The sequence below is a fragment of the Natrinema gari JCM 14663 genome (genome assembly GCF_000337175.1).
Taxonomy (GTDB): Archaea; Halobacteriota; Halobacteria; order Halobacteriales; family Natrialbaceae; genus Natrinema; species Natrinema gari.
In genome coordinates, this window is the sequence record NZ_AOIJ01000063.1 from 1 (window position 1) to 111138 (window position 111138).

The following is a 111138-nucleotide window of genomic DNA, read 5'->3' on the forward strand; positions in this document are numbered from 1 at the left end:
TCAGAGATGTGTATAAGAGACAGCTCGTACTCCATGGTACAACTCGAGTCGCCGAGGTCGGCGACGGAAAGGGCCACGACCGGCTCGTCGTCGTACGTGATCGGTCGCTCGTAGGCGATTTCGAGAGTCGCGACTACGAAGGCGATCTCCTCCTCGGGTACGCCCAGCACCTCCTCGATGTAAGCGGTCCGGGCCGCCTCGAGATAGCTCGCGTAGACGGCATGGTTGACGTGATTCAGCGGGTCGAGGTCCCGAAAGCGAACGGGGACCTCGTGAGTGAACTCTGTACTCATTGTGTGTTGTCGCTCGCGGATTCGCACAAAAGTACGCACCGGTTCGTCCTCCCGGCACCAACTCAGGCTCGATCGTACAGGTCGGCGTGGGCGGCACAGAACGCGGGGTCGCGAAGTTGTGCATCGATCAGTTCCGGTTGCCGGTGGGCGTTAAAGAGCCGACACCCCTCCCGGTCGCAGAACGCCTCGCCGGTCTCGAGGTAGTGAAACGCCTGCAGCACGTACCCCTTCAGGGCCTCGGTGGTCCGCGGGTCGTCGGCGACCAGAAAGTCGCCGTCGACCTGATTCTCGAGGACTTCCCGCGGCGGCGCGTCCCCGGAGAGGAGGGCATGGCGCTGTTTTTCCTTATAGTAGGCCTCGGGCTTGGCGGGAGCCTCATAGAGCCCCGGAACCGACACCAGCGCCGGTTGGCCGGGGACGATCACGCGCTTGTGCCAGCGCCCGTCGTGGTCGCCCCACGTCCCGATGGCGCGGTCGAGAATCGCGACGTGCAGCGTCTCGAGTCCGCGCTCGTCGGCGGGGAGGGCGGCGTTGAGCGCGCGCTGTACCTGGGTGCCGTCGTAGAGAACCCCGCCCTCGCGCTCGGGGGTCTCGAGCGCCCGCTTCTCGTACCGGATCGTCCCGAGCATCGTGTTGCCCGTCTCGCGCTCGTAGGGGGATGGAACGCGCGCCTCGGCGAACCGCTCGGCGAGGTCGTCCGTGCGGTGGACGTCGAGGAACCGATCGCGGACGGCCACGGTCGCCTCGAGTCGCGTCCGCAGCCAGGCGGTGATGTCGTCGACCGCGGCCGTCGTCGAGGGTGACCGATAGCAGATGAGACGTTCGACCATGTACTAACTAGTGGTACCACCTGGTGAAACAGTTGCGGTTGAATCGCTCGAACGGTCGACAGCGGGACGAGGCCGTCGCCTCAAGCGGCGCGAATCGCGGACTGATCCGTGTACCGACGGCTGGGTCGAGATGGGTGTATCGCAACCGATGCCGGCCACTCACTCAGCGGGCTAATACATAACTGATTGTATTATTCTCTCGTATGGTAAGCCATCAGAGTATCAGTTGCGGTCGGAGATCAGTGCACCGAGACGAGCTGAGTTCGGATAAGACCGACCTCATGGAAAACCAACTACACGCGGCCAGTCCAGCGGAATGCGATGTGTGAGGGGACAATGGGAGCGGTTTGCGTCGATCGAAGCGACCAGTCGGAGGTGGACAAAGGCGATCTATTGGGGACAATCATGGCCGCTGTCTCGGTCGCTGGTGTCCCGGCTCCGATCTCCTTCCCCACAATCATAATTTCACAAGAATACTTCTATGGACATTATATCAGTTTATTGACTATCGGACGCGGTTCACGAGCAAAGCGCCGTGGCTGTGCGGGACTGGTCAGCGAAACTTCCCGGAGGCTATGCCGTCAGCACGATTGCAGCGGTTCGGGACGGCTCGGGCGTATAGTGATCACGTTTATTAGCAGTCGGGCCCTCCTTTCGAACAGACCACAACGATGGGATGTAAGGTCGATACCCTTATCGAACGCCACTCTCTGACCGTCCCCGCCCCGGAGTACGATTCCGTCAACGAGTATCTGGTGGCGCGCTGGACCGGTTCGGACGGCCGGTCCGCCGACGGATACAAAGCCCTCACGGAGTGGTTCAACAAACGGCTCCTGAAACGGCTCTACGAGGAGCACGACCGAGATACCGTCACCGTCCATCTGGACCGCGAATACGAACTCATCACCGGCGATGAGACGCTCCATCGCGACGAACTCGCGGCCGATCTCGCAACGGATGGACTCGATATCGACGAGATCGATAGCGAACTGCCCTCCTGGAGCACGATGCGTCACCACCTCAAGGACTGTCTCGAGGCCGAAAAGGACACGCAGCCGGCGGACACGGACTGGGAGACGGACACCGTCCGGATGGCTCGCGAACAGGCCACGGAAAAGGCCCAGTCGGTACTGTCGTCGCTCGCCTCGAAGGGCCGGCTCCGGAACGGAGAGCAAGCGGACGTCGACGTGCAGGTCAAACTGAGTTGTCCGGAGTGTTCGGTCCGGGTCCCGTTCGCGGACGCGGTCGAACGCGGATACGTCTGTGAGACGCACTTCGACGCCGAGTCGGACGAGTCGGTCCGAGAGAAGGGGCGGAACGCCTTGTCCCTTCTCGCGGTTCCGTACGGACTCCTCGAGGGGATTCAAACGGCCGTTCTCGAAGACCCGTACCTCGTCGAGGCGGTCGCGACCGCTGCCATCCCGGTATGACGTGGCAGTTCTCCATCGAGAACATCGCCGGTATTCGGCAGGGAGAGGCGCGCATCGAACCGGGCGTAAACGTCGTCCGGGCGTCCAACTGGCAGGGCAAATCGAGCTTTCTCGCGAGCATCGAAACGGCGCTTGGCACGGCGACGCCGCTTACCGAGGGACAGGCGACCGGTCAGGTCACCGTCACCACGGCCGACGAGGAGTTCGCCGTCACTCTCGAGCGGGCGGAGGGGTCGGTCTCCCGGACGGGAACCCCGTATCTCCACGACGAATACGATCGAGTGTGTGCGACACTGTTCGCATCGCTCGACGAAACCAACGAGATCCGACGGGCCGTTCGAAACGGCGAGACCATCGAACACCTCCTCACGCGGCCGCTGGATTTCGAAAACATCGACGAACGGATCGCCGACCTGAAAGCGGAGCGAAAACGGGTCGAGACGGAACGCGATCGCGCGGCGGAGGCCGCCGACCGACTGCCACAGCTTCGGACCCGAGTAACGGACCTCGAGTCGACCCTCGACGAACTGCACGCCCAACGAGCCGAGCTCGACGACGAGACCGGCGGTGGCACGGACTCTCGAGACCAGTTGAGCGAACTGCGCGCGGAGCGCGATCGCGTCGACTCCCGCATCGACCGTCTCGAGACGACGGCCAAGCGCGTCCGCGAGACGCTGTCGGAGAAGCGAACCGAACTCGAGTCGCTCTCGGTTCCGTCGGGCGAGGACGTCGAACGCGAACTCGAGACGCTCCACGAGGAGCGCCGCGACGTAGAGCGAGACGTCGAACTGCTACAGTCGGTTTACGAGGCGAACAAGCGCGTCCTCGATGAGGGTCGCACCGAACTGTTGACCGACGTTTCCCACGACGTGCTCGCGGATACAGTACAGTGCTGGCTCTGCGGCGAGGATGCCACACGCGACGGGATCGAGGCGCAGTTAGCGGCGCTCGACGAGCGGATCAGGGAACTCGATTCGCAAGCCGACGAGTACCGAGAGCGAGCCGCGACGCTCGAAGCAAAACGCGACGAAAGCCGGCAGGCTCGCCGGCGTGAGACGGAACTCACCGATCGTATCGGCGCTCTCGAATCGCGACTGGCAGAGACCGAAGAGAGTCTGGAAACCGCTCGGGAACGGCGGGCGGAACTGGCATCGCGTATCGAGACACTCGCCGAAGCGGTGGACGCGACCGAAGAGCGAGTCCTGGAACTGGAAAGCGAGATCAAATACACCGAAACGGAGGTCGCGGACGTTCGTGCGGACCTCGAGGACGCCGAGGCACAAGCGGACCAGTTGTCGACGCTCGACGACGAGTACGCATCGCTGACGGCGGAGATTTCCGAACTCAGGGGCCGCAAGGCGGAGATCAAACGGCGCACTCGCGAGGCGTTTTCGACCGCGCTCGACGACCTCCTGGAGCGATTCGACACGGGATTCGAGACAGCCCGTCTCACGAGCGGGTTCGATCTCGTCGTCGCCCGGGACGGCCGCGAGGCGCGACTGGACGCGCTCAGCGAGGGCGAACGGGAGGTACTGGGGCTTGTCGCAGCGGTCGCTGGCCACGAGGCGTTTGACGTCGACGAGCGCGTTCCGGTGTTGCTCCTCGACGGACTCGGTGGGTTGGCAAGCGACAACCTCCGAACGTTGGTCGACTATCTGCGGGATCGAGCCGCGTATCTCGTTCTCACGGCGTATCCCGAACACGAGGGGTTCGACGGTCACGAACTGTCGCCGGCCGACTGGCAGGTGGTCTCCCACGACAGCGACGCCGAGACAGCGTCCTGAGTCGAGCCCGCCGCTCCCGCGGGCAAGCTGCCGGATCCGCCGCGAATGCGCTCCCCATGGACGGGTGCGGACGGGAGAGTCGGGACGGATTATCTAGTAGCTTCCCTTATAATTTTGGACATGATTAAGTAAGTCGGGCTGATAGAATCACGTGATGAGCGACTTTACCGAGCACCACCAGAAGGGAGTCGAGGCGTTTACCGAGAGTTTGGAACACAAGCGACAGACGTGTCACGGCTGTGGCTTCGAAGATACCGTCCTCGGCAGCGAGTGGCAGACACACGTCGAGACGGAACCCAGGTCGGGCCACATCCTCTATCGGTTAACGTGTCCGGACTGTAACGAAACCGAAACCGTCGAGATCGATATTTAACCCTCGAAGACCCGATGATACTCGCCGGGCGCACGACGGGCCGCGTCCCCTCGTTCTCGGCTGAACTGAGTCGGCCCGACACGTCGTGCCGCGGCCTGCGGACCGACGCGCTCCGATCGAAGCGAGACCCCGGTGCAGGTCCAGCCCGACTCCAGCTTGACAATGACTTAGTGATTGTTACCGAACCATCTCACTCCGTCGGTTCGGGACACGGTTCCCGGCAGTGCCGAAGGCGGGCCGTCGCCGGCCGACGGTCTTCGGAGCCCGCAGTCCTGCTCGCGCGTTCGGTCCCAGCGAACGCACGGTGTCGTTGCTGGCTCCTGTATGCGGTCGCGCATGTTTCGCTGACGGATTCCGACCCGCAGTCACGTCCGTTCTCGATCGCCGGCGATGGGAAGCGTTGATAACTCTCTGAGATAACGACTACGTACGGCCATGTCAGAACCGCAGTTAGCGTCGCTTCTCGAGGAGCCAGCGATGCGTGACGCCATCGCAGTCGTGTTCGAACGGAGCGACGGTGGACGCGAGGAGTTGCAGTGGGCTGACGTAAGAAACGCGCTGTCGAGTGACCAATGGGGACGGTTGATCCGAACCGGGACGCTCGTGGAGGGGAGCAGCGGGTTCGCGATCGCCGATCCGGACCGCATCCAGCGAGCACTCGAGGAACGCGACCAGGGTTCGGAACCGGACGAAAACGGGGACGAGATCGAAGCCGAACCGTGGGCCTGGTACGACAAGGCGGTCGGGCTGACGGCGCTCGCCTTCTTTATGGGGTACTGGAACACGGGGATTCGGAATACGGTCGCGTCGTTCGATGATCTCGTTCTCGCACCGATCACCGACGTCCTCCCGTTTTACGCGGTCATCATCCTCCTCGCGATCGTGACTGGCCTCTATTCGACCGTTCTACAGGCGCGTCTCACGAACACCGAGAAGTTGCAGGCGTATCAGAAGCGAATGAACGACCTGCAAGAGCGGCAAAAAGCGGCCAAAGAACGAGGCGACGACGAAGCGCTCGAACGGATTCGGGAAGAACAGATGGCGGCCGCCGGCGATCAACTGGGCATGTTCAAACTGCAGTTCCGACCGATGGTCTGGATCATGCTCCTGACGATTCCGGTATTCCTCTGGCTCCGGTGGAAAGTCCGTGGCGGACACCTCGGGTCCGGCGAGACCGGGCTCGTCGTGCCGCTCGCCGGCGCTGTCTCGTGGCAAGACCCACTCGTCGGTCCGATGGCGACGTGGATCGTCTGGTACTTCCTGTGCTCGATGGCGTCCCGGCAACTCATTCGGAAAACGCTCGCCATCCAGCCGGCATCCCCGTCCTCCTAACAATGGCTAAGTCATTGTTACAACGCCGGTCGGACTCCCGTCGTGCACTGCATTCACCGAGACGGTTCCAACGACACGCCGACCGGGACGCACTCCCTTCGACTGACGGCTTCGCTCACCCATGTCGCGTGTGAGCACCGACTTCGACTCCCGGCTCTCGAGTGCAGCGTTCTCGATCGGTGTCTGTCTGTGTGCGGTCGGCCTCGTCGGGAGCACGATGGATCTCGTCTCGAGCGTGCCGCTGTCCGGTCCGGGGATCGCGATCGATCTGGACCTCGAGTTCCTCGGCGTCGTTGCCGGGCTCGGCGCGGTTGCCTGTGATCGGACCGGCGTTTCGGCAGCACTCTCATCGGAGCCGGTCTCGCCGACGGATGAACGGCAGCCGGTGTACATCACGCGGCCGCTGCTCGAGACGCTGCTCGAGACGGCTCGCCGCGCCGAGCCGGAGTCGCTTTCGATCGGACTGGCCGTGACGCCCGCCAGTCGGATCTCGAGTCGCGCGGACATTCCCGAATCGATGCCCGTATTCACGCATTTCTATCTGCCCAAAGGCCGTAATTCCGTCAGTACCGTCTTCGGAATGGAGCTGCAGATCCCGCCGACACGAACGCACGGTCGATTCGTTACCCATCCGCTCTCGGAGCTTCGGCTTACGAAACGCGACGATCTCCAGGGGATCGTCTTCGTTGCCGTGCCCCCGTGGGACGACGACTCGATCGCGGCCTTCGATCGGTTCGGACGCCGATGTCCGATGCGGGTGATCGATGCGGTGCCGCCGGACGAGCCGCTGCCGGGTGAGAACCACTAGTATTTTTATCGCCTCTCGATCAACTCGAACACGAGCACTCAGTCGACAGCCAGCGGTCCACGTCGAGTCGAGACGCTGCCTCGGCACGGATTCGTCCGGTTGCGGCATGAGTATCAACTCCAGAGAAGCGTATGAGATACCATACTGACACTCCAGTTCTTATCGGCCGCCGGTATCGTTGTCGACCACATTCGACGCCGACGTGGTACCGATGAGTTGGAAAAATGCAGCCGAACCGATCCTCGTTCGCATGCCGACCGTCCGCCGACCCGAGGGACACGTCCCGTTCCGTCGGAAACTCGCCTGGACGGCCGGCACGCTCGTCTTGTATTTCTTCCTGTCCAACGTCTACCTCTTCGGCGCTGATCAGGGAAGCGATATTTTCGGCCAGTTCCGATCGATTCTGGCGGGTGGCCAGGGGACGATCCTCCAGCTCGGCATCGGCCCGATAGTGACCGCGAGTATCGTCTTACAGCTGTTGGGCGGCGCGAACCTGTTGGGGCTAGACACCGATGATCCGCGTGATCAGACGCTCTATCAAGGGCTACAGAAACTTCTCGTCGTCGTCATGATCTGCCTGACCGGCCTTCCGTTGGTGTTCGCGGGCGGGTTCTTGCCGGTCGACCCGAGCATCGCTCACGCGCTGAGTGTCCCACAGAGCGTCGTCAAGTGGCTCATATTCGCCCAGATATTCATCGGCGGCGTCCTGATCCTGCTCATGGACGAAGTCATCAGCAAGTGGGGCGTCGGGAGCGGTGTCGGACTCTTTATCGTCGCCGGCGTGAGTCAGAAACTCATCGGCGGGTTGCTCTCGATTCCCGGACTCACCGGCCAGCGACCCGGCGTCTTGATCGCCTGGGTCGAAATCCTGCTCGGAGACATTCAAGTCGGCTCCCCGCTTACCGAAGCGGGGCTCCAGTCGCTGCTGTTCGGCGTCGGCAATATCGTTCCACTCCTGACGACCCTGCTGATCTTCGGCATCGTCGTCTATGCCGAGAGCGTTCGTGTCGAGATTCCGCTCTCGCATGCTCGAGTCAAGGGCGCTCGCGGACGGTTTCCGGTCAAACTCATCTATGCGAGCGTCCTCCCGCTGATTTTCGTCCGCGCGCTGCAGGGGAACATCCAGTTTCTCGGCCGCATTCTGTATCGGCAGTTCGGAGACACCCTCCCCGCGTGGCTCGGTGTGTACGCGAACGGGAGCCCCGTCGGTGGGCTGTTTTATTATTTGAACCCGATCCACACCCCGCGGCAGTGGATGTGGTGGACCGGCAGCGTGACACAGCATCCCTGGCAGGTCGTCCTCCGCGTGGCGATCGACCTCGTGTTCATGCTCGGCGGCGGGATCGTGTTTTCCGTCTTCTGGGTCGAAACCGCCGATATGGGGCCCGAATCGACGGCCCAACAGATCGATAACTCCGGCATGCAGATCCCCGGCTTCCGGCAGAACGTCGGCGTCATCGAGCGAGTCATGGAGCGGTACATTCCGCAGGTCGCCGTCCTCGGCGGCTTGCTCGTCGGTATCCTGGCTGTGCTCGCGAATATGCTCGGCACCATCGGCGGGATTTCGGGGACGTCACTGCTGCTTACGGTCAGTATCACGTACAAACTCTACGAGGAGATCGCCGAGGAGCAACTCATGGAAATGCATCCGATGATGCGCCAACTCTTCGGCTGACCCCTCGAGCGCTCGAGTCGGCTCGCAGTCCACACCGTGATCGTCCGGCGTCATCCCGTTCGGTGAATCGAGGCGGAACGACACTCGCATCGCGGTCGAGACTGTGACCAAAATTGCTCAAGAAACTAATGTGAAGTTGTTCTTTGTGGATCTCTGAAGCAGTTCGAGAGAAACTATTTCTCTCTAAGTACCAGTTTGTACATGTGTTGCTAGCTGATCTGGTTTCCACGTTGTTCGTCTCCAAAATCGGAGTCACGCGTTGACTGGCGTCGGTTGGTGATTTATCCCACCGAGACGCTGGACAACACGGCGTCGGAGACATGGTGCGTCCCGTTACAGTCCGTGAAAAACCATTACGGCCGGCGTCGGCTCGAGTGTCGCGGATCGTCGCTTGTCGGATCGTGGTCGGCGACAGCGCAGAAACACTCCCGATCACCGTCGAACCACGGTCTCGGTGATCGCGATGTGAGCCGCGCGCTGGCTCGCGTCCGGTCGCACCGGCACGTTACGAATCCGGAGACGGATCGTCTGCTGAACTGATCATCGCCAAATATATCGAATCTACATATAGTATGTGAAACCGAGTAGTTGGACATCTAGGTCTGATACGGAAGTCTAACAACAGCTACAGCGTTTCCTTCTCACACGACATTGTCCACCTGAGTGTACGACAGTTTGCGAGCAGCGTGGTACTCGTTTCAGTCGGGACGAGCGAACTCAGACACGCGTTCTCGAGGGAAAACACGTCGATCCACTCATACCTCACCCAGTCGCCCGGCCGCGAACCTACCGGCACGGTTCCGCTTCCCGTCGCCCCCTCGTGTCCGCTCAGTCGTCGGCGGGGGCCGCACGCGATGTCAGTTCGACGGGGTCGGCATCGATCTCGAGTTCGTCCAGCGCCTCCTGGGCGGCCCGTTTCCCGGAGACGAGCATCGCGCCGAACGTCGGCCCCATGCGCGGCAGGCCGTAGGTCGTCGCGGTGGCCATCCCCGTGGCGATGAGGCCGTCGTGGACGAGCCCGGTGTGTTCGACGACGGCGTCCTCGGACTTGCCGACCCACATCGAGTCGTGACCGGGCGAGTCGTGGCCGGGCGCGCCATAGGTGTCGTCGTCGGTGCTGTCCATGCCCGTCGCCGATTCCTCGGCGTCGCCGATACCCGGTGCGTCGAGGACGCCGCGTTCGTCGAGTTTCTTGACCGCCATCGCGTCGTGGCCGGTCGCGTCGATGACCAGATCGGCCTCGACCGCGATCGGGTCGACACAGGTGATTTCGCGCGGCAGGGCATGGACCGGCGTCCAGTTCATGACGATGCCACCGACGCGGTGGTCCTCGCGGATGACGATGTCCGTGAACTCGGTCATGTTCTGCATCTTCGCACCGGCGTCGCAGGCGGCTTTGATCAGCCCGGAACAGGCCTCCGGACCGTTCGCGACGTACAGCCCCTCGCTGTCCTGGGACTGCTTGAAGTCCACGTCGAGATCCTCGAGGATCTGCTGTGCGGGGTCACGCACCGTGACCTTGTTCATCAGGAAGCCGCCGAGCCAGAAGCCGCCCCCGAGGTAGTTGTTCTTCTCGACGACCATTACCTGGACGCCGCGCTCGGAGAGTTCCTTCGCCGCGGTCAGCCCCGAGGGGCCGCCGCCGACGATGATGACGTCCGAGTCCGAGAAATCCATGAACTCCTCGGTCCACTCCTGTCCGATCGCGCGGGTGACATCGGCTTCGCCGACCTGACTGAACTGCTCGAATTCGCTCATACAACTAGGTGGTATGACTTGGTAGTGAAAAGCCTATCGCAGCCGCGATCGGAACTCATGCAACGTTCGTGAGGGACTCACGTAAACGCGCGTTCGGGAGGGGTCCGGCCTCGCAATCCCGTTCCATCGGATTCCGGCTGATTTCCTCTCGTGTCTTTTCGTTCGCACGCGTCGAACCAGCCTCGGCTCGCTGGCGCAGGGTCCTCGCGCACACGCTCACGCGAGCCCGCGACCACACGTACACCCGCGCTGTCGGTCGGTTTTGGCGAAAGCGTTATCAGAGGCTCAATCGTACCGACCGACAATGACCGACACTCGTCCGCGACGACGGCAGCCGGACGCTCGCGAAGCGGGAGGTGACCCCCGGTGGAGCTAATAATCACGGAGAAGGACAACGCGGCTCGCCGGATCGCCGACATCCTTTCCGGCGGGACCTACGACTCGAGCCGCGAGAACGGCGTCAACGTCTACGAGTGGGGCGGCAAGCGCTGTGTTGGGCTGTCGGGCCACGTCGTCGGGGTCGACTTCCCCTCGGAGTACTCCGACTGGCGGGACGTCGAACCGGTCGAGTTGATCGACGCCGACGTCGAGAAGACGGCGACGAAGGAGAACATCGTTGCGACGCTGCGACTCCTGGCCCGTCGGGCACAGCGCGTGACGATCGCGACGGACTACGACCGTGAGGGGGAACTGATCGGCAAGGAGGCCTACGACATCGTCCGGAACGTCGATGACGACGTGCCGATCCGCCGGGTTCGGTTCTCCTCGATCACGGAAAACGAAGTGCAGAACGCGTTCGACGAACCCGACGACCTCGACTTCGACCTCGCGGCCGCCGGCGAGGCCCGCCAGATTATCGACCTCATCTGGGGGGCCGCGCTCACCCGCTATCTCTCCCTGTCCGCGGGCCAACTCGGCGACGACTTCATTTCCGTCGGCCGGGTACAGTCGCCGACCCTCAAACTGATCGTCGACCGCGAGCGCGAGATTCAGGCCTTCGAGCCCGAGGAGTACTGGGAGCTGTTTGCGGATCTGCGAAAGGACGAGACGAGCTTCGAGGCCCAGTACTTCTACCGCGACGAGGACGACAACGAGGCCGAACGCATCTGGGAGGAACCCGTCGCCAACGAGGTCTACGAGACGCTCGCCGACGGCGATGTGGCGACCGTCGTCGACGTCACCCGGCGGACCCGTACCGACACGCCGCCGGAGCCGTTCAACACGACCCAGTTCATCCGCGCGGCGAGCGCCATCGGCTACTCTGCCAAACGGGCGATGTCGATCGCCGAGGATCTCTACACCGCCGGCTACATCACCTATCCGCGGACCGATAACACCGTCTACCCCGACGACCTCGATCCCGAGGACCTCTTAGACGAGTTCGTCAGCCATCCGTCGCTCGGCGACAGCGCCGAGTCGCTGCTCGAGGCCGACGAGATCACGCCGACGGAGGGCGACGAGGAGACGACCGACCACCCGCCGATTCATCCGACCGGCGAGATCCCAAGCCGCGGAGACGTCTCGGACGACGAGTGGGAGGTCTACGAACTCGTCGTCCGGCGGTTCTACGCGACCGTCGCCGACGCCGCGGTCTGGGAACACCTCAAGGTCGTTGCCGAAGCCAACGATCACCGGCTCAAGGCGAATGGCAAACGCCTCATCGAACCCGGCTATCACGACATCTACCCGTACTTCAGTACGACGGAGAACTACGTCCCCGACGTCGACGAGGGCGAGGAGTTGGCGCTTTCCGATGTCGAACTCGAGGACAAACAGACCCAGCCGCCGCGTCGATACGGCCAGTCGCGGCTCATCGAGACCATGGAGGGAATGGGGATCGGAACGAAGTCGACCCGCCACAATACCTTGGAGAAGCTCTACGATCGGGGCTACATCGAGAGCGATCCGCCGCGACCGACGAAGCTCGCGATGGCCGTCGTCGACGCGGCCGAGAACTACGCCGACCGGATCGTCAGCGAGGAGATGACCGCCCAACTCGAGGCCGACATGGACGCCATCGCCAGCGGCGAGGCCACGCTCGACGACGTCACTGACGACTCCCGCGAGATGCTCGAGGAGATCTTCGCGAACCTCGCGGACTCGCGCGAGGAAATCGGCGACCACCTCCGGAAGTCGCTGAAAGACGACAAGCGACTCGGCCCCTGTCCGGAGTGTGGCGAGGACCTGCTCGTCCGCCGGAGCCGTCACGGCTCCTATTTCATCGGCTGTGACGGCTACCCCGACTGCGAGAACACGCTACCGCTCCCGTCGACCGGCAAGCCGCTCATCCTCGACGAGGAGTGTGCGGAACACGGGCTCAACGAGGTCAAGATGCTCGCGGGCCGGCAGACGTTCGTCCACGGCTGCCCGCTCTGTAAGGCAGAAAACGCCGGCGAGGGGCCAGTACTGGGCGATTGTCCGGACTGTGGTGAGGACCACGGCGGCGAGTTGGCGGTCAAAACCCTCCAGAGCGGCTCCCGCCTCGTGGGCTGTACGCGCTATCCCGACTGCGAGTACTCGCTGCCCCTGCCCCGCCGCGGCGAGATCGAGGTCACCGACGAGCGCTGTGAGGAACACGACCTGCCCGAACTCGTCGTCCACAGCGGCGACGAGCCCTGGGAACTGGGCTGTCCGATCTGTAACTACCAGGAGTTCCAGGCCCGCGAAAGCGACTCGGGGTCCGATCTCGAGGCGCTCGACGGCGTCGGTGCGAAGACCGTCGAGAAACTCGCCGACGCGGGGATCGAGGACCTCGAAGACCTGATCGATGCCGACCCCGACGCGGTTGCGGACGATGTCGAGGGCGTCAGCGCCGATCGCATCCGGAGTTGGCAGGCGAAGGCGTAGCGTCCCCGATCTGGCTCCCGGTACCCGTCGTTCGGGCACGGAGTCGCGCCGAAACGACCGATCAGGCCGTCGTCGAGTCGTTCGACTCGGTTCCGGAGGTCCCGTGATCCCGTTCGAACGACTCGAATGCTGTCTCGACCGCCTGTACGATGGCGTCGCTCGATTTGACGCCGAGTTTTTCCCAGCGTTTCTCGCCCGTTTCGTCGATGACGGTCGTCACCGGATAGCCGATGATGCCGTAGTGTGCCGCCAGCGACGATTCCGGATCGCGCCCGACGGCCCAGTTGCCGTCGTGGGTTCGCCACCACGTCCGGAGTTCGTCGTCCGGGAGCGAGTCCGACGACTGATAGGTGACGGACACCACTGTGAGATCCTCGCCGTAGTCGTCGACGAGTCGCGACCGAGCCTCGGCGAGGCGCGGCATCTGCGCCTGGCAGTGGCCACAGCCCGTGACGAAGAACTCGGCGACCGTGATCCCGTCGTTGGGGATCAACAGCGTCCCGGCCTCGCTCCCTCGAGCGTCGAGTGTCGCTAGTTCCATCGGCCATTCCGCTCCCTCGTCGGGTTCCGACTCGGCGGCCGGTTCGTCCCCGAACGACGGCACCCCTCCGAGGACGACGCCGACTCCACCGGTGAGAACGCCGACGCTACCGATACCGGCGAGTAGTTCGCGTCGTCTCATTCTGGCACACCTCCGTGGGTCGGTCGCGGGGACTCCAGTCGGTCGTTTCGAATCGAGTCCGACGCCCCATCACGTGTCAGCCCACGATCCGAACCGAAAAGAAAACACTGGTTCGCGCGCCGAACGACCGACTCCAGCCACTCGAGCGACGGAATGCAGTCGGGCCCGACGCGCTCGGTAGCTATCGATACGGAACCCTGACGGAGACCGAACGGCGAGCATTATTTTCTAAGCTAGTATTCAATAGATATAAGTTTCGGCAACAGAACGGTAACGTCATATTGACAGATCGATCGATTCGACGGCCGTGTTCGAGCACCCATGTCCACGAACGCCCGCTCCGTCTCATCGGTTCGGGGTGGCATCGATGACCGACTCGGCCGACGACGGGCCGCCGCTTCCCGACTGTCCCCGCTGTGGCACGCCGGTTTCACAGGTGACGATGCGCGGTCCGTTCGAACGGATCGCGACGCCCTGTGGGTGTTCGATCGCGCCCGGTGCGCTCGAGGGGCCGACGAGCCCGACGACGGAGTCGGAGTGATTCGGACGGGCCGTCGAATCGGTGACGGCGGTCGGCACCGCGCAACGCCGGCTCGAGTCGATCACTGAGCTTTTCACGGCAGCGCGCCCAGTCGAGACCGAGACTCGTGGCTTCGCCCGTTACCACTACACTGGCCGGCGTCGTCTTCGGACTCGCGCTGGCGGCTCCACCGGGGCCGATGAACGCGATCATCGCCGAGGAGAGCGTCGTCCGCGGCTGGGCGGCCGGGTTCCGGGCCGGGCTCGGCGCGATGCTGGCGGACGCGGTGTTCCTCGTGTTCACGCTTGCCGGGCTCGTCGCCGTCCTCGACGGCGTTCCAGCTGTCCGCCCGGCGCTCTATCTGGCCGGCGGCTGTCTGATGTTATACTTCGCCATCGGCGCGGTCGACGACGCGCGGACCACTACGTCGTTTACCGACGCCGGTCGGGCCGCTGCCACGGGATTTCGGAAAACGTTCGTCCTCTCTTTGACCAACCCCTATCAGATCGGCTTCTGGCTCACCGTCGGCGTCGGCCTGCTCGAGTCGGGAACGCTCGACGTGTTATCGTACGCGCCGGCCGTCGGCGGGACGCTCGAGGGAACGTTGGTCGTCCAAACTGGCTCGCCGGTACTGCTAATCGGGTTCTTCGCCGGGATCGCGCTCTGGGTCGTCGCCTATCCAGCGGCGCTGGTCGCGGCGGGAAAGCGCGTCGACGCCTTCGCACCCATGATCGCAGCGCTGAGCGCGGTCGTCCTCGTCGGGTTCGGAGTGCTGTTCCTGCTGCTGGGGGCCGCTCGAATCGTCTGAGCGACCGGGATTCGCCGTGTGCGGACGCGTCGATTTACTCGCCCAGCGCGGCGATTTCGTCCTCGAGCCACTCTCTGAACCACTTGACGCGTTTCAGACGCTGGTGGGCGATGCCCTCGGCGGTCTCACTCTGGACGCGCGAGGCGGCGTCGTACCCTCGCTCGAGGACGCGCTCGACCATCTCGTCGGAGTCCATGTGGGTGCGGGCCTCGTAGCCCATCCGCAACAGCATCAGGGCGATACCGTTCGCGCCGACCTTGTCGAGGAGGTCAGCCTCGATGAGACACTGGGTCTCGAGGGCGAGATCCGTCAGGTCGCCCTGATAGGAGTGGTGTTCGATGGCGCGACACACCTGCTGGATGAACGACTCGGGGTACTCGGCGCGCGACTCGAGGTACTCGCGGGCGACGTGAGCGCCGGCCTCGGCGTGGAGTTCCTGGTCAGTCTCGAGTTTGGCGACGTCGTGAAAGAGGGCGGCGACGCGGGTGACGTCGACGTCCGCGCCCTCCGCCTCGGCGATGTCGGTCGCGAGATCGACGACGTTGAGGATGTGGTTGTGCCGGTACTCGGCGGAGTGCCAGGGGTACCAGCGCATGCGGCCGCCTTCCTCTTCCTTCTCGACGCTGGCGGCGAGATACTCGAAGACGAACCCCTTCATTTCCTCGAACTCCGCGTCGGTCACTCGCGTTTCCTTTATTTCAACGCCCACGATAGATCCCTCCGCAATAGACGAATGATAGTCATTGCCGGAATGTTCGGTCGTTTCGTTCTTTAGCCTTTGGTTCGGACCGGTTTCGGTGAGAAACGACAGTCATGGTATTTTATCGGACCGGCCACAGTCGTGCTCGAGTCGGATCGGAAAGCGAGTTTCGTCACTGACGCTTCAACCCCCACCAACTTCCGTTAAAGTCAAACAGTCGGCTCGGGTATGGGTGGGTATGAGTAGCGAACAGGAAGCGGAGTCGATTCGGTGTCTCGTCGCCAAAGTCGGTCTCGACGGTCACGATCGCGGCGCTCACGTCATTGCCCGCGCGTTCCGGGACGCCGGCTTCGAGGTTATCTATTCCGGCCTGCACAAAGCGCCCGAGGAGATCGTCCAGGCCGCGGTCCAAGAGGACGTCGACGTGCTCGGCATCTCCATCCTCTCGGGGGCCCACGACACGCTCGTCCCGAAGATCATGGACGGGCTTGAGGAGTACGGTGCCAAAGACGACACGCTCGTTCTCGCCGGCGGCGTCATTCCGGACGAGGACCGCGAAGGACTCAAAGAGGCCGGCGTCGCCGCGATCTTCGGCCCTGGGACCTCGATCGAGGAGACCATCGAGTTCGTCCGCGAGAACGCGCCGCAGCGATGACCATGGACGCCGACGACGAGTCGCTGCTCGAGGCGCTACTGGCGGGGGAACACCGCGCGCTCGCCCGGGTCATCTCGAAGATCGAGAATCGGTCGCCGGGCTATCGAGAGCTCGTGTCGGAGCTCTACGCACATACCGGCGACGCCGACGTGATCGGGATCACCGGCTCGCCGGGCGCGGGCAAGTCGACGCTGGTCGACAAGCTCGCCGAAGAGTATCGCGACCGCGGCGAGACGGTCGGGATCATCGCGATCGATCCCTCCTCGCCGTTCAGCGGCGGTGCCGTTCTCGGGGACCGGATTCGGATGGCCTCTGCCGTGGGCGATATGGACGTTTTCGTCCGGTCGATGAGTGCTCGCGGCACGCTCGGCGGCCTCTCGACGGCGACCGCGGACGCGGTGAAGGCGATGGACGCCTTCGGGAAGGACAAGATCATCATCGAAACCGTCGGTGCCGGACAAAACGAGATCGACATCGTTCGGACCGCCGACACCGTCGCCGTGCTCGTCCCGCCGGGTTCGGGCGACGACATCCAGACGCTGAAAGCCGGCATCCTCGAGATCGCCGACGTCTTCGTCGTCAACAAGGCCGACCGCGACGGCGCGGACCGCACCGTGCAGGAACTCCGGGAGATGGTCCATCTCGGCGAGGAGAGCGGCCTCGCCGGCGGCAGCGGCGGGCACCACGGTGCCGACGTGATGAGCGGCAGTGACGCCGCCGTCGAGGCGACGGCTGACGAAGACGAGGGCTGGACCCCGCCCATCGTCGAAACGGTCGCGACGAAAGGGACCGGCGTCGAGACCTTCATCGACGAACTCACGAACCATCGCACGCATCTCGTCGACTCCGGCACTCACGCCGAGAAGGTCCGCCAGCGCCACGCCGAGGAGATCCGCACCCTGTTACGCGAGGACGTCCATTCGCTGCTCGAGGACGAACTCGCCGACAGCGGCGGGATCGACGGGCTCGCGGAGGCCGTTCGGCTGGGCGAGACGGACCCGTACTCGATCGCCAGCGACATGCTCGCCCCCGTCGAGACCTGCATCGAGAACCTCGAGACCGAAACGCGCGGGGACGGCTCGAGCCAGGAGTAGCGGTACCAAACAGGGAGAGCGGCGGTTCGGAATGAGTGCATTCGCCTATCCGGCTCAGCCTCGCTCGCCGCTCGAGCATTACGCCGCTTGTCCGAAATGATACCAAACAATACTGTTCAGCAATCAAAACACTAATGGGGGAGAAATATAATTTTTTTCGTATGTTTGGTCCTCTGTACAGCGTCCTGCTGATCGCGGGAGCGTATGCCGTCTACGTCGATGCGACCGAGCGAGAAACCGATTCTCCGATCGGGTGGGCGATCGCAACGCTAGCCGTCGGCTACGCCCTCGGACCGATACTTCTGGGCGTGTTTCTGCTCCTGTACCTCGTCCTGCACGCCATCGAGGCCCGTTGGGGCCGGTGGAGTCGCGGTCACGCCGTCTGAGAGCGGAGCATCGCCCGGCGCACCGAACCGAGACCTGAAGTCTAAGGCCGTTGCCGTCCAACGCCCCGTTATGAAAGCCCGAACAGTCCTCGGTGCAGCCCTCGGAGCCGTCGGTGGTGTCGTCCTCGGGAACCGCCTCCTCAAGCGACGTGCGAGCGACCTCGAGAACCCGCTGGTCGGTATCGAACGGACGTATCGCTGGCGCGGGATCGAGACGACCTACACCGTCGCCGGCGATCCGAACGATCCCGACATGCTTCTGCTCCACGGGGTCTATGCGGGCGCGAGCAGCCACGAGTTCGAGCCGATCGTCGAACAACTGGCCGAGGACTACCACGTTTACGCGGTCGATCTTCCCGGATTCGGTCGCTCGGAGCGGCCGCCCCTGGTCTACTCCGGAGCCCTCTACGGCGAATTCGTGCGCGACTTCGCGGCCGAGATCACCGACGAGCCGATCGTCGTCGCCTCGTCGCTGTCCGGGACGTTCGCCGTTGACGCCGCCGACGAGACCGCGTTCGAGCGGCTCGTCCTGATCTGTCCGGCCGACGAGACGACCGACGAGCGGCCGTGGGTCCGGACCCTCCTGCGAACGCCGATCGTGGGCACGACGCTGTACAACCTGCTCGCGAGCAAACCCTCGATCCGGTACTTCTACGACCGGGACGGCTACTACGACGCCGACCGGGTCAGCGCCGCGGAAGTCGGCTACGCCTGGGACAACGCCCACCAGCCCGGCGCGCGCTACGCCCCGGCCTCCTTCGCCGCGGGCACCCTCGACCCCGACTTCGACCTCGCGACGGAACTGGCCGCCCTTGAGACACCGGCGACGCTGGTCTGGGGCCGCGACGCCGAACTCGTCCCGCTGCGCGAGGGCCGGAACCTCGCCGAGGCGGCCGACCTCGATCTGGTCGTCATCGACTACGCGACGCAGTTGCCCCACGCCGAACATCCCGACACGTTCGTCGAGTATCTGAGCGCGGAGCTCCCGCGTGCCGACGCGGGCTCGAGCGAATAATCGAGTCGGAACTGCCTGCGATCGAGTCGGAAAGGGATTCGCGATCGTCGCTCCCGAACCGTTAGACCGGCCGGAGGCCGATCACGCGCTCGCCCGTCGTCTCCGAGGTCGTGATCTCGAGGGCGACGGTGAGTCCGGTCTCGACGTCCCCGACGTCGATGCCGACGACCTGTCCGGTCAGGCGAACGGGGCCGAAGTCGACGACGGCCGTCGCGTAGGGAGCGTCTTCCTCGAAGGCCGGCGTCGGAACGTGCGTGACCGTAACCGTCCGGATCTCGCCCGTTTCGGGGAGTTCGACCTCGGCGATGTCGGTCGAGCCGCAGTCGGGACAGACGCGGCGCGGCGGCAGGGAACCGTGGCCGTTCGCGCACTCGAGGTAGTAGGCGTCGCCCTCCGCGGCGGCCGCGAGCCACTCGTCGAAGCCGGCGTCGGCGACATCGGACTCGCTCATCGGTCCACCTCCAGAACGTGAACGGTCGCGCTCGCGACGGTGCCACCCGCGTTGTGGGCGACGGCGGTCGTCGCGTCCGCGACGTGGTCGCTGTTGGGATGGTGGCCGGCCAGCAGCTCGGTCACCTCGACGATCTGGGATGCGCCGGTCGCGCCGACCGGGTGCCCCTTCGCTTTCAAGCCCCCCGAGAGGTTGATCGGCGTCTCGCCGTCCGCGGTCGTCCGGCCGTCGCGGGCCGCCGAGATCCCCTCGCCGAGTGGCTCGAGATCGAGCGCCTCGAGCGCGAGCACTTCGGCGATGGTAAAGCAGTCGTGGACCTCCGCGAAGTCCACGTCACCGGCGTCGACGCCGGCGTCGGCGTACGCCTCCGCGCCGGCCTCACGTGCGGCGGGCGAGCGCGCCAGGTGCTCGCGGTCGTGCAGCGCCATCCGGTCGCCGCCCTGACCGGTGCCCGTGATCGCGACCGGGGCCTCGAGATCGTGTTCTTCGGCGTAGGCCTCGCTCGTCAGCACGAGCGCCGACGCGCCGTCCGAGATCGGACAGGCGTCGTAGAGGCCGAGCGGCTCCGAGACCGGCGGAGCCTCGAGAACGTCGCTGACCTCGATCGCGCGCTGGTACTGGGCGTTTTCGTTGGAGAGCGCGTTCTCGTGGTTCTTGACAGCGATGTGGGCCAGGTCCTCGTGCTCGCCGCCGAACGCGTCGAAATAGGCCTGGGCCATCAGCGCGTACGCACCGGGGAACGTCACGCCGGCGCGGACTTCCCAGAGGTCGTCCGCGGCGATCGCGAGCGCTTCGGTCGCGCCCGCGGTGCCGAGGTTGGTCATCCGCTCTGCCCCGCCCACGAGAACCACGTCGTTCTCGCCGGTCCGAATCCGTTTAACCGCCTCGCGGACTGCGGTGCCGCTTGAGGCGCACGCGGACTCGTATCGGGTTGCGGGGGCCTGGACTCCCGCCGCTTCGGCCATCAACGGGCCCTGGTGGCCCTGGTGCTCGGAGAGTTCGCCCATGAAGTTGCCATAGAGGACGGCCTCTACGTCGTCTCGGGGAACGCCGCTCTCTTCGAACGCCGTGATGGTCGCTTCGGCAAAGAGATCTCGACTGGTCCGTTCGGGGCTGTTACCGAACGACGTCAGCCCTGTGCCTGCGACACGTACGTCACTCATGTACACACGTATAGTGTGCGAACCCGTTAATACTCCGCGGTTACGGCTGCGAGAAATATAGTATTGGCGACACGTTGCGGGGTTCTTACCGCTATTTGCTGGCGGTTCCATAAACTTCAGTCCGGTCGTACCGAGTTTCTTTCCGCGTACTTATAAGTGATCGCGACCCACGCGGGAGTATGACAACCGTTCCGTTCGATTTCGATCTGCTGACGGAGCTGACGGAGACGAGTGGCGTCCCCGGGTACGAGGACCGCGTTCGCGAACTCGTCGTCCGGGAACTCGAGGACAGCGTCGACTGCGTGCGAACCGATGCGATGGGCAACGTCGTCGGCACCCTCGAGGGCGAACGCGACTATTCGGTGGCCGTCGCGGCCCACATGGACGAGATCGGCTTTATGGTTCGCCACATCACGGAATCCGAGGACGGCTACGGATTCGTCGAACTCGACGCGCTCGGCGGCTGGGACGCGCGGGTGTTGAAGGCCCAGCGCGTAACGATCCACGCCGACGACGGGGACATTCCGGCGGTTATCGGGTCGCCGCCCCCGCACACGTTAGACGACGACGAGCGCGAGCAGCCCCCCACCGTCGAGGACATCGTCCTCGACCCCGGCCTTCCCTACGAGGACCTCGCGGAGCGCGTCTCACCCGGCGACCTCGTCACGATGTCCCAGACGACCGAGCGCGTCGGCGAGACGGTCACCGGCAAGGCCCTCGACGATCGCGTCTGTCTGTGTGCCATGCTCGAGGCGGCCCGCCGATTGACGGACCCGCAGGTAACGATCCACTTCTGTGCGACCGTTCAGGAGGAGCTCGGTCTGCGGGGCGCTCGTGCGCTGGGCATCGACATCGACCCCGACCTGGCGATCGCACTCGACGTGACGGTCGCCAACGATATCCCCGGCTTCGACGCCGGCGAGCACGTCACCGAACTCGGCGCGGGAACCGCGATCAAACTCAAAGACTCGAGTGTCATCACGAACCCGAAACTTCATGACCGCCTCCAGTCGCTCGCCGAGGAGGCCGGGATCGACCACCAGTTCGAGATCCTACCCGCCGGCAGTACCGACACCGCGGGGTTCCAGTACACCGCGGGCGCGAAACCCGTCGGCGCGCTTTCGATCCCGACCCGGTATCTCCACACCGTAACCGAGACCGCCCACGTCGACGACATCGCGGCGACGATCGACCTGCTCGAGGCGTTCCTCGAAACCGAAAGCGGCGAGTACGAGTACACGCTTTAACGGGCGACCCGATGTCGCGGCTGTTCGGACCGATGCGAGCGGCCCAGCGACGAGCGAGCGCTCTGACGGGCCGGCAAGCGTGGCGATCCCCGGTTTGCCTGGCAAGCACGGCGAAAAACGGGACCCCCTGACGAAGCACATTTCAACGACGCCTCTCATTTGACGTGTACTGTCCCTTATGAACGGCTCCGACGGTCCCGCTCTCGACGACATCTCGCCGCGCGCTTGGCGACTTCTCCGGGTAGCCGCCGGGTACGACCAACGGGCGGTCGAGCGGGAAGTCGACGAACTCATGCAGGCCCACGTCTCGATGCTCGAGAGCGGGAATCGATCGCTCTCTCGAGCGCGCCGGGAGACGCTGTTGAACCTCTACAGTGCGGCCCTCACCGACGAGCAGTTGCGTGCTATCGTCGACCATTTTTAGCCGGTTCCGCCGACGCTGCTGAGTCCACCGTAAAGCGAGATCGCGGGATCAGCGTCCGTCTCGCTACCCCCTGATCGGGACGGTCTGGGGTGTCATCGCACGACAATGGATGTAAACTCTTAATAACAATAGTGATCATTCTCGCGTGTATCAATGATACATCGACTGTTAGCTGGTTCAAACAGGCGATCAGTACAGTTCCTTCTGGCAGCAACCGGGACGGTTGCGATCGGGGCCGCACCCTCACCGACCGGCCTCTCGGTGACGGGCCAGTACGCGCTCGCAACGATGTTCTTCGCCGGGTTCCTCTGGGTCACCGGCGCGCTCCCGCTCGCGGTCACCGCGCTGACGATCCCCGTCTTGCTCACGGGGACCGGCGTCTACGACTCGATGGACGCAGCCCTCGTCGGGTTCGCCGATCACATCATCTTCCTGTTTTTGGCCGGGTTCATGCTGGCCAACGGGATCCAGAAGTACAATATCGACCGGCGGATCGCGCTGTATTCTATCGCCAAGATGGGAAGTTCGCCGCGGCGGCTGATCTTCGTGATCATGGTCGTGACCGCCGTGTTGTCGATGTGGGTATCAAACACCGCGACGGCCGCGATGATGATGCCGATCGCGGTCGGCGTCCTCAGCCAGGTCCTCGACCGGGATGATCTCGCGTCCTCGGACGAGCAAGCCGGGGCGAGTGACGCCACCGAAACGGCTGCCGACGGTGGACACAGCGAATCCACGGCCGCGTTTACGAACCTCCAGATCTCGATGCTGCTCGGGACCGCCTACGCCGCGAGCGTCGGCGGCGTCGGGACGATCATCGGGACGCCACCGAATGCGATCCTCGTGAGCCAACTCAACGCCATTCTGGACTACGAGATCGGGTTCGCCGACTGGTTCCTCGTCGGCTTCCCCGTCGTCGTCGTGACGCTCCCGATCGTCTGGGTCATCCTGACGTACGTGCTGTACCCGCCCGAGGTACCGGACGTCGAGCGGGCGCGAGCCACCGCTCGAGAGCAACTCGAGGCCGAAGGCGAACTCGATCCCCGCGGGAAACGGGTGGCGGCGATCTTCGCTGTGACGGCGGGGCTCTGGATGCTCGGCGGACTCGGCGACCTCTTCAAGCCGTATCTCCCGGCCGTCTGGATGACGACCGTGTTCGGCGGCGAGGGGATGACGGTCTTCGGCGTCGAGGGTCACGAGGGACTGCTCTACTACGTCATGGTCGGCGTCGCGGCGATTCCCGCGCTCGTGCTGGCCGACACGATGGAGTGGGAGGAATTGGTCGACATCGATTGGGGGACGTTGTTGCTGTTCGGCGGCGGGATCTCCCTCGCGAACGCGCTGGCTGACACGGGCGCGACGGAGTGGATCGCCGACACCGTGTTCGGCGGACTCGTCGGCGCGCCCATCATCCTCGTCATCGGCGCGGTCGTGCTGGTCGTCATCTTCCTCACTGAAATGACGTCGAACTCCGCGACGACCAGCATCATCGTCCCCATTCTGATCAGCCTCGGGAGTGTCTTCTCGGCGACGCTCGGGCTGACAGACTTCTCGACCGCGCTCTTCCTCTCGGTCGCCGGCGCGATCGCCGCGAGCTTCGCCTTCGCGCTCCCCGTCGCGACGCCGCCCAACGCCATCGTGTTCGGCAGCGGGTACGTCAAACAACGTCACATGCTCCGGGCGGGACTGGTCCTGAACGCGATCATGACGGTCGTGCTGACGGCCATCATCTGGGTCCTGTTTACCTTCGTCTGGCCGCACCTGCTCTGGTGAGCACGGGCCTGCGACGCCGTCGGTACTCGGTGGCGTCCCAGCCGACTTTTGCGCGGGTCGTTCGACCGCCCGCCGTGGACTCGAGCCACCGCTTGGCGTCGAAACGTGTTCACACAGGTGTGATCGGCTGATTCAAAACAGGCGTTTCGATCCGTTCTCGAGGATAGCCCGTCAGAACGCGAGCGCGTCCACGAGGATCGCGACCAGCACCGCCCCGAGGAAGGCGTTCGAGGCGTGGAACGACCGGAACGCGGCGGCCTCGGTCTGCTCGAAGTGGAGCCGCACGGCGGCCCAGAGGAAGACGCCGCCGAAGACGACGACCGTGCCGGCGTACAGCGCGCCGAGGTCGGTGATCCAGGCCAGCGCGATCGAACTCACGAGCGTCGCGGCGATGTAGTAGACGATCTGCTTTCGCGTCTCGGTCTCCCCGCGGACGACGGGCATCATCGGGAACCCGCCGCGAGCGTAGTCGTCCTTGTAGGCCAGCGCGAGGTTGTAGAAGTGCGCCGGCGTCCACAGGAAGATCACGCCCGCGAGCGCGAGTCCCGGCCAGCCGATCTCGTTCGTGACGGCCGCCCAGCCGATGAGTGCGGGCAACGCGCCGGCAGCCCCCCCGATGACCGTGTTCTGGACCGTGTTCGGCTTGAGCAAGAGCGTGTAGACGACGCTGTAGAACACGATTGCCGCGAGCCCGAGCGCCGCCGCGAGTCGGTTGATCGTCAGGAACGCGGCCAGCGACGCCGCGGTCAGCGCGAGTCCGAACGCCAGCGCGTTGCGGACCGGAATCAGGTCCACCGCCAGCGGCCGGTCGGCGGTGCGGGACATCTTCTGATCCACGTCGCGCTCGAGGACGTGATTGAACGTCCCGCTCGCGCCGATTGCGAGGACGCCACCGCCGAGCGTCGCGATGATCGTCGCGGTCTCGAGGTCGTGGCCGGCGGCCAGCGCCATTCCGGCGGCGGCGACAAGACAGAGCAGCCACATCAGACGCGGCTTCATCATCTTGAAGTAGGCGAAGACGGTCAGTCGGGCGCGGGCCACCCGACTCGTGGGCAGCGTGCGTTCGGGGGCGGTCGGCGTCGACTCCTCGAGCGGGGTCGGCGAGTCGATGCCGTCCTCGTCCGCGCTGCCGGTCGCGAGTTCGAGGTCCCAGGCAAGCGCGAGGACGACTCCCGAGAAAATCACGAGCCCGAGCGCGAGGTGGAGACCGGGGAGGATCGCCTCGGGACCGATCGTCGCGGTGGCGGCACCGACGCCGACCTGGACGACGTAGAGCGCGGCGGCGGCGACGAGCGTCGTCCGGACGCGCCGCGAGGCGTCACCGAAGGCGGCGGCGTACGCCGTGGCGGCGACGAGCAGGCCGACGACGACAGCAGTGAGCCGATGGCCCCATGCGATCGCGAGTTCGGTCTGATTCAACGGGTCGACCGGGGCGTGACAGGTCGGCCACGTCGAACACGACGCGGCCGCGTTCGTCAGCGAAGTCGTCGCGCCGACGATCAACAGCAGATAGACGCCCAGCGCGGTCGCTGTGAGCAGTGCGGAAAAGCGGCGTCGCGTGCCGATCGGGCGGGGAAACGACTCTGTTGCCACGGCTATTCTCGTCTACACCGTTCGACTCCGTGTATTTAGGGCTCTCGCTTTTTCCCACCCGTCGCGGACGGGATCGGCCGGCGCTGCAGTCCTCGAGAGAGTGCCGAAAAGGGATTGTGCTCGACCACGTAGCGCTCTTCGTGTCCGGCGACTCGCGCCGTCGTGTCCCTGAGCCAGCCACCGATACGTCGACACCTCCTGCATCCAGTGCGCCCGAGGTCGACGTTCGGGATGAGACACCGTCAGTTCGGTGTCCGTACTGCAAGCGACCGTTTCGGCGACCGGCATTCGAGTCGCTCCACCGCGGACTCGAGCATCACGAGCGGCTCTCCGATCGGGAACGAGCGGCCGCCGAGCGGGCCGCTCGCGACGAGCGCGCGGCGCTGCGGCACTTCCGACTGTACGCGCTCGGCGTTCTCGTAGTGCTGTACTTCGGTCTCCTCATCGTCGCCGCCGTCGTGGTCTGAACGCATCGGCCACGTCTCGGCGGCCGTGTTCGGCTACATCCCCATGTCTTCGGCGGCCGCGGGAATCGGCAGGTCGTGGGGCGAAACGCCCAGTAACTCCCCGACGTGGTCGAGCGCCATCTCGAACCCGTAGTAGCGCTCGAGTTCGTCACCGTCGGCGGCGGGTCGCACCTTCAACATCGCGTACCCCTCGCGGTTCTGTGCGACCGCGGCGGTCCCGCCCGTCCCGTAGTCGCCGGCATCGCGCTCGAACGCGAGGATTCGTTCGGTCTCGGTCTCCTCGTAGGTCGCCCTGATCCCGTTGGCCGTTGCCGTTCGATCGTCGGTCATACGCGTCACTCGGGACGCGCCCACCGGGAACCTGTCGGTTCCGGTCGGACCGTCCGGAGGCCGAACATCGACACCGATTTTTCGGTTGCCTCCGAGGGACCGACCAGTGAGCCGTTCGGATTCCCTCCCGATCCGTCGCCCGCTCGCGACGTTTCGACTCACGCGATCTGTCGCCCTCCAGTGGCTCGTCGTTTCCGCGGTCGGCTTCTTCGGGTTCGCCTACGCGCTCGGCCACGTCCTCGCGTGGCTCCGCGGGACCGCGCTCGAGCCGATCGTGATCGCGCCGTCCTCGCCGCCGACGGTAGTGAGTTGGCTCGCCGTCTCCGTCGGACTCCTCGTCTGCGTCGTCGTCCCGCATGAACTGCTTCACGGCGTGTTCATGGCCCGCTACGGTGACACTCCGCGATACGGGATCGGTGTTTCCTATTTCGTGTTGCCCTACGCCTACGCGGAGACCAGCGACACGACCTATACGCGGAACCAACTGCTCGCCGCCCTGCTCGCGCCGTTCGTCGTGATCACGGCCGTCGGCCTCGCCGCGATGGTCGTCGTCCCCACGCCGCTGCTGATCGTCCCGCTGGCGGCGAACGCGGCCGGCTCGATCGGCGACCTCTGGATGGCCGCCGTCCTCTGTCAGTACCCCGCCGACGTTCGCGTCGGCGACCCACCGGACGGCGTTCGAGGCTTCGGGATTTACGGCACCGACGAACAGGTGACCCGCCTCCCCGGGACGACGCTGCTCTCGCGGTTCCTGACCGGCAGCGTCGGCACCTTCGCGGCGATCGCAGCCTACGCCCTCCTCGCGGTGTTGCTCTCGCTCGCCTTCGGCTCCGGCGACGTCGTCCTCGGAGCCCCCGAGCGGGGCTGGCTGCTCGTCCGTCATGACCACCTGCCCGGCGGCACCGCCGTCCTCGAGCTCGGCGATGGTCCGCTGCTCGGCACGGCTGCCCTCGGCGGCCTCGCGTGGACGGGCGTCGCGACCCTTCGGCAGCGTCTCGAGTCCGAGTGACCGCGGCAACCGTAACGTTCGAGCGCCCGTCGCACCGATGGCCCGTATGACCAAGTGGCTCCGAAGCGGCCGTCGCCGAGACATCTGTTTCCTGCTCGCCGCCGACGGCGAACTGCGGGGACAACAGCTGAAATCGCGTCTCGAGTCCCACTACGACGATCGGCTCGAGCCGAAGTCGTTCTACGGCTCGTTGTCGGCGCTGGTCGACGCGGGAATCGTCGAGAAGCGGACCGAGGGTCTGCACGATGTCTACACGCTGACCGACGGCGGGGAACGGAGAGTGCGAGACCACTACGACTGGGTCAGGGACTGTCTCGAGGACGGGGACTGACGATACCGGTGTGGCGGCTCCGGCCAGCACGCCGTCTCGTCACTCGAGCGAGGGATTCCTGTAGAGATGGACGACGACGTAGATCGGGAGCGCGAACAGCAAGACGAACAGCGGGAGCATCGCGCCCTCGGCTTTCCCGCCGAACGTTTGCACGATCAGCGTATACGCGATGATCGCGAGGAACAGCTCCGTTCGGTCCATAGGTTCACTGTACTAAGCTCTGTTATAAATATGCCGAATGGGTTCGGAACAAAGGCGGTCGGCAAAGCGGTAGAGTAGTCGATCCGCAAGCCGCAGACGCCTCACACGGGGAGTCGAGGGGCTACTCCTCGAGCAGTTGATCGCCGATCGTGTTCCGGAGTACTTCGCTGGTGCCCTCGTAGATCTCGTTGAGTTTGGCGTCGCGGTAGAACCGCTGGGCGGCGAAGTCCTTGGTGTAGCCGTAGCCGCCGTGGATCTGGATGCCCTCGTTGGCGACCTCCCGGCTCACTTCGGAGGCGTAGAGCTTGGCCTGGGAGGCGTCCTTGATGTAGTTCTCGCCGCGGATCTTCTTGTCGGCGGCCTTGTGCATGAGCATCTTGGCGGCCTGGATCTTCGTATCCATGTCGGCGAGCTTGTGCTTGATCGACTGGAACTCGCCGATCGGCTGGCCGAACTGCTCGCGCTCGGTGGCGTACTCGCGGGCCTCATCGAAGGCGGCGCGGGCGATACCGACGCCGCGGGCGGCGATCGTGATGCGGCCGCCGTTCAGGGTTTTCAGCGCGTGGACGAAGCCATCGCCCTCCTCGCCGAGTCGGCGGGTTTCGGGAATCCGAAGGTCGTCGAACCGGAGTTCGGCGGTCGGACAGCCCTTGTCGCCGAGTTTGTCCTCGGTGCCCTCGACGATGAAGCCGTCGTCCTCCTCGGGGCGGATGATAAAGGACGAGATGCCCTTGTTGCCCGCATCGGGGTCGGTCTTCGCGAAGAGCGTGACCGTATCCGCCACGGAGCCGTTCGAGATCCAGAGCTTCCCGCCGTTGATGACGTACTCGTCGCCGTCTTTCGCCGCAGTGGTCTCCATCGCCGGCACGTCGCTGCCCGCGCCGGCCTCCGAGAGCGCGAACGCGCCGATATCCTCGCCCGCCGCGACGGGGGTCAGGTACTCCTCCTTCTGGGACTCGTCGCCGAACTCGTAGAGCATGTTCCCAGCCAGTGAGGTGTGAGCGGCGACGATGGTTCCGAGACCGCCCGAACCGCGCGAGATTTCCTCGAGTCCGATCGCATACGAGTGATAGTCCAGCCCGGCACCGCCGTACTCCTCGGGGAAGGGCATTCCCATCAGCCCCAGGTCGGCCATCTCACTGACGAGATCGGCGGGGAACTCGTCCTCGTGGTCGATTTCCTCGGCGACTGGGACGACCTCCTCGTCGACGAATTCCGACACCATGTCTCGAATCTGTTGCTGCTCGGCCGAGAGTCCAAAGTCCATATCGCCGCATTAGGAATCATTACTCTTTATTGTTCGTTCTTCCGTCCGTCCCGTGTCAGTCGCGGGATCGAAACCGGACGCTCGTGGGCTACGGCTCGGCAGCGACGAACTCGGCTCCCCGCCTGTATCCCGAGATAGGCGGCGTCCCGACGCTTGCGACGGCTGTCGTGGCTCCCGGCGAACACGAGTCGTGACTGCAGTCAGTCCCGGTCGGGGGCGGCCTCGTCCGGAACCTGTCCCTCGACGAGGGATTGATCGGCGTACTCCTCGCGGATGTCCTTCTTCGAGAACTTCCCGGTCGCCGTCTTCGGGACTTCCTTGATGAACTCGATCTCGTCCGGCAGCCACCACTTCGGATACTCGCCGGCGAGCAGTTCGTTGATCTCGTCGACGAGCGTCTCGCGATCGGCATCCGCCGCGGGCACGACGAACGCGACCGGCCGCTCTTGCCACCGTTCGTGGGGCACACCGACGACGGCCGCCTCGGCGACGCCGTCGTGGGCCATGATCGCGTTCTCGAGTTCGACCGATGAAATCCACTCGCCGCCGGATTTGATCACGTCCTTCTCCCGGTCGACGATCTTGATGTAGCCGTCCTCGTCGACGGTAACGACGTCGCCGGTCTTGAGCCAGCCGTCCTCGAAGTCCGCCTCGTTGGCCTCGGGACGCTCGAAGTACTCCGTCGTCACCCATGGCCCGCGAATCCACAGTTCGCCGAACTCCTGGCCGTTCCAGGCGATCTCCTCGCCGTCGTCGTCGATGACCGTGAACTCGAGGCCGGGAACCACAAGGCCCTGTTTGCTGCGCTTTTCGATCTGGGTGTCGTAGTCCGCGTTCGCCAGATCGGATTTGAGATGGGAGACCGAGCCGATCGGGGCCATCTCGGTCATGCCCCAGGCGTGAAGCACCTCGACGCCCTGGGTGTCGAACCACTCGACCATCGATTTCGGTGCCGCCGAACCGCCGACGATGACGGTCTCGAGCGTCGAGAGATCGACATCGTTCTCCGTGCAGTACTCCATCAGTCCCAGCCAGACGGTCGGGACGCCCGCGCTGATGGTCACGCCCTCGTTTTCGATGAGGGTCGCGAGGTCTGCTGGCTCCGGAGAGGGGCCGGGGAACACCTGCTTGGCTCCGCCCGCGGTCGCCGTAAACGGCATGCCCCAGGCGTTGACGTGGAACATCGGGACCACGGGCATGACAACGTCGTCGTCGGCCATCGGAATCCCCTGTGGCGTCTGGGACGCCATCGTGTGACTCCAGAGCATCTGCTGGGTGTATTCGACGCCTTTCGGGTTCCCGGTCGTCCCCGAGGTGTAACACATCCCCGCGGGCTGGTCCTCGTCGACATCGGGCCAGTCGTACTCGGTCGCGTGGCCCTCGATGAACGACTCGTACGGCGTCGCGTCCAGGTCGTCGACCGTCTCGTGTCCCATGACGACGAAGTCGACGTCATCGAACTCGTCGTCGGCGTCGGCGACGGCACCGGCGAGTTTCGGCGCGAGCGACTGGTCGACGAAGATCAGTTCGTCGTCGGCGTTGTCGACGATATACTGGATGTGGGCGTCGGGAAGCAGGGGATTAATCGTGTGGAGTTGTGCGCCGATTGAGGGGACGGCGAAGTACGTCTCGAAGTGACGCGAGTGATTCCAGCAGAACGTCCCGACCCGGTCGCCGCTCTCGATCCCGTACTCGCCGAGGGCGTTCGCGAGTTGGCTCGTTCGCTCCTCGTACTCGCTGTAGGTGTATCGTTGCAGCCCGTCGTGGTTCCGGGAGACGATTTCCGTGTCGGAATAGAGGTTTGACGCACGCCACAAGAACGGCCGGAGTGTTTGATCTGTTCCGCCTGGCATCTTCGTGTTGTACTGTAGCACAATGACTGTATTATTCTTTTCATACACACACTGCTATGACCGTATTTCCGATCGTTCCGCCCCATATAGGATGAACAGTCATCTAAAGAAAAATAACTAATCCGGTTCAGATATGCGAGCCAACGAGGACAATAGTGTGGTATATAGTACCCTGGGTTCGAGATTCACGAAAGACGAGAAACCCACGACAACGGTCACAGCTCCGGGCGGCCCGTGCGGTCGTCGTTCGATACCAGTTCGCCGACGCTGTCCCGTCGCTCGAGTCCCGCCTCAACTCGAGGTGACTGTCTCGAGCGCGTCCTCGATCGGCGTTTCTCCCGACAGGATTTCGAACGTCTCCCCGTACACCGACTCGACGTCGAGCGCGGTCACGAGCGTCCGTGCGACGTCTTCGCGGGGAATGGAACCGGCATCCGGATCGAGCCCGTTGCCCGCTCGGATCTCGCCGGTCCCGGATGCGGTGGTCAGTTCGCCCGGGCGAACGATCGTCTCCGTCAGATCGCTCGCGCGGAGGTACTCGTCGGCTTCGGCTTTGGCGAGCAGGTAGTCCCGGAGCGGCTCGGGTCCCGCTGCCGGCTCGTCGGCACCCATCGAACTGAGCATGACGAACCGATCGACGCCCGCTTCGCTGGCCGCGTCGATCAGGGTGATCGCGCCGTCGCGGTCGACGCCGTAGACGTCTTCTCCGCCGGAACCGGCCGCGAAGACGACGGCGTCACAGCCCTCGACCGCGTGCTCGACAGCCCCGGTCAGGTCCGCGACGACCGGTTCCCCGCCGAGGGCGGTCATCTCGTCGGCCTGCGATTCCGTTCGGATCATCGCTCGCGCGGTCCGCTCGCTCTCGCCGAGCAGTTCCGTGACGTGTTGTCCGACTTGACCGTGCGCTCCGGCGATGAGTATGGTCTGGCTCACGGCCATCGGTTCGTCGCTCGGCTACATACCGGTTGTGTCGTCCGCCGCCGGAGAGCGGGTGCTCCGAGTCGCCGTGCCGTCCCGATTGCCACCGGCCGGAAGAGCACGCCGCGACCGCGGCGTTTTTCCCCGGGGGTCACGAAATGAACTCGAGTAGATGACCACGGGCCAGCCCGAACCTCCCACCGACGCCGATCTCGAGTGGTGTTACGACGCGGTTCACGGCGTTTCGCGGACTTTTTCGATCACGATCGATCGGCTCGAGGAGCCGATGGCGAGACACATCTGTATCGGGTACCTCCTTTGTCGGATTGCAGACACGATCGAGGATGCGGGGCATATCCCGCCGGACGCACAGACCGAACTCCTCGCCGAGTACGACCGACTGCTCGATCCGGACGCCGCGGAATCGATCCCGGCCTTCATGAACGATGTCGAGCCGTGGATCCCTGAGGATCGAACCGACGACTGGGACGTGGTCGCCGAGACGCCGCGGGTACTGCGAACCTTCGAGTCGCTCGACGAGGAGCCCCGCGAAATCATGCGCGAACCGGTCCGCGAACTCGTCGACGGCATGGCGATGTTTACCGACCGGTACGCCACCGAGGGCGGATTGCGGCTCCAGACGATCGAGGAACTCGAGGAGTACTGCTGGTACGCGGCCGGGACCGTCGGCACCCTGATTACGGGTCTGGTCGCCCGCGGCACCTCGCAGGAGCGGGCGACGGAGATGCGGGAAAACGCCCGGTCGTTCGCCCTCCTCTTGCAACTGGTCAACATCGCCAAGGACGTCGATGACGACTATCACGAGGAGAACAACGTCTACCTCCCAGCCGAGTGGCTCGCGGCGGAGGACGTCGACATCGAGGCAGTCACCGACGAGGCCCACCACGGTGGCGTCACAAACGTCATCAAGCGGGTGACAGGCCGCGCCGAGAGCTACCTCGACGACGCCCAGCGCTATCTCGAAGTCGTCCCCGAACACAACGGCAACCGGCTCTCGGCGTGGGCGATCCCCTACCTGCTCGCCGTCGGGACGCTCCGAGAACTGCGCGAGCGCCCCGAGGACGTCATCCGCGAGGGCGATGTCAAGGTCTCTCGAGCGGAGGTGTTCGCCCTCCTCCAGCAGTTCGAGGACGGCGTCTCCCGCTCTCGGCTCGAGGAACTCCGCAGCAAGATGGCGGAACAGCCCCTCCACCAGTAGCGGGCGAACCCTCGCCGACCGGTACGTTGAACTCGCGTCGGGACGTACTGACACGTGTCCAATGAGTTCGGCTGTTCCGGACGGCCCGATTATCCTCTTCGACGGGGTCTGTAACCTCTGTAACGGGTTCGTCCAGTTCGTTCTCCCCCGGGATACGGACGGTCAGTTCCGCTTTGCCTCCCTCCAGTCCGACATCGGGACGGCGTTGCTCGCTGAACACGACCTCCCGACGGACAACCTCGAGTCGATCGTCCTGATCGAGGGCGAGGACAGTTACGTCAAATCCGACGCAGTCATTCGCATCGCGCGGCTCCTCGGCGGCCCCTACGCCCTGCTAGGTCCGTTCCGCTTCCTCCCGCGGCGGCTCCGTGACCGGGCCTACGACTTCGTCGCCGCGCGCCGCTATCGCTGGTTCGGCAAAAAGGATCAGTGTGCCATGCCGCCGGCGGACGTCGACGTTAGTGCACGATTCCTCGAGTAGCGCCGGTGTCGGGACGCTCGGTCTCGCGTCGGCACTGACCCCGAGAGTGCTCAGTCGTCGCCGAGAGCTAGCTGTCGGCCGAGCAGTGCGAGCGGGTAGCCAAAGACCGCGACACTTCCGACCCATGGCAACAGTAGGAGGCCGTAGACGGCCGGCCCGTATCCGAACAGGGTGACGGGGGCAACGTTCGCAATCGCGACGATCGGTGTGAGTGCGGCGACCGCGACGAGCCCGATCGGGAATCGCCCACGCTCGGCGGCGTACCCGATCGGGAGACAGAGCGCGGTGGCTGCGCCGAAACAGAGCGGGAACGCGTACACCGGCGGGCCGGCAAGCAGGAGGGAGACCCCTGCGGCGGCGACCGTCGCGAGGAGTGATAGCCCGACCAGCCCGCGAGTCTCGAGTCCGCCCCCGAACCGACGGGCCGTACTCCCGAGGAGAGCGTAGCCGACCCCGAGCGCGGCCAGTGCGACGGCACCCGGCGCGGGGTCGGCACCGGTCGCGGCGACGCCGACGACGAGGAAGCCACCCGCGCCGACGGCACCGACGGCGACGATCAGCCGCTCGAGCGTCGCGGCGTCGAAGGCATCGATCCCCGTGTCGACCCGACTGATCACGACGCCAACAAGTCCAATCAAGACGGCTGGGAAGAGACCGCCGCTCACGCCGTGATCGATCGCTGTCGGACCTGTCTCGAGCCCGATCGTGGCGTAGCCGGCCACCGTCCCGCGGACGCCGCCGCTGCCGTAGGTGAGATACGTCTGCTCGTCGAACGCGGTATCGTCCGTCCAGGTCGCGGCGTTCCCGTCGATCTCAGCGGCGGGGACGTGGTTCGTGATCGCGGTCCCCTCGGGGGTGTGGACAGTCATCCGCTCGGCCACGTTCACGTACCGGGTGTTCGACGTGCCGACGGCGAAGTAATCGACGAGCCACGCGTCGCCGACGCCGCGGCTCGCGACATCGTCGACGGTGTAGTTCACGACGACCGTTTCGCCCACGAGACGCGACTCGACGGTTCGGACGTCGCCGTCGGCCACGTGGTACCGCGCCCAGCCGTCGTCGACCGCGGCCTCGAGCGCGGTCGCGTTCGTCCGGTAGCGCTCGGCGGCGGTCTCGGTAACCGGGACGCGGGCCTCCCACCGAGAGTCTCCGGCGTCGTCGATATATATGTCGAGCGTACCGTGACCGGTCGCACCCGTGATCGTGGCCTCATTCGCGGTGCTCGGGCCACAGACCCCACAGAGCTGTTCCGGCGGGGGTGCGCCAGCAACGGCGGTGACACAGAGGGTGCCGACGACGAACCAACAGCAGAGGCCGAACGCGAATCGAGCGGGTCGCATCGTTTCGGAACTCGCGTATCAATACTAAATAGATTTTCCCGGCGAAGGGGCTCGTCGCGAGAGGGGTGTGGCGATCGCCCAGTTCGATTCCCCGCGTCGATGTCCGTCGCTGCTATCGTAGCAATTGAAACGATTTACACACTGATCGCAACGCTGTCGTGCGATCAGGTGTGCACTGACGGTCAGTTGCTACTATCGATTCCGCCGCCGGTCGCTCCGGACACGGCGGTCGAGGATAAGTTTCAAGACGAGACAGTGTGAGCTACGGACAACCGGTGACCCGCGTGAGCGAGCAAAACGCCGTCAGCGACACGGAGGCGGGAACGACTGAGAGCGACGAAGGGGGCCGTGTCGTCGATATCGGAATCACCGTCGACGTCAGCGACGACGGTGACTCGGCCGCGGCTGCCGACACTCCCGTCGAACTCGAGTTCGACGAGGCGGCCCTGTTCGAAGCGGCCGACGCCGCGACGGACGCGGACGCCGACCCGACGACCGACGCGGCGATCGAACCGGACGAGCGCGAGGTTCTCGAGACGGTCGATATCGATCCGGCGACGATCGCCGACAAGGAATACTCCTACCGGATGTTACTCGACGCAGGTGTCGACGAACCGATCGCGGACACCCTCCGCCGGCGCTACTCGCTGCCGTGGTCGTTCGAGAGCGAGGGCGACCTCGACCGGCGCTCGAGCGAAGTGCGAGGGTTGGGCGATGCCGAACGCGAGTGGATCGCCGTCAGCGACGGCGAGGACTGGCAAGCCTTCGAGTACGATCACTCGGCACCCGTCGTGGTCGAGCGCGAGCGCCCGTCGGAGCGGCCGTATCCCAGGCCGACGCCGGTCACGGCGGTTACGGGCGTCGGTCCCGACGACGCCGCCGCGCTGGCCGAGGCCGGCATCCGCTCGGCGGAGCGACTCGCGACGATCGACGCGATGGCGGTCGCCACCGTCCTCGAGCTGAACGTCCTTCACGTCCGGACGTGGCGACACAACGCGCGGGAACTGCTCGGAAACTGAGCGACCCGACGCGACCGCAGCGTGGATCGTACCGGCTCCCGAGCGGCTCGCGCCGCGACTCAACGCATCGACGGGCGGGACTCGACACTGGAGTCGATTCGACGGGAAAAATCCGTCGCTTTCCGGGACTGAAACCGCCCAAATCAGTCAACCACACGTCACGACCGTCGGTCGAACTCGCACTAATTACTACTGATGTACTCAATTTCGATAACTCGGACCATCAAAGATTTATAGCGACCCGTTGGACCGTCTAACAGATGATTCCGATCGACGACTCTCCGATCGTTCGCGACGGCAAGTCACTGATTCTGGCGATGGACCACGGGTTAGAGCACGGCCCGGTCGACTTCGAGGAAGTACCGGAGAAACTCGATCCGGCGACGGTCTTCGAGACGGCAACTCACGACGCCGTCACCACCATGGCCGTCCAGAAGGGGATCGCGGAGGGGTACTACCCCAGCTACGAGGACGACGTCAACCTCCTCCTGAAGCTCAACGGAACGTCGAACATGTGGATGGGTGAGCCCGATTCCGCGATCAACTGCTCGGTCGACTACGCGGCCGAACTCGGCGCTGACGCGATCGGCTTTACCGTCTACAGCGGCTCGAACCACGAGGTCGAGATGTACGAGGAGTTCCGTCGGGTACAGGAGAAAGCCCGCGAGTACGACCTCCCGGTCGTCATGTGGTCTTACCCACGCGGCCAGGGGCTCAAAAACGACACCAAGCCCGGGACGATTTCCTATGCGACCCGTATCGCTCTCGAGGTCGGGGCCGACATCGCGAAGGTCAAGTACCCCGGCAGCGCCGACGCGATGGAACACGCCTGCAAGGCCGCGGGCGACATGAAAGTCGTCATGAGCGGCGGCTCGAAGACGTCCGACTACGACTTCTGCTCGACCGTCGAGGCCGCCATCACCGCCGGCGCGAGCGGGCTCGCGGTCGGTCGCAACATCTGGCAGCGCGAGGACCCGACCCGAATCCTCGACGCGCTCGAGGACGTCATCTACGAGGAGGCGACCGCCGACGCCGCGCTCGAGGCGACCGAATAGGATGACGGTGTCCGACCCAGTCGTCGAGGACGTCGTGGCGACGATCGGCCGGTCGGCGACCGAGATCCGGCAGGGACTGATCGGACGCCGCGGGACGGTCGACGAGGAGAACCCCAGCGGCGAGACCCAGGCTGAGGCCGATGTCTGGGCCGACGAACTGCTCGGCGATCGTCTCACCGGGATCGGCGGCGTCGGTCAGTACGCCAGCGAGGAACGCGCCGCGGTCGTCGACTGCGGCGACGATCCCGCGACGACCGACGCGTACGCCGTCGCGGTCGACCCGCTCGACGGCTCCTCGAACCTCACGTCCAACAACACGATGGGGACGATCTTCGGCATCTACGACGCCGCGCTTCCGGCCCGCGGCGACGCGCTCGTCGCGGCTGGGTTCGTCCTCTACGGCCCGATCACGACGATGGTGCTCGCGACCGACGAGATCGTCACCGAGTACGAACTCTCCGGCGGCGAGCGAACGGTCGTCGAGCGCGATCTCACCATCCCCGCGGAGCCGGTCGTCTACGGCTTCGGCGGTCGCGTTCCCGACTGGCCCGACGACTTCCGGGCGTACGCTCGCGAGATCGAATCGGAACTCAAACTCCGCTACGGCGGCGCGCTGATCGGCGACGTCAATCAGGTGCTCACCTACGGCGGTACCTTCGGCTACCCCGCCCTCGAGTCCCGACCGGAGGGCAAACTCCGACTCCAGTTCGAGGGGAACCCGATCGGCTACGTCGTCGAGCGGGCCGGCGGGCGCTCCTCGAACGGGACGCAGTCGCTGCTCACCGTCGAGCCCGAAACCCTCCACGACCGGACGCCGCTCCACGTCGGAAACGACGAGTTGATCGACCGACTTGAGGCGGCACTCGCATAGTCGCTGCGGCCGGCGGGCCGTCGGGTAGTTCCGATCCGTCACTGGCTGCCGTCTCGCGTCTAGGCCGCCGTCACGGTCACGTACCCTCCGACGCCGACCACGAGCAGCACGTAGAACGCCCAGCGGGGCCAGGCGGTCTCGAGGAAGAGCAGCGTCAGGAACAGCACCCATAGCGAGATGGCAAGCAGGTCGGCGAGAAGCCTGAGGATGCCGCTCACGACGGTCCGGACGAGACCGCGGACGGAACGGGCGGATCGTCGGGTGTCGTTACTCATTTGTAATTGGGAGTCGCGATCGGTCGTTCGTCCGCAACCGAGGCAGCCGACGGCGGTCAGAAGTGATAGCCATGTTTCTCGGTCAGTCGATAGGCACCGACGCCCCAGACGTAGCTCTGTCCGGGCCACCAGGTGCGGGCGTTGTTGAACCCGGCAACGAGCACGTCGCCGTCCTCGCCGTCGGGGTCACGGTGATAGCTCACGGAGCCGCTGTCGCCGTCGGTCAAATCCATCTCGCCGCCCCACCGGATCTGTCCGCGGCGACAGAAATCGTCGGTGAAGCAGGTGACCGCGTCGATACCCTGGATCTTCCCCGTCGTGTGACCGCTCAGGGCACCGACCTTCTCGAGTTCCTCGTCGCGGGCGACGAGATCGGCCAGTCCGAACTTGGTGAACTGGCCGCGTACACGGGGTTGTGACGGTGCTGCGATCCTGTTCGTGGGCTCGAGCCAGCCGTTGGGTTCGACCGCGGCGACGTCTTCGACCGGGTGGTAGCGGACGGCAGTACCCAGTTCGACGGGCTCGTCACCCGCCCGGGGCAACAGGAGGACATCGTCGGCCGCGTCGTGCTCCTCGCCGAAGGCGTGGTCGGCCGTCACGAAGAATCGCTGCCGGACGTCGGGATCATACAGTGCCGGCCCGAGCGTGGCCATGCTCGAGGGGGTTTCGCAGGCGACGCCGCTCGGAACGCCGCCGTCGATCGCGGCGTCGACGAAGGTTGGCTCCCGGGACTCGGGGCCGTCCTGAATCTCCTCGATGTCGATGATCGTCTCGGCGTCGATGTCGATCCCCGCTGCAACCTCCCCGAGCATTTCGGTCAGGGAGTGGCCATCGCTCGAGAGGCCGACTGAGACGGTCGCAGTGCCGCTCTCGTAGTCCCCCGGAACGACCGCACTGCCGAGATAGCCGGTGAACGCGGTTCGGGCGAGCAGGTCGTTTAGCTCGAAGGCCTTTTCGACGGCGGCGTACCACTCGGCGGGGACGGAGCGCGTCCGTTCCCGAACGGACCACGGATCGTTGGGGTCGTCCCTGACGAGGGCGGTGACGACGGGGACCTCGCCGTCGTCGACGGCGAGGAAATCGTCGACGCCGAGCCACTGGGCCATCCCGACGGCGACCCCGCCGCTGACGACGGTTCGCAGGAACTCCCGCCGGTCCATTCCCGTCTCGACGCGGTCGCGAAGCGTCCCGAGTCGCCGGGCGAGACGCTCGGTGCAGACTTCCGACATGCCGCGTTGCAGGTGTTCGGTCGCGTTGCGCCCCGTTCCGCTAACGTGTCTGTGCACGGACACGGGATCGATAACCATTGAACGGAACGACAAATCGGAGCAAAGCGATTCTGCCTGCAGGTGCCGCGGGGATATCGTCCCCGCGGACCGACGCCGGTAGCACCCCGCTCGAGCGGACCGACGACGGCTCTCCGAGTACGCTTCCGTCCCGGGACCACGGTATAATGGCTGTCCGACTGTACCCGAGCGTTCGTATCAGTCCCCGCCCCAGTACGCGTCGTCTCCGTGCCGGTGATCACGGAGACGAACACGGTCGGTCCGTGCCGCAACCGCGATCCTCCTCTCGCGGCGACCGCCGTGATCTACGGCGAGTTGCGTGCGCGAACCGACCGCTCGTTCCTCCTCTCCGCTCGCCGCCGAGTCCGGGCCGTCCACCGACGGGGTCGACGACGGCCCTTCGCTCGAGTTATGCCCCGATTACGGGTCGACACTCGCCACGGTCGCTGCCCGTATCGGCGGCCGCCGCTGTCTGTCGCAGTGTCCCGCTCGCGTCGAGCGACCGGCTCGGAAGTGACGAGCCCTTACTCGAGACCGGGGTCATCCTACGCCTGGCATAACAATACCCCGCGTGAGTGAACCGACGCGTGCTCTCAGGGGCGCGACAGTCCGGTTCGACTCCGGCGGGGAGCCTATGAGTTCCGAGGGTGCGTTCCTGCGCCATCGTCTCCCGGGCGACGTGACGCCGGTCGATCTCGAGCGACTGCTTTGGATGGTCGTCGTCCTGGCGTTGGCCGCCGACATCGTCACGACGTTTGTCGGTCTCCACGTCGGGCTTTCCGAATCGAACCCGGCGGCTCGCGGCGCGATCGAGGGCCACGGCCTGGCCGGCATGCTCGCCCTGAAAGCCTTCGCGGTCGGCGTCGGACTGGTCTGTCGCCGCCTCCTCGAGCGCGAGTACCGCCCGATCGTGCCGGCCGGACTCGCAGTACCGTGGCTGGCCGCCGCCGTTCTCAACGTGTATACGATCTCGAGCGTGGTCTGACTGCGGTCCTCCATCGACCGGCGCGCCGGCTACGCGTCGTGCTCGAGGGCGCGTCGCCACGCCCGGACCTCGGCGAGGACCGCCTCCCACTGGTCGCGTCCGCCCGGCATCTCGCTGCCGGTCACTCGGTCGCGTTCCGCCTCGAGTCGGTCGCGAACGTCGCCCGGCCGCTCGATGTTCCGGAACTGGAGCGGCGAACCGCCCGCGGTCTCGATCGTGACGGTCCCATACCCGACGTAGCGACCGATCGGGTCCTGTTCGACGGTCGTGTTCTGGACCCGCTCGAGGGAGACGACCCGGACCGTTCGCCCGAGGACGCCGCGCCGCGTGGCGGCGACCCCGTTCGTGACGACGAACGCCGTTCGCGAGACGCGGGCGTACTGCCACAGCGCCGGTGCGAGGACGACCGGGACGCCGCCGACCGCGAGGAGCGGCAGCCACTCGACGGCGACGGCGGCTAGCAGGAGCCCCGTTCCGACGAGGGCCACGACGGCCCACGGGAGGACGGTCTGGATTCGCGGGCCCGCCTGCCAACGGACACGGTCGCCCTCCTCGAGCGGAAGCCACTGCGGGACAGGTCCGGCGGAACCGCCGCAGTGTGGCGTGCTCTCGGCACTCGCCTCCGATCCCGCGTCGGGCTCAGACGGACTGGTCCTCGTCATACTCGGAGTGATGGTCGTCGGTCGGCCGGCCGGTCGCGCCGCTCCCGACAGTGGACCGCCCGCCCTCGTCGCTGTCGTCGTCGACGGCCGCCCGAATCGCTCGGAGTTCGGTGAGGATCTCCTCGAGCACGTCGTCTTTCGTCCGGTCGGCCCCGGAGTCGACGCGCTCGCGTTTGATCCGGTCGCTGATGCGCTGTTGGACGGCTTTCGGATCGGGAACCGATTTGAACGCCAGCTCGACGCCGGAGCCGCCGGCGGTACTGACTTCGACGGTTCCGTAGCCGAAGTGAGTCCCGAGGGCGCTCTGGCTGTAGGAGATGTCTTGCACCTTGCCGTGTTCGATCCGCTTGACGTCCCGCGAGAGGACGCCGGTTTTCTGGTACAGCGCGCGGTTCGTCACGACGTAGTGGGTGTTCGTCACGCGGAGGTACTCGCTGGCGATGATGACGAGCCCGATCAAGACGATCGAAAGCGGGAGCCCGACCACGAACGCCGGGATGAGCGTTCGCCGGTCCGGGCCGCCGGCCCAGACCACGGTCTCGTCGTCGTCCAGCGAGAGCCATGCGAGGTCTCCGTTGGCGTCTCCGGCCGCGGTTTCGGCGGCCATTACGAGCCAGCCCCGTCTCCGTCCGCGGCAGCCTGCTCGCGTGTCAGCGGGTGGACGACCCGGCCGATCCCGGTGTCGACGACCGACTCGGAGCCGGTGAGGGGGAGCCGCGTGGTCGTCGTCAGCACACGACCGTTCCGACCGTCGCTTTTGGAGGGCGGCCGCCGGCGCTCGTGTTCGATCGTCTCGCCGACCCGGAACGCCTCGTCGTACAGTCCGAGCATACGGTCGCAGTCACACAGTATATACAAAAGCGTATCTCACTCTCGAGAAGTCCGGATCGAGGGGTTTGGAAGGGGATCGACGCACGCACGGGGCAGTCAAATCAGGGCAGCGCCATGGCGTAACAGGGCATCGCGACGGTCTCAACAAGGGCCACGGCCTCAACAGGGTATTGCGACGGCCTCAACAGGGGACTGCCACGGCCTCCCCAACCGATTCGTTCGCTCCCTTCGGTTGCTCACTCATCCCTCGCACATGGTCGGACCGCGGTTCGCCGTTCGCTCACCGCGGTCCAGTGCGCGCCACTGCCTGCGATGTAGTAAACCACTAGCCGTTTTCCGCGGGACCAGTGTCCCCGACGGAGGACCGCCGCGACGAGCTGCCTGCATCGCATAGTCCGTGGGCCCCACGAGAGGACGCGGGAGGACGTGAGAGGACGACGACAGTTCGGCACGGGCAGTCATCTCACGCAACTCCTATTCACGTCGAACCCCTAATGACGATAATGGCAACCTACACGTGTCACGACGATTCGTACCCGCCGCCAGCACAGCGAAAGGCCGTCCTCTTCTGTCCGGAATGTGACCACGAGAGTCCGCTCACCGGCGACTGGGAGACCACGACCGTCGGCGACGAGCGACTGCTCGTCTGTACCGACTGCGGTTCCGTCGTCGACCGCCGGTCCCGGGACCGGTCCGAACTCGCCGAACCAGCGTAACCGGAACCCCGCAGCCTTCTATCGCGGCGTCCGACTCGAGGCAGGCCGGTCGGTTCGGTTCGATACACGGGACCCCCACCCCTGATTCAGAGTGAAATCGTGGGTGCGAGGGGGCCCCACCGTTCGCTGCTTCGGTTCCGGTGGCGATTCCGGTACCGGGGCCGGCTCGGTTTGGGTCCTGACTCCGCTCTCAGGACCGACTCCGGTTCCGAGACCGGGTTCCTCACGAGAAGCTGGTGAGATCGATATCACGGTTTCCAGTCGACGGACTGGTCTCGCGGAGCCGATCGTACGTCGGGAGCTCCTCGAGCGAGGCGTCCCGACGAACCGCCTTGACGATGTGTTTCGGATCGGTAACGAGACGGTGCAGGAGGTAACTTCCCTGTGATCGTCCGCCGCCGGTCTTCTCGGATTCGATGACGCCCAGAAACGCCTGTTCCTTTAACTGTCGATAGAGACCGTTCTCAGTGATCGGATCGGTGGCGACCAGTTCGCAGATGCCGACGTAGCGCTCGTACACCTCTCGCGTCTTGTACGTCTCCCGTTCGCCGGTGATGATGCAACTCGCGAGCGCGTACAGGGCGAGTTTCGCGTGGACGGTCGCCCCGCTGGTGAGTTCCTCGATGCGATTGATTTCGGCGACCTCCTGGGCCTGCTGGATGTGGTCCTCCGACACCGTCTCGCTACCGATGCGTCGGGCGAGTTCGCCCGCTTCCTTGAGGATCTCGATCGCCTTCCGCGCGTCGCCGTGTTTCTTGGCCGCGAGAGCGGCACAGAGTTCGATCGTTCCGTCCTCGAGAACGGCGGGCTGAAAGGCGTCCTCGCGATTGCGCATGATCTCGCGGAGCTGTGAGGCGTCGTACGGGTGAAAGAACAGCTCCCGATGGCCGAAGCTGCTATCGATGCGTTCGTCGAGCGTCTCCCGATACTGGACCTTGTTGCTGATCCCGATGACGCCGATGTAAGCGTCGGTCTTTCGCGCCTCGCGAGCGCGGGAGAGTTGCATCAGAACGTTGCTGTTGTCGAGTTTGTCGATCTCGTCCAAGATGACGATGACTGCGTCGAAACAGTCCCCGAGAATACTCCAGATGTGCTGGTAGTACTCCATAGTCCCGACCCCCCGAAGCGGGATGTTCTGTTGATACTCGGTTTGTTCTTTCAGACTCAGCGCCAACTGTCTCGTCGTCCGGGTCTCCGTGTTCGCTTCGGAACAGTCGACGTAGAGAACGCCACAGTCGATGTCGTTGCCCTGCGCGGCGTCCTGAGCCCGCGTCGCGACGTGCCGGGAGATGAGACTCTTTCCGGTTCCGGTCTTCCCGTAGATCATCACGTTGTTCGGGGGATCACCTCGCGTGATCGCACCGACTTCGGCGGCGACGGACTGGATCTCGTCGTCGCGCCCGACGATCCGGTCCTCGTCGGGCACGTGACCGACGTGGAGGAGTTCCTTTCGATCGAAGATGGGGTCGTGAGACTCGAAGAGCGGGTCCCCACCCGTCTGCTCAGCCATAGTTCTGTTCTGGAAGACACTCGTTATAAAACTATGGAAGGTGGTTCAGACTGATAAAGGCCGAGTAGCGACCGTCCACAGCCGTTCCCGGACGGGTTCACGGTTCTCGAGGACGCTGCCGGATGCAGACTGAAATCTCGTCCGACGACGGCTCCGCCCCTCATGCAGACTGAAACCGGTCAGTATCAGCGGCCGCCGAGTTTTGTCCTGTCGCCTGAATGGTTCACAGCGTTTACATAGCGTTTATGTAGTAGGGCGGGTCGGATCACCTATGAAACAGGAATTAGGGGCCCTCGCTCGAGCGCTATCGCTGCCGTACTACGACGATGCGCTTCCGGCACACGATCAGTTCCATGCCAGTCGGGTTCGTGCCCTTTCCGAACGAGTGGCCGACGAGCACGAGCGAACCGTCGATAGAGGCGTGCTGACTGCAGCGGCGTGGTTGCACGACATCGGCCGCCCGCTGGAGCGACGGGGAGTGATCGAAAATCACGGCGAATGGGCTGCAGCGGAAGCGAAAGACCTGCTCGAGGCTGAGGCGGTGGCGACTGATCGGCTCGATGCGATCCAGCACTGTCTCCGAACGCACAGCATTCGGTCTTGTTCGCCGGAGCCGGAGACGCTCGAGGCGAAGATACTCTTCGACGCGGATAAACTGGAAGCGACCGGTGCGGTCGGTCTCGTCCGGATGGCTTGTATCGTCGGCGAGAGATCGGGCCGTGCAGGCGAGACGTACGCAGTGATCGATACTCCGGCAGTTGACGGGGAGGTTTCGTCGGAGCTTCCGGACATCACTCTCCTTCGAGAGTGGGCAGCAGAGCGGCTAGAGCAGTTGTATACGCCACCCGGACGACGCCTCGGAACGTCTCGCTGGCGTTTCATGAAGGAATTCTTCACACAGTTTACGAACGAGATCGCCATCGAACCGGCGGAATAATCCGTAGAACCGACGGTAGCGTAGAATTGACGGAAGAACCCGTCGAACCGATCCCCCTGCATGCCAGTCCACTCCCCCCACCTCCGTTCAGTTGCTTTTCACTCTGAACAGGGGGTGGGGGTCCCGTCGTCCACTCCGGGACGCCGATAGCTGTCGGGCACCCCCGGTTCAGACTGAAAACGAGTCCGATTTCGGCGACTTGTTTCAGTCTGAACGAGGGGTGGGACGATTTCACGTCCCGGAGCCGATCGAGGTGTCGAACCCACCCCCGGTGTGCCAACTGGGTTTCAGTCTGAACGAGGGGTGTCCGTCACCGTGCTGGCACGTTCCGATCGAGGGCGGTCGTTTCCGTCGTCGTGGCAATCCTATCGTCCGAAGGCCGGCAGCCGCTACGACAGTCAGTCACTATACTACGTCAGTCAGTCACTATATAATCAACTCCTGAGACCTTATATTGAAACTTATGACCTATGAGGGGCATCCGCCACGTTTATTTTGGTTTCCTCGGAACCTATTCCCAATGTCCGACGAAGCCAACCCGTTCGAAAGTCTGCAATCGCAGATCGACGACGCCGCCGCGTACCTCGATATCGGCGACGACGTGATCGAGCGGCTCAAACACCCCGAACGAGTCCTCGAAACGAACCTCACGATCGAACGCGACGACGGCGACCTTGAGCGATTCAAAGCCTTCCGGTCGCAGTTCAACGGTGATCGCGGCCCCTACAAGGGCGGGATTCGGTATCACCCGCAGGTCTCTCGCGACGAAGTCAAGGCGCTATCCGGTTGGATGACGTACAAGACCGCGATCGTCGACATTCCCCTCGGCGGCGGCAAGGGTGGCATCGTCATCGATCCCGACGACTACTCCGAAGCGGAACTCGAGCGGCTCACCCGATCGTTCGGCAAAGAGCTCCGCCCGCTGATCGGCGAGGACCGGGACGTTCCCGCGCCCGACGTGAACACGGGTCAGCGGGAGATGAACTGGATCAAAGACACCTACGAGAACCTGGAGAACACGACCGAGCCGGGCGTCATCACCGGCAAGGCGCTCGACTCCGGCGGTAGCGAGGGTCGCGTGGAGGCGACCGGTCGCTCGACCGTTATCGCCGCCCGCGAAGCGTTCGACTACCTCGACAAGGATCTCGAGGGTGCGACCGTCGCGGTGCAGGGCTATGGCAACGCCGGCTGGATCGCCGCCAAACTGATCGACGAGATGGGCGCAACCGTCGTCGCTGCCAGCGACTCGAGCGGCGGCATCTACAACCCCGACGGCTTCGATCCGGTCGCGGCAAAGGAGCACAAAAACGAGACCGGGAGCGTCGTTGGCTTCGAGGGCAGCGAGGAGGCTGTCACCAACGACGACGTCCTCACCCTCGACGTCGACCTCCTGATCCCCGCGGCGCTCGAGAACGCGATCGACGCCGACCTCGCCGAAGCGGTCGAGGCCGATGTCATCTCGGAGGCCGCCAACGGGCCGCTGACACCCGCCGCTGACGAGGTGCTCGAGGGGAAAGACGTCTTCGTCATTCCGGATATCCTCGCGAACGCGGGCGGCGTCACGGTGTCGTACTTCGAGTGGGTCCAGAACCGCCAGCGCTTCTACTGGGCCGAGGAGCGGGTCAACGAGGAACTCGAGGGGATCATCGTCGACGCGTTCGACGCGCTGGTCGAGACCTACGAGCGCCACGATCTCGAGAACCCGCGAACCGCGGCGTACGTCGTTGCGATCCAGCGCGTCGCCGACGCCTTCGAGGAAGCCGGTAGCTGGCCCTGATTCGGGACCCGTCGCTGTCGGTGAGACCGGCCGAAACTCGACAATCGGGCACTGATACTTCCTTCGACTGACAAACGATCACGGATGCAACAGACACTTAGTACCCGACTCGACATCTGTAGGGAAATGAATCGACGAACCGTCATCGCGGGGCTCGGGGCTGCCGGCCTCGCCGGCCTGTCGGGCTGTCTCGGGCTGCTCGGGATGGCCGAACACGAATCGTCACCCGCCGGGGTCGAGGCCGACGCCCGCGCTGAGACGGGCTACGAGCAATCCGCTATCGACGCGCTCTCCATCGATCGGGATGTCGGGCCGACGAACGAGACCGTCACGGTCACCAATCATATGACCAAACACGAGAAGGCCGTCGACATGGGGCCGCTCGGGAGTCAGCGCGGTGCCGTGTTCAACGTCCTGACGACGCCGCAGGTCAGCATCTTCGGCAAAGAACTCAATCCCATCGAGGAGATGTCCACGCAGGAACTGATGGATCTCGTCAGGAGCAACTACGACGGAATTGACAACATTACCCACGACTCGGACTCCGATATCACGATCCTCGGACAGTCGACGACCCGGTCGCAGTTCACCGCCGACGCGGAGTTCGACGGCGCGGACATCCCCGTCATCATTGCCATCACCGAGGCCGTCGAGGCCGACGAGGATCTGCTCGTGACGATCGCCGTCTATCCCGAGTACGTCGAGCGCCAGGAGAACCCGAACGCCACGCAACTCGCCAAGGCAGTGACTACCGACGTGGACGAGGGGGCCTCGAGCGACGACGGCGGCTCCGACGCCGGTGATGTCGGGGTCCTCGACGAATCCGGAGGGACGGACGGACCCAATACCACCGACGACGACGGCGGCAGTAACGACACCGACACTACCGACGGACGCGGCGACATCGAACTCGACGGCAACGTCAGCGACGACGACCTGCTTAGCTGATCTCGACCGAGCGCGTGCGGATCGCGACCGTACTCGAGGTACGTCGAGAGGCTCGGTTTGACCGTCCCCGGGCCCGGAGCCGCCCGCTTACCAGCCGTCCTCGTCGTCTTCGTCGCTGTCGTCCGACCACCCCTCTCGAGACTCGGTGTCGTCGGGGTCGTCGTTCCAGCCATCTGTCTCGTCGGTGTCGTCGTCCCAACCGCTCGGACTGTCCCACCCACTCGTGTCGTCTCGGTCGTCGTTCCGGCCGCTCGGATCGTCCCAGCCGGCCGTGTCGTCCCGGTCGCTCAAGCGGTCCGAACCCGGATCGGTGCCCCCAAACCCGGCGGGACCGTTTCCGCCGCGATCGCCGCCATCGACCGGCCCGCCGCCGCGGACCGCCCCGCGTCGGTCAGGGATGAGATCGAGATCGGCGTCGGTATCGCCGAGGAGCAACAGCGCGTAGTAGCGGAAGTAGGTCTCGACCGGGACGTAGAGCAGCGACGCCAGGAGCAAAAGGAGGACGAGTCCGACGACGCCGAGCAGGATGGCCAGGACGAGTCCCGCGGTATCGAACGCGATCACCAACAGGACGCCGACGATCACGAACGGGATCGCCAACACCAGTCCACTGAGGCCGATAATAATCGTGGCGGCGGTGCCGATGACGAACTGGAGAATCCAAACCAGCAGGAGGTAGACGACGTAGTCGCTCCAGTTCGCCGTCATCGTCGACCAGAATTGCCCCCAGCCGTCGCGGACGCCGCGATCCGTCAGTAGCATGATCGGCGCGACGAACTCGGTGGTAAACCGCATCGTGATAGCGTAGAGCAAGCCCAGGACGATCGCGTAGACGAGATAGAGTAAGAGCACCCCCATCGAAAGACCGTCGAGGTCCGCTTCCATCGAGAGCAGGAAGACCGCGGCCGGAGCGATGGCGACAACCGCCAACAGCACCCGGAGACCGAATCGGAACAGGAACAACCACAGTCCCTTACCGAGGTTTGCGGAGAAATAGCGCCGCACGTGGACCTCGGACGACCGAAGCGACTCGAGGAAGACGAACTCCATGACAGCGCTGATGAACTCATAGAGCAACCAGAGTACCACGACGATCGCGACGATCACGAGCGCCCAGAAGAGCAGTTCCTCGCCGGCTATGCCGCCGAATTCCTGCGACTGCTCTTCGACCATCGGATCGTCGGTGACCGTCCCGGTGTCCCCGCCCGGGATCGTCGGCCCGCCCAGGCCGAGCGAACTCACGAAGAAGACGATCAGCGCGAGCCTGAGCCACGTCCCCGTTCGAAACGGCGTTAGCCGGGTCCGGGTCACGTCGATAGCGTCCCCGAGATCGTCGATGGCGTCCATAGTACCCCACGCTAGCATCGACACAGCGATAATACTACTGTTCTGACGGCCCCATCCGGCACGAAACGAGTGCGGCCCCGCCCGCCTGAGATCGAATACGTTCCCCCGGTAACACTTCGAGGGGCATTTAACGCCGACCGTCGACAGATTCCGTATGGACATCCGCCGGCTCGCACGTGGATCGATCGAGTGGAGCCGCATCGAGCGTGTCGTCCGCACGCTGGCGGATCGCTACGACCGCGAGGAGGTCCGTGTCGAATTCCTCGAGGCCGACAACTGGCTGTCGACGCCGTGTGTTATCGACGACGAATGGTTCGTCAAAATCGTCTCCAGACAGAACGCTCTGGTCCACGCGGTGTTGACGACCGGCCGGAACGTGGGTGCCTTCTCCTCGGGCACCGAGGGGTTTTTCGACCGGTTCGACACGCCTCGCGAGATGGTCGAACACGAGTACGCGGCGACCGAACGGATGCAGGAGATCGGTCTCAACGCGCCCCGCCCCATCGACGCCTTCGAGGTCAACGGGCTGGGCGTCCTCGTCCTCGAGTATCTCCCGGATTTCCGGTCGCTCGACGACGTCTCCGACGACGTGGTCGCCCGGCGAGCGCCCGAACTGTTCGCTATGCTCGCCACGCTCCACGAACACGGGCTCGCCCACGGCGACCTGCGGGCGGAGAACGTCCTGCTCTGTGACGACGAGTTCTACTTCATCGACGCGACCAGCGTCCACGACGACCGCGTCGACGAGACGACGGCCTACGATCTGGCCTGTGCGCTGGCCATTCTCGAGCCACGGATCGGACCGCGGGAAGCCGTCGACGCGGCCACGACCGCCTACGAGCCCTCGCAGCTGCTCGCCGCGCGGGAGTTCCTCGACTTCGTCCGGCTCCGCCCCGACCACGAGTTCGACTCGACGACCTTGCGCAGCGAACTCGAGAAGGCGGCCGATCTGGGCGGTAGCTGACGGACGCCGGCGACGAGCGCCATCCCGATATGGCGGACGCTCCGCCGGAGGGAGAACGACCCGTCACCGAAGATCGCGGCGAGGAGGAAGACCGGTGACCGGCCGCGGGGTAGCCCATCCGGCCGCCGCTGGCATCAGTATTCGGTGTGGGGTTGCTTCGACATCGGCGTGTGGTTTATCGCATGCCGTCCAGCGTCCGGACCGTATCCGACATGATCCAGGCCGTTTCGCTGTCTGGTTCCTCGAGACAGATCGCGAAAAACGAGTCCCGGCCGTCGTCGACGGTGATGCGGTACCCGTGACTCGTCAGCGGTTGGCTCTCGTCGGTGCGGGATTCAGGGGAGGTCACACGCGTCTTCGGAGACGCCAGCGGATAACGAACACGATTCGGAACGGAGCCGAGAGTGCCTGACACGGACGTTCGGTGGCGTTCCCGTCGGGCGATCGGCCTCCGAACCGGCTGTCGATCGCCCGACGGGAGCGGGTCGAATACCGCCACGACCCATGCGTGTAAGTCACCAGCAAGGAGTTCACTGCGCCCGTCGTACCATCCCGTCCGAGCCAGCAACTCGCCGACCAGGGACACAGTCACTACAGCGGCGGCGAATGGACGCCCGCCGACGGCGGGCGTACTGCGAGCGGTCAAACATACCTCGACGAGGCACGCGACCGGCTTCTCGAGACACAGCACTGACTCCCACGACCCCGTGGGCGAGGGCCATGAGGCCCAGTTGCCCCGTCAGGACCGGCGAACCGCGGCCCTCTCAGTTTCTACTCGCGAACGAACCGCTTATCAGCCGTTTCGTGGAAGGGGTGAGTACATGAAGGCAGTCGTTCTCGCGGCGGGTCAGGGAACGCGGATGCGACCGCTGTCGGAATCGGTGCCGAAGCCAATGCTGCCGGTCGCCGACCGACCGCTCGCGGCCCACACCGTCGACGCGGCGATCGACGCTGGAGCCGCCGAAATCGTCCTCGTGATCGGTTACGAGGGCGAGACGGTCCGTGACTACTTCGGCCCCGAGTACCGGGGCGTCCCGGTCTCCTATGCGGTCCAGGAAGAACAGGCCGGGACCGCCGACGCCGTCGACGCTGCCAGTCCCCATCTCGAGGGGCCCTTCGCCGTCCTCAACGGCGACAATCTCTACGATCCGGCGGCGATCGACCGGCTGTTCGACGCCTGTCCGGCCGTCTGCGCGATCGAGGTCGACGAGCCGCGCAACTACGGCGTCCTCAGCACCGCCGACGGCAGCGTCACCGGGATCGTCGAGAAACCCGACGAACCGCCGACGAACCTCGCCAACGCCGGGGCCTACGCGTTCCCGGCCGCGGCCCGGGAGTGGCTCGCGGTGCCCGCGAGCGAGCGCGGTGAACACGAGATCACCGATGTCGTCGCGCGGGTGATCGACGAATACGACGTGACGCCGGTGACCTTAGAGCGGTGGCTGGACGTCGGCCGCCCCTGGGAGTTACTCGCGGCCAACGAGTGGCATCTCGCCGAACTCGACGGCCGGATCGACGGCGACGTGAGCGACGACGCCCACCTCGAGGGCGAGGTCGTCGTCGAGGCGGGTGCGACGGTCGAACCCGGCGTCGTGATCGAAGGGCCGGCCCTGATCCGCGAGGGTGCGGAGGTCGGGCCCAACGCCTACGTCCGCGGCGCGACGCTGATCGACCGGGATGCGGAGATCGGTCACGCGGTCGAAATCAAAAACAGCGTCGTCTCGCGCGGGACGTCGGTCAGTCACCTCTCGTACATCGGCGACAGCGTCCTGGGTCGGGACGTCAATGTCGGCGCGGGGACGAACGTGGCGAACCTCCGCCACGATGACGCAGACATTGAGTTCACCGTCAAAGGCGACCGCGTCTCGACGGGACGGCGGAAGTTCGGCGTCGTCGCCGGCGATAGGGTCAAGACCGGTATCAACACGAGTCTGACGCCCGGGCTGCGACTCGAGGCCGGCGCGACCACGATGCCCGGCGAAACCGTCGAGCGGGATCGGTAATCGTCGGTCACCGTCACGCTCCGTATCGTCACGCGCCGCTCGGCCCAGCACTTCGAGTTCGCGCTGCCCGGCGAACGGGCTGTACAGGGAGACACGTTCGGCCGATCCCGACCCGACCGGGTCGGACCGGTCCCCGAACTCGTAGACGGCGGTCGGTCCGAGACGGGTCCCTCGAGTGAGGACGGTCGAACGGAGGAGACGAGGCGAAAGGTGGGACGAGGAGACGGATGTGGGCGTGGTCGCTCGGTTCCCGCGGGAAACCGAGCGCGCGACGGGCCGGAGCGACGCGCAATGCCGGGGAGACGTGAAAAGCGTCTATGCCGGCGATCGTACCAACGGCGTGCCGAAATAAAAAGTCAGCGGTCGGCGAGGGTGTCGGACCGGCGTCGATTACAGCCGTCGGTCTCGAAGCGCGGGGAACTCCTCGCGGACCGTCGCGACCGTCTCCGGCTCGATTTCGGTCATGACCAACGCCGGCTCGTCGCCGCTCGAGGCCAGTGACACGCCCCAGGGGTCGTAGACGTTCGAGCGACCCAACAGCGTGGCATCGTCGAACGTCCCGGCCCCGTTGATCGTCGCCACGTAGGCCTGGTTCTCGATCGCGCGGGCTCGCGAGAGGGTCCGCCAGTGTTCCACTCGTGGATAGGGCCACGCGCTGGGGACGAGCACCAGGTCGACGCCGTCGTCGACCAGCCGCCGATAGAGTTCGGGGAACCGCAGGTCGTAACAGGTCGTCACGCCGACGGTGACGTCGCCGATCGTCGCCGTGTCGATCCGTTCGCCGGGGACGAGCAGCTCCGATTCCGCGGATTCGTAGCCGAAGAGGTGGTGTTTCCGATAGATCAGTTGCAGATCGCCGCTGGCATCGAACAGCGCGGAGGTGTTCGCGAGCCCCTCGTCGGCGGGGGTATCGATGCGCTCGGTCGCCGACAGATCCTCGACGATACTGCCCGCGAGAACGGCGATCCCGTGATCGGCCGCCGCCTCCCGGAGCCGGCCGAACGTGTCGCCCTCGAACGGCTCCGCAGTGCGCCCGTAGAGATCGAACGCGAAATAGCCCACGGTGAACAGTTCCGGCAGGGCGACCAGGTCCGCACCGCGATCGGCGGCTCGCGACACCGCCGCGAGCGCCCGGTCGACGTTCGTCTCGACCTCGCCGGCCTCGATGTGTATCTGTGCGAGCGCCAGCGTCAGCGCGTCCCCGCGATCGGCACCAGCGGCGTCGGCGTCCGTATCGAACGGCATGGTCTCACAGTCGCCGCTCCACCACCGTTACTGTGTCGTCTGCAGGTCCCGCTCGAGCGCGCGCTGTAGGTTCCGAAGCTCGGCGTCGAGGTTTCGCTTGAAGAACTTCTCGACGCCCGGTAGTTTGCCGTCGACGACGAAGTGATTCTCGAGGCACGCGCCGTCCGCGGTCTCGACGATGTCGTGTTCCCCGGTCACGTCCAGCACTTTGGATTTCCCGACGAATTTTACGTATTCGGGCGGTCTGCGTGTGACGTCTTTCGTGCTGACGGTCACGGTTTTCCGCACGAGCGGGATGGGCAGTTCCACGTGCCAGGTCACTCGTCGGCCGTCGGAATCGTCGACGGTGTACTCTTGGACGACACTGATCGCCCGCGCGCGGTTCGCCGGATCGGCGATGAACTCCCAGACCCGCTCGGGCGACGCCGCCACGTCGAACGACCGGTCGACCCGTACAGTCATGCTCCTACGTGTGCGATTGTCGGATAAAAAGACCGTGGACCGCGTGCGAGTGCCATCCGATTCGAACGGCACTGTCGGGTCCCGGTTGGAACGAAGCCGGACCGGTCGTCGGCCACAGACCAGTCAACTGATCGTTACTTTCCAGGTCGTCGACCGCGCCCGACCCCATTTCTCGATGTCGACTTCGTCTGCCTTCTCCGCGAGGTGGGGAAGGCGGACGCCGACCTGTTTCGACGAGAGTCCGATTGCGTTCGCGATGTTCTTCGCCCGGAAGTACTGCTCGCCACGGGCGGCACTCTCGCGGAGGTACGAGATGATTCGCTGCTCTTCGTCGGAGTAATCGGTCATCGTCCGTATGCTACTGTAGGGCGTCGCCGGTCTTAACTCTTAACGGCCCGATACGGCCCCGATCGAACGTGGCTCATCACCCGATCAGTGGATCGATCGTCGCCGCTGTGAGTTCAGTGCCAGTAGAGGTGGATGCCGACGACCGCCAGCGAGCTAAAGAGGACGGCCGCGGCGAAGCCCCACGCCGCCGTCACGTCCGGTGCACCGGCATACATCAACAGTGCGCCGATCACTGCGAGTGCCCCCAGTGCAAGCGCCAGTCCAACGCCCTTGTCCGTCGCCTCGGTTTCCGTAGCCATGCTCGAGCGTTGTGTATGGGGTCTCTTAACTTCACTCATTGCTGACCGATCGCCCGGCCGACCGGCGCGGTCGATCGGTCGCAGACGGGGACTCGGCCCACCTCGTCGCGTCGATTATTTGATCGTGGTGTGGACGGACTCCTCGTTGAGCGCGAGGTTGGCCGCGATTTCGGCGTTTCGCATCGCGTACTGAGCGGTCTGCTGGAGGCTGACCAGCACCTCTCGGATCCGCAGCAGATCCTCGTTGTCCATCTCCGGCAGCCCCGTGAGGATCTCCTGCTCGAGGTCGGAGATATCGTGGAACAGCGCCCGGACCTCGTTGGACTTGTCGTAGTCGCGTTCGACGGCCGCCTCGACGGCGCGGGACGTGATTTCGTCGACCAGTTCGTTCAACTCTCGGATCTCCCGCATGACCGTACTGTCGACGTTCAGGGTGTGCCCCTCGGTCTCGATGACGATGTCGGCGATGTCCTCGCCGTTGTCCGCGGTGAGCTCGAGGTTCTTCGCGATCGACCGGTAGCCGATCAGCGGGAACCCGGTGTTCAGGCCGACCGCTCGTGCGAGGTTGGGGTTCTGGTACGCAGTGAAGATCAGGCGCAGCAACAGGACGAAGATCTTGTTCGCCTGTCGCTCCCGGTTCAAGGCGCGCTGTGCGAGATCGGGGTTGCCGTGGGCTAAGGCCTTGATCCCCTCGCCGCGCATCGTCTGGCCGGTTCGCTCGAGGCGCTCGAGGAGGTTATCGAGCGTGAAGTCCTCGGGGTCGACCGAGCAGCGAATCGAGATGCTCTCGGGGGTTTCCTCGATGACGCCAAGCCCCATCAGTTGGGTTTCGGCCTGATAGACCGCGTTGATGTGGTCGGACTCGAGGGCTCCGTCCTCGCGTTCGATGCGGATGATGCGCCGGCCGAGGACGTACTGGGCGACGATCGCACGCTCGACGGCGTCGGCGTCGAGTTCGTCGGTGTGAATGATCGCTTCCGTCTCTTCCGAGTTGGCGGATTCGGGCATCACGGTCAGCGTCCCTTTGCCGCTGGTTCGAAGCGAGACTTCGTCCCCTTTCTCGACGCCGTGTTCGGACGCCCACTCCGCCGGGAGCGTCATCGCGAGCGTCGACGGACCGAGTCGTTGCACTTTCCGCGTTTCCATGGCAGACCGTAGGACCGACTCGACCTTAGTCCTGACTATACTCTCATTATCGAGGGACAAATGGTTATACGGTTAGGTATATTGCCCGATTCACACACCTCCTTATATCATTCCGAGTAAGGGGTCTGCGCCGTCGTCGCGGCGGGGTTGCATTAGACGACCGTGACGAGTCGGGTCGTAAACCGGCCGGTCCGCACTCGCAGCCAGCCACGGAGTTCGTCGTCGACCGCTGCGTCGTCGGTGTCGACGCGCAGTGACTCGATGTCGTCGAGTTTCTCGCCGGCGGCGACGACCGCGATGTCGTCGGCTCGCCGGATCACTGCCGGGGAGATCTGGTGATTGCCGCGACCGAACACGAACCCCTGTCCCCCGATCGGCGAAACGACGATCGTGACCGGGTCCGCGAGAACGTCGAGAATGTCCGCTTCCGCGGCGTCGCGAGCGAGTAGTTCCCCGTCGGCTGCCGACGCGGTCGTCCCGTCGCCTCCCACCGTGTTCGCTGCACGCCAGACATCGACGCCCAGCGGGGTGGGGTTGATCCCCAACTCCGTCTCGATCGCGCCGACGGTACTGCCGGGGCCGAAGACGTAGGTTCGTCCCGGTTCGACCTCTCGAGCGAACCCCGCGGCCAGCGAGTCGACGCTCCCGCTCGAGACCTGCTTGCCCGACTGGACGGCCGGGGCGACGGGGACGGGGACGACTGCTTTCAGTTCCGTTCGAACCGTTCCCTCGCGGTACGCGTCCTCGTCGATGTCGTTGACTTCGCGGGGCTCGACGCGGTCGAACTCGGCGGCGATCCGGCCGGCGTCGGCCGGCGTCACGCCGAAGACGGACGAATAGATCTTGACGCCGGCCGGCACGCCGAGCATCGGCGTCTCCCCGGCCGCGTCGCCCTCCGCGTCGAGCACCTCGGCGACGTCGACGGCGGTGCCGTCGCCGCCGACGAAGAAGACGAGGTCGATGTCGTGCTCGAGGAGCGCTCGAACGGCCGCGCGGGTATCGGCCGCCGTCGTCTCCGCGGTTGCAGGATCGCTGGCGATCGCGGCCCCGTCCGACACGGTTTCGCGGTCGCTTTCGGACGGATCGTAGACGACGGTGGGTTCGTAGCCGGCGTCCCTCACCGCGCGTTCGCCCATCACGCCCGCGGCGGTGTAGACGGTGAGCGAGGGCGCACGCCGGTGTACCGATCGCAGCGCCTCGCGCGCACGGGCCGGCGCTCGTGGCTCGGCACCGCGGCGACGCGCCTCCGCGACGTTTCCGTCGGTTCCCTTCAGTCCGACCCGTCCCCCCATCCCCGCGATCGGGTTGACGACGACGCCGATGGACTCCATGGAAGGACGTGGGGTCGCCAATGGGAAAGCCGTATCGCAGACCGGTCATCGGGTCCGTCTCTCGGGAATCGGCCCCGCCCGCAGCATGACCCGGGCCGAGGGATCGGCGCGGTTTCTGAAAGGTTAAGAGGGATGCGAACCGATCGCAGACCATGTCCGCACTGATCGACGCTGCCGTTCTCACGACGGAAACGGAACCGGTACTGCCGATGCAACTCGTCGGCTGGGGCGCGCTCGCCCTGGGCCTGCTCGTGACGGTCGCCTGGCTGCTCTCCTTCTACCGCTAACCCCGATCGCGGCGTTCCGGCGAGTCGACCCGCTCGCGGAGCCACGCGGCCGCCTCCGCGACGGTCGCCTCGTCGGTTCCCTCGAGCTCGATCCGGACCGATTCGCCCGGATAACTCCCGACGGAGACGTCGAACCGCTCGCGGAGGTCGGCGATCCGATCGAGCAGTGCGCTTTCGGGCTCGTCCGCGACGACCGCGTCTCGGTACGTCTGCGTTCCGGTGAACTCCTCGACGATCGATTCGAACATCGCCTGCATCTCCGACGGAACGCCGGGAAGGACGTAGATGCCCTCGAGAGCCGCGCCGGGAGCGACGCCCGCCTCGTTGTGCAGCGCTCGCGCCCCCGCCGGGAGGTCCGCCGTTCCCGCCGCGAGGTCGTCGCGGGTGTACCCGTCCTCCTCGAGCCAGGCGAGGGCGACCGCGTGTTCCTCGACCGAGCGCCCGAGCGCGGCCGCGACGCCGGCCATGGTCACGTCGTCGTGGGTCGGTCCGAGCCCACCGGTGACGATGACGGCGTCGTACTCGGCGCGGTACTCGTTGACGACGCGGGCGATGTCGCTGACCCGATCCGGGACCGTGGTCACTCGCTCGACGGCGACGCCGCGATCGTCGAGCCGTTCACAGAGCCACGTGGCGTTCGTGTTCGTCGTTCGTCCGGCGAGCAGTTCGTCCCCGACCGTTACGACCGCGACGTTCATATCGCCCCGTTCGAGCCCGCTCCTCAAATGGGTCTCGCCCTCGGCCTCGACGCCGCCGGCGTCGCGATCGTGCCCTCGGTCGAAGATGTTTTAATTACAGAGACATATAGTTCACATTGACTATCATATTCCCGAGTACTCACAGCAACCATAAGATTCAATCCTGATAATTGGTAAGGGGGAGAGTATGTCTCGGAGTCGGACGGAATACGACGAGGTGGATTCGACCGTCGTTCTCTCTGCATTAGGGAGTAAATATAGCGCAGAGATACTCTGTGCAGCGGGAACACCGAAATCCGCGCAGGCACTGAGCGAAGACATCGAGATCCCGATCGCGACCTGCTATCGCCGGATCGAAGAACTCGTCGACGCCGGACTGTTGACCTGCGAAGGACGACAGCTCTCGGAAGAGGGTCGACGAACCAACATTTATCGACGAACGTTGGACGAGATCGAAATCGACTTCTCCGGCGACCTTCCCGCGTTCTCACGGAAACACCGCACCGAGGCCAAAAACAGGCTACAGGATCAACTCGAGGACTGAACGGACCTCTTTCCAACCGTGTTCGCCCGGCCTGTGCACAACCGAGGGGAAGCACTGGTCGATCGGCGTTCCGTTTTTTCCACGACTCGGCTTCGGTGCGTCACCGGCGTGCCGTTACGGCACGTCGCAGTCCGCCGTGCGACGGTCGTCCCGGTCCCCTCCTGTCGGTTTTCGACTGTGCCCGTACCACCGGGGCCGCTCCGTCGCCATCGGCGTTCGGCCATCCTTAAGTATTCTCGAGAGAATACAAAGGTATGACCGAATCAGCTACGGATCGCGACGCGGCGACGGACGATGCAGTCGTTGGGACCCCTCGCGTCCTCCACGTCGGTCACGACCGGCCGATCCGGATCAGCGCCGGGCACCGAATCCGACACCACGATGGCAAGTGTTCGCGGCCCCACGGCCATAACTACGAGATCGCCGTCACCGTTGCGGGTCACCTGTCCGACGAGGGCTGGGTAGCGGACAAGGGGGATATTACCGACGTGATATCGGAGTGGGACCATATGTTCCTGCTCGAGGCCGGCGACCCCCTCGTCGAGGCCTTCGAAGCGGCTGGTGACGCCGACGGCGTCGTCGTCCTCGAGCAGCCGCCGACGGCCGAAGTGATGAGCGTGTTGCTGGAACGGAAACTCGAGGCGGCCCTGCCCGAGACGGTCACCGAGGTCGCCGTCCGGGTAAACGAGACGAGCGAACTCTGCGGCGGCAGCGAGGTCTGAGATGCCGGTTTCCGATTCCGCCGACCGAGCGTCCGACATCGAGACGGACGCCGCCGAAAGCGCCGAGGAAACGGCTGCGGGCCTGCCGATCAACGAACTGTTCTACTCCCTGCAGGGGGAAGGCACCCTGGCCGGCGTTCCGTCGGTGTTCGTCCGCACGAGCGGGTGCAACCTCCGCTGTTGGTTCTGTGATTCCTATCACACCTCCTGGGAGCCGACCCACGCCCGGATGAGCCTCGCGGAGATCCTCGCGGAGATCGAGTCCCACGACGCCGACCACGTGGTCCTCACCGGCGGCGAACCGCTGCTCCACGAGGGAAGCACGACGCTGCTCGAGGCCCTCGACGAGCGCGGCTATCACACGACCGTCGAGACCAACGGGACGATCTACCGGGACGCGCCGATCGATCTCGCGTCCGTGAGCCCGAAACTCGCGAGCAGTACGCCGACGCCCGACCGCGACCCCACCGGCGACGGCGAGTGGGAAGCGCGTCACGAAACCGACCGGATCGATATGGACGCCCTCGCCCGACTCGTCGAGAGCTACGATGTCCAGTTGAAGTTCGTCGTGACCGACGATGGCGACATGCCGGAGATCCGTGAGTTGCTCGCGGATCTCCGGGCCGCCGCCGACGTTCCGGTCAGTGACGACGACGTGCTCCTGATGCCCGAAGGGGCGACCCGGGACCGTCTCGCTGAGACCCGTACTCGCGTCGCGGAGCTCGCGATGGAGTACGGCTTCCGCTACACGCCGCGACTGCACGTCGACCTCTGGAACGACGCCCCCGAGACGTAATCACGACACCGCCGTCACCACAACTCGAGATCACGATGACCGACGCAACCACCGACGCGCCGACCGACGCATCGACCGCCAACCGCGCCGTCGTCCTCCTGTCTGGCGGGATGGACAGCGCCACCGCCGCCGCCGAGGCCCGCGACCGTGGCTACGACCTCTATTGCCTGCATACCTCCTACGGCCAGCGCACCGAAGACCGCGAACTCGAGTGTGCCCGCCACCTCGCCGACCACTTCGACGCGGCGGACTTCCTGCGGATCGAGACGGGGCATCTCTCGGCGATCGGTGCCTCGAGTCTCACGGACGACGAGATGCCCGTGGCCGACGCCGATATGGAGAGCGACGAAATTCCCTCGTCGTACGTCCCCTTCCGGAACGCGAACCTGCTCGCGATGGCCGTCTCCTATGCCGAAGCAAACGACTGTGACGCGGTGTTCATCGGCGCACACAGCGAGGATTTCTCCGGCTACCCCGACTGCCGGCCCGCGTTCTTCGAGGCCTTCGAGGAGGTCGTCGATGTCGGAACGAAACCCGAGTCCGACGTCTCGATCGAAGCCCCGTTCGTGGAGTGGTCGAAGACCGATATCGCCGACCGGGGGATGGAACTCGACGTGCCCTACGAACACACCTGGAGTTGCTACCGCGAGAACGAACCGGCTTGTGGCACCTGCGACGCCTGTGCCTATCGGCTGCAGGCGTTCCAGAACATCGGGGTTCGCGATCCGATCGAGTACGCCGAGCGACCGTCGTACGCCGACGACGCGTAGCGGCGCGATCCCGGAGCCGTTCATCGCCGATCCCGCGCGCACCGAGTCGGGCGTGGTCGCGACCGGGTCCGGCTCGTAGACCGCGGTCGCGGACACCACACCCGGGTCCGAAACGCCGCCGCTGATTTCCTCGTCGACTGGCCCGGACGCGGGTGCGGCGGTGACGCCAGCGGCCGTGCTCGAGACGGCGGCGGTCGCTCACGCCAGTCGGTCGCTCGCCGCTTCGAACTCCGCACGGGTATTTATGTTTTCGAAGGACGCGAGCGGTGCGTCCTCGCGGAGTTCGTCCTCGTCGAGGACGACGTAGTCGAGGGTCAGCAGGGGCTCGGCGAGTTTGCGCTCCCCGCGCTCGAGGGCGCGCTCGCAGGCGTCGATCATCGGCACGACACGATAGACGGCCTGGGTGGTCTGGAACCATCGGTCGTCGAGCCGCGGTACTGCGGCCTCGTGGCCGGCGGCCCGCTCGAAGAGAGACGCGACGAGCGCCGGCTCGACGAAGGGCATGTCGCAGGCGACGACGGCGGCGTACTCTCCGGTCGCCGCCCGGAGGCCGGTCATGGTGCCCGCCATCGGTCCGCGGTCCGGCACCGGATCGACCGCGACCGTCGCGTCGGGCCCACCCGCGAGCGCGTCCTCGATCGCCGGGACCTGCTCCTCGCGGCAGTTGACGACGATTCCGTCGACGACCGGCTCGAGTCGGTCGACGACCCGCCGAACCATCGGCGTGCCGGCGAGCTCGGCGACCGCCTTATCGGCCTCGCCGAAGCGGGTCGAGTGACCGCCGGCGAGGACGACGCCCGTACGCTCGTCGCGGCCGGTTTCGCGGGACATGGTCGACCGTTCGTCCACCGGTGGCAAAAGGGTGCGGTCGCGCTCGCCAGCGGCCCCGTCAGTCGTTCCCGAGGGACTGCTCTCGCTCGAGCGTCGTCACGGCGACGCCCGCGAGCACGACGATGCCGCCACCGACCGTGATCGCGTCGGGGACCTCCGCGAGCAAAACGAACGCGAGCAGGGTTGCGCCGACCGGCTCGCCGAGCCAGGCCACGCTGACGACGACCGACTCGAGGTGGGCGAGAACCCAGTTGCTCACCGTGTGGCCGAGGATGCCGGGGCCGACGGCCAGACCGAGAAAGAGCAGCCACTCGCGAGTGGGGTAGCCGACGTAGGGGTGGCCCTGCGCGCCGACCAAGAGGAACAGGGCGATCACGCAGGCACCGTAGACGACGGTCACGTAGGGAAACACCGGAACTCGCTGCCGGATCGAGCGACCGGCGAGCGTGTAGCCGGCGACGGTCACCGCGCCAAGCAGGGCGAGGGCGTTGCCGTACGTCGTCGCGCCGGTGAGGGCACCGCTGCCGGCGTCGCCCAGCGACATTGCAGCGGCCCCGGCGATCGCGACGACGATCCCGACTCCAGTCGCACGGCTGATCCGTTCGTCCAAAAGGAGGGCGGCACCGAGCGCGACGAAGACCGGCTGGACCTGCACGATCGTGACGCTCGCGGCGACGCTCGTGTGATTGAGGCTCTCGAACCAGGACGCGAAGTGGATCGCCAGCGCGATGCCGGCCGCGACGGCCCCCACGAGGTCGCGTCGCGAGAGCCGTGCGAAGGCCGCGCGGTGACGGGTGACCGCGATCGGGGCGACCAGTACCGTGGTAAAGAGCACCCGGTAGAAGGCTACGACGGAACTCGGGGCCGCGCTCCAGCGCACCAGAATCGCGCTCGTACTCGCGGCGAACACTGCGACGGCGAGCGCGACCGCCGGTGTCGCCTCGAGGTCTCGGGTCACGTCCGTTTCGACTCGCCCGAGGGATCAAACGGGTTCCGAAACGGGCCGCGGGATCGCTACGCGTCCGGCAGCCGGGTGCCGCGGTAGATCGATGCGAGTTCGAGGTCGACCGCGTCCAGTCCGACGATGATGTCCGTCTCCGGATCGAGGTCCTCGGCCTCCCATCCCTCGAGGAACGCGACGGCGTCCTCGCGATCGGCGTAGGGACGCGGATCGATCCCCATCGGGTCATCGGCGGCCTGCTTGTCGGTGATGAGGACGAAATGGGCGTCAGTCGCATCGATCAGGTCGCCGGTCTCGTAATCGGTCGTCCAAGCCCCGGCGATCGGGGAGTCCGGCGTCGACGAGACGAGATAGGCGAACAGACAGCCAGGCGATTCGACGGTCGCCGCCAGCCCGTTCTCGTGGACGAGTTGCCCGTTCCCGAAATACTGTGTCAGTCCCATGCCACAGACCGCACAGGTGTGCTCGTCCGTGATTTCGACGGGACCCTCGGCCACACCCTCGAGCGTTGGTTCGTACACCTGCGCCGGCGGCTCATCGGTCTCATCCGCCTGTGCCGGTGAGCCATCGGTGTCGTCTCCGCCGCTCCCGGGTCGGTTACCGCCGAGACAGCCTGCGATCCCCGCTGTCGCGCTCGCGCCGAGCAGGCCCAGCAGCCCCCGGCGGTCAAGCCCCTCGTATTCAGCCATGCCCAACTCTATCAACCGAATCGTCAAAACGAGCGTGGTACACCTCTCGAATCCGATCGGCGCGGCACGGGCCCCGACCCAACCCCGCTCGCCTACTCTAAGCGTGCTTTCGCCAACCGATGGCGCGCCCGGAACATGGCCTCGAACCCGAGCCACGAGAGCGGCGCGATCGCGTCGCCGAGTCCGCCCACCGGGAGTTCGTACGCCACGTGATCCCGGAGTCTCGTCCGGTCACCGTCGGCGAAAAAGGAATGCGTGTGTTCCCAGTGGTCGAACGGCCCGTGGACCATCTCGTCGCGAAAGTACGCCGAGCCGTCCTCGCGCTCCCGGGCCGTGATCACCGAGGTCCAGTGCTGGCGCGGTCCCACTCCGAACGGCCGCATCGACAGCGCGACCTCCGAGCCCGACTCGAGCACGGTCGGGTCCGGGTCCCCGTCCGGGCCGATCACACGCTCGACGCGCAGGTGCATCCAGTCCGGAGTCACCGCTTCGAGGCCGGCAATCCGCGAGTTGAACGCCCAGACCTCCTCGAGCGGCGCGTCGACGGTCGTTTCGCGATCGTACGTCTGCATGAACCGTCCGAGCCTACGACGGCCAGCGTGAAAACGTGCGTCCCAACGACGGGCGACGGTGGGGCGACGGCCGAGCGGGTTACTTCAATCGCTCCTGCAGGAAAGACGGATGGGCCGCGGTGACGCCGTCGATCTCGAGCAACTCCTCGGAGATGGTTTCGCCGAGCGAGTCGCCGTCTTCGGCGCGCACTTCCGCCATCAGCATGTGGTCGCCGCTGGAACTGTACAGCGCTTCGACCTCCTCGAGGTCCTTGATCGCCTGTGTTGCCTCGACGTAGCGTTCGCTCGCGACGTCGAGCCCGACCAGTGCGATGGTTTTGCTCGAGAGTTTCTTCGGGTCGATGTCGGCCGAATAGCCGACGATGACGCCCTCCTCCTCGAGTTGGTTGATGTATTTGCGCACGGTCGGTTTCGAGACGTTCGCCCGCTCGGCGATCTCGGCGTAGGACGCTTGGGCGTCCTCCTCGAGAACTTCGAGGATGCGATCTTCCGTCGCCTGGGTACTCATGCGTATACGTTTTGCTCCGGCGGAAAAATATCTTTTGAATACGAAAACGACGGATATCCGAACCGAAGGCGGTGCGAGAACGGACGTGATGTCGGTCGTTCGGACCGGTAATCGGCGGACTTATTCGCCCGGTGGGCCCAGGACCGATACGGAATGGTCGATCCGAATCTCGTCAGTGGCGTGGTCTGGGTCCTCTGTGGGCTCGCAATTCTGGGTCTCGGCTCGCTGATCGCCTTTCGCGGCCGGGTCGACCTGCACGCGAACTACGACGACTCGGTCGACCCGGCACACGTGTCCCGGTGGGCCGGCGGGACGGCCCTGCTCATGGGGGTGCTCGTGGTGGCCTACGGCGTCCGCGAGATCAGGTACGGTTTTCAGCCCCGCCTGCTCGCCGGGCTGGTCGTCGCCTTGCTCGTCCTCAGCTACCTCTCGAAACTGTTCGCCGGCGGGTTCGGTGCTGGTGAGTAACTGCGCGGCGTGTCCTCCTCGCGGAGGCGGCGGCAGGCGTGACCCGCCGAGCACGACACGGCTGCCCGAGCGACGGAGTTACCGCTTCCGATCGTCCGGCTGGTCGATGTTCCGCTCTGCTGTCGCCACGGAACGGACCGACGGGTTAATGACGGTGGACAGATGACTTAGATTACATGTTCGGCAGCGATAGTGACTTCGCCACTGTCCTCCCCGCCGTGGCGCTGGTACTCGTTTTCGTACTCGGAGGGTGCCTTGCACTCCCGAGTGACAACCCCACGCCATCGGATTTCGAGCGTGAGATCACCGCGGCCGAGCCCCCGGACGCGATCACCGCGACGGTCGACGTTCGCCGAACCGTCGACGGCGAGACATCGCAGTACACGGAGGACATCTGGCTTCGTGCCGACGGTGCGAGCCGGATCGAAACCACTGCCGGCGGGACCGAAACGGTCATCGTCGACGATGGCGACCGCCGCTGGCACTACGACGCCACCCACGACTGGGCGACGCGTCTCGAGACCGATCCCACGGCCATGTCGTATCTCGAGGGGCTGTATGCACAGCAAGTGCGGTACCTCGAGCGCTACGAGATCACGGCGGTCGAGGAAACGTCGCTCAACGGCCGGGACGCCTATCACGTCACGTTCGATCCCCCCGCAAACGAGACGATCGAGCGGTCGATCAACGTCCTGATCGACGACACCGAGTACGTCGTGCCGTTGGCGACCAGCGAGCGAGCCCCCGCCGAACGCGCCGCTGATCACGTCGAGGTCTGGTACGATCAGGAGACAATGTTTCCCGTCAAACACGCCGTCGAGGGTGACGGGGTGACACTCGAGCGGACCTATCGAAACCTCTCGGTCGATCCCGGGATCGACGACGACCGCTTCGTGTTCGACCCGGCGACCGACGGAAACGGAACTGCAGTTCGGGACGTTGTACTGCCGACGATCGACTCGTATGACAGTCTCGAGGCGGCCAATCGGACCGTCCCGTTTGCGGTTGCCAAGCTGCCGACCGACGCGGTAACCGAGCCGATCGAACGCGATGAGATAATCAGATACGAGTTCCCCGACGAGAACCGCACGCAGGTCACCGTCCGGTATCGGATGCCGAACGACGAGTCGGTCTCGGTGACGACGAGCGACGGACCGCGGCTGATGGCGACCGGCGGTGATGCGGTCACGCTCGGAACCGTGACGGGGACGATTGCCGAAACTGACGAAGCAACCGAACTGCAGTGGGCCTGTGGTGATCTGTACTACTCGGTGATAGTGAGCAACGCCTTCGAGGATGGGACCGCGCTTCGAATCGGCAAGGCGCTTCCGACCGACTGTTGAGCCGTTCCAATCCGTCCGTTCGCGGCTGCTGTCCGTGGGTTGCTACGAACGGGGCCGGTGCTGTCGCTTGCGGCATCGATCGACTGTGGCTCGCTCTCGACCTGAGCCGGTCGCGCCCGTCTCCGGAACTGTGACGCTTGCAAAAGACGAACCGCGGGACAGTCGGGGGCTGGTTACTTATGACGCTCGAGCAGGTCGTAGCTGCGTTCCCACTCGGCGTCCTCGTCGAAGTAGCGCTCGGCCAGTGGCTGCTCCGGCAGTTCGCCGACGGCGGCTTTCTCTTCCTGGTAGGACGGCCGGTCCTCGTCGACGTAGTAGCGACCGGTCAGGACGGTCCCCTCGTTGAGGACGTCCTCGGTCTCGTGCATCATCTCGGCGGCCTCCTGTCGGTCGGTGACGTCGAAGTCGTAGTCGTCGGACTCCTGAACGTCGATGTACGGGACGTACTGACGCGCGTCCTTGTTCCAGGTCGGACACTGGGTCAGGAAGTCGACGTGCGCGAAGCCGTCGTGTTCGATGGCCTCCGCGATGATCTCCTTGGCCTGGTTCGGGTTGACCGCGGCGGTGCGGGCGATGTAGCTCGCACCGGAGGTCAGCGACTGCGACAGCGGCCGGATCGGCGTCTTCGCGCTGCCGGAGGGCTGGGTCTTGGACTTGTGCCCCTTTGGGCTCGTCGGCGAGGTCTGGCCCTTCGTCAGGCCGAAGATCTCGTTGTTGAACACGATGTAGGTCATATCGTGGTTCTCCCGAGCCGTGTGAACGAAGTGGTTGCCGCCGATGCCGTACCCGTCGCCGTCACCGCCCGCGGCGATGACTTCGAGGTCGGTGTTGGCGAGTTTGGCGGCGCGGGCGACGGGCAGCGACCGCCCGTGGATCGTGTGGAACCCGTAGGTGTCCAGATAGCTGTTCAGTTTGCCCGAACAGCCGATACCGGTGACGGTCAGTACCTCTTCGGGGGTCTTGCCGACTTCCGGCAGGGCCTGTTTCAGGGACTTCAGGACGCCGAAGTCGCCACAGCCGGGACACCACGTTGGCTGCGGTTCGACGCCGGGGGTAAACTCGTCCCGGTCGATCTCGCGGTCCTCTCCGATGGCGTTGAATGCGCTCATAGCTTAGTCACCTGCTGCGGGTTCGATTCGTACCTGTGCGGTCGGTTCGCGGTCCTCGTCGGCGAGGTTGACCTCGTAGCCCTCGACGATTTCGGCGGGCTCGAAGGGGTTGCCGTTGTACTTGAGCAGGCTGGTGAGCTTCTCGCCGAAGCGACCCAGTTCCTTCTGCAGGAGGCCGCGGAACTGCGCCGTGGCGTTCATCTCGACGACCAGCGCCTCGTCGACGCTCTCGAGGAAGTCGGTCACCTCCGCCTCGGGGAACGGCATCATGTCGGAGACGCTGAGACCCTTCACCGAGTGGCCGTTCTCGTTGAGCCGGGACACGGCTTCCTCGACGGCACCCTGACTCGAGCCCCAGGTGATGATCCCGTACTCGGCCGTCTCGTCGCCGAAGTAGGTCTGGGTGGACTCGCGCTCCTCGTCGAGTTCCTCGCGGATCGACTCGAGTTTCTCGAGGCGGCGGTCCATCTGGGCGACGCGGTTGTCGGGGTCCTCGCTGATGTGGCCGACGGGGCTGTGTTCGTTGCCCGTCGCGAGGTAGCGTCCGCCTTTCTGTCCGGGAATCGAGCGCGACGCGACGCCGTTCTCGGCGTCCTCGTAGTTGAATCGCTTGAACTTCCCGGAGTTGTCGTGGGCGGCCTCGCGGAGCTCGGCCTCGGTCAGCGTCGACCCCAGATCCGGCGAGACGTCGCGGTCGAAGAACTCGACGTCGACGTTGGTGTTCTCGCCGGAGAGCTTCTGGTCGTAGACGATGATCGCGGGAATCTGGTAGTCCCAGGCGATGTCGAAGGCCAGTCGCGTCTGTTCGTAGGCCTCTTCGATGTTGCCGGGTGCGAAGACGACCCGCTGGGAGTCACCCTGACTCGTGTAGAGCACGTGCTCTAAGTCGGCCTGTTCGGGCTTCGTCGGCATCCCCGTCGAGGGGCCGGCCCGCATCGCCTCGATCAGGACGACCGGCGTCTCGGTCATCTCGGCGAGGCCAAGCGGCTCGCTCATCAGCGCGAAGCCGCCGCCGGAGGACCCGGACATGGCCTTGACGCCGGCGTGGCTCGCGCCGACCGCGAGCGCGGCTGCAGCGATCTCGTCTTCGACCTGTTCGGAGATGCCGCCCATGTCGGGGAAGTTCTGGCTGAGGATGGTGAACACGTCGGTCCACGGCGTCATCGGGTAGCCGGAGATGAAGCGACAGCCGGCGTCGATCGCACCGTAGGCGATCGCGTTCGAGCCCGACAGCAGGGCTTGCTCGGTCTCGTGGCTGCCCTCTGGGACACGCAGGTCGTGTTCGAACTCGTACTCCTCCCGAGTCGTCTCGTAGGCCTCGTGGAGGATCTCGAGGTTGGACTCGAGAACGTCCCCGCCCATGGCGTCGGACATCAGGTCCTCGATGTGCTCGAGATCCATATCGAGCAGCGCCGCGGTCACGCCGACACCGGCGGTGTTGCGCATGACTTCCCGGCCGTGTTCCCGCGCGAGTCCGCGCAGATCCATCGGGAAGACGTGCCAGTCGTTCTCCTCGGCGCGGGCCTCGAGGTCGATTGCCTCGATGTCCTCGTCGCTGATGAGGCCCTCGTCGTAGACGATGATCCCGCCCTCGCGGAGATCGTCGAGGTTCTCCGAGAGGGGTTTGATCTCTTCGTTTCCGTAGTAGGCTTCTTCCTGCGGATTGCGGGCGAACGAGTCGCCCAGCGAGAGCAGGAAGTTGTAGCCGTCACCACGTGACTGTACCTCGTGGTCTGCGGCTCGGATTTCGACGTAGGTGTGGCCGCCACGGATTCGAGACGGATAGTGGCGGTGTGTGAATACGTCGAGCCCTGAGCGCATCAGCGCCTTGGCAAAATTCTGGCTCGTCGAGTCGATCCCGTCGCCGGAACCGCCCGCGATTCGCCAGATAAGTTCGTCGCTGCTCATAGGTGAATCAGTGGCCAATGGCCAACCGTACTCGGAATTTGCTCCACATAACCTAAAGACTTTGCTATAGATTACCAAGGATCTTTCGTGAAGAATGGACATCCTTTGAAGGATATGTATGAACGGCCATTACTATAGCTGCCAGACGCGTTCATGATTGACCATATTCGCTCGCAGGACGACGCCGTCGGTTCCGGTCGGCTTCTGCGTCGTGCCATTCTGTCCCCTCGCCGCCTGCCGTCTCGGACCTCCCGTGTCCGTCGCAGCAGCAACGGCTCATTTCCGTTCGTCCGCTTCCTCGCAGTATACTGTGTTCCGCATCGCACACCGGACACCGACCGTTCGAGACTCGACTCCGAGACCCATCCCGACGCCACCCACGGACTCGAGGCGATCACAGGGGTCGTCTCCGCGCCGTGACATGTCAACAGTCGAAACGGCAGCGGGGAGGGGTGGAAGCCTCCGCTATCGTCACGGCCGGACTCGATGCCGGCGGCCGCTCGGTCGGCCTCGGCCGTGGCTTGCGGTCCAACGCATCGGTCCGGATCGGTCGACCCCACGACGCGGCCGCTCGAGCAAGTACGGCGAGATGCGCCCTGGGGGGAATCCCTCGCCGATCCCGCCGCCGTCCTCGAGCAACCCGACACGGAGCGCCCTCCCAGTCGGGTTCGACTCGAGAACGCACCTCGGACGCGTTGCTCTCCGTTTCGAGCGAACGGACTGTCGGGCGAGACGTTTATGTCTCGGGAGCGGATACGCAATCATGGCTTCGACCTATCCGGGTTGGAAGCCACGTCTCGGGTGTGTCCGCACCCGGGACATTTCAGCGCATGTCCCCTGCGACTGTTCTGGAGACGACGGCTTCCAGCGGAAACTATCACCCAGAAGGACTTATATCTAGTGGCGAGCGGCTGGAACGATTCCGACGGGGACGGGTCGAGACGCGTTACTCGTTGCGCGGATTGCTCGGATGGTAGTCAGTATCGTACTCGCCGGGCTGATCGTCGACGCGATCGGGGTTGATCCGGCCCGACAGGAGCATGAAGTCGACCAGCGTGAGCGCGAGCATCGCCTCGACCACGGGAACGCCGCGGGGCGGCAAGACCGGATCGTGGCGGCCGATGACCTGCTCCTCTTTGCGTTCGCCGGTTTCCCAGTCGGCGGTCTGCTGGGACTTGGGGATCGAGGTTGGCGCGTGGAGCGTGACTTCGCCGTAGATCGGTTCGCCGGAGCTGATGCCGCCTTGAATGCCGCCGTGATCGTTCTCGACGGGCGTCGGGTTGCCCTCGTCGTCGAACTCCCAATCGTCGTTTCGTTCCTTGCCGGTCCACTCGCGGGCCTCGCGGCCGAGGCCGAACTCGAAGGCCGTCGCCGCCGGCACCGCCATCATCGCCTGCCCGAGCCGCGCCGACAGCGAGTCAAAGCGCGGCGCGCCGAGGCCGACCGGCACGCCTTGGGCCTCGAAGTAGATGCTGCCGCCGATGGAGTCGCCCTCCTCCTGGTACTCCGCGATCCGCTCTTGCATCCGCTCGGCGGTCTCGGGGTGTGCACAGCGGACGTCGTTCTCCTCCGAGTGCTCGAGAATGTCCGCGAAGCTCACCTCGGGCGCTTCGATGTCGTCGATCTGATTGACGTGGGCCTTGAGTTCGATCCCCTCCCGCTCGAGGAGTTTCTTCGCGATCGCGCCCGCGGCGACCCAGTTGACCGTCTCGCGGGCCGAGGAGCGACCGCCACCACCCCAGTTTCGCGTCCCGAACTTCGCCGAGTACGTGAAGTCGCCGTGGCTTGGACGGGGCGCGGTGATGAAGGGTTCGTACTTGCCCGAGCGGGCGTCCTTGTTCTGGATGACCAGCCCGATCGGCGTCCCCGTCGTGTAACCGTCCTGCGTCCCCGACTTGATCGAGACCGCGTCGGGTTCGCCGCGGCTGGTCGTGATCATCGACTGGCCCGGCTTTCGGCGGTCCAGGTCTGCCTGAATGTCCTCCGCGGAGAGTTCGAGGCCGGCGGGACAGCCCGAGACCGTACAGCCCATCGCCTCCCCGTGGCTCTCGCCGAACGTGGTCACCTGAAAGAGGCGACCAAAGCGGTTGCCGTTCATTACCACGTCCTCTGGGACGCGGCCACTTAGCGGTGCAGGATTCACGCGAGAACGGCCGCAGCCGCATCGGCGCTCGCGGTTCGACCCGTCGTAATCGCCTGCGCCACTCCGTGGGAGGTGATCCCCCGCACGGGACAGCAACGCGTTTCGCGCAGCAATGCCGCCGATGACGGGTCGTGGGCCCACCACCGACGGCGCTCCTCGAACCCGACGACCGCGAGGTACCGGCGATCCGTCACCCCTCGAGTGGAATCTCCGTGCCCTGCGCGGTCGAGTCGGCCGTCGGCAGCCGGACTTCGAGCACGCCGTTCGTGTACTCGGCGGCGATCCCCTCGTCGTCGACCGTCTTGGGGAACCGGAACCGACGGTGGTAGGTCTTCTTGCGCCCGCGGTTCTCGTCGGTATGGTCCGCGGCGACGTTCAGCATGCCGTCGTCCCACGCCAACGCGATCTCATCGGTCTCGAAGCCCGGCATGTCGATCGTGAGGACGAACTCGTCGTCCTCCTCGTACAGTTCGTAGTCGCTCCCGCCGGTAGTCCCGAATAGCTGGGACGGGATGTCGAGACCTTGCAGCCAGGTGCTGGGTGTGCTCGCTCGCACCATTGCTGATCACCTCGCGTACAGTTGTTGCTTGTCCATGGTTCGTAATAAATCTGTCGTACTATGGGGTTGACTAACATAGTCTCGTTCAGCACGAAGTGACGGCCACGGCTCGGCGACGTTCTCGAGGGCGGTGGAGGAAAAGGCCCATTAGTACGTCGACACATCGTCTACCCATGGGACTCGGCAGCACTGCGAAGAAGATTCAGACCCTTTCGGATCGGGCCGAAGCGATGTACAAGCAGGTAAAGAAGCTCCAGCAGCGGATCACCGGACTGGAAGAGGAGATGGACGAAACCCACACCACGGTCACGCGTCTGGACCACCAGCTCACCGAACAACGCGCGCTCTTGCTCGCAATCGCCGACGAGCAGGGGCTCGACGGAGAGCAGATTTTGGCCGACGCAGCGATCGACGAAGCCGAACGCGACGGTTCGACCGAGGCCGACGACGGATCGGCGGCCGCGGAAGACGGGGCGACCGACACGACGGCCGAATAGCGTCCACACCGCGTCAAGCGCCGTTTGACCCCGGTCGTGTCTCCTGATTTCCCGCTGCGAAAAGCCTAACAACGCGGGCAACTTTTGCCGAAGCGATGACGACCCACGACGAGCCGGTGGACTCGGTGCTCGAGACGATCGGCCGAACCCCGCTCGTGCGGCTCCAAGACGGACCCACGGACGTACCGATCTACGCGAAACTCGAGTCGTTCAACCCCGGAGCGAGCATCAAAGACCGGATCGGACAGTACATGCTCGAACGGATGCTCGAGCGCGGCGATGTCTCGCCGGGCGGGACGATTATTGAGCCGACGGCCGGCAACACGGGTATCGGGCTGGCGGTCGCGGCCGGACAACTGGGATTGGACGCGATCTTCGTCGTCCCCGAGCGGTTCAGTCAGGAGAAACAGCAGTTGATGTCGGCACTCGGCGGCGAGGTCATCAACACCCCCACCGAAGACGGGATGGATCGCGCGATCGAGCGCGCACACGAACTCGCGTCGGAACTCGACAACGCGGCCGTTCCCCAGCAGTTCTCGAATCCGCTGAACACCGAGGCACACTACGAACTGACGGCTCCCGAAATCTTCGACGCACTGGACGGAGCGGTTGGTGCGGTCGTCGCCGGCTGTGGGACCGCTGGTACCCTCATGGGGATCGCCCGTTACGCCCTCGAACAGGACCCCGAAACCCACGTCGTCGCCGTCGAGCCCGAAGGGTCCGTCTACGGCGACCTCATCGGTGAGGACCGCGACGAGGGCGAGTACAAGACCGAAGGGATCGGCACGCACGATACCGATACCAACGAACTGTTCGATCCGGAACTGGTCGACGACATCGACGCCATCCCGGATCGGGACGCCCACGCCGAACTCAAACGCCTCGCTCGCGAGGAGGGCCATCTCGTCGCCTCGAGCGCGGGGGCTGCGAGCGTGGCCGCGAAACGAGTCGCTCGCCGAATCGACGATGGCGACCTCGATGTCCCCCACGAGACGGTCGTCACGCTGTTCCCGGACTCGAGCGAACGCTACCTCTCGAAGGGCATCTATCGCTCGTTCGAGGAGTGGTCGTCGTAGCGTCGCCCGTCGGCCGAGCGTCGAACACCCGTCTAGGCGACGAGCCGTCGGTGTTGGACTTTCATACATCGGTCCTGGACGACACCCCGACCCTCGGCCTCTGCGCGGGCCGCCGCCTCGTCGTCGCGAATCCCCTGCTGGGTCCAGATGACCGCCACGTCATCGCGCTCGAGGGCCGCATCGACGATCTCGCTGACCTCCTCGCTGGGCCGGAAGATACAGACCACGTCGATCGCCGCGTCGACATCGGCCAGCGAGTCGACCACCTCGCGGCCGAAAATCTCGTCCGCGTAGGGGTTGACCGGGATCACGTCGTAGCCGTGCTCGAGCAGGTACTTCGGCACGTCGTGGGCCGCTTTCCCGGGCGTACTCGAGCAGCCGACGACGGCGATCGTTTCGTACTCGAGGATCTCCGCTATCTCCGCCGTGGATTCGACTGGCATACGCGAGCGTACGGGGTCAAGCGCTAAACGTCTCGGGGTCCGAGATGGGGCGGCGTGGCCGCGGACCGCCGTCTCGATCCTTACGTCGACAACCCGGCCGTCCGGATCGCGGGCTCTTCGCCGTCGGCCGTCTCCTCGAGTTCGATGACGGCATCGAAAAGCTGTTTGAGCGTGTTCATCGTCTGATCGTCGTGAGACGTCGAGTCGATGACGTAGATGCCAAGCGCATCGGCGCTCTGAATCCGGCCGGTAAACACGTGGAGGAACCGGAAGACAGTCTGGAGATCGGAGTACATCAGCAGCGTCGAGACGGAGTGGAGGAGGACGCGATTTTCGGTGTGGCCGCGGGTCTCGTAGAACTCCTGGAGGAATTCCGAGAGCTTGATCCCGATTCCGGTCATGTCGACGGGCGAGGAGGCGTACTTGATCCGCGGATCGTCGTCCGTCGTTCCGATGCCGCGCTGTTTCGTGACGCAGTCGACGACCCCAACATCCGGTTCGACGCCCTCGGCGAGGTGGTCGTCGAAACTCTTGAGGACCTTGTCGGCGCTGTCCTTCGTGGTGACGACGATCGACCCGTCACCGCGGTTTGCGCCGCTCCCGAGGATCTCGAACGCGATCCGTCGCTTCCCCGTCAGTGGCGGGCCCGCAACGAGTACGTTTGTCCCCGGCTCGAGTTCGGCGTCCGGAAGGACATCTGCGAGGTCATACATACGGGATACTCACATCGCCGTGGCGACGAGCTGGTACCACAGCCCACTCCGAAAGCCGGCGCGTTGTATGGAAATACGCAAAGCGGCTTATAGTACTTTTGATTATAAAACACACTGGTCACGTATACAGGCGGGACGAACCCGTCTTTCGTCGGCACTGTCTTTGTCCATGTCATACCGGCAGCGAAACCTCGAGGGCGGCACGGCCGACGATAAACGCCAGCGAGGCGAGGAACATCCCGTACTTGAGACGCGATTGCCCGGCGGTCGGATCCGCGAAACTCTCGTAGGCCGCGGCGAGCATGACGGCATCGGCCGGCACGACGACCAGCAGGTAGGCGACGCCGAACTCCCCGCGGAGGAACGGGACCGGGCTCGCGACGACCGCGAGGACGAGGAGAACAGCGGCCACGACGAGCGCGCGGCGTTCCCCGATCGCGATCGGGAGCGTGTTCAACCCTTCCTCGCGGTCCCCCTCGATGTCCTCGACGTCTTTGATGATCTCTCGAGTCAGCGTCGCGGTCCCCGCGAGTACGAACAGGACGACCGCCGGGCCGATCTCGCCGACCGCCGCAGCCCCGAAGAGAAACGTGCTTCCGACCAGATAGGCCACGAGCGCGTTTCCGAGACCGGGCAGCCCCTTGAAGACCTCGGTGTACGCGATCAGCGCGAGGAGATTGACGGCCGCGATGGCGATCGCCAGCATCGGCAGCGTGAGCGCAAGCGCGACCGCTCCGGCAAAGAGGACGACGCTAAAGACGAGCGCACCGCGCGGACTTACCGCACCACGAGGAATCGCCCGCTCGGGCTGGTTGATCCGATCGATCTCCCGATCGAAGTAGTCGTTGATCGCGTTTCCCGCACCGACCGCCAACCCCGTGGCGGCGACCGCCGCGACGACCGCCACCGGTTCCTCGCCCACCCCACCCGCAACGAAGGCCCCGATAAACGTCAACACGCTCGCCGCGATCACGTTCACCGGCCGCGTCAACTCGAGCATCCCGCGACCCGTCTCGCCGACAGTCATACGCGGGACTGATCATGCGTGGTGGTTAAACGGTCCGGTCCGCCGTCGTTGATTCTGGACAGTCACAGTCGACATGACGCTCGAGACCGATCGAACGGCGACGAGAACACGGCTCGCCTGGACCGCCTGCCTCGACCGACATCACATGCCGGCGTTTCAGCGCCACTCCTCGAGATCACAGAGCACGTCGCCCTCGACCTCGAGCCACTTGCTCACCCGCTCGTCCCCGCTGGCGTCCGCGGGCACGGCCGTCCAACTCCCCTCGTCGTCCGAGAGGAGCTCGAGCGGCGTCGCACGGGCCTGCGCCTCGTCTGAAACGGTGGCGTCGGTGTCCGTCATGACACGGGTAGCAATTGGAACTACATAACAAAGACCCCCGACGCCAATTATCATCGGCTGAGAACAACCGGACGGTGAGTGTGTCGTTCCCTGTCGAAATCGGTTCGAATCGTGTGACTTATACGGAACCGACCGGAATAACACGATGCGGGCGCTTAGCTCAGTCTGGACAGAGTACTTGGCTTCGGACCAAGCTGTCACGGGTTCAAATCCTGTAGCGCCCATCCTGTTCCTGCCCGTTTCGGGACTAATCTTACTTGGCTAATAGAGTGTCTGAGGTTCCTGTATTCGGCGCTTCAGCCTGTTCTAAATCGGGGGTCTAAATCGGATACAAGGCGGAAACCACTTGCGGACCCGTTACGTCGGGCGTTTTCTTTCGCAAACGCGGGGTGGTCGCCGTGACGCTCGAGGACCTTCTGAGCGAGATTGACGCAGATGAACTACAGCGTCGACTTAAGCAACACCCTCAGCCACAGACACCTCGCGAGTTCGAATGTCCGGAGTGTCTGAGCCGCTGTACTCACCTCACTGACGGTCACTCGGAAGCCGGACACAAGCGCGGCTGCTCGCGTCGAATGCAGCGAACCGGCGCAGAGCGGGTCGCTCCGGCGCTCACTGACGGCGGGGAGGTGGAGCGATGACGGCCGAGTTCGTTCGCGCGAGTCGGCTGTACGATGTCGAGACTCGGACCCCCATCGCCCATCCAACCTATCAAGCGACTGAGTCCGACGTTCGTCGAGCCCTCGAGAACGGGGGTGGCTCGGCGTGACGGTCTCCGTTCACCAGACCGAGCTCGGCTACGAGTACGTCCGGTGCCGCGTTGGGGCGCTGTTTCGTTAAGCGTGAAAAGTGAGGCGGTGCGATTTTATGGTGTCCATGCTAAAAATCGACCGGCTCAGCGGGTGTCGCGACTGGGTTGATTTGAGTTTTGTGGAGTGAGAGCGGACATCGCGCCAGTTGATGGAACTTGGTATTCGACTCCACCTTGCGGGACTATCGCTTTCGAATACCGTTCGGGAATTGGAGCAGTCCGGTGTCGAACGCAGTCGAAAGGCTGTTCACGATTGGGCTCACAAGTGCGGTCTACAGCCAGCTGCTGACGAGAAGCCGAATCACATCGTGCTCGACGAGACGGTGATTCAACTTGACGAACATCGCTATTGGCTGTACACTGCTGTTGATCCAGAGGCGAACAAGATTCTCCATATCCGGCTGTATTCGACGACTACGACCGTGTTGACGGAACGGTTCTTGCAGGAACTCTCCGAGAAACATACTCTCGACGACGCCGTGTTTCTCGTCGATGGAGCAAAGCATCTCCAAACTGCACTCCGCCGATCCGGACTCTGATTTCGATACGAAAAACATGGAAATCGAAACGCTGCTGAACGAGTGTGCTGAGTGACAAAAACGTCGTACCTCTTCGTTTTCAAACTGCTTTAGTCACGCAAAACCGTCAGCAGCAGAATCGTGGCTTCAGGCCTTCACCGTCTGGCACAATGCTACAAACTAAACACGACCTGTAGACCTTAGAGTTCCCAAAAGGAATTTGAAGTGTGTGTGTACATTTGAGAGAGTATGTCGAAAACTGAACCGTCCGTAACCCATCTTCCAAACTACTCTCACGGGAATCCATATTTGCAGAATCTCACAAGTGGTATCAAATCGAACGGAGTCAACGCAACGGTGGTCGGAGACGATTACACGTATATCTTTAGTCTATTCCGGGCGTCACGAAATGCAGATATCGTCCATATCCACTGGCTTGAAGGATTGTATAAAGGATCGAGCAAGTACGAGACACTTATCAAATCTCTACTCTTGCCGATTGACCTGTTACTCGCACAATTACTTGGCATCCCGATCGTCTGGACAGTCCACAATATCAAACCGCATGATACCACCTACCCCCGATTGTATGGGGTATTAGGGCACCTCTTTTCCAGAGTGGCTACAACGATCCACGTCCACGATGAGTCGACAGTCGCTGAGATTATCAGCTCGTACCGACTTCCAACCTCGGTTCGTCAGAAGTGTGAGGTTATCCCGCACGGAAACTACATCGAGAACTATCCAAATGACGTAGGGCAAGGCGAAGCGCGATCTCAATTAGAGGTTGGCAGTGACGAGACCGTGTATCTATTTCTTGGGCTTATCCGGCCGTATAAAGGTGTGACAGAACTCATCAAATCATTCAACACGCTCGAAGAGAGCAACTCACGGCTGATTATCGCAGGCAAGCCCGAGTCGAAAGAGTACAACGAACAGCTCACACAACTCGTTGCTGGCGACGATCGGATTGACTATCGGCCAGAGTTCGTCCCTGGGGAAGAGCTACAACTGTACTTTAATGCCGCCGATGTTGCAGTCTTCCCATTTCGGTCTGTCCTAACTTCGGGGAGTGTTCTACTTGCACTTTCGTTTGGCTGCCCAGCAGTTGTCCCTCGGATCGGGAATGTTGGTGAATTGCCTCAAGGAACGATAACTTACGATCCAGTCGGCGAAAGCGTACTTGAAGGACTACGGAAAGCCACCGATGAAGATTTATTGGCACTGGGCGATGAAGGACGGGCGTTCGCTGAGCGCGTTGACTGGGGATCGATCGGCGATCGAATGGTGTCCGTCTACCGGAAATCTCTCTCGTAACGAGAGATAGAAAACATACGTACACTATCCGCAACTGAGTAATACTGAAGTGCGATCTTGGACAGCCTTTCTAACTGACCTCTGGCCCACTCGTGCTATCCGCTCACCCCTAATCGTCTGTTCGGCGAGCAAACACAATATCGCCTGCTATATGGTGTCCATTAGATGTAATTACTCACTTTTGGAAGCGAGAGTTGGTCAAGGGTAGTGTGGACGCCCGTTCGAAGTGGGGAGGAGAGGCTTGCGGCCATGCTCATCAACTACTGAGGGGCGTTGATCACTAATCCAGTCATCTAACAGTTCACAGATGTCGGTCAAGAGTGCGATGAGCCGATGAGCCTCTTCTGCATTTTTGATTGGGGTCCCCGTTTCAGCTCGGTGGACGACCTCGAGATACTGCTCGTTCGCATTATAATCGGAGAGATCGAGCGCGCAGACTGCTCCGATACGCATCATCGTATGCCAGAGGAGAGACAGGGCGACGTGAGGCCGTGATGCGTACTCGTACTTCCGGAGGTTTCCGAGAACATCTTCAGCACACCGATGAGCCGTGACTGCAAGACGGCGTTTATCGGCAACAGGAGAATCTAGGTGAGAACGGCTAGCATCGGTTCGACGGCTGCAACGCCGATTGAGCGGCCGAATACCAGTGGTGAAGCAAGAAATCGAGCCTCCTGGATGCGTTCGATGGGTCAACCCAGGCGGATTTCGCATTACGGTACACCTTGACCAAGTGTACTGATGCAGAGAGACACGTTCTTCACGTAACTGTGCCTCAAGAGTGGTCGCATCAGTTTCGTCTCGTCTGTAGAGACACGTCTTATCCGAGGAGGTTCTGGAGCGTCAGGACGACGAACAGTGCGATCACCACCTCGGAGATGATCCACGAGTTGTCGTTCATCCAGTCGCGAATCTTCGGGAGTGCGGTCTCTGCTCGCTTGCCCAGGACGAGCACGCTGAGTGACGGAAGCGCCAAGATGAAGAGTGTGAGCAGGACGAACCCGGCTGCGTCCGTGACCGGGTCGCCGTTCGCCGCAAGGTAGGTTCCGACGCTAATTGAGGTGACGATGTCGGTCGGGAAGACTCCCAACAGGAGGAACCCCAGTCGAAACGAGAACCGCGGTGATGCGCTGGTCAACCTGCCCATCCATTTCGGCGGTTCGGACACGTTCCGCTTTCGGTAGGTTGCCACCGCCGCGTAGAGGAGGAGGACGAGGACGACGAGGAAGAGCAGTTGCTGCCCGGTCGTCCCTAACAGGCCGCCACCACCGCCGCCGAGATTGCTTCCGAGGAGGTATGCGACGACGATGATAAGACTGATCGAGAGAGACGCGCCGAAGACGTACGCCGCAGAGTTCTTCCGCCACTGGTCGCTCGTGGCGAGGAAGATGGGCGAGAGTATCTGTGGACCCGCGATCATTACGATGGCCAACGGGAGAACCTCAACGAGGCTCATGGCTGGAACTCACCGGATTTGATCCGCTTTCGCCGTCGCGGCATTCTATTTGTCGCAGTAATCCATCGGATATCATTGTGGGTGTGTCGTGAGTTCGTTCGACTCGGCTGCTGAGAGCCGTCCAACGAGCGTTTCGTCTTCGCTGAGAGATAGACCGACAGTCCTATTTAATGTTGTCGTGTAAACATTTTTCACTGTTTTACTTTATGATCGGTGCGGTACCTAATTGCGCTAAGGAGATCTGAACACTCGCACCACAAAATCCGATCGGATCGCGGCGTTAGATCCGTTGAAGTGGACGATCTCTGGCATGAACCACCAAATCACACCGCCTCATCCTAATCTGAACAGCGCCCTCCTTCGTTAAGCGTAAACAGTGAGACGATTCGATTTTCCGGTGTCAATGCTGACAATGGAACTCGAAACGCTGCTGAAATTGTCATCCCATATATAGAATAGCATATCTCTTCGTTCTCAAACTGTTTTAGTCACTCAAAACTGCCAACAGCAGACTCGTGGCTTCAGGTCTTCGCCGTCTCGCACACTGCTACAAACTACACACGACCGTCACGAGAGACCCGGCAGAATGCGTGTCGCAGCCGCTATCCTCACGGGGACGCCGACCCGACGCCTCCCTTACATCTCGAGCAGTTCGTTGATGATAACGACTGCCTCGCCGTCGATGACCGTCTCGTCGGTCTCATCGACGACCCTCGTGTGCAACCGATAGCGGTCGCCACCGAGGGCTTCGACGATCTCGCACTCCGCCGTGACTCTCCCGCTGATCCGGACCGGACCCGTGAACTCGAGAGTCTGGGAGAGGGAGACCGTCACGCCGAGGAGTCGGGCCAGCGCGGCGCTGATCGTCCCGGCTACGAGCATGCCGTGGGCGATCCGGTCGCCGAACTGGGTGTCCGCGGCGAAGTCCGGCTCGAGGTGGAGACGGTTGGTGTCGACGGAGACCTGTGCGAACGCGGTCACATCGGTGTCCGCGATCGGCTTACTGAATCGAACGTAATCGCCGACGCCAAGCGAGTCGTAGTCGTCGGTCGAACGCTCCATGACCTAGGTGTCGTCACCGAACGAGACTTCGGCGGTCGGCGACGGCGCTGTTTCGTTAAGCGTGAAAAGTGAGGCGGCACGATTTTGTGGTGCCTATGCCAAAAATCGACCGCCTCAGCGGGTGTAGCGACNGGCGCTGTTTCGTTAAGCGTGAAAAGTGAGGCGGCACGATTTTGTGGTGCCTATGCCAAAAATCGACCGCCTCAGCGGGTGTAGCGACTGGATCGATTTGAGTTTTGTGGAGCGAGAGCGGACACCGCGCCAGTTGATGGAACTTGGTATTCGACTCCACCTTGCGGGACTATCGCTTTCGAATACCGTTCGAGAATTGGAGAAGTTCGGTGTCACACGTAGTCGAAAGGCCGTTCATGATTGGGTTCACAAGTGCGATCTACAGCCAGCTNATACCGTTCGAGAATTGGAGAAGTTCGGTGTCACACGTAGTCGAAAGGCCGTTCATGATTGGGTTCACAAGTGCGATCTACAGCCAGCTAGTGACGAGAATCCGAATCACATCGCGCTCGATGAGACGGTGATTCAACTTGATGAACATCGATATTGGCTGTACACTGCCGTTGATCCAGAGACGAACAAAATCCTCCATACTCGGCTGTACTCGACGACTACGACCGTATTGACGGAACGATTCCTGCAGGAACTTTCCGAGAAACATGATCTCGATGATGCCGTGTTTCTCGTTGATGGAGCAAAACACCTCCAAACTGCACTCCGTCGATCCGGGCTCCGATTTCGATACGAAAAGCATGGAAATCGGAACGCTGTTGAACATGTCTTTCGAGAGATAAAACGTCGAACCTCTTCGTTCTCAAACTGCTTTAGTCATGCACAACCGTCAACAGCAGAATCCTGGCTTCAGGCCTTCGCTGTCTGGCACAATGCTACAAACTAAACACGACCGTCAAGGGTTGAAGCGACAGTAGAAAAATCCTTGCAGTTTGATCCCCCTTAATACTGACATTGAATGGACAGCACTGACTCCGGCCAAGATATTCCACTGCCATTCGGTTGCACATCAATTACAGTTGATGAACTCCATACACTGATTGAGGTCGATAAAGCGGCAGCACTGCTTGAAGAGAACGGAGTCACCTCCGCTGAAAAGAGAATTTAAGAATTTCTTGAAGCTGTCCCATCTCTTCTGGCATGGCTCAGGAACGAGGGCCGAAACTTCCCTTGGCGAAATACAACCGATCCTTGGCGGGTGTACGTTTCTGAAATACTTCTTCAGCGAACACGAGCAGGCACAGTCAGCGAAGTCTACGATGATTTTTCAATCGATTCCCTGAACCAGCAGCTATCCGTAAAGCTTCGGAGGAAGAGATCAGAGATTCCGTCTTGTCGCTCGGATTTGTGAATCACCGAACGCGTACACTCGAGGATGTTGCTCAGATACTTGGTGAAGATCACGGCGACAGCGTACCAGCGTCACTGAAGGAATTACAACGTCCGTGGAGAATTGGCCCCTATTCTGCTCGAGCAACGATGATATTCGCATTTCACGAACCAATGGCACTTGTCGACACTAACTTCGCACGCGTTGGCGAACGGGTGTTCGGCTATAATATGCCCTCCCAGCCGCACAAGAGTGAAGAGGTTTACCAGTTCTTTGATTCGCTCATGCCCGACAACCCGGGATTATGCCGGGCGCTAAACCTTGCACTACTGGATCTGGCTGATGCCATCTGTACTCCCTCTGACCCCTCCTGTCCGTCCTGTCCTCTAGCGACTTCGTGTCTGTACTGGAAAGAGAATAGAAGGTGATCAAGCCTGTTTCTGCTCTACCACGGCTAGAAATCCACACTCATATTAGCTGCCAAAGGGTTAATAACACTTGGATAACGATAATCGGAGAGTGTCAGACGAGAATCCATTCAAACCCGGGGACAAGGTGTCATATTACGGTGGGGAGGGGATCGTTGTACGTGTTAAGGATGATTGTCTGCTCATTCATACGGATGATGGGCGTATCGTCAAACAGAAACCAGACTTACCTCTCGTATCAAAGATGGTTGACTTCGAAAGCGGTGAAAAGGTACAGTTCCCTGGCGGAGAAGGTGCAATTATAAAAATAGAAGAGCGACCTGATCACGCTGATTTACTTTACGTCCACACCACAGATGGCGACCTCAAGACGGTTCCCGCTGACAAGAAAGGGATCGAACCGCTGGCAGGGGTTACCGACCAACTTTCTATGAAGCAGTTTGACACCTTATCGAGATTCGATCTGCTTGAAAAAGCGGTTCGCCTGAACCTTGCCTATCGATTTGATCGGTTCCTTTCGCTAGAAGGAAATCGAATCGATGTCACTCCCCATCAGGTTGAGGCAGCTCACGAAATCCTGAATTCCCACGATCAGCGATACCTCATCGGTGACGAGGTCGGGCTCGGGAAAACTATCGAAGCTGGCATCGTTATCGAAGAACTGCTCGCCCGTGATCGAGCCGAACGGGTTCTGATCGTCACTCCTGCCTCGCTAAAGACACAGTGGCAAGAAGAGATGAAGGCGAAGTTCGACCAGGACTACGTCATCTATGACCGCAATTACGTAAGGAGCGTCTGTCAGACGACTTCGAAAGACGAGGTCTGGCAACAGGACGATCTGGTCATCACCTCGATCGATTTTGCCAAGCAGGATGATATGCTCGAGGCGCTCGAAAACACCGAATGGGATATTGCGGTTTTCGACGAGGCTCACCACCTGACTGCACGAAAGGAGAACGACGGGACGCTCAGCAAAACGGACCGATACAACGTCGGAGAGGCCGTTTCACCGAACACTGATTCGCTACTGTTCCTCACGGGGACACCACACAAGGGAAAACATGATCAGTTCTATCTCATGATCGATCTCCTCGAGCCATATCGTTTCGAGGACGAACACGATATTTCCCCGGACAAACTGAACGACGTGATGATCCGGCGTCTCAAGAGCAATCCTAATATGGTTCACTCTGATGGGTCGCCGATGTTCCCAGAGAAGAAAATCCATACACGTCCAGTTGACTTCTCGCAGCAGGAACACGCACTATATGAAGACATCACAGACTACCTCCAGAACGACTATCGACTCGGCGAGGAACAAGAATCCCATGCCGCTGGCTTCTCGATGGTCATCTATCAGAAGCGGCTGGTATCAAGCATCCGGGCGATACAGCGCTCACTCGAGAAACGAGCACGGGTTCTTCGAAATGGTGGCCAACAGGGAGAGCTCTCGCAGGTGGTAAAGAAACTCCTGCCACAGTATCGAGAACGGCCAGAAACGCTCACCGATAAGCAGCGTGAACGTATCGAAGACGAATTACAGAAGGTGTCCACCGGACAGGATCCCGAGCAGCTAAACCAAGAGCTGGAAGTTCTTGAAGGCCTGATTGAAAGAACGCAATCGATCGAAGTAGACTCAAAAGCTCAAGAACTCCGAGAATTTACCGAGAGTCTCCTCAACGAGGATCCTGACGAGAAGGTCCTCGTCTTCACCGAGTACACGGATACCCTCGAGTACCTCAGAGATGAGGTCCTTGAGGAATATGATACTGCACAGATCCATGGGTCGATGGGACAGCAGACCCGTCGAGAGCAGGTTGAAAAATTCCGTGGAGACGCGAACATTATGCTCGCAACAGATGCAGCTAGGGAGGGTATCAATCTCCAGTTCGCACATATTATGGTGAATTACGATCTGCCTTGGAACCCGATCCGTATCGACCAGCGGATGGGACGCCTTCACCGCTACGGCCAGGTCCGGGATGTCCATATTCACAACCTCTTCGTCGATGATACTCGAGAGAGCGAAATTCTCGAACAGCTGGTCAAAAAAATCGATCGAATTGAGAATGATCTCGGAATGCGTTCAGACGTACTGGGGATGGTTCTTGATGACAGCGACTTCGACCTCGAAGAACGGATTATGGACGCGGTGACAAATGATAAATCGAGCAAGAAGGTCGTCGACGACCTCGACAGAATCATCGAAGAACGAAAGGAGGCAGTAAAGACGGTTCAGGAAAATTTCCTGATCAGCGACCAGTTCGATGAGTCTGACCTCAAAGAGATCCAGGATTTAATTGAAGATAGCAGAGAAGATCACATTGGTCAAAGCGAAGTGCGCGAACTTCTTGAGCTGTTCTTTGCCGAATTTGATGGAGAAATCAAAGAGCGCAGTGATCATCGGCTCGACGGGAAAGTGTTCTCGATTGATGTTCCGGGGGTGATCGAACTCGGGAGAGCAGATGTGCGGGGTTCGTATAGTCAGGCAACGTTCGATCAGGAACTCGCAAAGGAGGATAGCAATCTGGAATTCCTTTCGGTGAATCATCCAGTCGTACAGGCTATTGTTGAATATTGCCTCGACGGTAACTGGATTGATGGTCGAACGGTGGTGAAGCGTGCCGCTGATCCATCCACTGAGCCGGGTCTCAGGTGCAATTTCCGGCTCGGCTATGAAACAGCGGATGGGAGAGACGAGACAGAAGAATTCGTGTCCATGTACGTAACTGCTGACGGAGACGTCTGGTCCGAAATCCCCGACAGTGATGGCTCTATCTCGCCGGATCGGGCGGAGAACCATCAACAGGTCAGCCGTGTGACGGAAAACGCCAGAGACCTTGTCGATGTAGCGAAGAGAGAAGCACAGCTACAGGTTGAGGCGATGGCTGAAGAAGCGGAGAAAGAGAAGGAAGAGAACGTCGACATCAAGCGCCAGCACGCGGAGAGATATTTCGAAAACGCCATCAACACTTGGGAAAGTCGGCTTGAGGAATATCAGCAGGATCATCAGAATGGGAAGGACATGAAACTCCCCATTCGGAATGCAAAGTCAAAGCTCGAGGAGCTTCGGGACGAACGCAAGCACGAATTCGAACAGCTGCGAGAAGAGGAATCCGTTCTTCCGAAAGCCCCTGAGCTGGTCAATGCTGCAGTGATGGTCCCGGATAAGAAGTGAATAGGGGGCCTCGACTCTCAATTCGAATGCCCGTCAATCACGATTGCAGCATTGGTGCAGTCCGTAAAGCCGATTGCTAGGACTAGGATAGATCAAGCGTGGCCAATTAGTTTTTCTGCGCCTGAGGGGGTGAGGCGCACACTCGTATGCCTCGAGGCCACGAATGAGTACAAACCGACTACCCCAGAGCGACTCGCATCGAGATCGATCGACAAACGAGTACACGAGCGACCGCGACCGAAGCTATCTAGGAGATATTGCTCGACTGAACGGACACGAACTCGTCGCGATCGACGAGTGGCTGCCGGGCACAGAGCCAACACCGTACGAACTCAATCTCACAGATAGCTACGAATATCGGACACGCTACTGGCGTTGCAGGAAGTGCGGCCAAGAGCGCAACCATCGCGACGAGTTCACCACCTCCTGTGATAACCCCAAGCCGGCGACTGCACTCGAGGCAGGTGACTACTCGATCGACGAGCCACGCGTTCAGCCGCTGACTGTCGAGTGATCTCGTCACTCGAGACGGTTTGTATCCCCTGAAAGAGGTGCAGGGGCTCGAAGAGAGTACACCGCAGCAACCCATGAGACAAAGAAAGAAGAGAGTACTGGTGATACGCAATGACCGGAGAGGCTGCCAGCTTCGCGCTGTCTTGGACAGTATTCGTCATCATCTGAGGGCTATACGAACGGTATCAGACGATGGACTACCCCGCCACTCGCTCACGTCTGATGCCGTTCGCTCCTTGAGGACGGGAGCTTAGCGCCCTCTCTTTCAGCTAATTCGCCGACCGTCCATGCTAGTACTTCTATCTATACATTCGAGAATGTAGCTACATGAGTTACACTCCATCCTGTAGATCATTTCTATATTGTTCAGAATTCACTCACGGGTCTGAATTCCGATAACGTGGTGAACCTCACCCCATGTCTCTACATGATCTCTTTCCATCACACTTTATACTGTGGCTACGTGAACTATTCTCTATGGCTAGCGATTCCGAACTCACGAAAAAACCTCGAGCTGTTGCAGTTAACGTCCTCAAAGGTGGTTTTGGAAAATCAACTACCGCGATCAATCTCGCACGAGAACTTGCAGAGCGAAATGGCCGTGTTCTCCTTGTTGACCTCGACGATAACGGCCACACCACATTCAATCTTGGCTACCGTGATCAGTACGAATCTGATAACCACGTTCAAGAAGTCCTACTTGACGGCGCTGATCCGTTAGACCATGTTGTTCCAGTTACCGATGACCTTGATCTTCTGCCGTCTCATGAGGCTCTCGAAGAAGTAGAGACGAATCTGAAATCGGCAATGGCCTCGAGTCAACGACTTAACCGTAACGTCGTTGATCCTCTACTTGGGGATACATATTCTTACATCGTTGTCGATACGCCGGCCAATCGAGGAAAGCTCAACGACAATGCCTTGTTTGCAACAAAGAATCTCATTGTCCCGCTCCGTCCAGAGAGTGGATGGGAATCTGGGATCACACAGACGAATAAACGCTTGATCCAAGAAGCGCGCCAGTACTTCGATCTCCAATTGCTTGCACTTGTTCCAACTGATCTTAGCGAACGCCTTGATCAGGACACTCGAGACCGAAACCTGCTGTACGCGATTAACAGCCGTGATGAGCTTGCATCGTGCGTCCCAAACTTCGCACATCTCTCTGCGGCTGATTGGGAAGCAATCGACGCTGGCAATTATAATGGTGATCTTCCGGGTATCCGTCACCGTGCTAGTATTGATAAAGCACATCGTGCTCGCAAACCGCTACGCGATTATGATCCAGAGTGTGACCAGCTCAAGTGTTATGAGGAACTTGCCCAAATCGTCGAAAACGGCGGGGTGATGCGGTAATGCCCTTCGACGACCTTGCTGACGAGTCGGAGGAATCTGATCCTGGTGACGAAGCGCTGGATGAACTTGCTGGTACCCTTGCAGATGATTCCACAGCAGGGGAAGAACCGTCAGGAAATGACACTACGTCTGAGGATCGTGATACCGTCTCAGCATATAATGCTCAGACAGAGCCAGCATTCCCGACTGCGAAGACACAGACACAGCATTCGATCTACTGCCTTCCTGAGACGTGGGACACAATTGATGGTGCATCTGGCCTTCTCTTCGAAGCCGAAATTATGCTCCGTCGCGATGGCTATGAAGCTGTGCAGAAACGTGAACTGTACAATGCATTGCTTAAATCTGCAGCGCAACAGTTGACTCCCGAAGATATTGCTGAAGTCTTTGTTGCGACTCGAGAAGACCGAGAATCTGGTCCACTCCTCTCAGACGAGTCATAACTGTCTCGAGGCACTCGCTTTGCTCATCTGTAGACCTATCTGATCAGATAGTTACTTCTCAGGTTTGCGTGGACTTGTCTCTGTGTCGTACGAAATTGTATCCACGATGGACAAGGACACCACCGATGTATGCGATCGTACCGAAGGCAATTGAGGCGCCTGCAGCGAATGCAAGTCTGACTTGATCGAAGAGGAATGCGAGTTGCCCGGTGAGCGAGTGACTCGAGAGTCCGAGGAACGCCCACTCAGCGTAAAATCCTTGATAGGCGGCGAACAGCGAGACCCAAGCAGCGATCAATCCACCACGTCGGTATCCAACGCTGGCAGCTATGATGATCCCGATGGATGTTGCATTACTTGCGAGGAGGATAACCCCACCTTCCACAGTGAACAAGCCGATTGCATACGCAGTGAACGTCCCGAGGAAGATGACAGGAACGGCGAGAAAAGTGAGGTTTCGCTCAAATTGGTTACCAAGGAAGTGTTTGCGGAGGGCACGCACCATACATTGATCTTATTACTTATCTATCATAGCAGTTGGGAATGTTGAACCATCTCGGAGAAAATAACTGTTTGGCTGTATCGATAAGGAGTGTTCACTTCTAGCGGTTGCTCATACTTATGAAAGGCATATTATCCACTAATGAAAATTATCTCCCATTCGAAACGGTTATGCGCTTTAATATTAAAAATACAATATGACTAAACTCAAATTTGCCGTTGCTGCGGGCATTTTTGCGGCCCTTGGGAGAGCAGTCACCATTTTAATACAACCTACTTTTATAGAATCGAATGTGGCACACGCCGCTCTGGACGGCCTTTTCGTTGGCGCAACGGTCTATCTTGGCCTTAAGATTTTCAAACGAACTGTGGATTCGCAGTCAGAGTGAATCCAACCAACTGACGGACTACAGAACGTTCTTTGGAGTAACTGTCGATGCTACCATCGACAACGTAACCGTTGGGTCGTTCCAGGGCGTCATCTTCAGTCAGCGAGGTTTCTCCCTTGGGCAGGGAGGAATCGGAGGACAAGTCGCACTCTGGAATCTACAGATGAGTAAGGCGAGTGCATCGGGGCGTGACCCAAAGGCGGTTCACCTTGGTGACTGTTTTGACCGTGGCTGAGGTTGACAAAAAACCACAGGCTCGGTCACTAGACCAGAATCTGGGCACATCTTTCAATTTATTTTCAGGTGGACCCGACATATTATGAGAGTGATTAGGCGTCTCAAAATCGGATTCGGCATGGCACGCCGGAGCCGTCGCGTGCTCAGAGCTCATCCGAAACTGTTCGTGTTCCCACTCATCGGCGGACTCTCCGGCGTCGCGTTCATCGTCACGCTGTTCGGGAGTCTGTACGTCACGAACTCGTTCCTCCAAGAGCCTGGGCTGGCAGTGTACATCGCATTGTTTGTCGCCTACCTCGTCGAAACATTCATCGCGTCGTTTTTTACGGCGGCGCTGGTCGCTGCGACTCGAACTGTTTTCCACGGCGAAGAACCTTCGATCCGGGGAGCGCTGGCTGCCGCTTGGAAGCGGAAACTACCGTTGTTGGCCTAGTCGCTTATCGCTGCGATTGTCGGCGTCGTCATCCGAATAATCGAATCAGAGGATAACATCGTGGCACAGATCGTTGCGGGCGTTTTTGCGGTGGCGTGGAGCGTGATGACCTACTTCGTCGTTCCGGTGGTCGTCCTCCGTGACCCATCGGTCACGGAGATGCTCAAAGAGAGTGCGAGTGCGTTCAGAGACACGTGGGGCGAGTCAATCGGTGCAATGGGCACGATCGACATCGTCACCACTCTGCTGGCGCTCATTGGCGTCGGGCTCGGTGCCCTCACGTTCATCGTGACCGCCGGCATGGGAACAGTCCAATTGCTGGCAACGGTACTAATTGGTGGCTCTACGTTCATTTTTGGCCTCCTCTTTGGAAAGGCGCTCAGTGGTGTCGCAAAGACAGCACTGTTCGTCTACGCGACAGAGAGTACCGCGCCAGAGTACTTCCACGATATGGACTTCAGTGAGTTTGGCGGTGACAAGTCGTCGTCCACGGGTCGCTTCGGAGGCCGCCTTGGTGGCTCCGGCGGCGGTCAAATCTAACGAGCATATCATTCCTCCAAACACCAGTTACCAATTTATGGCAAGGATCGAAACGAGTGAACTGACGAAACGGTATGGCGAGACGCTCGCTGTTGATCGATTAGACTTATCAATTTCAGAAGGGGGTGTATACGGATTCCTGGGAACGAATAGTGAAGGAAAGACGACAGCAATGCGGCTGCTTACTTCTCGCTCGACCTACGAGTGGAACCGATTCTGTCGCTGGCGTTCCTATCACGGATCGGGGCGGACTGCGCCCTCATCTCGGGTATCTTCCCGAGGAACCCCCGCTATACGAACAACTCGAGTACGTTGCTGGACTCCGTGATTTACCCGAAAGGGCTACGCGAGAGCGTATTGATACGTTGCTTGACGCACTCGCCCTCACAGCCGACGCCACGACGCGAATTGCGGACTATTTGAAAGGAATGCGTCAGAAAACGGCGTATATCTAGGCCGTACTTCACGAGCCGGACGTTGTGTTTCTGGATGAACCCACGTCCGGCCTTGATCGACGTGCGTCCCGCACGATCCGAGAGATAATTCTGGATCTCGCTAATTCAGGTTCCACTGTCCCCCTTTCGACGCACATCCTTCCCGTTGTTGAAGAAGTCGCAGACAGAGTCGGCATCCTCTATGATGGCAGCTTGTTGCTGAAGGCGCTCCAGAGACACTTACACAGCGCGCAGAAAAAGGCGATAGACAAACTCTCTAGGACGTGTTCTTCGACTGACAAGTCTCCGATCCCGCCGCAGATGTGGAGGTAACCGATGGCTGAGCCACCTTGGCCGCGACATGCTCTAAGCATCGGCGTGTTTGAGTTCCGACGGTCAGTACGCGCGCTGTGGCAGGATAAAGCCCGGTTCACGTTGATGGCATTCGGGATGGTGATTCCATCACTCTTGACGCTGGCAGTTACTATCGTGTTCGCCGATGCGATACGCAATATCGATGCATTTTCAGTTCCGGATATGGTTCGCGGAATGGTCGCGCATTGATTCGATCGTTCGTGAGTATAGTAGTGTTTGAAGCGTTGTATCTACTGTTTCGTGCTCCGCTGACTGCCCCGCCAGAACAAGTGGAAGCAACCAATCCAAATAGTGACGGTCTGGACCTAATTTTTGGGGTAGTTCCGAGTCTGGTAGTTGAGCTGACTGCTCAATTCGTGACAAACGAAGGCAGTCAGATACCCGTCAGCATCAACGAGAAACGCTGTAATCATACACTGAATCTGTACAAGTTTACTGAGACGATTCAGGCGGTACTTGTCCATCGTGTGATGCGGTCGGCCAGACAGAGATCACCGTCGCGCCAGTATATGTACCCCAGCATCAGGAAGCCGCCGACGGCGGCTGTCCCGACGTGAACTAATCCCTCCTCACCAACGTATTGTGCCGATCCAACGATGTTTAAAACGAAGAGTTCGGGTGTCTGCTGTGACACGCCAAGCCCAAACACTGCGCTCTGAGTGTAGTTATAGAAAATATGGAAACTAATTGACAATGCGAGTTCACCAGTCAACACGTAGACACCACCGAGAACAAGACCAGCCAGAAGGTAGTATCCATAGTGGCTAAGCTGTGTAATCTTTCCGCCGTGCAAGAATGCAAACACGATGCAGTTGAAGACGAGTGCTAGCCCGATAGCGACGCGTTCGGACGCATAGCTGCTCACTCCTTCGGCAACATTTTTCAACAGTACACCGCGGAAGATGAACTCTTCCCAGGTCGCCGCGGCCCCGGTGTAGCCCAAAACAAGGAGCATCGCCGGGAGAAACGCAAGTTCCCCTGCCCCTCCTTTGAAACCAGCAACAGTAACCCAGCCAGCACTGAGCGCAACGACGACTGCGCCGGCGTTGACCAGTGTGGCGACGAGACCGCCGACAGCGAACGATTGCCACCACTCCCGGTCCAGCGACAGGCCAAACTCAGGAATCGGTCGACAGTCAAACAGTCTACTGCTGAGGAGTACAGCACCCATAAGGATCACTGCCAGTCCGACCATTTCGACAGTTTCTCTGAGTGGGTGTTCGAATTGAGATCGTACGACCGTCTGAACGATGGCAAGTGCGAGGAACGTCGTGATGGGAGGGAGCACCGCGCGCAGCGGTGCGCGCAGACGATCCTGATTGCGATTCCAGACTGGCCACGTAAGACACTGCCAAGCCTGTTCAAGAACGCTCTTCTCTGCCGGTTCACAAGCTATCTCTGGAGACACACCTCAGCCAAGAGGTGGCCGTACCGTATCACTGCAGGGACGGCTTCTCACCCAGAAGCTATGATGTTCTTTTTACTACCAGCTAAACACAAGTTGAGACATGGACGAGGATGATGACGAAGTACTTGCGTTACTCGAAGACGAGTACGCACGTACCATCCTCGCCGAACTCACTGATGAACCCATGTCGGTTTCCGAACTCTGCACGGCCTGTGACATGTCCGAGCCGACAGCGTATCGCCGCCTCGAGCGATTGGAGACGGCTGATCTCGTGACTGGCCAGCAGGTTGTCAACGTCGACGGCAACCATTTCAAGCGGTACGTCGCGACTATCGAAGACGTAACCGTCACGTTCGCCAACGGAACCTACGATGTGAGCGTCACTCGCTCGTCCACGGATCCGTCCGACCGCTTCACCGATCTGTTTGAGGGGTTGTCCTGATATGCAGGTAGTGCTTGCACAGCTTCGTACGACTGGCCCGAATTCAGTGGTCGCACTGGCAATTATCTGTATCTCGGCACTTATTATCGCTATGTCGGTGGCGATCGCTCTGGTACTCCTGCGTGGATATCGACACGATCCGGGTCACACCGGACAGTTACAACTTGCTGTCGGCCTCATCTTGCTCACGACAGTCCCAGAACTGCTTCGGATTGCCCTGCCCACGCTAACGCGTGTCGGGACAATAGAGCGCTCGTTCTTTGTGACTGGCTGTGAACTGCTCGGGCTGGGCGTTATCCTCTGGGCTATCTTTGGAGGTGAAACATGACGCCTCTCGAACTCCTGGTCCCGGCGCTGGTGTCGGCAGATGAGGTCGCTTGGGGGGCGCGGGCGTTGACAGCACTCGTCGGCCTCTTCGTCGCTATCCTGGCCTACCGCGGGTACCGACGTAACGATGTACCGAAAATGCGTTCGCTCGCGGTCGGCATCTTCCTGTTGACCACCGGGGTCTTTTCCGCCGTTGTTGCCGTGAGTCAACTGGGAGCTGGAACCGGGATCGTTCTGTTCATCCGCGGTCTCGTTACCGCCGTGGGGCTCGGAGCTATTCTATACGCCCTCACGCTTCAGTAGTTGTGCTTCGATTTGTGTTGTAAGCCAGCGGTGACTGTGGATATATACAGGGACGCTCATCGGTGGAGTATTATTGGCCAAGTGATACCAGTAGCTAGAATTCGTAGCGGGAAAGGGTGGCGCGGCCGCGCCCATCGGCGGCGATCGTCAGGATCTCCGCGAGCGACCGCGGGATCGGGCGCGTTCGATCGCATATGTCGCACTCAAGCCATTCAGGGTCCCGGGCGACGGCCGCCCGATCGAGCAGGTCCCGAATCGCTTCACTCCGATTTGGGTAGTCGTCGGCGATCTCGCCGAGTGTCTCGAGCAGGTCCGGATCAAAGCGGGTCGTCACTCAGTTGTCGTTCGCGAGTGGTTGCTTGCTCGAGGACATCTACGCGTCACCTGCCGACTCTAGGGCCCGCTCGCGCTTGAGTCGCTCCTCCCAGTCGGCTTTCGAGCGGACCGTGACGATATACTCCCGATCGTCGTTTCCGATCTCCAATTCGATTTGTAGATCGGCCGCTTTCTCGGCCATGTGTCCCGCGGGGTATTCGAAGGTCTCACGCCGACTGTCGACGTGGTCTCGAACAAGGACGTGTGGCTCTGGCTCGCCGCTGTCAAGGACATCCTTGGCGTGACCGAGGTTGTTCTGGGCGATCGATTGTGACGTGCTGATCTGGAACGCTAGCGGTTCGGCTTCGCTGTCTTGGTTCACGGTCTCGTGGGCGACGCCCCAGTAGCGGTCGTGTGTTCGCTCACGCGGCTGGAGCCACGTCGTGACGACGAACCGATGGTCGCCGCGGACGACTTCAGCCTCGCCGCGATCGTCAATATCGTCGGCGTCCGGATTGTTGTCCCATTCGAGAATTTCGAACGCCCACTCGCTGGCCGTCTCGCTGACTCGGTTGAAGTCGAACCAGTGGGGTGCTCGTGGGCCCAGTGCGTCGGGCTTCGATTCCGATCCCGTCGTGTCGCTCCCGAGGACGTCATCGACGCTCGAGTGCCGATCCGGACACCAGCGGGTGAGACACCGGCCGCCGATCTTCTCGAGGCCGCACGCATCGCAGATCTCAGCACCCATCGAGATCACCCGTGCGAACGTCCAGATGTGCTCGCGAGATTGAGTCCGCCTCGACGCTCTCGCGGGTCGTCGTCTCTGCCGCGTCGGTCCGACTGACCGGCCTCGGCGTGTAGTCGTGGTACTCGTGGTGTTTCCGCACCTCGCTGCCGCGGATGTCGTAGAACCACAGCCAGTCAGTTTCGGGGTCCCGACACCGAAGGACCTGATCGTCGCCGACGTCTGCCAACGGGTCGTAGCTGTGAAGCTGTACGCCTCTGATCGGCTGTGTCGCCTGTTGGTCGGTACTCATTGCATCGGTCTCCCGATTCCCGCGGGCTCGCGTATGCCAGCCGTCGGAATCCTATATCAATACTACGAATATGATAGGCATGAGTACAGTTTCGACAGACGGGTGAACGAACTCACGAATAATTCGATACAGAAGATTTAGCAATGGCATGCGGTTGCTTCCAACAAACCAGGACGTGGCGACACCCTGATTAGTCCCACCCTTCGTATTTCGCCGCAAACTCTCGTCCTGTACAGTTTTTCGTGCTTAGTCCGAACATACGGAATTCGACATCCTCGAACGGAATTCCCCAGACGCCGGTGTCAGATGGAAACTCTGCATTCGCGGCTATGCTCGCATATGCACGTTCCATCTCGTCATCTGGTATCTCGTATAATTCTCCTGTGATGATGGCACTTCGCCAGACGAGTTCTTCGTCATTGTCCTGTTCATATACGGTAAGGCACACGTTTGTATTGGTGTCGATAGCCTGATTTTTCCGGCTCTGATAGCCGCCACCCCATTGCATCGGGAACATCATCTCCTCAGCATCGTAGCCGAAAGACATCGGAATCGCATACGGTTGCCCTTCATCAACCATTGCAAGGACGCCAATTCCTCGCCGAGTGAGCATTTCGTTGATTTCGTCGCGGTCAAGATTTCGCACTTTCCCTATCGACTCACTGTTCCAAGGTAAAGACTGTGGAAAAGGGAAACTACTCAAGGAAATAATCGACCATTAGATAAGTGGTTTTAAATAGCGGCTGTTTCAGCCGAAAAGTGTCGAACCAACAGGGTCTCAACAGAGCATCTTCAGCATCCAAAAAGGTAACTCGAAATTAGCCAACGAAGCGAGCAACACTCGTTGGCGGGGTTGTAGGGATATGTCTCGGTCTAATTTCCCATTTTCTATTGCTGGATCATTCTATAGTCTCTATTACCATCTGTCTCCTGTACTCTATCGCTGTTACGCTCATGATCGACTATCTCAGTATCCTCCGACAGGCTCCCTACGATGGCGGGAGTTGGTGGACGATTGCCTTCGGTGCCACCACCGGACTCGTTCTGATGGTTATACAATTGGTCTATCGCCCGACTGTTCCAGATGAGATCGTAGTACAGCGTGTCCTCTCCGAGGAAGTAATAACAATTTCGCTTAACTTTATCCTTATTCTGTGGCTTCTCATATTCGGTGTCGCGTTAGTCTCACTGGCATACGGGACCGGAATGGCTGTAACGGACATGTCTGAAGGCTGATTATCTCTCATCCTCCTGCTGGCTGGTCCGGACCTGTGCCATCCTTCCAAGCAGCCTCCTTTCCGCCGTGGTGAATAGCTGCTGAGTCACGGGAGTTCCATAGAACGATTGGCACACAAAGAGCAGGGTGGACGCTGGGGTGGATGAGTTTCCAGCGCTGTAGCTCAAAGAGCTATTTGAATTATCAAAGACATTTTTTGCGTTACTGTCCGAGTATCGCTATGCACCGCCGGACACTCATTGGCGCGCTCGCAACTGGGAGCCTTGGGGTAAGTGGCTGTCTCAGTGGGGAGCCTCTACAATCAACGGAGTCAACAAATGCGTCGGACACACCACAGACTGAGTCCCCGTCATCAATGACTGACGGTGCCGGAATTACGCAGTTGGTGACGCGGACATACTCACATGCGATCCGGTTGAACAACCTCTCCTCGCCGATTGGGCCGATCCCCACTCTTGACTCGTTGGACGGCCGCGAACAGACAGTGATTCAGGCAGCGCTGGACGGGAGCTATACTACAGACACGCTGCCCGAGTGGTTGACAGCGTTTCTTGCTGAGACATCCTATATTCAGGTGGATACTGAATACTATCTGCTTAAGCACTCTCTCCCGGCAACAACGATTACAGCGACGGAAACTGACCGAGACGCTGTCTCGGGAGAGATCGCCTCTTCTGATGCCTACGAGACGGCAGTGACACATGATGACTACGTCAGAACAGGCTTGCTCCAGGATGCACGTGACGGTGGCGTAGAGGTCGTACACGTCTGGCCGGCACTGCAATCGTTTCTGGATAACTATGAGGCCGTTGAGTACCGAGGAACATTGCTGTCACTGACAGTCACGACGAACGATCCAGGCGCCCCGTACACCGTCTCAGCGACATCGGTGTCACATACCAACCTCGCAGATGGGTCCGTCTGGAAGGTGTCGGACGCCTCACCGTCAGTTCAGGGGCTCATTCGGGACGCCGCTGCAACAACGGGGCTATATCCTTTTTCCGATCCGCCAGGACAGGTAATCAGCATGCTCCGTGAATATGAGTATGTGTATTTCGACGGCGAATTCTATACGGCGTACGTCGAACAGGCGGGGATACCCCCCATAGAGGTTCGAGCAACAACTGAGCCACACCCAGACCAGTCGGAAACAGTACTCACAGTCACACTTGTGAATACAACGGACACAGCCGTCGATATCACGAGTGGGGCACCGACACCGGTTGGTGTACTTCGATATCAAAAGCAGGGGACTGACTCTCGAGAGGTACTCTGGTCACCGGCATATACAGAGTCCGAACACGTACACACAGATGGACGAGATGTCACGGCCGTCAACAGGATCGCATTGACGACGACGATCGACGGCGCTGACTCAGCAAGCCAAACCTTCAGGCACACACAAGAGTCACTGACGCCAGGTGACTATCGAATCGAGTCTTCTGTTGGGTATCAGAGCGGCGAAAATAGTGGTACAGTGCCATACAGTATTGAATTCATGGTTCGCGAGCGTGATGAGCCAGCGTAGAACGGCACGTCCGATATGGAGGTGACCGACTAACCCAGCAAACGGGTACCGCCCACCCGTCTCGCGTTCCTCTTTGCTCTCGGTGGAACTACGCCCCTCGAGTCCCGACCGTCTCCTATGTCCGATATCGAGTCTCGAACCGCTCGCTTTCGTGGTCGCTCGCCGCCCGATCGCGACGACGAGTGGGAGGTCTCGACTGTCGCCCGCCGTGGGACCAATCAGTCCGGGTCAGCGGTTTGTGCTGCCACCGGCGCGAACGTCTCGCTGGACACCGCACTATCTGGTAAAACTTCGCAAGCCCGCACTGGGGCTGTTGCGCGACTACGAGTACGACGAGTTGATCATTGCCGACGGCGCGCTCAACGAACTGGACGACTGGCTCGAGGACGACGATTAGTGATTGTGGAGCCAGTCAGTATAATCGTCAGAAAACGTAGTAGCCCACGTTTCGCCGGACGTCGCCTTCTCTGTGACGAGTAGTCTATCGTTCGAGTCGATGTGATCCTGTAAACCATCCCGAATTGAGCTTGGTGACGTGCTCGACGTATCGATCAACCAAACGGACTCGAGGATATGCGCGTAGTCTCCATAGTCCCGAATGGCGTCAAACAGTTCATCGTAGTCTTGACCTGGACTTTGCAGGTCGTAGCTGATTTGGTAGACTGTCATGCGCTGCGTATCAATACAGGTAGCTGTCACAAATAAGGGTTCCCGCACCGCGGCGAGAGTGAACGCCGCCGAACGTTAATCAGTGAAACCGCGGCCAACGCCGGCGATGTATGATCGCACTCCGCAGGAGGACCTCTTGATCGTTGAGGCGCTCGTCGAGTACCACGCTGACCGGAAGAACGTCCAACCAGAACGGGCGTGCTGAGCGTGGGTGATCGCAAAGGAGATCGCCGCGACGCATGGCCTCGAGATCGAGGACGCACTTCGGCAGCGAGATGAGATATAGGAACCTGACGACCCAGCCAGACCACTGATGCCAAATCTTAACCGTATTTCGTCTGTTTGGGAATGTATGCCTCCCTCACAGTCAGATGTGGCCAGCCACGACGAGGGTACGGAGGTCGACACTGATGTTCTATATCCAGCCCTTCTCCTTCAGACAACTCTCGGGACACTGTTCTTTGTGATGGTATTAGGGTGGATCCTCCTTACTACGAATGCAATCTTCGATAACCGGCCGGCCACGGCGTTCTTCTGGGCGTTACCGGCTATATTCGAGTAGGTGTCCTCTTCGCCTTCGTGAGCTATCTGACGAGATAGGCGTGTGCTAGACCGTGCTGGCGGTGATCGCCGTCGAGCGGGAGTACGGGGACGCCGCCGACGTGCTGGCGATCGACGTGGAAGCGGCGGCACGAGACGCCTACGAACGCCGCCGAGCTGACGAACTCGAGTATCAGGCGGGGCTCGGAGCGTTCGCTGACAGCGAGTCGGCGTAACAGCGTTCACTTTCACTTCGGTTGTAGAATCCTTGTTACGTTCAGTATCTTTAACTCTCGTATGAAAAAGGAAGTTCCAAAATACGACCACTGGACGTATATCGCGTTTGTTGTGTTGAATCTCGCTGTATTTGGGCCAGCGGTGTGGATCATCTATATGACTCACAACCGGCTCGGCTCAAACGTTTGGGTAACGCTCGCCTTTGGAACGATTATACTTGCGAAGTTAGCGACAAAGCGACTCGAGGACCGAATTATCGAGGAGCGGGATATTACGGATCTCGTTCTCGAGAACGACGACTAAGCCCGATCCGTGCCGTTAGTTCCCGAGGCCGCTGTTTCTGACGATATGCGACCGGACGCTGTCCCCCGGACCTGTTTGATGGAAGTTGAGACTGGCTCTCTCAATGCATAGGCCGCAGGCACGGTTTGCTCACTGACAACGGGTACTATTTCGACCGCTTGAACTCGAACCGTGCCCCGCCATTGCTTCCGTCTGTCACCGAAACCGTCCAACCGTGCGCCTTCGCGATGTCGGCCACGATCGAGAGCCCGAACCCGGTTCCCCCCTCGCTGGACGTGACGCCGTGTTTGAACACGTCGTCTTGCTTCTCTTGGGGAATCCCGCTGCCGGTATCCTCAACGTAGAATCCATCATCTCCGTCTAGTCCACCCACGGTCACCGTGACGTCGGCACCACCGTGCTCGATTGCATTCCGGAAGAGATTCTCGAAGAGTTGGGTCAGCCGTCCTGCATCGCCGGTGACTGTCGGAATTCTATCTTCGACTGTAAGCGTTGCCTCCTCCGTGTCGACGTACCCCCACGCCTCCGTCGTAATACTCTCGAGGTCGATCCCTTCTGCACTTTCGATCGTCGTCTCCCCACGTGCCAGCGTGAGGAGGTCCTCGATGAGTCGTTCAATTCGGTCGTGTGCGGATTCTACTTTTTCAAAGTGCTCCGCGTTCCCGGTCTCCTCCGCGATCTCGAGGAAACCCATTGCGACGGAGAGCGGGTTTCGCAGGTCGTGGGCGACGACGCTCGCGAACTGGTCGAGTCGCTCGTTCTGTCGGTGTAGTTCTTCCTCCCTGTTCGCTCGTGCGAGTGCTGCCTCGACAGTCGCACCGAGAATCCGGAACAGGTCGACATCCGTCTCAGAAAAGACCTGCGTGGAAACTGACCCCGTCGACATGAGCCCATACTCACCTAGTGGGACGAGAACCTCACTCCGTATCTCTGTGTTCGGGTTGTGGGGTTGACCCTCAGCTTGGACATCATCATATACTTGGGGTTCTCCGGACTCAAACACGTCCCAAGCGAGACTGTCTCTAGGAGTGAACCGGGGAGACTCGCCAAACAGGTCTCGTGCTTCGTACGTTTCCGTAATTGGGACGAGCACGTTCTCTCGGTCGTCGTACTCCCAAATTCCGGTGATATCGAGGTCGAGTATCTCGGCCGCGGCATCGACGGCGATCGCTCCGATCTCGTCGCTTGATTCAGCGCCGCTGAGCGATTGTGCGGTGTCCTGAAGCGAGCGGAGGCGAGCTTCCAACCGTTTCTGTTCGGTTATGTCCTCCAAGACGGCGAGGATGCTCGTAGTCTCTCTGTCGGGGCCTGTAACCGGCGCGACCGACAAGAGCAGGTCCAGTTCGTCTCCGTCTTTCGTCTCTCGCCGTATCTCCTTTGCTCGGATTCGCTCGCCGTTCAGGACGCGCTGCCGGTGTGAGGCAAACTCTTCCTGCTGCTCGTCCGGGACCATCGGATTGAACTCGCCAAGCACTTCGTCCTGCGACCAGCCGAACATGGTTTCAGCCTCGTCGTTCCAGCGGATGACGGTCCCATCCGTGTCGATCTCCATAACTGTGAGTGGCGTGGCCTCGATGAGCGATTCCAGTCGCTGGTTCGTCGCCTCGAGTTCACGCTCTCGTTCGACTTGCTTGGTAACGTTTCGAGCGATACCCACAACTCGAACAGTCTCGCCATCGACGACGACCGGTGCGAGGCTGGTCTCCCAGAACTGAGCACCGTCACCGATGTCGAGCTCTTCGCGGTACGAGAGCGGGGCATCCTGATCGACGCAGCGAGTGTAATGCCCTCGAGTTCAGCACCCTCCTGATCGCCGAACACGTCTCGTGGCGTCTTACCGCGAACTTCCTCGGTCGTAATTCCGGTCTGTGACTCGTATCCGGGGCTGAGTCGGGCAAACTCGAACGACGGGTACTCACTAGCGGTATCGACGTCAAGCATGACCTTTTCGTTAGATGTAGACGTGTTCTTGGGGCCATAACGATTGTCCGGTAGTGCCCATTACTACTGAATCTCGGAGAACCGTCTTTCGACAAATTGCACGACGGTCGTACGTTGAGTGGCCAGCGTACGATTCGACACCGTTGTACGACCGCACCTCACTTGCCGGATTAGAGTCGGACGTCCGGATCGTCTCAGGAGCTTGGTTCACGCACCATGAGCACATCTCTGTTGAGCAGTTCGTCTCCGAACTTCGCTGGCCTACTTCCGATTCGAGGCCTACGACTGCTACGAGGGTCCGACACACTACGAGATGGACACCCTGTTTCGCGTGTTCGTTCTGAAAAAACTCCACGGCTGGGAGCACGAAACAGCTCTCGTCGACTACCTAGAGAACCGTCCTGAAATCTGTGAGCAACTGGGTTTCGAGACGATTCCGGATCAGTCAACACTGTGGCGAAGCTGGCACGAGCGGTTCTCCGTTGACTCCAGGGAGACAGTCGAGACAGCGGCTCGAACAATCCTCATCAAAGCCCAGAATGCGGGTGTCTCGGTCCCGAGTGAACCGGAACGAAAGCTTCGGCACCGCGATGACGAGTCTGGTGAGTCAGAACCGGACGATCAAACCGTGCTGGAGCAGGCAGAGAAGATCACGGACCACGTCAGTCACGTCGTCTTCCCGGCATTCTCGCTGGATTTGTGGGGACGGCTGTGAGATTCACGAGAACGCCTACTGGGGATTGCAGACATATCTCGGACTTCGTGAAACCCTCGCTGCAAATGAGGGGGCTCGCAGTTTCGTCGTTGAGTCGACCCGGGAGCGGACACCCTTGGGTCACGCTCATCGGCAGCAGCTGCGCCACCTCTCTATCGACCAGATCCGAAAGATGTACCGACAGGCTGTCAGTCAACTGCTTGACGAGGTCGCGGAGACAGAGGAATTCTTCCGAGCGGGTATCGTCGCGATCGACATCACCGAAGCCGATCCGTTCACTGGAAATCGAACAGGCCACGAGGACGAAATCATCGGGACGAAAGAGAACACCGACGACTATGCATACCAGTGGGCAACAGTCCAACTGGTCGGCAACGCGGTTCCAATTGTGCTTGATGCGCGGCCGGTACGGAAAGGCGAGTCGCGCAAAGAGATCGTTGAGGACTTACTTGACTCGGCGGAGGACCTCGTTCACGTCGATAACCTGTTGATGGACCGTGAATTCGACAGTCAGCACGTTCTGGAGATGATCGGTCAGCGCGGGCTTTCATATGTCGTTCCGAAGCGGATGCAGACGAGTGAGAAAGCGCAGGCCAAGCGGTTGCTCCAGCGAGACCAAGACCGGTATGAAACCGAGCGGAAGCTCCATCTGGGCAAGAACGAGTGGCACGAGACGACACTGATCTACCGTCGGAAAGTGGACTCCAAGCACGACGATCACCGACAGTACTCGGTGTTCATTACGAATCGAGAGAGTGGACATCTCACAGAGTACGGCTATCGGTGGGAACTCGAAAGTGGCTACAGATCGATCAAGCGGTTCATGGCGGCGACAACCTCGAAGAATTTCGGGCTGCGGTTCTTCTACTTCGCGTTCGCGTGTCTCCTGTACTCGATTTGGCGAGCGGTGGACCTGCTCGTACAGGTTGAGTTGACCGATGAGTACGAGCACTCGCCGATTGTGACGGCCGATAACACGCTGACGCTGTTGAAGAAGGAAACGGGAATCGGATAGAGAGATGTTTTACTCGTGTTAGCGCGGTGTCTGAGTGGCAACGCTGTCGGAAGTCTCCGAAATTCGCGTGTGTGGTTGGAATTTCAATAGGAATAGCCGTTTGTAGAGTAATCTGAGCCAGTTCCCGATCACTGAAAAAGCCGAAAACACGCATCACAGACCCGTTAAACCCGCTGTAGTCTCAACTCCCAACGGTCAAGGATTTTGTATAGCGATATGTGATATACACATTCCTGTAGTGCGGAATTCCGGCGCTAAGAGACTCCAAATCCTCGAATTCTTCCGATGGACCGAATACAGAAAGTGGACCTGATTACACGAATAATCACGGCCACTTTGAAGTACCCCGCCGCCGTCAAGTAAACACGAATGCTGCAATCGGCTCAGAACGGCGCTTCACCCTGGTAGAACCGCCAAGATTAGGATGGCACTTGGTCTAGGTTTAGTTAGCGCGTGTTGGTGGCATGATTGGAAACCACTGTTCGATATAGCACGAGCAACGTCAACCTATATTAAGGTAGGGCACGAACTGTAGTCTATGACCGAAGACGAATCGAACTCTGAGAGCCTGATGGACCGTCAGACCACGGGCGAAGATCGTGTACGGATGGTCGCACGGCAGCTGTCGGAGCCGCGGACGGTAAACTGGATCGCGTCCGAAGCGGACTGGTCACACGAGCCCACCAAGCGCGTCCTCGAGCGTCTCGTCGATGACGGGATCCTTCACCGTGATGAGAGCGGCACCCACACCACGTACTACCCCGATTACCGCCGTCAGGCGATGCAGGAGGCAATGCGCCTTCGAGATAGCGGTCACACTGTTGAGGAACTCACGGATCGGCTCGCCAATATGAAGGCACAAATCCGTGACTGGGAGGACAAGTTCGATGTCGAGTCACCGAACCAGCTTCGCGGGACGCTCACCGACGAGACCCTCAACGCTGACGAAGAAGACCGTCGGCGTGAGATCGCTCGTGAGTGGGAGCATCTCCAGCGTCGCATCAAAATCGCCGGGTTCGCCATCCGCGAGTGGGACTTCCTCGCTCCGACGACAGAGCCCGCTGAGGCCAGTAGTTAACGGATGTCGGTCCCTCATCCCGGTAGTGACCCAAACGCGAATTTCTATGCCCAACTAAAGCGAGACGTCCTCGATCGTGTCCCACAGATTACAACAGTCGAGTACATTCCAGACGATATCGAGGCCAAGCAATTGCGGGCGATTTTCGATCCGACCCGTCTTGACCCTCCCACAGGCCCTGACTCGCCGGAACTAACTATCAAATGGTACCGGCAGGACCCCCACGATTGGTTCCGTGTCAATTACACCGACCCGAACACAGGCTTTCATGCTGGGTGGCATCAGGACGAGGATCACCCTGATCTCGGCCGAGCACATTTCCAGTACGCAGCCGCCGAGGAAGAAGATCGATGGGGAATTATGCTCGAACACGGGACTCCCTCCCTGATTCTCTGGGAAATCGTCGAAGACCTCCTTGAGGAGGTCCGTTCGACCTACCAATACGCGAACGAGGAACCATGACTGCCGAGAAGGCATCTGGAGAACGCACTGGGCGGTCACTCGCAAGTTCGTTCGAACGGTATCTCCAGGACAAGGGGAAAGGCCGCGGTGGCGACGGCGGGAACTACAGACGAAACGCAGCACGTGAACTCGAGCGGTTCGCCGAGTGGACCGCCGGCGACCGCGGTGGCGACGACTGGACCGGGATCGTCCTCGACGATGTCGACCGCGATCCCACCTTCGAGGACCTCGACGAACGTGTCTTCCGCGAATACGCCCGGCATCTCGCTGGTGACCGTGGACTCAAACAGAACACTGTACAAACCTATTACCGCTATATCTCTGCGTGGTGTGGCTGGTGCGTCAACGAGGGCTACCTCGAGGCGCACTATGCCCAACGGGCGAGTGCGATGGCGCCGCTGCCGGAGGACGACGGCCGCAAGCCCGGCGATCAGCAGGCCTGGACGTCCGAGCAGCGCCACGCACTCACCCGCCACGTCGACGAACGGGCCCGCGATGCCATCGAAGCGTACACGACACTTCCGGAGGAGACTGCCCCCCTCGACAAGCAGCGAGCGCGCTACGCGGCGCTGAAAGCCGCTCGTGACCGCGCCCTGGTGTTCGTCCTCGCGTACACCGCCGTTCGCGTCGGGGAACNGCAGCGAGCGCGCTACGCGGCGCTGAAAGCCGCTCGTGACCGCGCCCTGGTGTTCGTCCTCGCGTACACCGCCGTTCGCGTCGGGGAACTCCTCCGGGACCCGAACGATCCGCGTCGACGCGGCGTCCGCTGGGAGGACCTCTCGCTTGACGACGGGAGTATGGACGTTTACCGGAAGAAACAGCAGTGGGATGCCGCGAGCCTCCCTGATCCGGTTATTTCGCCGCTGCGGAGCTACCGCAAACTGATGGACCCGCCGATGGATCGCTGGCCAGTGTTTCCGACGTTCGACCAACGAACGCTTGCGGGGCTCGTCCAGGATGAACTCGCTGACCGAGGGGAACGCTCAGAGGCAGTTGCTGAGTGCCGTGAGGAGTACGTTCGCGACCTACTGCTGGCGCTCGAGGAGGATATTCGGCCGCCGTCGATCACGACGGACGGCGCACGGTCGATTCTCCAGCGCCTCTCGGAGGCCGCGGAGATCGATATCGAGCATCCGAAACACGACTATCTTGCGCCACACGGCGGCCGACGTGGGATGGGAGAGGTACTTGTCCGCGCGTTCGGGTACACGGTAGCGGCCCGGTATCTCGATAACTCCGAAGAGATGGTTCGAGAGCGGTACTCTCACATCGAGGCCGGCGAACTCGGTGATGTGGCGACAGAAGCNGCCCGGTATCTCGATAACTCCGAAGAGATGGTTCGAGAGCGGTACTCTCACATCGAGGCCGGCGAACTCGGTGATGTGGCGACAGAAGCACTCAACGAAGTCGACTCTCTGAACCGTAAGTGAACGAGGAGACGAGACGAACTTGGATAAGTGACTGATTTCCCGTTTATCGAGGAATCAGACGCTGAGCTCGGTCAGTACAACGGCGGCACCACGCCACCGGACGCTGATCAGAAGTCGACGCTCACCACGGACCGGCCTAGGGGAGTTTGACGATCAAGGATCCGTCACGGACGCGGCGTCGCGTCCGGGCCGTACTTCAAGTCCCAGTCGTCGAAATGCGCCCGGAACTCTTCGCGCCTGCGTTCGATCTCCTCGTCACTGAATTCCTCTTCGGCTTTCGTTAGTTCCTCGTCGTAGGTGAGTTCGACGGTTGCGTAGCTGGTCACGTCATCGCTCTCGATGATCTAGCCCGGAAGACAGTCGCTTTCAACTGTGAAATCGTACTCGTACCCCTCGGCACCCATACACACTGCGTTGTATGCTTCGTCGGATATTTTTCCGAACGTCGCCTCGAATTCGGCCACCGACCGAGCCGGACCGACGTCTATACTCCTATACCGGTTGGGGAACGGGAAAACGAGACATCAAACCTCACGTGTGCCCATTGATACCAGGCATCGAGTGGGAGATACGGGTGTCCGCAGGTGTGCAGGATGACGTCTGGATACCGATCATCGCCCGGGTCGTACATCACACACTCCAGCCACGTCTGGACAAACTCAAACCGGTCGACGATGAACGGTCGCACCTCGATGTCACCCATATGAGTCGGTCAATCCGACCCTTCTTAGAGGTTCTGTTCACACGGAAAAGAATGCGTCGGACAGAGGTGACAAGCGGCGTCCTTAGCCCGCGAGGGGCGAGCCAGCCGTGGCGGCAGAAACCGACTGCGAGGGCAGCCGGAGCCGTGGAACGCCATCCGCGCCCTCTACCCAGTCGCCCGGATCTGTTGACTCGCCTTCGTTGTATTCCACCGACAGGTCCTCATCTTGGACCACGAACGTGATCGCTCCGCCGGACTCGTGCTCGCTCGTGATGTAGAAGTTGGGTGTGTCGCTGACTTCGTCGACGTTGGCCGTCGCCTAATCGGTATGACGAGTCCCTAATCAAGAGGCCGCAATGAGTCACTGGGTAATATTGTAGAAAGTAAGGAAGACTAATATGACTTCAATCTATACGGTAACTTGGACGTGAGGAGTCAGTGGAGAACTAGTCCTCACGTTCAGTCAGGGGCACATCTTAGGCACACGGACCATATCGAACACTCATCTCTACACGAGCTGTCTGGGAGAAACAGTACAAACTTGGGGTGTGTTTGGTCTTCGGCGGTACTCTGTCTTGAGAAGCGGTTTCTAGTCTGACCGTGTTACTCGATGAGTTCTACCTGTTCTTTGGCCGTGCCGCAAAGTCGTCTCGAGTGTACCGTCGAGAGTCGAAGTGGCACCTTCCTCTAGACAGTGCAACTGCGTTAGAATAGCGTGCACTAAATGCACGTCATTTACAAAGCGTTAGAGATCGGCACTATCAGACCGTCTACTCACCCATGGATCGAAACTCGAGACCGCTTTAATCGGTATTGAATTCTTAGACAGGCTCTGAAGGGTGTTTATGAACGTGCAGAATCGACTTGGTGGTATGGAGATATCTTACGAACATGCCAATCCAATGGCAGGAAACGAATCTTTTCTTCTTCGGGTTCAAAAGGAGTATGAGCAGCAGACGCCCTGCATTCTTGTCGATGCGGGAGACGGTGTCGATACATCGACACTACTCGCTGACAATGAATACTTGGCGGCGGTACTTCTCACGCACGCGCACCTCGATCACTATAAATCGCTGGACGAGGCCCATCGTGATGGCGCACCGATTCTCACGTCCCCCGGGACAGAAGCGATTCTTGAGGACATCTTAGCAGAAGGTGTACGGCACCATTCGATGTCAGATCCAGATGCGATACTCGAACGAGTCGAATCGATCAACGACTGGGCCGATGTCGTCGGTGATGACATCAGTGTAGCCCCCGTGCCAGCGGGGCATACGCCAGGGGCGTGCGGATTCCTGATTCGAGCCCACGACGGACAGGAGAGTTTCCGTGCGCTCGCTACCGGGGACTTCACACGACGCGACGCTGGCGGATACGTCGGATTCGATTCGGAACAGTTTCTTGAGGTCGATGCACTATTTCTTACGGCCGCAACAAACGATGCCGTTGACGAGACGGTTACCGACATCCTCGAAACGCTCGCTGCTCGTGCGAATGCTGGGTCGAAGACCCTCTGTACGGCAAGCGGGCTAACGGGTGTTCACTTAACGACGCTTCTCGGAAGGATCGAACACGAACTCGACTATTCGATCCCAATTATCCTCGTGGGACAAGTCGCAAAGCTCTACGATGCGCTGGAATACGACTATCCGCACGTAGAGACTATCCCTGAGTTTTCGGTTCCTCATGACTGCCTCGAGGCAGGGTCTGTGACTATCGCCGGGCCAGAGGTTCCAGTCGAAGGAAGTAGTGAACGACTCTTCGAGGCGATTCGTGATGATGGGAACGCAACGCTAGTGCAGGTGCAGGGTGGAAATACGACTGCGAAAGACGCTGGCGATTTCGCTGGAACCGTTTTTTCATTTGAGTTCTCGAATCATCCAACTGAAGCGGTCCTTGATGAGGTCGTCGAAACGATTGCTCCGACTCACGTAGTCATCACCCACCAGAGTGGTCGGTCCCTGACACGGTATAAGGACAAATGGGACGCATATACGTGGGCAACTGGGGATTCCGGTTCGGAACAGTTGTATCAGAATGGGCGTTTCTGTCCCCCGAATTGGATCGGTGATGCCGCAAAGCAGCGCGTGCGAAACCGTGACGAGCAACGAAGTGTGATTGATGTCGGGGACGGGGTCCTGCAAGCAGCAGCGAGTATTCCGGAACTTGAACGTCGAGAAACGGCTTCCCTCGAACGAGAAGGTGTTGACGTCACTCGTCTCCGTGACGAACTCCATATCGGTCACAGCGAAGAGGAGGTGGCGACTAACACCGTAGAGCCCAAAGCGGAGACAGATCCCACGCAGAACGCATGCGTCACTTCAGCTCATGTGACTGATGAAGGAGTGTATCGAACCGCCGGCCAGCCATCGAGTGACCATGAATACATTATACCAAGTCCGGAAGAAGTAGCTGATAAAATCGCTAATCCGACCGTCGTTAACGTGTTGTGCGATTCGGCGTCGGCGGAGAGCGATATCTCCTCGGACGGTACTACTGCTGAGCGGACATCGAAAGCCAATAAGAAGGAAATCAGTGGAAAAGACGCCGATAGCAGTGAGGAGGATGACGCCGCTACTGAGACGGAAACCGCCGATGAGACAACGAAGAGAGAGTATACAGAGCAAACTGAGAACAGGGGCGAGGACGAGAATACGTCAGCTTCGGATTCAACAATGAGTGAAACCACAGCTGAGATGGCAACAGGAGCGGTGACCGATGAAACAGTAACCGTTCACATCGACCCTGTAATTCGAACACTCACCGAACGTCAGGCCAGTAACGAGGGTGAATCGACCGAAGCGTTCGTCGAGTCTGCAATCAGAACATACCTCGCAGAAGCGCTGCGCGGCAACGAACCATGGTCTGAAACAACAAGAGTCACCGAGCGAAAACTTACGATCGATGCCGATCCAGCACTCGAACAACTCATTGCAACTACGGCTGCGAACAACGACGAATCAGACGCGGAGTCTTTCGTTGTTCGGACGCTCTGCGATGCAATTGGTCTCGACATCGATGACCGCGAGCTACCGATCGGTGCCCTCGAAGAGATGGACGAACTCATCGTTGCAACGACCGAAAATGATAGTTGTCCCCACGAAGAGAAGGACGAAATCGTTCAGGCAGCTCTCGAGCGACGAGTGTTATAACTGACCCTTATCCTATAATATTATAAAATAAAAATTCTGCCACTGTCTAGTTGAACCAGTTTGAGAAGCGAGCAGGTCGGTGAACAGTTTGGACAAGATACTTGCAGACCTTCTCAGCGTGCTATGCGGCGGGTTTTGATGAATCGTGGGAAAATGAGCAGACGGCGAACTCTCTGACGGGCGTCGACGTCCGCTTCCATCAGACCGGTTGTTCACTTCGGGAGCCAACAATGACTCTCGCTGAATTGGGTATTGAACGCTTTCACGGAGTGGTTTAGAACTGGGATCATCGGTTGGCTGACAGCGAAGCAGTAGCAGGCGGCCGAGAGCGACGCCAAATATCACGAGATCGCTCTCGAAATGGGAGCGCTCGACGGACGTCGCCACACAGAGATCTACGCAACGTTCGAGAACGAGTGGGAACACCTGCTTTTTCGGAACCATGTGTGGCGGTTCGTGACTGGCAACCGGTTATTCGTCGGCCGAGGTTTCTCGCCAGATAAATTCATTCGGCTCCGAGGTTGCGAGCATCGAGTTCACCGGTAAGATACTGCTTTCCCTCACGGGTGATGTCGTAGACGCCGTTGCCGAGGTGGATGAGGAGTCTGTATGTAACGAGTGTCTTGCAGCGGGCGTTAATGTGTTGTCGTGAGAACCGCACACGATCGCTGTCAGCCATCTCTTTGGGAGTGTCTGGGCCCTCTCGGCAAGATGCTCCAGAATTCGGTCGTCGGCGCGCGACATCCAGTCGGCGTCAAAGCGCATACTCGCCTCTGATTGCGCCAACGGTATGCCAGACGCGCTAAGTCAACTGATAAAGCTCTAAGCAACTATAATTAACTTCAAATAGTTTAAACGTCGGAAATATCAATAC

116 protein-coding genes, 1 tRNA gene and 8 pseudogenes are annotated in these 111138 nt (G+C 61.7%); 70 read left to right on the plus strand and 55 right to left on the minus strand.

The genetic code is table 11. The features are described from left to right. Positions 1–293 (minus strand): acyl-CoA thioesterase (locus C486_RS15560; RefSeq protein ID WP_169316581.1); only part of this gene is annotated, 293 nt, incomplete at its 3' end. A gap of 62 nt (positions 294–355) precedes the next feature. Next, positions 356–1123, minus strand: a complete 768-nt coding sequence (locus C486_RS15565) for a DUF7001 family protein (protein WP_008457782.1) — start codon at positions 1121–1123, stop codon at positions 356–358. A gap of 671 nt (positions 1124–1794) precedes the next feature. Here C486_RS15565 and rdfA point away from each other — a divergent pair. The 6 genes from rdfA (at position 1795) to secY (ending at position 8525) form a co-directional block, all read left to right on the plus strand. After that, positions 1795–2553 (plus strand): rod-determining factor RdfA, encoded by a 759-nt coding sequence (rdfA, locus tag C486_RS15570; RefSeq protein WP_008457783.1) that lies wholly within the window; start codon positions 1795–1797, stop codon positions 2551–2553. Continuing rightward, on the plus strand, positions 2550–4337 hold the full coding sequence (locus tag C486_RS15575; RefSeq protein ID WP_008457784.1) for an archaea-specific SMC-related protein: 1788 nt from the start codon (positions 2550–2552) through the stop codon (positions 4335–4337). The genes rdfA and C486_RS15575 overlap by 4 nt, the downstream gene beginning before the upstream one ends. 154 nt (positions 4338–4491) lie before the next feature. Next, a complete protein-coding gene (locus C486_RS15580; RefSeq protein ID WP_008457785.1) occupies positions 4492–4710 on the plus strand; it encodes a hypothetical protein in 219 nt (72 codons plus the stop codon). 435 nt (positions 4711–5145) lie between these two features. Continuing rightward, positions 5146–6042: a DUF106 domain-containing protein gene (locus C486_RS15585; RefSeq protein WP_008457786.1), complete on the plus strand. Its 897-nt coding sequence runs from the start codon at positions 5146–5148 to the stop codon at positions 6040–6042. Positions 6043–6163: 121 nt separating this feature from the next. Next, a complete protein-coding gene (locus tag C486_RS20415; RefSeq protein WP_008457787.1) occupies positions 6164–6850 on the plus strand; it encodes a hypothetical protein in 687 nt (228 codons plus the stop codon). 211 nt (positions 6851–7061) lie between these two features. Further along, positions 7062–8525, plus strand: coding sequence for a preprotein translocase subunit SecY (secY, locus tag C486_RS15595; RefSeq protein ID WP_008457788.1), 1464 nt, complete (start codon positions 7062–7064; stop codon positions 8523–8525). A gap of 828 nt (positions 8526–9353) precedes the next feature. On the opposite strand, the gene C486_RS15600 is transcribed toward secY, so the two are convergent. Beyond that, on the minus strand, positions 9354–10283 hold the full coding sequence (locus C486_RS15600) for a sulfide-dependent adenosine diphosphate thiazole synthase (RefSeq protein WP_008457789.1): 930 nt from the start codon (positions 10281–10283) through the stop codon (positions 9354–9356). A gap of 366 nt (positions 10284–10649) precedes the next feature. On the opposite strand from C486_RS15600, the gene C486_RS15605 reads away from it, so the two are divergent. Beyond that, on the plus strand, positions 10650–13130 hold the full coding sequence (locus tag C486_RS15605) for a DNA topoisomerase I (protein WP_008457790.1): 2481 nt from the start codon (positions 10650–10652) through the stop codon (positions 13128–13130). Between the two features lie 61 nt (positions 13131–13191). Here the strand turns inward: C486_RS15605 and C486_RS15610 are convergent, their stop codons facing one another. Then, a complete protein-coding gene (locus C486_RS15610) occupies positions 13192–13812 on the minus strand; it encodes a TlpA family protein disulfide reductase (RefSeq protein WP_008457791.1) in 621 nt (206 codons plus the stop codon). A 367-nt stretch (positions 13813–14179) separates the two neighbouring features. On the opposite strand from C486_RS15610, the gene C486_RS20420 reads away from it, so the two are divergent. Both C486_RS20420 and C486_RS15620 read left to right on the plus strand, forming a co-directional pair. Continuing rightward, positions 14180–14353, plus strand: a complete 174-nt coding sequence (locus C486_RS20420; RefSeq protein WP_241432516.1) for a hypothetical protein — start codon at positions 14180–14182, stop codon at positions 14351–14353. A gap of 106 nt (positions 14354–14459) precedes the next feature. Further along, positions 14460–15140 (plus strand): LysE family translocator, encoded by a 681-nt coding sequence (locus tag C486_RS15620; protein ID WP_008457793.1) that lies wholly within the window; start codon positions 14460–14462, stop codon positions 15138–15140. 34 nt (positions 15141–15174) lie between these two features. Here C486_RS15620 and C486_RS15625 read toward each other — a convergent pair whose 3' ends face one another. Beyond that, a complete protein-coding gene (locus C486_RS15625) occupies positions 15175–15849 on the minus strand; it encodes an HD domain-containing protein (RefSeq protein ID WP_083866043.1) in 675 nt (224 codons plus the stop codon). Between the two features lie 229 nt (positions 15850–16078). Here C486_RS15625 and C486_RS15630 point away from each other — a divergent pair, with 229 nt between their 5' ends. The 4 genes from C486_RS15630 to C486_RS15645 all read left to right on the plus strand — a co-directional run bounded on the left by C486_RS15630 (position 16079) and on the right by C486_RS15645 (position 18990). Next, on the plus strand, positions 16079–16495 hold the full coding sequence (locus C486_RS15630; RefSeq protein ID WP_008457799.1) for a cobalamin B12-binding domain-containing protein: 417 nt from the start codon (positions 16079–16081) through the stop codon (positions 16493–16495). A 2-nt stretch (positions 16496–16497) separates the two neighbouring features. Next, positions 16498–17589, plus strand: a complete 1092-nt coding sequence (gene meaB, locus C486_RS15635; protein ID WP_008457801.1) for a methylmalonyl Co-A mutase-associated GTPase MeaB — start codon at positions 16498–16500, stop codon at positions 17587–17589. Positions 17590–17750: 161 nt separating this feature from the next. Then, complete coding sequence (locus tag C486_RS15640) at positions 17751–17975, plus strand: hypothetical protein (RefSeq protein ID WP_008457804.1); 225 nt, start codon at positions 17751–17753, stop codon at positions 17973–17975. Between the two features lie 70 nt (positions 17976–18045). Next, on the plus strand, positions 18046–18990 hold the full coding sequence (locus tag C486_RS15645) for an alpha/beta fold hydrolase (RefSeq protein WP_008457805.1): 945 nt from the start codon (positions 18046–18048) through the stop codon (positions 18988–18990). A 61-nt stretch (positions 18991–19051) separates the two neighbouring features. Here the strand turns inward: C486_RS15645 and C486_RS15650 are convergent, their stop codons facing one another. Together C486_RS15650 and C486_RS15655 are read right to left on the minus strand one after the other, a co-directional pair. After that, positions 19052–19441 (minus strand): Zn-ribbon domain-containing OB-fold protein, encoded by a 390-nt coding sequence (locus C486_RS15650; RefSeq protein WP_008457807.1) that lies wholly within the window; start codon positions 19439–19441, stop codon positions 19052–19054. Then, positions 19438–20604 carry a thiolase C-terminal domain-containing protein gene (locus tag C486_RS15655; RefSeq protein WP_008457808.1) on the minus strand — a complete coding sequence of 389 codons (1167 nt, stop codon included), beginning with the start codon at positions 20602–20604 and terminating at the stop codon, positions 19438–19440. Before C486_RS15655 ends, C486_RS15650 begins: the two co-directional genes overlap by 4 nt. Positions 20605–20783: 179 nt before the next feature. Here C486_RS15655 and C486_RS15660 point away from each other — a divergent pair, with 179 nt between their 5' ends. The 3 genes from C486_RS15660 (at position 20784) to C486_RS15670 (ending at position 24048) form a co-directional block, all read left to right on the plus strand. Then, positions 20784–21851 (plus strand): M42 family metallopeptidase, encoded by a 1068-nt coding sequence (locus tag C486_RS15660; protein ID WP_008457810.1) that lies wholly within the window; start codon positions 20784–20786, stop codon positions 21849–21851. A gap of 178 nt (positions 21852–22029) precedes the next feature. After that, on the plus strand, positions 22030–22275 hold the full coding sequence (locus tag C486_RS15665) for a hypothetical protein (protein WP_008457811.1): 246 nt from the start codon (positions 22030–22032) through the stop codon (positions 22273–22275). Positions 22276–22428: 153 nt separating this feature from the next. Next, positions 22429–24048: an SLC13 family permease gene (locus tag C486_RS15670; RefSeq protein ID WP_083866044.1), complete on the plus strand. Its 1620-nt coding sequence runs from the start codon at positions 22429–22431 to the stop codon at positions 24046–24048. Positions 24049–24219: 171 nt separating this feature from the next. Here C486_RS15670 and C486_RS15675 read toward each other — a convergent pair whose 3' ends face one another. Continuing rightward, positions 24220–25641, minus strand: coding sequence for a heme o synthase (locus C486_RS15675; RefSeq protein ID WP_008457813.1), 1422 nt, complete (start codon positions 25639–25641; stop codon positions 24220–24222). 116 nt (positions 25642–25757) lie between these two features. On the opposite strand from C486_RS15675, the gene C486_RS22680 reads away from it, so the two are divergent. Next, a complete protein-coding gene (locus tag C486_RS22680) occupies positions 25758–26108 on the plus strand; it encodes a DUF7410 domain-containing protein (RefSeq protein WP_008457814.1) in 351 nt (116 codons plus the stop codon). Positions 26109–26141: 33 nt separating this feature from the next. Here the strand turns inward: C486_RS22680 and C486_RS15685 are convergent, their stop codons facing one another. After that, a complete protein-coding gene (locus tag C486_RS15685; RefSeq protein ID WP_008457815.1) occupies positions 26142–26438 on the minus strand; it encodes a DUF7111 family protein in 297 nt (98 codons plus the stop codon). A 106-nt stretch (positions 26439–26544) separates the two neighbouring features. On the opposite strand from C486_RS15685, the gene C486_RS15690 reads away from it, so the two are divergent. Both C486_RS15690 and C486_RS15695 read left to right on the plus strand, forming a co-directional pair. Further along, positions 26545–27447 carry a DUF3267 domain-containing protein gene (locus tag C486_RS15690; protein ID WP_008457816.1) on the plus strand — a complete coding sequence of 301 codons (903 nt, stop codon included), beginning with the start codon at positions 26545–26547 and terminating at the stop codon, positions 27445–27447. 46 nt (positions 27448–27493) lie between these two features. Next, entirely contained in the window at positions 27494–27778 is a 285-nt protein-coding gene (locus tag C486_RS15695) for a PadR family transcriptional regulator (protein ID WP_008457817.1), read from the plus strand. A 39-nt stretch (positions 27779–27817) separates the two neighbouring features. Here the strand turns inward: C486_RS15695 and C486_RS21800 are convergent, their stop codons facing one another. The 4 genes from C486_RS21800 to C486_RS15710 form a co-directional block, all read right to left on the minus strand. Next, entirely contained in the window at positions 27818–27979 is a 162-nt protein-coding gene (locus tag C486_RS21800) for a hypothetical protein (protein WP_008457818.1), read from the minus strand. Between the two features lie 121 nt (positions 27980–28100). Continuing rightward, positions 28101–29246, minus strand: a complete 1146-nt coding sequence (locus C486_RS15700; RefSeq protein ID WP_008457819.1) for an acyl-CoA dehydrogenase — start codon at positions 29244–29246, stop codon at positions 28101–28103. Positions 29247–29446: 200 nt separating this feature from the next. Then, positions 29447–31099, minus strand: a complete 1653-nt coding sequence (locus C486_RS15705; protein WP_008457823.1) for a long-chain fatty acid--CoA ligase — start codon at positions 31097–31099, stop codon at positions 29447–29449. 291 nt (positions 31100–31390) lie between these two features. Further along, positions 31391–32038 carry an SDR family oxidoreductase gene (locus C486_RS15710; protein WP_008457825.1) on the minus strand — a complete coding sequence of 216 codons (648 nt, stop codon included), beginning with the start codon at positions 32036–32038 and terminating at the stop codon, positions 31391–31393. Between the two features lie 151 nt (positions 32039–32189). Here C486_RS15710 and C486_RS15715 point away from each other — a divergent pair, with 151 nt between their 5' ends. Further along, on the plus strand, positions 32190–33236 hold the full coding sequence (locus tag C486_RS15715) for a phytoene/squalene synthase family protein (RefSeq protein WP_008457826.1): 1047 nt from the start codon (positions 32190–32192) through the stop codon (positions 33234–33236). Positions 33237–33297: 61 nt separating this feature from the next. After that, complete coding sequence (locus C486_RS15720) at positions 33298–33717, plus strand: thiol-disulfide oxidoreductase DCC family protein (RefSeq protein ID WP_008457828.1); 420 nt, start codon at positions 33298–33300, stop codon at positions 33715–33717. Between the two features lie 50 nt (positions 33718–33767). On the opposite strand, the gene C486_RS15725 is transcribed toward C486_RS15720, so the two are convergent. Further along, positions 33768–35057: a hypothetical protein gene (locus tag C486_RS15725; RefSeq protein WP_008457830.1), complete on the minus strand. Its 1290-nt coding sequence runs from the start codon at positions 35055–35057 to the stop codon at positions 33768–33770. A 284-nt stretch (positions 35058–35341) separates the two neighbouring features. Between C486_RS15725 and C486_RS15730 the strand changes: the two genes are divergently transcribed. The 3 genes from C486_RS15730 to C486_RS15740 all read left to right on the plus strand — a co-directional run bounded on the left by C486_RS15730 (position 35342) and on the right by C486_RS15740 (position 38002). Then, positions 35342–36076: a hypothetical protein gene (locus tag C486_RS15730; RefSeq protein ID WP_049910644.1), complete on the plus strand. Its 735-nt coding sequence runs from the start codon at positions 35342–35344 to the stop codon at positions 36074–36076. A gap of 260 nt (positions 36077–36336) precedes the next feature. Further along, positions 36337–37131: a class I fructose-bisphosphate aldolase gene (locus C486_RS15735; RefSeq protein ID WP_008457836.1), complete on the plus strand. Its 795-nt coding sequence runs from the start codon at positions 36337–36339 to the stop codon at positions 37129–37131. 1 nt (position 37132) lies between these two features. Continuing rightward, complete coding sequence (locus C486_RS15740) at positions 37133–38002, plus strand: class 1 fructose-bisphosphatase (RefSeq protein ID WP_008457839.1); 870 nt, start codon at positions 37133–37135, stop codon at positions 38000–38002. Positions 38003–38061: 59 nt separating this feature from the next. On the opposite strand, the gene C486_RS15745 is transcribed toward C486_RS15740, so the two are convergent. Then, entirely contained in the window at positions 38062–38277 is a 216-nt protein-coding gene (locus tag C486_RS15745) for a hypothetical protein (RefSeq protein WP_008457843.1), read from the minus strand. 56 nt (positions 38278–38333) lie between these two features. Further along, positions 38334–39584, minus strand: coding sequence for a hypothetical protein (locus C486_RS15750; protein WP_008457845.1), 1251 nt, complete (start codon positions 39582–39584; stop codon positions 38334–38336). A 613-nt stretch (positions 39585–40197) separates the two neighbouring features. On the opposite strand from C486_RS15750, the gene C486_RS15760 reads away from it, so the two are divergent. Beyond that, entirely contained in the window at positions 40198–40548 is a 351-nt protein-coding gene (locus C486_RS15760) for a DUF5658 family protein (protein ID WP_008457846.1), read from the plus strand. A gap of 29 nt (positions 40549–40577) precedes the next feature. Here C486_RS15760 and C486_RS15765 read toward each other — a convergent pair whose 3' ends face one another. Genes C486_RS15765 through C486_RS15775 form a run of 3 tightly spaced genes read right to left on the minus strand, consistent with a single transcriptional unit; the run spans position 40578 to position 42041 of the window. Next, complete coding sequence (locus C486_RS15765) at positions 40578–41210, minus strand: PH domain-containing protein (RefSeq protein WP_008457848.1); 633 nt, start codon at positions 41208–41210, stop codon at positions 40578–40580. Beyond that, on the minus strand, positions 41188–41817 hold the full coding sequence (locus C486_RS15770) for a PH domain-containing protein (protein WP_008457850.1): 630 nt from the start codon (positions 41815–41817) through the stop codon (positions 41188–41190). The genes C486_RS15765 and C486_RS15770 overlap by 23 nt, the downstream gene beginning before the upstream one ends. Further along, the gene (locus C486_RS15775; RefSeq protein WP_008457851.1) at positions 41817–42041 is read right to left on the minus strand and encodes a hypothetical protein; all 225 of its coding nucleotides are present in this window, start codon (positions 42039–42041) and stop codon (positions 41817–41819) included. Before C486_RS15775 ends, C486_RS15770 begins: the two co-directional genes overlap by 1 nt. A 503-nt stretch (positions 42042–42544) precedes the next feature. Between C486_RS15775 and C486_RS15780 the strand changes: the two genes are divergently transcribed. Then, entirely contained in the window at positions 42545–42757 is a 213-nt protein-coding gene (locus C486_RS15780) for a hypothetical protein (protein ID WP_008457853.1), read from the plus strand. 223 nt (positions 42758–42980) lie between these two features. Here C486_RS15780 and C486_RS15785 read toward each other — a convergent pair whose 3' ends face one another. Beyond that, positions 42981–44267 carry a Cdc6/Cdc18 family protein gene (locus C486_RS15785; RefSeq protein ID WP_008457855.1) on the minus strand — a complete coding sequence of 429 codons (1287 nt, stop codon included), beginning with the start codon at positions 44265–44267 and terminating at the stop codon, positions 42981–42983. A gap of 271 nt (positions 44268–44538) precedes the next feature. On the opposite strand from C486_RS15785, the gene C486_RS15790 reads away from it, so the two are divergent. The 3 genes from C486_RS15790 to C486_RS15800 all read left to right on the plus strand — a co-directional run bounded on the left by C486_RS15790 (position 44539) and on the right by C486_RS15800 (position 47929). After that, a complete protein-coding gene (locus C486_RS15790; protein WP_008457856.1) occupies positions 44539–45204 on the plus strand; it encodes an HD domain-containing protein in 666 nt (221 codons plus the stop codon). Between the two features lie 520 nt (positions 45205–45724). Beyond that, a complete protein-coding gene (locus C486_RS15795) occupies positions 45725–46981 on the plus strand; it encodes a Glu/Leu/Phe/Val family dehydrogenase (RefSeq protein ID WP_008457858.1) in 1257 nt (418 codons plus the stop codon). A 126-nt stretch (positions 46982–47107) separates the two neighbouring features. Continuing rightward, positions 47108–47929: a DUF6517 family protein gene (locus tag C486_RS15800; RefSeq protein ID WP_008457860.1), complete on the plus strand. Its 822-nt coding sequence runs from the start codon at positions 47108–47110 to the stop codon at positions 47927–47929. Between the two features lie 87 nt (positions 47930–48016). Here the strand turns inward: C486_RS15800 and C486_RS15805 are convergent, their stop codons facing one another. Further along, positions 48017–49276, minus strand: coding sequence for a DUF7544 domain-containing protein (locus C486_RS15805; protein WP_008457862.1), 1260 nt, complete (start codon positions 49274–49276; stop codon positions 48017–48019). Positions 49277–49430: 154 nt separating this feature from the next. Here C486_RS15805 and C486_RS15810 point away from each other — a divergent pair, with 154 nt between their 5' ends. Beyond that, the gene (locus C486_RS15810; RefSeq protein WP_008457864.1) at positions 49431–50240 is read left to right on the plus strand and encodes an RIO1 family regulatory kinase/ATPase domain-containing protein; all 810 of its coding nucleotides are present in this window, start codon (positions 49431–49433) and stop codon (positions 50238–50240) included. Between the two features lie 175 nt (positions 50241–50415). On the opposite strand, the gene C486_RS21805 is transcribed toward C486_RS15810, so the two are convergent. Next, a complete protein-coding gene (locus C486_RS21805; RefSeq protein WP_008457866.1) occupies positions 50416–50589 on the minus strand; it encodes a hypothetical protein in 174 nt (57 codons plus the stop codon). Between the two features lie 472 nt (positions 50590–51061). Here C486_RS21805 and glmU point away from each other — a divergent pair, with 472 nt between their 5' ends. Next, positions 51062–52243, plus strand: a complete 1182-nt coding sequence (gene glmU / locus C486_RS15815) for a bifunctional sugar-1-phosphate nucleotidylyltransferase/acetyltransferase (RefSeq protein WP_008457867.1) — start codon at positions 51062–51064, stop codon at positions 52241–52243. 390 nt (positions 52244–52633) lie between these two features. Here the strand turns inward: glmU and C486_RS15820 are convergent, their stop codons facing one another. The 6 genes from C486_RS15820 to C486_RS15845 form a co-directional block, all read right to left on the minus strand. After that, entirely contained in the window at positions 52634–53488 is an 855-nt protein-coding gene (locus C486_RS15820; protein ID WP_008457868.1) for a carbon-nitrogen family hydrolase, read from the minus strand. A 27-nt stretch (positions 53489–53515) separates the two neighbouring features. Continuing rightward, positions 53516–53950: an SRPBCC family protein gene (locus tag C486_RS15825; RefSeq protein ID WP_008457869.1), complete on the minus strand. Its 435-nt coding sequence runs from the start codon at positions 53948–53950 to the stop codon at positions 53516–53518. A gap of 123 nt (positions 53951–54073) precedes the next feature. Beyond that, complete coding sequence (locus tag C486_RS15830; RefSeq protein WP_006185333.1) at positions 54074–54298, minus strand: DUF7123 family protein; 225 nt, start codon at positions 54296–54298, stop codon at positions 54074–54076. 113 nt (positions 54299–54411) lie between these two features. Beyond that, positions 54412–54597 (minus strand): DUF7525 family protein, encoded by a 186-nt coding sequence (locus C486_RS15835; protein ID WP_006185332.1) that lies wholly within the window; start codon positions 54595–54597, stop codon positions 54412–54414. Positions 54598–54711: 114 nt separating this feature from the next. Beyond that, positions 54712–55743: a phosphate signaling complex PhoU family protein gene (locus C486_RS15840; protein WP_008457870.1), complete on the minus strand. Its 1032-nt coding sequence runs from the start codon at positions 55741–55743 to the stop codon at positions 54712–54714. A 152-nt stretch (positions 55744–55895) separates the two neighbouring features. Then, entirely contained in the window at positions 55896–57074 is a 1179-nt protein-coding gene (locus C486_RS15845) for an ATP-NAD kinase family protein (protein ID WP_008457872.1), read from the minus strand. A gap of 152 nt (positions 57075–57226) precedes the next feature. On the opposite strand from C486_RS15845, the gene C486_RS22600 reads away from it, so the two are divergent. Then, positions 57227–57361: a hypothetical protein gene (locus C486_RS22600; protein WP_008457874.1), complete on the plus strand. Its 135-nt coding sequence runs from the start codon at positions 57227–57229 to the stop codon at positions 57359–57361. Here the strand turns inward: C486_RS22600 and C486_RS15850 are convergent. Beyond that, complete coding sequence (locus C486_RS15850; RefSeq protein WP_008457877.1) at positions 57358–58059, minus strand: competence/damage-inducible protein A; 702 nt, start codon at positions 58057–58059, stop codon at positions 57358–57360. The genes C486_RS22600 and C486_RS15850 overlap by 4 nt on opposite strands. A gap of 187 nt (positions 58060–58246) precedes the next feature. Between C486_RS15850 and C486_RS15855 the strand changes: the two genes are divergently transcribed. The 4 genes from C486_RS15855 (at position 58247) to queC (ending at position 60891) form a co-directional block, all read left to right on the plus strand. After that, a complete protein-coding gene (locus tag C486_RS15855; protein WP_008457878.1) occupies positions 58247–58603 on the plus strand; it encodes a winged helix-turn-helix domain-containing protein in 357 nt (118 codons plus the stop codon). A 254-nt stretch (positions 58604–58857) separates the two neighbouring features. Continuing rightward, entirely contained in the window at positions 58858–59325 is a 468-nt protein-coding gene (locus tag C486_RS15860; protein ID WP_008457880.1) for a 6-pyruvoyl trahydropterin synthase family protein, read from the plus strand. Between the two features lies 1 nt (position 59326). Further along, a complete protein-coding gene (locus C486_RS15865; RefSeq protein ID WP_008457881.1) occupies positions 59327–60121 on the plus strand; it encodes a 7-carboxy-7-deazaguanine synthase QueE in 795 nt (264 codons plus the stop codon). A 35-nt stretch (positions 60122–60156) separates the two neighbouring features. Next, complete coding sequence (gene queC / locus C486_RS15870) at positions 60157–60891, plus strand: 7-cyano-7-deazaguanine synthase QueC (protein WP_008457883.1); 735 nt, start codon at positions 60157–60159, stop codon at positions 60889–60891. A 198-nt stretch (positions 60892–61089) separates the two neighbouring features. Here the strand turns inward: queC and C486_RS15875 are convergent, their stop codons facing one another. From C486_RS15875 to lrpA1, 5 genes are all read right to left on the minus strand, one after another. Next, the gene (locus tag C486_RS15875) at positions 61090–61722 is read right to left on the minus strand and encodes a molybdenum cofactor guanylyltransferase (RefSeq protein WP_008457885.1); all 633 of its coding nucleotides are present in this window, start codon (positions 61720–61722) and stop codon (positions 61090–61092) included. A 58-nt stretch (positions 61723–61780) separates the two neighbouring features. After that, positions 61781–62680: a DMT family transporter gene (locus C486_RS15880; protein WP_008457886.1), complete on the minus strand. Its 900-nt coding sequence runs from the start codon at positions 62678–62680 to the stop codon at positions 61781–61783. A 56-nt stretch (positions 62681–62736) separates the two neighbouring features. After that, on the minus strand, positions 62737–63372 hold the full coding sequence (locus C486_RS15885; protein ID WP_008457890.1) for a nitrous oxide reductase accessory protein NosL: 636 nt from the start codon (positions 63370–63372) through the stop codon (positions 62737–62739). Positions 63373–63464: 92 nt separating this feature from the next. Beyond that, entirely contained in the window at positions 63465–63944 is a 480-nt protein-coding gene (locus tag C486_RS15890; protein WP_008457893.1) for an SRPBCC family protein, read from the minus strand. A 79-nt stretch (positions 63945–64023) separates the two neighbouring features. Further along, on the minus strand, positions 64024–64452 hold the full coding sequence (lrpA1, locus tag C486_RS15895; protein WP_007108136.1) for an HTH-type transcriptional regulator LrpA1: 429 nt from the start codon (positions 64450–64452) through the stop codon (positions 64024–64026). A 153-nt stretch (positions 64453–64605) separates the two neighbouring features. On the opposite strand from lrpA1, the gene C486_RS15900 reads away from it, so the two are divergent. Beyond that, entirely contained in the window at positions 64606–64920 is a 315-nt protein-coding gene (locus C486_RS15900) for a hypothetical protein (protein ID WP_008457896.1), read from the plus strand. 176 nt (positions 64921–65096) lie between these two features. Beyond that, positions 65097–66263 (plus strand): LolA family protein, encoded by a 1167-nt coding sequence (locus C486_RS15905; RefSeq protein ID WP_008457898.1) that lies wholly within the window; start codon positions 65097–65099, stop codon positions 66261–66263. 173 nt (positions 66264–66436) lie between these two features. Here C486_RS15905 and C486_RS15910 read toward each other — a convergent pair whose 3' ends face one another. From C486_RS15910 to C486_RS15930, 5 genes are all read right to left on the minus strand, one after another. Then, positions 66437–67372, minus strand: a complete 936-nt coding sequence (locus C486_RS15910; RefSeq protein ID WP_008457901.1) for a thiamine pyrophosphate-dependent enzyme — start codon at positions 67370–67372, stop codon at positions 66437–66439. 3 nt (positions 67373–67375) lie between these two features. Next, a complete protein-coding gene (locus C486_RS15915; protein WP_008457904.1) occupies positions 67376–69280 on the minus strand; it encodes a 2-oxoacid:acceptor oxidoreductase subunit alpha in 1905 nt (634 codons plus the stop codon). A 946-nt stretch (positions 69281–70226) separates the two neighbouring features. After that, complete coding sequence (gene aroC / locus C486_RS15920; protein ID WP_008457906.1) at positions 70227–71378, minus strand: chorismate synthase; 1152 nt, start codon at positions 71376–71378, stop codon at positions 70227–70229. Positions 71379–71419: 41 nt separating this feature from the next. Further along, positions 71420–71617 carry a hypothetical protein gene (locus C486_RS15925; RefSeq protein ID WP_008457908.1) on the minus strand — a complete coding sequence of 66 codons (198 nt, stop codon included), beginning with the start codon at positions 71615–71617 and terminating at the stop codon, positions 71420–71422. Next, complete coding sequence (locus C486_RS15930) at positions 71614–71982, minus strand: Hsp20/alpha crystallin family protein (protein WP_008457910.1); 369 nt, start codon at positions 71980–71982, stop codon at positions 71614–71616. Before C486_RS15930 ends, C486_RS15925 begins: the two co-directional genes overlap by 4 nt. Positions 71983–72155: 173 nt before the next feature. Here C486_RS15930 and C486_RS15935 point away from each other — a divergent pair, with 173 nt between their 5' ends. Both C486_RS15935 and C486_RS15940 read left to right on the plus strand, forming a co-directional pair. Further along, positions 72156–72479, plus strand: a complete 324-nt coding sequence (locus C486_RS15935; protein WP_008457912.1) for a DUF5798 family protein — start codon at positions 72156–72158, stop codon at positions 72477–72479. 95 nt (positions 72480–72574) lie between these two features. Then, positions 72575–73555 carry a PLP-dependent cysteine synthase family protein gene (locus tag C486_RS15940; RefSeq protein ID WP_008457914.1) on the plus strand — a complete coding sequence of 327 codons (981 nt, stop codon included), beginning with the start codon at positions 72575–72577 and terminating at the stop codon, positions 73553–73555. A 32-nt stretch (positions 73556–73587) separates the two neighbouring features. On the opposite strand, the gene C486_RS15945 is transcribed toward C486_RS15940, so the two are convergent. From C486_RS15945 to C486_RS15960, 4 genes are all read right to left on the minus strand, one after another. Beyond that, positions 73588–73998 carry a CoA-binding protein gene (locus C486_RS15945; RefSeq protein WP_008457916.1) on the minus strand — a complete coding sequence of 137 codons (411 nt, stop codon included), beginning with the start codon at positions 73996–73998 and terminating at the stop codon, positions 73588–73590. 80 nt (positions 73999–74078) lie between these two features. After that, entirely contained in the window at positions 74079–74711 is a 633-nt protein-coding gene (locus C486_RS15950; RefSeq protein WP_008457917.1) for an RAD55 family ATPase, read from the minus strand. A 172-nt stretch (positions 74712–74883) separates the two neighbouring features. After that, entirely contained in the window at positions 74884–75738 is an 855-nt protein-coding gene (locus tag C486_RS15955) for a geranylgeranylglycerol-phosphate geranylgeranyltransferase (protein WP_008457919.1), read from the minus strand. 156 nt (positions 75739–75894) lie between these two features. Further along, on the minus strand, positions 75895–76077 hold the full coding sequence (locus C486_RS15960) for a DUF7511 domain-containing protein (RefSeq protein ID WP_008457920.1): 183 nt from the start codon (positions 76075–76077) through the stop codon (positions 75895–75897). A 149-nt stretch (positions 76078–76226) separates the two neighbouring features. On the opposite strand from C486_RS15960, the gene C486_RS15965 reads away from it, so the two are divergent. The 4 genes and pseudogenes from C486_RS15965 to C486_RS15975 all read left to right on the plus strand — a co-directional run bounded on the left by C486_RS15965 (position 76227) and on the right by C486_RS15975 (position 78723). Then, positions 76227–76301: transfer RNA gene (locus C486_RS15965), tRNA-Arg, on the plus strand. A gap of 413 nt (positions 76302–76714) precedes the next feature. Next, the gene (locus C486_RS22605; protein WP_008457922.1) at positions 76715–76846 is read left to right on the plus strand and encodes a hypothetical protein; all 132 of its coding nucleotides are present in this window, start codon (positions 76715–76717) and stop codon (positions 76844–76846) included. Positions 76847–76953: 107 nt separating this feature from the next. Then, positions 76954–77590: pseudogene (locus tag C486_RS20430) on the plus strand (IS6 family transposase). Positions 77591–77655: 65 nt separating this feature from the next. Beyond that, positions 77656–78723 (plus strand): glycosyltransferase family 4 protein, encoded by a 1068-nt coding sequence (locus C486_RS15975; RefSeq protein ID WP_241432517.1) that lies wholly within the window; start codon positions 77656–77658, stop codon positions 78721–78723. Positions 78724–79543: 820 nt separating this feature from the next. On the opposite strand, the gene C486_RS15980 is transcribed toward C486_RS15975, so the two are convergent. After that, positions 79544–80179, minus strand: a complete 636-nt coding sequence (locus C486_RS15980; RefSeq protein WP_008457929.1) for a GAP family protein — start codon at positions 80177–80179, stop codon at positions 79544–79546. A gap of 411 nt (positions 80180–80590) precedes the next feature. On the opposite strand from C486_RS15980, the pseudogene C486_RS22415 reads away from it, so the two are divergent. Continuing rightward, positions 80591–80734, plus strand: a pseudogene (locus tag C486_RS22415) (IS6 family transposase); the annotation flags it as partial. Between the two features lie 81 nt (positions 80735–80815). On the opposite strand, the pseudogene C486_RS15985 reads toward C486_RS22415, so the two are convergent. Further along, positions 80816–81292: pseudogene (locus tag C486_RS15985) on the minus strand (MaoC family dehydratase); the annotation flags it as partial. Between the two features lie 133 nt (positions 81293–81425). Between C486_RS15985 and C486_RS20440 the strand changes: the two are divergent. From C486_RS20440 to C486_RS21110, 7 genes and pseudogenes are all read left to right on the plus strand, one after another. Next, on the plus strand, positions 81426–82151 hold the full coding sequence (locus C486_RS20440; RefSeq protein WP_083866045.1) for an IS6 family transposase: 726 nt from the start codon (positions 81426–81428) through the stop codon (positions 82149–82151). 72 nt (positions 82152–82223) lie between these two features. Continuing rightward, positions 82224–82373 (plus strand): hypothetical protein, encoded by a 150-nt coding sequence (locus tag C486_RS22030; protein WP_206536976.1) that lies wholly within the window; start codon positions 82224–82226, stop codon positions 82371–82373. Positions 82374–82582: 209 nt separating this feature from the next. Then, positions 82583–83023, plus strand: coding sequence for a hypothetical protein (locus tag C486_RS22855; protein WP_394295337.1), 441 nt, complete (start codon positions 82583–82585; stop codon positions 83021–83023). 91 nt (positions 83024–83114) lie between these two features. Further along, positions 83115–86201, plus strand: coding sequence for a DEAD/DEAH box helicase (locus tag C486_RS15995; protein ID WP_008457935.1), 3087 nt, complete (start codon positions 83115–83117; stop codon positions 86199–86201). A 163-nt stretch (positions 86202–86364) separates the two neighbouring features. Next, positions 86365–86697, plus strand: a pseudogene (locus C486_RS16000) (hypothetical protein); the annotation flags it as partial. 494 nt (positions 86698–87191) lie between these two features. After that, on the plus strand, positions 87192–88070 hold the full coding sequence (locus C486_RS20450; protein WP_008457938.1) for a ParA family protein: 879 nt from the start codon (positions 87192–87194) through the stop codon (positions 88068–88070). Continuing rightward, positions 88070–88513 (plus strand): hypothetical protein, encoded by a 444-nt coding sequence (locus tag C486_RS21110; protein WP_152419183.1) that lies wholly within the window; start codon positions 88070–88072, stop codon positions 88511–88513. The genes C486_RS20450 and C486_RS21110 overlap by 1 nt, the downstream gene beginning before the upstream one ends. 58 nt (positions 88514–88571) lie before the next feature. Here the strand turns inward: C486_RS21110 and C486_RS16015 are convergent, their stop codons facing one another. Beyond that, complete coding sequence (locus C486_RS16015) at positions 88572–89018, minus strand: hypothetical protein (RefSeq protein ID WP_008457940.1); 447 nt, start codon at positions 89016–89018, stop codon at positions 88572–88574. A gap of 193 nt (positions 89019–89211) precedes the next feature. Here C486_RS16015 and C486_RS21115 point away from each other — a divergent pair, with 193 nt between their 5' ends. The 5 genes and pseudogenes from C486_RS21115 to C486_RS21120 all read left to right on the plus strand — a co-directional run bounded on the left by C486_RS21115 (position 89212) and on the right by C486_RS21120 (position 91611). Further along, positions 89212–89403 (plus strand): hypothetical protein, encoded by a 192-nt coding sequence (locus C486_RS21115; RefSeq protein ID WP_152419184.1) that lies wholly within the window; start codon positions 89212–89214, stop codon positions 89401–89403. A 355-nt stretch (positions 89404–89758) separates the two neighbouring features. Further along, positions 89759–90073: a hypothetical protein gene (locus C486_RS22420; protein ID WP_241432518.1), complete on the plus strand. Its 315-nt coding sequence runs from the start codon at positions 89759–89761 to the stop codon at positions 90071–90073. Positions 90074–90079: 6 nt separating this feature from the next. Then, positions 90080–90613 carry a DUF6159 family protein gene (locus tag C486_RS22425; RefSeq protein WP_338042920.1) on the plus strand — a complete coding sequence of 178 codons (534 nt, stop codon included), beginning with the start codon at positions 90080–90082 and terminating at the stop codon, positions 90611–90613. 37 nt (positions 90614–90650) lie between these two features. Then, positions 90651–91328, plus strand: a pseudogene (locus tag C486_RS22430) (ABC transporter ATP-binding protein). Between the two features lie 55 nt (positions 91329–91383). Beyond that, a complete protein-coding gene (locus C486_RS21120; protein ID WP_152419185.1) occupies positions 91384–91611 on the plus strand; it encodes a hypothetical protein in 228 nt (75 codons plus the stop codon). A gap of 256 nt (positions 91612–91867) precedes the next feature. Here the strand turns inward: C486_RS21120 and C486_RS16025 are convergent, their stop codons facing one another. After that, positions 91868–92617 carry a CPBP family intramembrane glutamic endopeptidase gene (locus C486_RS16025; protein ID WP_206536977.1) on the minus strand — a complete coding sequence of 250 codons (750 nt, stop codon included), beginning with the start codon at positions 92615–92617 and terminating at the stop codon, positions 91868–91870. A gap of 313 nt (positions 92618–92930) precedes the next feature. On the opposite strand from C486_RS16025, the gene C486_RS16030 reads away from it, so the two are divergent. Then, on the plus strand, positions 92931–93272 hold the full coding sequence (locus C486_RS16030) for an ArsR/SmtB family transcription factor (RefSeq protein ID WP_008457944.1): 342 nt from the start codon (positions 92931–92933) through the stop codon (positions 93270–93272). A 324-nt stretch (positions 93273–93596) separates the two neighbouring features. Further along, positions 93597–93902 carry a DUF7521 family protein gene (locus C486_RS16040; RefSeq protein WP_008457947.1) on the plus strand — a complete coding sequence of 102 codons (306 nt, stop codon included), beginning with the start codon at positions 93597–93599 and terminating at the stop codon, positions 93900–93902. Positions 93903–93996: 94 nt separating this feature from the next. On the opposite strand, the gene C486_RS16045 is transcribed toward C486_RS16040, so the two are convergent. The 4 genes from C486_RS16045 to C486_RS16060 all read right to left on the minus strand — a co-directional run bounded on the left by C486_RS16045 (position 93997) and on the right by C486_RS16060 (position 95900). After that, positions 93997–94236 (minus strand): hypothetical protein, encoded by a 240-nt coding sequence (locus C486_RS16045; protein WP_008457948.1) that lies wholly within the window; start codon positions 94234–94236, stop codon positions 93997–93999. 39 nt (positions 94237–94275) lie between these two features. Continuing rightward, positions 94276–94965, minus strand: a complete 690-nt coding sequence (locus C486_RS16050; protein ID WP_008457950.1) for a hypothetical protein — start codon at positions 94963–94965, stop codon at positions 94276–94278. Then, positions 94955–95254 (minus strand): hypothetical protein, encoded by a 300-nt coding sequence (locus C486_RS16055; RefSeq protein ID WP_008457951.1) that lies wholly within the window; start codon positions 95252–95254, stop codon positions 94955–94957. The genes C486_RS16050 and C486_RS16055 overlap by 11 nt, the downstream gene beginning before the upstream one ends. A gap of 190 nt (positions 95255–95444) precedes the next feature. Next, positions 95445–95900, minus strand: a complete 456-nt coding sequence (locus tag C486_RS16060; protein ID WP_008457953.1) for a pyridoxamine 5'-phosphate oxidase family protein — start codon at positions 95898–95900, stop codon at positions 95445–95447. 308 nt (positions 95901–96208) lie between these two features. Between C486_RS16060 and C486_RS16065 the strand changes: the two genes are divergently transcribed. From C486_RS16065 to C486_RS16090, 6 genes are all read left to right on the plus strand, one after another. Then, positions 96209–96490: a hypothetical protein gene (locus C486_RS16065; protein ID WP_008457955.1), complete on the plus strand. Its 282-nt coding sequence runs from the start codon at positions 96209–96211 to the stop codon at positions 96488–96490. Positions 96491–96846: 356 nt separating this feature from the next. Beyond that, positions 96847–98019 carry a hypothetical protein gene (locus C486_RS16070; protein ID WP_008457956.1) on the plus strand — a complete coding sequence of 391 codons (1173 nt, stop codon included), beginning with the start codon at positions 96847–96849 and terminating at the stop codon, positions 98017–98019. Between the two features lie 208 nt (positions 98020–98227). Next, positions 98228–98416, plus strand: a complete 189-nt coding sequence (locus C486_RS16075) for a hypothetical protein (protein WP_241432521.1) — start codon at positions 98228–98230, stop codon at positions 98414–98416. A gap of 624 nt (positions 98417–99040) precedes the next feature. Next, entirely contained in the window at positions 99041–99250 is a 210-nt protein-coding gene (locus C486_RS16085; RefSeq protein WP_008457959.1) for a hypothetical protein, read from the plus strand. A 52-nt stretch (positions 99251–99302) separates the two neighbouring features. Further along, entirely contained in the window at positions 99303–99464 is a 162-nt protein-coding gene (locus C486_RS21395; protein WP_008457960.1) for a hypothetical protein, read from the plus strand. A gap of 61 nt (positions 99465–99525) precedes the next feature. Further along, a complete protein-coding gene (locus C486_RS16090) occupies positions 99526–99768 on the plus strand; it encodes a hypothetical protein (RefSeq protein ID WP_008457961.1) in 243 nt (80 codons plus the stop codon). A gap of 145 nt (positions 99769–99913) precedes the next feature. Here the strand turns inward: C486_RS16090 and C486_RS16095 are convergent. After that, positions 99914–101709: pseudogene (locus tag C486_RS16095) on the minus strand (sensor histidine kinase); the annotation flags it as partial. 53 nt (positions 101710–101762) lie between these two features. Here C486_RS16095 and C486_RS16100 point away from each other — a divergent pair. From C486_RS16100 to C486_RS16115, 4 genes and pseudogenes are all read left to right on the plus strand, one after another. Beyond that, positions 101763–103439: pseudogene (locus C486_RS16100) on the plus strand (transposase). 538 nt (positions 103440–103977) lie between these two features. Then, a complete protein-coding gene (locus C486_RS16105) occupies positions 103978–104517 on the plus strand; it encodes a DUF7342 family protein (RefSeq protein ID WP_008457963.1) in 540 nt (179 codons plus the stop codon). A 3-nt stretch (positions 104518–104520) separates the two neighbouring features. Beyond that, positions 104521–104979 (plus strand): hypothetical protein, encoded by a 459-nt coding sequence (locus C486_RS16110; RefSeq protein WP_049910630.1) that lies wholly within the window; start codon positions 104521–104523, stop codon positions 104977–104979. After that, positions 104976–106409 (plus strand): phage integrase SAM-like domain-containing protein, encoded by a 1434-nt coding sequence (locus tag C486_RS16115; RefSeq protein WP_008457965.1) that lies wholly within the window; start codon positions 104976–104978, stop codon positions 106407–106409. The genes C486_RS16110 and C486_RS16115 overlap by 4 nt, the downstream gene beginning before the upstream one ends. A 164-nt stretch (positions 106410–106573) precedes the next feature. Here the strand turns inward: C486_RS16115 and C486_RS22435 are convergent, their stop codons facing one another. Together C486_RS22435 and C486_RS22440 are read right to left on the minus strand one after the other, a co-directional pair. Further along, complete coding sequence (locus tag C486_RS22435) at positions 106574–106735, minus strand: hypothetical protein (RefSeq protein ID WP_008457966.1); 162 nt, start codon at positions 106733–106735, stop codon at positions 106574–106576. 158 nt (positions 106736–106893) lie between these two features. Next, positions 106894–107112, minus strand: coding sequence for a hypothetical protein (locus tag C486_RS22440; RefSeq protein WP_008457968.1), 219 nt, complete (start codon positions 107110–107112; stop codon positions 106894–106896). Between the two features lie 872 nt (positions 107113–107984). Here C486_RS22440 and C486_RS16125 point away from each other — a divergent pair. Continuing rightward, a complete protein-coding gene (locus tag C486_RS16125; protein WP_049910631.1) occupies positions 107985–110264 on the plus strand; it encodes an MBL fold metallo-hydrolase in 2280 nt (759 codons plus the stop codon). Positions 110265–110769: 505 nt separating this feature from the next. Here the strand turns inward: C486_RS16125 and C486_RS16130 are convergent. Continuing rightward, positions 110770–111029, minus strand: a pseudogene (locus C486_RS16130) (MarR family transcriptional regulator). Positions 111030–111138: the final 109 nt, after the last annotated feature.

Excerpts from the sequence above, each read along its gene's own strand:
- C486_RS22600 (WP_008457874.1), top strand. The coding sequence starts at position 57,227 with ATGTCCGCACTGATCGACGCTGCCGTTCTCACGACGGAAACGGAACCG.
- C486_RS15685 (WP_008457815.1), bottom strand. The coding sequence starts at position 26,438 with ATGACCGACGATCGAACGGCAACGGCCAACGGGATCAGGGCGACCTAC.
- C486_RS15830 (WP_006185333.1), bottom strand. The coding sequence starts at position 54,298 with ATGACCGATTACTCCGACGAAGAGCAGCGAATCATCTCGTACCTCCGC.
- C486_RS15610 (WP_008457791.1), bottom strand. The coding sequence starts at position 13,812 with ATGAGACGACGCGAACTACTCGCCGGTATCGGTAGCGTCGGCGTTCTC.
- C486_RS20415 (WP_008457787.1), top strand. The coding sequence starts at position 6,164 with ATGTCGCGTGTGAGCACCGACTTCGACTCCCGGCTCTCGAGTGCAGCG.
- C486_RS15810 (WP_008457864.1), top strand. The coding sequence starts at position 49,431 with ATGGACATCCGCCGGCTCGCACGTGGATCGATCGAGTGGAGCCGCATC.
- C486_RS15720 (WP_008457828.1), top strand. The coding sequence starts at position 33,298 with ATGAGTTCGGCTGTTCCGGACGGCCCGATTATCCTCTTCGACGGGGTC.
- C486_RS21120 (WP_152419185.1), top strand. The coding sequence starts at position 91,384 with ATGGCTGAGCCACCTTGGCCGCGACATGCTCTAAGCATCGGCGTGTTT.
- C486_RS15770 (WP_008457850.1), bottom strand. The coding sequence starts at position 41,817 with ATGGCCGCCGAAACCGCGGCCGGAGACGCCAACGGAGACCTCGCATGG.
- C486_RS16105 (WP_008457963.1), top strand. The coding sequence starts at position 103,978 with ATGACCGAAGACGAATCGAACTCTGAGAGCCTGATGGACCGTCAGACC.
- C486_RS15630 (WP_008457799.1), top strand. The coding sequence starts at position 16,079 with ATGAGTAGCGAACAGGAAGCGGAGTCGATTCGGTGTCTCGTCGCCAAA.
- C486_RS15580 (WP_008457785.1), top strand. The coding sequence starts at position 4,492 with ATGAGCGACTTTACCGAGCACCACCAGAAGGGAGTCGAGGCGTTTACC.
- C486_RS15665 (WP_008457811.1), top strand. The coding sequence starts at position 22,030 with ATGAACGGCTCCGACGGTCCCGCTCTCGACGACATCTCGCCGCGCGCT.
- C486_RS15915 (WP_008457904.1), bottom strand. The coding sequence starts at position 69,280 with ATGAGCAGCGACGAACTTATCTGGCGAATCGCGGGCGGTTCCGGCGAC.
- C486_RS15935 (WP_008457912.1), top strand. The coding sequence starts at position 72,156 with ATGGGACTCGGCAGCACTGCGAAGAAGATTCAGACCCTTTCGGATCGG.
- C486_RS15930 (WP_008457910.1), bottom strand. The coding sequence starts at position 71,982 with ATGGTGCGAGCGAGCACACCCAGCACCTGGCTGCAAGGTCTCGACATC.
- C486_RS15945 (WP_008457916.1), bottom strand. The coding sequence starts at position 73,998 with ATGCCAGTCGAATCCACGGCGGAGATAGCGGAGATCCTCGAGTACGAA.
- C486_RS15960 (WP_008457920.1), bottom strand. The coding sequence starts at position 76,077 with ATGACGGACACCGACGCCACCGTTTCAGACGAGGCGCAGGCCCGTGCG.
- C486_RS15705 (WP_008457823.1), bottom strand. The coding sequence starts at position 31,099 with ATGCCAGGCGGAACAGATCAAACACTCCGGCCGTTCTTGTGGCGTGCG.
- C486_RS20450 (WP_008457938.1), top strand. The coding sequence starts at position 87,192 with ATGGCTAGCGATTCCGAACTCACGAAAAAACCTCGAGCTGTTGCAGTT.
- aroC (WP_008457906.1), bottom strand. The coding sequence starts at position 71,378 with ATGAACGGCAACCGCTTTGGTCGCCTCTTTCAGGTGACCACGTTCGGC.
- C486_RS15660 (WP_008457810.1), top strand. The coding sequence starts at position 20,784 with ATGACAACCGTTCCGTTCGATTTCGATCTGCTGACGGAGCTGACGGAG.
- queC (WP_008457883.1), top strand. The coding sequence starts at position 60,157 with ATGACCGACGCAACCACCGACGCGCCGACCGACGCATCGACCGCCAAC.
- C486_RS15750 (WP_008457845.1), bottom strand. The coding sequence starts at position 39,584 with ATGGTTATCGATCCCGTGTCCGTGCACAGACACGTTAGCGGAACGGGG.
- C486_RS15740 (WP_008457839.1), top strand. The coding sequence starts at position 37,133 with ATGACGGTGTCCGACCCAGTCGTCGAGGACGTCGTGGCGACGATCGGC.
- C486_RS15950 (WP_008457917.1), bottom strand. The coding sequence starts at position 74,711 with ATGTATGACCTCGCAGATGTCCTTCCGGACGCCGAACTCGAGCCGGGG.
- C486_RS16015 (WP_008457940.1), bottom strand. The coding sequence starts at position 89,018 with ATGGTGCGTGCCCTCCGCAAACACTTCCTTGGTAACCAATTTGAGCGA.
- C486_RS15980 (WP_008457929.1), bottom strand. The coding sequence starts at position 80,179 with ATGAGCCTCGTTGAGGTTCTCCCGTTGGCCATCGTAATGATCGCGGGT.
- C486_RS15890 (WP_008457893.1), bottom strand. The coding sequence starts at position 63,944 with ATGCAGACGTACGATCGCGAAACGACCGTCGACGCGCCGCTCGAGGAG.
- C486_RS15825 (WP_008457869.1), bottom strand. The coding sequence starts at position 53,950 with ATGACTGTACGGGTCGACCGGTCGTTCGACGTGGCGGCGTCGCCCGAG.
- C486_RS15670 (WP_083866044.1), top strand. The coding sequence starts at position 22,429 with ATGATACATCGACTGTTAGCTGGTTCAAACAGGCGATCAGTACAGTTC.
- C486_RS15585 (WP_008457786.1), top strand. The coding sequence starts at position 5,146 with ATGTCAGAACCGCAGTTAGCGTCGCTTCTCGAGGAGCCAGCGATGCGT.
- lrpA1 (WP_007108136.1), bottom strand. The coding sequence starts at position 64,452 with ATGAGTACCCAGGCGACGGAAGATCGCATCCTCGAAGTTCTCGAGGAG.
- C486_RS16125 (WP_049910631.1), top strand. The coding sequence starts at position 107,985 with ATGGAGATATCTTACGAACATGCCAATCCAATGGCAGGAAACGAATCT.
- C486_RS15795 (WP_008457858.1), top strand. The coding sequence starts at position 45,725 with ATGTCCGACGAAGCCAACCCGTTCGAAAGTCTGCAATCGCAGATCGAC.
- C486_RS15650 (WP_008457807.1), bottom strand. The coding sequence starts at position 19,441 with ATGAGCGAGTCCGATGTCGCCGACGCCGGCTTCGACGAGTGGCTCGCG.
- C486_RS15820 (WP_008457868.1), bottom strand. The coding sequence starts at position 53,488 with ATGCCGTTCGATACGGACGCCGACGCCGCTGGTGCCGATCGCGGGGAC.
- C486_RS16110 (WP_049910630.1), top strand. The coding sequence starts at position 104,521 with ATGTCGGTCCCTCATCCCGGTAGTGACCCAAACGCGAATTTCTATGCC.
- C486_RS15760 (WP_008457846.1), top strand. The coding sequence starts at position 40,198 with ATGAGTTCCGAGGGTGCGTTCCTGCGCCATCGTCTCCCGGGCGACGTG.
- C486_RS21800 (WP_008457818.1), bottom strand. The coding sequence starts at position 27,979 with ATGGACCGAACGGAGCTGTTCCTCGCGATCATCGCGTATACGCTGATC.
- C486_RS15640 (WP_008457804.1), top strand. The coding sequence starts at position 17,751 with ATGTTTGGTCCTCTGTACAGCGTCCTGCTGATCGCGGGAGCGTATGCC.
- C486_RS22030 (WP_206536976.1), top strand. The coding sequence starts at position 82,224 with ATGGACAGCACTGACTCCGGCCAAGATATTCCACTGCCATTCGGTTGC.
- C486_RS21110 (WP_152419183.1), top strand. The coding sequence starts at position 88,070 with ATGCCCTTCGACGACCTTGCTGACGAGTCGGAGGAATCTGATCCTGGT.
- C486_RS15805 (WP_008457862.1), bottom strand. The coding sequence starts at position 49,276 with ATGGACGCCATCGACGATCTCGGGGACGCTATCGACGTGACCCGGACC.
- C486_RS16090 (WP_008457961.1), top strand. The coding sequence starts at position 99,526 with ATGAAAAAGGAAGTTCCAAAATACGACCACTGGACGTATATCGCGTTT.
- C486_RS16030 (WP_008457944.1), top strand. The coding sequence starts at position 92,931 with ATGGACGAGGATGATGACGAAGTACTTGCGTTACTCGAAGACGAGTAC.
- C486_RS15735 (WP_008457836.1), top strand. The coding sequence starts at position 36,337 with ATGATTCCGATCGACGACTCTCCGATCGTTCGCGACGGCAAGTCACTG.
- C486_RS15860 (WP_008457880.1), top strand. The coding sequence starts at position 58,858 with ATGACCGAATCAGCTACGGATCGCGACGCGGCGACGGACGATGCAGTC.
- rdfA (WP_008457783.1), top strand. The coding sequence starts at position 1,795 with ATGGGATGTAAGGTCGATACCCTTATCGAACGCCACTCTCTGACCGTC.
- C486_RS16065 (WP_008457955.1), top strand. The coding sequence starts at position 96,209 with ATGATCGACTATCTCAGTATCCTCCGACAGGCTCCCTACGATGGCGGG.
- C486_RS15910 (WP_008457901.1), bottom strand. The coding sequence starts at position 67,372 with ATGAGCGCATTCAACGCCATCGGAGAGGACCGCGAGATCGACCGGGAC.
- C486_RS16085 (WP_008457959.1), top strand. The coding sequence starts at position 99,041 with ATGCCTCCCTCACAGTCAGATGTGGCCAGCCACGACGAGGGTACGGAG.
- C486_RS22605 (WP_008457922.1), top strand. The coding sequence starts at position 76,715 with ATGACGGCCGAGTTCGTTCGCGCGAGTCGGCTGTACGATGTCGAGACT.
- C486_RS15575 (WP_008457784.1), top strand. The coding sequence starts at position 2,550 with ATGACGTGGCAGTTCTCCATCGAGAACATCGCCGGTATTCGGCAGGGA.
- C486_RS15710 (WP_008457825.1), bottom strand. The coding sequence starts at position 32,038 with ATGGCCGTGAGCCAGACCATACTCATCGCCGGAGCGCACGGTCAAGTC.
- C486_RS15655 (WP_008457808.1), bottom strand. The coding sequence starts at position 20,604 with ATGAGTGACGTACGTGTCGCAGGCACAGGGCTGACGTCGTTCGGTAAC.
- C486_RS15695 (WP_008457817.1), top strand. The coding sequence starts at position 27,494 with ATGACCAAGTGGCTCCGAAGCGGCCGTCGCCGAGACATCTGTTTCCTG.
- C486_RS15600 (WP_008457789.1), bottom strand. The coding sequence starts at position 10,283 with ATGAGCGAATTCGAGCAGTTCAGTCAGGTCGGCGAAGCCGATGTCACC.
- C486_RS22420 (WP_241432518.1), top strand. The coding sequence starts at position 89,759 with ATGGCACGCCGGAGCCGTCGCGTGCTCAGAGCTCATCCGAAACTGTTC.
- C486_RS21115 (WP_152419184.1), top strand. The coding sequence starts at position 89,212 with ATGACTAAACTCAAATTTGCCGTTGCTGCGGGCATTTTTGCGGCCCTT.
- C486_RS15765 (WP_008457848.1), bottom strand. The coding sequence starts at position 41,210 with ATGACGAGGACCAGTCCGTCTGAGCCCGACGCGGGATCGGAGGCGAGT.
- C486_RS15850 (WP_008457877.1), bottom strand. The coding sequence starts at position 58,059 with ATGAACGTCGCGGTCGTAACGGTCGGGGACGAACTGCTCGCCGGACGA.
- C486_RS15855 (WP_008457878.1), top strand. The coding sequence starts at position 58,247 with ATGTCTCGGAGTCGGACGGAATACGACGAGGTGGATTCGACCGTCGTT.
- C486_RS15840 (WP_008457870.1), bottom strand. The coding sequence starts at position 55,743 with ATGGAAACGCGGAAAGTGCAACGACTCGGTCCGTCGACGCTCGCGATG.
- C486_RS22440 (WP_008457968.1), bottom strand. The coding sequence starts at position 107,112 with ATGGGTGACATCGAGGTGCGACCGTTCATCGTCGACCGGTTTGAGTTT.
- C486_RS15565 (WP_008457782.1), bottom strand. The coding sequence starts at position 1,123 with ATGGTCGAACGTCTCATCTGCTATCGGTCACCCTCGACGACGGCCGCG.
- C486_RS15845 (WP_008457872.1), bottom strand. The coding sequence starts at position 57,074 with ATGGAGTCCATCGGCGTCGTCGTCAACCCGATCGCGGGGATGGGGGGA.
- glmU (WP_008457867.1), top strand. The coding sequence starts at position 51,062 with ATGAAGGCAGTCGTTCTCGCGGCGGGTCAGGGAACGCGGATGCGACCG.
- C486_RS15645 (WP_008457805.1), top strand. The coding sequence starts at position 18,046 with ATGAAAGCCCGAACAGTCCTCGGTGCAGCCCTCGGAGCCGTCGGTGGT.
- C486_RS16055 (WP_008457951.1), bottom strand. The coding sequence starts at position 95,254 with ATGAGTACCGACCAACAGGCGACACAGCCGATCAGAGGCGTACAGCTT.
- C486_RS15975 (WP_241432517.1), top strand. The coding sequence starts at position 77,656 with ATGTCGAAAACTGAACCGTCCGTAACCCATCTTCCAAACTACTCTCAC.
- C486_RS15775 (WP_008457851.1), bottom strand. The coding sequence starts at position 42,041 with ATGCTCGGACTGTACGACGAGGCGTTCCGGGTCGGCGAGACGATCGAA.
- C486_RS15875 (WP_008457885.1), bottom strand. The coding sequence starts at position 61,722 with ATGTCCCGCGAAACCGGCCGCGACGAGCGTACGGGCGTCGTCCTCGCC.
- C486_RS15785 (WP_008457855.1), bottom strand. The coding sequence starts at position 44,267 with ATGGCTGAGCAGACGGGTGGGGACCCGCTCTTCGAGTCTCACGACCCC.
- C486_RS15865 (WP_008457881.1), top strand. The coding sequence starts at position 59,327 with ATGCCGGTTTCCGATTCCGCCGACCGAGCGTCCGACATCGAGACGGAC.
- C486_RS15900 (WP_008457896.1), top strand. The coding sequence starts at position 64,606 with ATGGTCGATCCGAATCTCGTCAGTGGCGTGGTCTGGGTCCTCTGTGGG.
- C486_RS15745 (WP_008457843.1), bottom strand. The coding sequence starts at position 38,277 with ATGAGTAACGACACCCGACGATCCGCCCGTTCCGTCCGCGGTCTCGTC.
- C486_RS15700 (WP_008457819.1), bottom strand. The coding sequence starts at position 29,246 with ATGGACTTTGGACTCTCGGCCGAGCAGCAACAGATTCGAGACATGGTG.
- C486_RS16025 (WP_206536977.1), bottom strand. The coding sequence starts at position 92,617 with ATGGTCGGACTGGCAGTGATCCTTATGGGTGCTGTACTCCTCAGCAGT.
- meaB (WP_008457801.1), top strand. The coding sequence starts at position 16,498 with ATGGACGCCGACGACGAGTCGCTGCTCGAGGCGCTACTGGCGGGGGAA.
- C486_RS15905 (WP_008457898.1), top strand. The coding sequence starts at position 65,097 with ATGTTCGGCAGCGATAGTGACTTCGCCACTGTCCTCCCCGCCGTGGCG.
- C486_RS15725 (WP_008457830.1), bottom strand. The coding sequence starts at position 35,057 with ATGCGACCCGCTCGATTCGCGTTCGGCCTCTGCTGTTGGTTCGTCGTC.
- C486_RS15800 (WP_008457860.1), top strand. The coding sequence starts at position 47,108 with ATGAATCGACGAACCGTCATCGCGGGGCTCGGGGCTGCCGGCCTCGCC.
- C486_RS16040 (WP_008457947.1), top strand. The coding sequence starts at position 93,597 with ATGACGCCTCTCGAACTCCTGGTCCCGGCGCTGGTGTCGGCAGATGAG.
- C486_RS15780 (WP_008457853.1), top strand. The coding sequence starts at position 42,545 with ATGGCAACCTACACGTGTCACGACGATTCGTACCCGCCGCCAGCACAG.
- C486_RS15885 (WP_008457890.1), bottom strand. The coding sequence starts at position 63,372 with ATGGCTGAATACGAGGGGCTTGACCGCCGGGGGCTGCTGGGCCTGCTC.
- C486_RS20420 (WP_241432516.1), top strand. The coding sequence starts at position 14,180 with ATGACCGACTCGGCCGACGACGGGCCGCCGCTTCCCGACTGTCCCCGC.
- C486_RS16070 (WP_008457956.1), top strand. The coding sequence starts at position 96,847 with ATGACTGACGGTGCCGGAATTACGCAGTTGGTGACGCGGACATACTCA.
- C486_RS15835 (WP_006185332.1), bottom strand. The coding sequence starts at position 54,597 with ATGGCTACGGAAACCGAGGCGACGGACAAGGGCGTTGGACTGGCGCTT.
- C486_RS15940 (WP_008457914.1), top strand. The coding sequence starts at position 72,575 with ATGACGACCCACGACGAGCCGGTGGACTCGGTGCTCGAGACGATCGGC.
- C486_RS15790 (WP_008457856.1), top strand. The coding sequence starts at position 44,539 with ATGAAACAGGAATTAGGGGCCCTCGCTCGAGCGCTATCGCTGCCGTAC.
- C486_RS15955 (WP_008457919.1), bottom strand. The coding sequence starts at position 75,738 with ATGACTGTCGGCGAGACGGGTCGCGGGATGCTCGAGTTGACGCGGCCG.
- secY (WP_008457788.1), top strand. The coding sequence starts at position 7,062 with ATGAGTTGGAAAAATGCAGCCGAACCGATCCTCGTTCGCATGCCGACC.
- C486_RS15715 (WP_008457826.1), top strand. The coding sequence starts at position 32,190 with ATGACCACGGGCCAGCCCGAACCTCCCACCGACGCCGATCTCGAGTGG.
- C486_RS16050 (WP_008457950.1), bottom strand. The coding sequence starts at position 94,965 with ATGGGTGCTGAGATCTGCGATGCGTGCGGCCTCGAGAAGATCGGCGGC.